The 114555-nt window shown below is 59.7% G+C and carries 92 protein-coding genes, 3 tRNA genes and 2 pseudogenes (1 of these 97 only partly in view); 55 read left to right on the plus strand and 42 right to left on the minus strand.

Going from position 1 to position 114555, the window contains the following annotated elements; all coding sequences use genetic code 11:
- Both ACVWZG_RS07500 and ACVWZG_RS07505 read left to right on the plus strand, forming a co-directional pair.
- Nucleotides 1-187: pseudogene (locus tag ACVWZG_RS07500) on the plus strand (RNA-guided endonuclease TnpB family protein); the annotation flags it as partial.
- 49 nt (nt 188-236) lie between these two features.
- Nucleotides 237-869, plus strand: coding sequence for a lysophospholipid acyltransferase family protein (locus ACVWZG_RS07505; protein ID WP_414331435.1), 633 nt, complete (start codon nt 237-239; stop codon nt 867-869).
- On the opposite strand, the gene ACVWZG_RS07510 is transcribed toward ACVWZG_RS07505, so the two are convergent.
- A complete protein-coding gene (locus tag ACVWZG_RS07510) occupies nt 838-1287 on the minus strand; it encodes a (2Fe-2S) ferredoxin domain-containing protein (RefSeq protein WP_414331431.1) in 450 nt (149 codons plus the stop codon). The genes ACVWZG_RS07505 and ACVWZG_RS07510 overlap by 32 nt on opposite strands.
- 59 nt (nt 1288-1346) lie before the next feature.
- Here ACVWZG_RS07510 and ACVWZG_RS07515 point away from each other — a divergent pair, with 59 nt between their 5' ends.
- Complete coding sequence (locus tag ACVWZG_RS07515; RefSeq protein ID WP_457405788.1) at nt 1347-1907, plus strand: 2'-5' RNA ligase family protein; 561 nt, start codon at nt 1347-1349, stop codon at nt 1905-1907.
- Nucleotides 1908-1941: 34 nt separating this feature from the next.
- Here ACVWZG_RS07515 and gap read toward each other — a convergent pair whose 3' ends face one another.
- From gap to ACVWZG_RS07535, 4 genes are all read right to left on the minus strand, one after another.
- A complete protein-coding gene (gene gap / locus ACVWZG_RS07520; protein WP_011433307.1) occupies nt 1942-2961 on the minus strand; it encodes a type I glyceraldehyde-3-phosphate dehydrogenase in 1020 nt (339 codons plus the stop codon).
- Nucleotides 2962-3117: 156 nt separating this feature from the next.
- On the minus strand, nt 3118-3633 hold the full coding sequence (locus ACVWZG_RS07525; protein ID WP_414373653.1) for a Crp/Fnr family transcriptional regulator: 516 nt from the start codon (nt 3631-3633) through the stop codon (nt 3118-3120).
- A 76-nt stretch (nt 3634-3709) separates the two neighbouring features.
- Nucleotides 3710-4528 carry an ABC transporter ATP-binding protein gene (locus ACVWZG_RS07530; RefSeq protein ID WP_457405791.1) on the minus strand — a complete coding sequence of 273 codons (819 nt, stop codon included), beginning with the start codon at nt 4526-4528 and terminating at the stop codon, nt 3710-3712.
- Between the two features lie 74 nt (nt 4529-4602).
- Nucleotides 4603-4938, minus strand: a complete 336-nt coding sequence (locus tag ACVWZG_RS07535) for a DUF6812 domain-containing protein (RefSeq protein WP_414400668.1) — start codon at nt 4936-4938, stop codon at nt 4603-4605.
- A 370-nt stretch (nt 4939-5308) separates the two neighbouring features.
- Here ACVWZG_RS07535 and ACVWZG_RS07540 point away from each other — a divergent pair, with 370 nt between their 5' ends.
- From ACVWZG_RS07540 to ACVWZG_RS07560, 5 genes are all read left to right on the plus strand, one after another.
- On the plus strand, nt 5309-8203 hold the full coding sequence (locus tag ACVWZG_RS07540) for a helicase-related protein (RefSeq protein ID WP_457405794.1): 2895 nt from the start codon (nt 5309-5311) through the stop codon (nt 8201-8203).
- Nucleotides 8200-12774 carry a DUF559 domain-containing protein gene (locus ACVWZG_RS07545; RefSeq protein ID WP_457405796.1) on the plus strand — a complete coding sequence of 1525 codons (4575 nt, stop codon included), beginning with the start codon at nt 8200-8202 and terminating at the stop codon, nt 12772-12774. The genes ACVWZG_RS07540 and ACVWZG_RS07545 overlap by 4 nt, the downstream gene beginning before the upstream one ends.
- A 43-nt stretch (nt 12775-12817) precedes the next feature.
- Nucleotides 12818-13021, plus strand: a complete 204-nt coding sequence (locus ACVWZG_RS07550; protein ID WP_414418939.1) for a type II toxin-antitoxin system VapB family antitoxin — start codon at nt 12818-12820, stop codon at nt 13019-13021.
- A 2-nt stretch (nt 13022-13023) separates the two neighbouring features.
- The gene (vapC, locus tag ACVWZG_RS07555) at nt 13024-13419 is read left to right on the plus strand and encodes a type II toxin-antitoxin system VapC family toxin (protein WP_457405799.1); all 396 of its coding nucleotides are present in this window, start codon (nt 13024-13026) and stop codon (nt 13417-13419) included.
- A gap of 268 nt (nt 13420-13687) precedes the next feature.
- Nucleotides 13688-18742 (plus strand): DEAD/DEAH box helicase, encoded by a 5055-nt coding sequence (locus ACVWZG_RS07560; RefSeq protein WP_457405802.1) that lies wholly within the window; start codon nt 13688-13690, stop codon nt 18740-18742.
- Here the strand turns inward: ACVWZG_RS07560 and ACVWZG_RS07565 are convergent.
- The 3 genes from ACVWZG_RS07565 to pds form a co-directional block, all read right to left on the minus strand.
- Nucleotides 18739-19554 (minus strand): ABC transporter permease, encoded by an 816-nt coding sequence (locus tag ACVWZG_RS07565; RefSeq protein ID WP_414342371.1) that lies wholly within the window; start codon nt 19552-19554, stop codon nt 18739-18741. The two genes, ACVWZG_RS07560 and ACVWZG_RS07565, sit on opposite strands and share 4 nt — an antisense overlap.
- Before the next feature lie 75 nt (nt 19555-19629).
- Nucleotides 19630-20517, minus strand: a complete 888-nt coding sequence (locus tag ACVWZG_RS07570; protein WP_414350814.1) for a phytoene synthase — start codon at nt 20515-20517, stop codon at nt 19630-19632.
- Between the two features lie 156 nt (nt 20518-20673).
- Complete coding sequence (pds, locus tag ACVWZG_RS07575) at nt 20674-22092, minus strand: 15-cis-phytoene desaturase (RefSeq protein ID WP_011433297.1); 1419 nt, start codon at nt 22090-22092, stop codon at nt 20674-20676.
- 207 nt (nt 22093-22299) lie between these two features.
- On the opposite strand from pds, the gene ACVWZG_RS07580 reads away from it, so the two are divergent.
- A complete protein-coding gene (locus tag ACVWZG_RS07580; RefSeq protein WP_457405804.1) occupies nt 22300-23538 on the plus strand; it encodes a phosphoglycerate kinase in 1239 nt (412 codons plus the stop codon).
- A 124-nt stretch (nt 23539-23662) separates the two neighbouring features.
- Here ACVWZG_RS07580 and ACVWZG_RS07585 read toward each other — a convergent pair whose 3' ends face one another.
- The 3 genes from ACVWZG_RS07585 to ACVWZG_RS07595 all read right to left on the minus strand — a co-directional run bounded on the left by ACVWZG_RS07585 (nt 23663) and on the right by ACVWZG_RS07595 (nt 26219).
- Complete coding sequence (locus tag ACVWZG_RS07585) at nt 23663-24013, minus strand: DUF1257 domain-containing protein (RefSeq protein WP_011433295.1); 351 nt, start codon at nt 24011-24013, stop codon at nt 23663-23665.
- Between the two features lie 124 nt (nt 24014-24137).
- The gene (gene ycf46, locus ACVWZG_RS07590; protein WP_011433294.1) at nt 24138-25649 is read right to left on the minus strand and encodes a stress-responsive protein Ycf46; all 1512 of its coding nucleotides are present in this window, start codon (nt 25647-25649) and stop codon (nt 24138-24140) included.
- Between the two features lie 198 nt (nt 25650-25847).
- Complete coding sequence (locus ACVWZG_RS07595; protein WP_041436554.1) at nt 25848-26219, minus strand: hypothetical protein; 372 nt, start codon at nt 26217-26219, stop codon at nt 25848-25850.
- 178 nt (nt 26220-26397) lie between these two features.
- Here ACVWZG_RS07595 and ACVWZG_RS07600 point away from each other — a divergent pair, with 178 nt between their 5' ends.
- Nucleotides 26398-26604, plus strand: coding sequence for a hypothetical protein (locus ACVWZG_RS07600; protein WP_041436551.1), 207 nt, complete (start codon nt 26398-26400; stop codon nt 26602-26604).
- 21 nt (nt 26605-26625) lie between these two features.
- Here ACVWZG_RS07600 and ACVWZG_RS07605 read toward each other — a convergent pair whose 3' ends face one another.
- The gene (locus tag ACVWZG_RS07605) at nt 26626-28494 is read right to left on the minus strand and encodes an ABC transporter ATP-binding protein (protein ID WP_457405806.1); all 1869 of its coding nucleotides are present in this window, start codon (nt 28492-28494) and stop codon (nt 26626-26628) included.
- A gap of 230 nt (nt 28495-28724) precedes the next feature.
- Between ACVWZG_RS07605 and ACVWZG_RS07610 the strand changes: the two genes are divergently transcribed.
- On the plus strand, nt 28725-29534 hold the full coding sequence (locus ACVWZG_RS07610) for a hypothetical protein (RefSeq protein ID WP_457415323.1): 810 nt from the start codon (nt 28725-28727) through the stop codon (nt 29532-29534).
- Here ACVWZG_RS07610 and argB read toward each other — a convergent pair.
- From argB to ACVWZG_RS07625, 3 genes are all read right to left on the minus strand, one after another.
- Nucleotides 29531-30469, minus strand: a complete 939-nt coding sequence (gene argB, locus ACVWZG_RS07615) for an acetylglutamate kinase (RefSeq protein ID WP_414373667.1) — start codon at nt 30467-30469, stop codon at nt 29531-29533. The genes ACVWZG_RS07610 and argB overlap by 4 nt on opposite strands.
- 153 nt (nt 30470-30622) lie before the next feature.
- On the minus strand, nt 30623-31504 hold the full coding sequence (locus tag ACVWZG_RS07620; protein WP_457405811.1) for a M56 family metallopeptidase: 882 nt from the start codon (nt 31502-31504) through the stop codon (nt 30623-30625).
- Entirely contained in the window at nt 31501-31935 is a 435-nt protein-coding gene (locus tag ACVWZG_RS07625) for a BlaI/MecI/CopY family transcriptional regulator (protein WP_414344770.1), read from the minus strand. The genes ACVWZG_RS07620 and ACVWZG_RS07625 overlap by 4 nt, the downstream gene beginning before the upstream one ends.
- A gap of 118 nt (nt 31936-32053) precedes the next feature.
- Here ACVWZG_RS07625 and miaB point away from each other — a divergent pair, with 118 nt between their 5' ends.
- Nucleotides 32054-33388 carry a tRNA (N6-isopentenyl adenosine(37)-C2)-methylthiotransferase MiaB gene (gene miaB / locus ACVWZG_RS07630; protein ID WP_414344772.1) on the plus strand — a complete coding sequence of 445 codons (1335 nt, stop codon included), beginning with the start codon at nt 32054-32056 and terminating at the stop codon, nt 33386-33388.
- 286 nt (nt 33389-33674) lie between these two features.
- Here the strand turns inward: miaB and ACVWZG_RS07635 are convergent, their stop codons facing one another.
- Nucleotides 33675-34025, minus strand: a complete 351-nt coding sequence (locus ACVWZG_RS07635) for a hypothetical protein (RefSeq protein WP_457405813.1) — start codon at nt 34023-34025, stop codon at nt 33675-33677.
- 234 nt (nt 34026-34259) lie between these two features.
- Here ACVWZG_RS07635 and gltX point away from each other — a divergent pair, with 234 nt between their 5' ends.
- The gene (gltX, locus tag ACVWZG_RS07640) at nt 34260-35699 is read left to right on the plus strand and encodes a glutamate--tRNA ligase (RefSeq protein WP_457405815.1); all 1440 of its coding nucleotides are present in this window, start codon (nt 34260-34262) and stop codon (nt 35697-35699) included.
- A 78-nt stretch (nt 35700-35777) separates the two neighbouring features.
- Nucleotides 35778-36233, plus strand: a pseudogene (locus tag ACVWZG_RS07645) (GAF domain-containing protein); the annotation flags it as partial.
- A gap of 143 nt (nt 36234-36376) precedes the next feature.
- Here the strand turns inward: ACVWZG_RS07645 and ACVWZG_RS07650 are convergent.
- Nucleotides 36377-37612, minus strand: a complete 1236-nt coding sequence (locus tag ACVWZG_RS07650) for an RNA-guided endonuclease InsQ/TnpB family protein (RefSeq protein ID WP_457405817.1) — start codon at nt 37610-37612, stop codon at nt 36377-36379.
- Nucleotides 37613-37695: 83 nt separating this feature from the next.
- Here ACVWZG_RS07650 and ACVWZG_RS07655 point away from each other — a divergent pair, with 83 nt between their 5' ends.
- Together ACVWZG_RS07655 and ACVWZG_RS07660 are read left to right on the plus strand one after the other, a co-directional pair.
- Nucleotides 37696-37887 carry a sensor histidine kinase gene (locus ACVWZG_RS07655; RefSeq protein ID WP_414426261.1) on the plus strand — a complete coding sequence of 64 codons (192 nt, stop codon included), beginning with the start codon at nt 37696-37698 and terminating at the stop codon, nt 37885-37887.
- A gap of 177 nt (nt 37888-38064) precedes the next feature.
- A complete protein-coding gene (locus ACVWZG_RS07660; RefSeq protein ID WP_457405820.1) occupies nt 38065-39147 on the plus strand; it encodes an isocitrate/isopropylmalate dehydrogenase family protein in 1083 nt (360 codons plus the stop codon).
- Between the two features lie 57 nt (nt 39148-39204).
- Here the strand turns inward: ACVWZG_RS07660 and ACVWZG_RS07665 are convergent, their stop codons facing one another.
- Complete coding sequence (locus ACVWZG_RS07665; RefSeq protein WP_457405822.1) at nt 39205-40131, minus strand: D-isomer specific 2-hydroxyacid dehydrogenase family protein; 927 nt, start codon at nt 40129-40131, stop codon at nt 39205-39207.
- A 336-nt stretch (nt 40132-40467) separates the two neighbouring features.
- On the opposite strand from ACVWZG_RS07665, the gene ACVWZG_RS07670 reads away from it, so the two are divergent.
- The 4 genes from ACVWZG_RS07670 (at nt 40468) to queA (ending at nt 45411) form a co-directional block, all read left to right on the plus strand.
- A complete protein-coding gene (locus tag ACVWZG_RS07670; protein WP_457405824.1) occupies nt 40468-41679 on the plus strand; it encodes a phosphodiester glycosidase family protein in 1212 nt (403 codons plus the stop codon).
- A 1072-nt stretch (nt 41680-42751) separates the two neighbouring features.
- Nucleotides 42752-43459 (plus strand): cob(I)yrinic acid a,c-diamide adenosyltransferase, encoded by a 708-nt coding sequence (locus tag ACVWZG_RS07675; RefSeq protein ID WP_148202730.1) that lies wholly within the window; start codon nt 42752-42754, stop codon nt 43457-43459.
- Nucleotides 43460-43582: 123 nt separating this feature from the next.
- Nucleotides 43583-44164 carry a dCTP deaminase gene (gene dcd, locus ACVWZG_RS07680; RefSeq protein ID WP_011433274.1) on the plus strand — a complete coding sequence of 194 codons (582 nt, stop codon included), beginning with the start codon at nt 43583-43585 and terminating at the stop codon, nt 44162-44164.
- Between the two features lie 83 nt (nt 44165-44247).
- Nucleotides 44248-45411 (plus strand): tRNA preQ1(34) S-adenosylmethionine ribosyltransferase-isomerase QueA, encoded by a 1164-nt coding sequence (gene queA / locus ACVWZG_RS07685; protein WP_457405826.1) that lies wholly within the window; start codon nt 44248-44250, stop codon nt 45409-45411.
- On the opposite strand, the gene ACVWZG_RS07690 is transcribed toward queA, so the two are convergent.
- The 4 genes from ACVWZG_RS07690 to ACVWZG_RS07705 all read right to left on the minus strand — a co-directional run bounded on the left by ACVWZG_RS07690 (nt 45408) and on the right by ACVWZG_RS07705 (nt 48132).
- Nucleotides 45408-46229 carry an HAD family hydrolase gene (locus ACVWZG_RS07690; protein WP_457405828.1) on the minus strand — a complete coding sequence of 274 codons (822 nt, stop codon included), beginning with the start codon at nt 46227-46229 and terminating at the stop codon, nt 45408-45410. The two genes, queA and ACVWZG_RS07690, sit on opposite strands and share 4 nt — an antisense overlap.
- A gap of 61 nt (nt 46230-46290) precedes the next feature.
- On the minus strand, nt 46291-46560 hold the full coding sequence (locus ACVWZG_RS07695; RefSeq protein ID WP_414350639.1) for a hypothetical protein: 270 nt from the start codon (nt 46558-46560) through the stop codon (nt 46291-46293).
- 12 nt (nt 46561-46572) lie between these two features.
- Nucleotides 46573-47853 carry a beta-ketoacyl-ACP synthase II gene (gene fabF / locus ACVWZG_RS07700; RefSeq protein WP_457405832.1) on the minus strand — a complete coding sequence of 427 codons (1281 nt, stop codon included), beginning with the start codon at nt 47851-47853 and terminating at the stop codon, nt 46573-46575.
- Nucleotides 47854-47886: 33 nt separating this feature from the next.
- Nucleotides 47887-48132: an acyl carrier protein gene (locus ACVWZG_RS07705; protein ID WP_414343279.1), complete on the minus strand. Its 246-nt coding sequence runs from the start codon at nt 48130-48132 to the stop codon at nt 47887-47889.
- Between the two features lie 231 nt (nt 48133-48363).
- On the opposite strand from ACVWZG_RS07705, the gene rpsF reads away from it, so the two are divergent.
- From rpsF to ACVWZG_RS07725, 4 genes are all read left to right on the plus strand, one after another.
- Entirely contained in the window at nt 48364-48654 is a 291-nt protein-coding gene (rpsF, locus tag ACVWZG_RS07710; RefSeq protein WP_414419165.1) for a 30S ribosomal protein S6, read from the plus strand.
- A gap of 73 nt (nt 48655-48727) precedes the next feature.
- The gene (locus ACVWZG_RS07715) at nt 48728-49126 is read left to right on the plus strand and encodes a single-stranded DNA-binding protein (RefSeq protein WP_414332102.1); all 399 of its coding nucleotides are present in this window, start codon (nt 48728-48730) and stop codon (nt 49124-49126) included.
- 27 nt (nt 49127-49153) lie between these two features.
- Entirely contained in the window at nt 49154-49852 is a 699-nt protein-coding gene (locus tag ACVWZG_RS07720) for a M14 family zinc carboxypeptidase (protein WP_457405834.1), read from the plus strand.
- A 209-nt stretch (nt 49853-50061) separates the two neighbouring features.
- Entirely contained in the window at nt 50062-50595 is a 534-nt protein-coding gene (locus ACVWZG_RS07725) for a universal stress protein (RefSeq protein ID WP_457405836.1), read from the plus strand.
- 4 nt (nt 50596-50599) lie between these two features.
- Here ACVWZG_RS07725 and ACVWZG_RS07730 read toward each other — a convergent pair whose 3' ends face one another.
- From ACVWZG_RS07730 to purM, 5 genes are all read right to left on the minus strand, one after another.
- The gene (locus ACVWZG_RS07730) at nt 50600-52060 is read right to left on the minus strand and encodes a DUF4340 domain-containing protein (protein WP_457405837.1); all 1461 of its coding nucleotides are present in this window, start codon (nt 52058-52060) and stop codon (nt 50600-50602) included.
- Between the two features lie 18 nt (nt 52061-52078).
- Complete coding sequence (locus ACVWZG_RS07735; RefSeq protein WP_457405839.1) at nt 52079-53641, minus strand: GldG family protein; 1563 nt, start codon at nt 53639-53641, stop codon at nt 52079-52081.
- 47 nt (nt 53642-53688) lie between these two features.
- Nucleotides 53689-54474, minus strand: coding sequence for an ABC transporter permease (locus ACVWZG_RS07740; protein WP_011433262.1), 786 nt, complete (start codon nt 54472-54474; stop codon nt 53689-53691).
- Entirely contained in the window at nt 54471-55481 is a 1011-nt protein-coding gene (locus ACVWZG_RS07745) for an ABC transporter ATP-binding protein (protein ID WP_414343290.1), read from the minus strand. Before ACVWZG_RS07745 ends, ACVWZG_RS07740 begins: the two co-directional genes overlap by 4 nt.
- A gap of 236 nt (nt 55482-55717) precedes the next feature.
- Nucleotides 55718-56782 carry a phosphoribosylformylglycinamidine cyclo-ligase gene (purM, locus tag ACVWZG_RS07750; RefSeq protein ID WP_414413174.1) on the minus strand — a complete coding sequence of 355 codons (1065 nt, stop codon included), beginning with the start codon at nt 56780-56782 and terminating at the stop codon, nt 55718-55720.
- A gap of 144 nt (nt 56783-56926) precedes the next feature.
- Here purM and ACVWZG_RS07755 point away from each other — a divergent pair, with 144 nt between their 5' ends.
- Nucleotides 56927-58093, plus strand: a complete 1167-nt coding sequence (locus ACVWZG_RS07755) for a septal ring lytic transglycosylase RlpA family protein (protein WP_457405842.1) — start codon at nt 56927-56929, stop codon at nt 58091-58093.
- Here ACVWZG_RS07755 and ACVWZG_RS07760 read toward each other — a convergent pair whose 3' ends face one another.
- From ACVWZG_RS07760 to ACVWZG_RS07770, 3 genes are all read right to left on the minus strand, one after another.
- On the minus strand, nt 58094-59104 hold the full coding sequence (locus tag ACVWZG_RS07760; protein WP_457405844.1) for a response regulator: 1011 nt from the start codon (nt 59102-59104) through the stop codon (nt 58094-58096).
- Nucleotides 59101-62163 (minus strand): PAS domain S-box protein, encoded by a 3063-nt coding sequence (locus ACVWZG_RS07765; protein ID WP_457405846.1) that lies wholly within the window; start codon nt 62161-62163, stop codon nt 59101-59103. The genes ACVWZG_RS07760 and ACVWZG_RS07765 overlap by 4 nt, the downstream gene beginning before the upstream one ends.
- 142 nt (nt 62164-62305) lie before the next feature.
- Nucleotides 62306-63304, minus strand: a complete 999-nt coding sequence (locus tag ACVWZG_RS07770; RefSeq protein ID WP_011433256.1) for a ribose-phosphate pyrophosphokinase — start codon at nt 63302-63304, stop codon at nt 62306-62308.
- A 119-nt stretch (nt 63305-63423) separates the two neighbouring features.
- Between ACVWZG_RS07770 and ACVWZG_RS07775 the strand changes: the two genes are divergently transcribed.
- The 5 genes from ACVWZG_RS07775 (at nt 63424) to ACVWZG_RS07795 (ending at nt 73141) form a co-directional block, all read left to right on the plus strand.
- Nucleotides 63424-64947, plus strand: a complete 1524-nt coding sequence (locus ACVWZG_RS07775) for an ABC transporter ATP-binding protein (RefSeq protein ID WP_457405848.1) — start codon at nt 63424-63426, stop codon at nt 64945-64947.
- A 131-nt stretch (nt 64948-65078) separates the two neighbouring features.
- On the plus strand, nt 65079-69746 hold the full coding sequence (locus ACVWZG_RS07780; protein WP_457405850.1) for an NINE protein: 4668 nt from the start codon (nt 65079-65081) through the stop codon (nt 69744-69746).
- Between the two features lie 90 nt (nt 69747-69836).
- Nucleotides 69837-71147, plus strand: coding sequence for a rod shape-determining protein RodA (gene rodA / locus ACVWZG_RS07785; RefSeq protein ID WP_457405853.1), 1311 nt, complete (start codon nt 69837-69839; stop codon nt 71145-71147).
- A gap of 120 nt (nt 71148-71267) precedes the next feature.
- A complete protein-coding gene (locus ACVWZG_RS07790) occupies nt 71268-72473 on the plus strand; it encodes a cysteine desulfurase family protein (protein WP_041436530.1) in 1206 nt (401 codons plus the stop codon).
- A 68-nt stretch (nt 72474-72541) separates the two neighbouring features.
- The gene (locus ACVWZG_RS07795) at nt 72542-73141 is read left to right on the plus strand and encodes a CPP1-like family protein (RefSeq protein WP_457405855.1); all 600 of its coding nucleotides are present in this window, start codon (nt 72542-72544) and stop codon (nt 73139-73141) included.
- Nucleotides 73142-73175: 34 nt separating this feature from the next.
- Here ACVWZG_RS07795 and ACVWZG_RS07800 read toward each other — a convergent pair whose 3' ends face one another.
- The 3 genes from ACVWZG_RS07800 to lysA all read right to left on the minus strand — a co-directional run bounded on the left by ACVWZG_RS07800 (nt 73176) and on the right by lysA (nt 76449).
- Nucleotides 73176-73922, minus strand: a complete 747-nt coding sequence (locus ACVWZG_RS07800) for an isoprenyl transferase (protein WP_011433250.1) — start codon at nt 73920-73922, stop codon at nt 73176-73178.
- A 5-nt stretch (nt 73923-73927) separates the two neighbouring features.
- The gene (gene cdaA / locus ACVWZG_RS07805) at nt 73928-74851 is read right to left on the minus strand and encodes a diadenylate cyclase CdaA (RefSeq protein WP_414328940.1); all 924 of its coding nucleotides are present in this window, start codon (nt 74849-74851) and stop codon (nt 73928-73930) included.
- 218 nt (nt 74852-75069) lie between these two features.
- Entirely contained in the window at nt 75070-76449 is a 1380-nt protein-coding gene (gene lysA / locus ACVWZG_RS07810; RefSeq protein ID WP_011433248.1) for a diaminopimelate decarboxylase, read from the minus strand.
- Between the two features lie 221 nt (nt 76450-76670).
- Between lysA and ACVWZG_RS07815 the strand changes: the two genes are divergently transcribed.
- The 5 genes from ACVWZG_RS07815 (at nt 76671) to ACVWZG_RS07835 (ending at nt 85546) form a co-directional block, all read left to right on the plus strand.
- Nucleotides 76671-76756 (plus strand) — tRNA-Tyr (locus tag ACVWZG_RS07815).
- 8 nt (nt 76757-76764) lie between these two features.
- Nucleotides 76765-76836 (plus strand) — tRNA-Thr (locus ACVWZG_RS07820).
- A gap of 134 nt (nt 76837-76970) precedes the next feature.
- The gene (locus ACVWZG_RS07825) at nt 76971-79760 is read left to right on the plus strand and encodes a cation-translocating P-type ATPase (protein WP_457405923.1); all 2790 of its coding nucleotides are present in this window, start codon (nt 76971-76973) and stop codon (nt 79758-79760) included.
- Nucleotides 79761-80001: 241 nt separating this feature from the next.
- On the plus strand, nt 80002-84279 hold the full coding sequence (locus ACVWZG_RS07830; protein WP_457405857.1) for a PAS domain S-box protein: 4278 nt from the start codon (nt 80002-80004) through the stop codon (nt 84277-84279).
- Between the two features lie 34 nt (nt 84280-84313).
- Complete coding sequence (locus ACVWZG_RS07835; RefSeq protein WP_457405859.1) at nt 84314-85546, plus strand: hybrid sensor histidine kinase/response regulator; 1233 nt, start codon at nt 84314-84316, stop codon at nt 85544-85546.
- 35 nt (nt 85547-85581) lie between these two features.
- On the opposite strand, the gene ACVWZG_RS07840 is transcribed toward ACVWZG_RS07835, so the two are convergent.
- Nucleotides 85582-85938 carry a HesB/IscA family protein gene (locus ACVWZG_RS07840; protein WP_457405925.1) on the minus strand — a complete coding sequence of 119 codons (357 nt, stop codon included), beginning with the start codon at nt 85936-85938 and terminating at the stop codon, nt 85582-85584.
- Nucleotides 85939-86048: 110 nt separating this feature from the next.
- Here ACVWZG_RS07840 and ACVWZG_RS07845 point away from each other — a divergent pair, with 110 nt between their 5' ends.
- The 5 genes from ACVWZG_RS07845 (at nt 86049) to dusB (ending at nt 89561) form a co-directional block, all read left to right on the plus strand.
- Nucleotides 86049-87035, plus strand: coding sequence for a ribonuclease Z (locus ACVWZG_RS07845; RefSeq protein WP_011433242.1), 987 nt, complete (start codon nt 86049-86051; stop codon nt 87033-87035).
- Nucleotides 87036-87064: 29 nt separating this feature from the next.
- Nucleotides 87065-87928 carry an RDD family protein gene (locus tag ACVWZG_RS07850; protein WP_414375156.1) on the plus strand — a complete coding sequence of 288 codons (864 nt, stop codon included), beginning with the start codon at nt 87065-87067 and terminating at the stop codon, nt 87926-87928.
- A gap of 91 nt (nt 87929-88019) precedes the next feature.
- Nucleotides 88020-88214 carry a 50S ribosomal protein L33 gene (gene rpmG / locus ACVWZG_RS07855; protein WP_011433240.1) on the plus strand — a complete coding sequence of 65 codons (195 nt, stop codon included), beginning with the start codon at nt 88020-88022 and terminating at the stop codon, nt 88212-88214.
- Between the two features lie 29 nt (nt 88215-88243).
- Entirely contained in the window at nt 88244-88459 is a 216-nt protein-coding gene (rpsR, locus tag ACVWZG_RS07860; RefSeq protein ID WP_011433239.1) for a 30S ribosomal protein S18, read from the plus strand.
- A 16-nt stretch (nt 88460-88475) separates the two neighbouring features.
- Entirely contained in the window at nt 88476-89561 is a 1086-nt protein-coding gene (gene dusB / locus ACVWZG_RS07865; protein WP_414375158.1) for a tRNA dihydrouridine synthase DusB, read from the plus strand.
- Nucleotides 89562-89642: 81 nt separating this feature from the next.
- On the opposite strand, the gene leuB is transcribed toward dusB, so the two are convergent.
- From leuB to petB, 3 genes are all read right to left on the minus strand, one after another.
- Nucleotides 89643-90758 carry a 3-isopropylmalate dehydrogenase gene (leuB, locus tag ACVWZG_RS07870; RefSeq protein ID WP_457394427.1) on the minus strand — a complete coding sequence of 372 codons (1116 nt, stop codon included), beginning with the start codon at nt 90756-90758 and terminating at the stop codon, nt 89643-89645.
- 185 nt (nt 90759-90943) lie between these two features.
- A complete protein-coding gene (gene petD / locus ACVWZG_RS07875; protein WP_011433236.1) occupies nt 90944-91456 on the minus strand; it encodes a cytochrome b6-f complex subunit IV in 513 nt (170 codons plus the stop codon).
- Between the two features lie 98 nt (nt 91457-91554).
- Nucleotides 91555-92202, minus strand: coding sequence for a cytochrome b6 (gene petB, locus ACVWZG_RS07880; protein ID WP_041436518.1), 648 nt, complete (start codon nt 92200-92202; stop codon nt 91555-91557).
- Nucleotides 92203-92392: 190 nt separating this feature from the next.
- On the opposite strand from petB, the gene ACVWZG_RS07885 reads away from it, so the two are divergent.
- The 4 genes from ACVWZG_RS07885 to ACVWZG_RS07900 all read left to right on the plus strand — a co-directional run bounded on the left by ACVWZG_RS07885 (nt 92393) and on the right by ACVWZG_RS07900 (nt 96387).
- Nucleotides 92393-93670, plus strand: a complete 1278-nt coding sequence (locus ACVWZG_RS07885; protein ID WP_457405861.1) for a S41 family peptidase — start codon at nt 92393-92395, stop codon at nt 93668-93670.
- A gap of 135 nt (nt 93671-93805) precedes the next feature.
- Entirely contained in the window at nt 93806-94360 is a 555-nt protein-coding gene (locus tag ACVWZG_RS07890) for a phycobiliprotein lyase (RefSeq protein WP_414400675.1), read from the plus strand.
- 16 nt (nt 94361-94376) lie between these two features.
- Nucleotides 94377-94901 (plus strand): hypothetical protein, encoded by a 525-nt coding sequence (locus tag ACVWZG_RS07895; RefSeq protein ID WP_457405863.1) that lies wholly within the window; start codon nt 94377-94379, stop codon nt 94899-94901.
- A 145-nt stretch (nt 94902-95046) separates the two neighbouring features.
- Entirely contained in the window at nt 95047-96387 is a 1341-nt protein-coding gene (locus ACVWZG_RS07900; protein ID WP_457394385.1) for a hypothetical protein, read from the plus strand.
- A 123-nt stretch (nt 96388-96510) separates the two neighbouring features.
- On the opposite strand, the gene ACVWZG_RS07905 is transcribed toward ACVWZG_RS07900, so the two are convergent.
- Entirely contained in the window at nt 96511-96828 is a 318-nt protein-coding gene (locus ACVWZG_RS07905; protein ID WP_414408353.1) for a DUF3067 family protein, read from the minus strand.
- A gap of 183 nt (nt 96829-97011) precedes the next feature.
- On the opposite strand from ACVWZG_RS07905, the gene ACVWZG_RS07910 reads away from it, so the two are divergent.
- Together ACVWZG_RS07910 and ACVWZG_RS07915 are read left to right on the plus strand one after the other, a co-directional pair.
- Nucleotides 97012-97530 (plus strand): cytochrome b6-f complex iron-sulfur subunit, encoded by a 519-nt coding sequence (locus tag ACVWZG_RS07910; RefSeq protein WP_414351678.1) that lies wholly within the window; start codon nt 97012-97014, stop codon nt 97528-97530.
- A gap of 122 nt (nt 97531-97652) precedes the next feature.
- On the plus strand, nt 97653-98636 hold the full coding sequence (locus ACVWZG_RS07915) for an apocytochrome f (protein WP_457405864.1): 984 nt from the start codon (nt 97653-97655) through the stop codon (nt 98634-98636).
- 64 nt (nt 98637-98700) lie between these two features.
- Here ACVWZG_RS07915 and ACVWZG_RS07920 read toward each other — a convergent pair whose 3' ends face one another.
- Nucleotides 98701-99513 carry a PhzF family phenazine biosynthesis protein gene (locus ACVWZG_RS07920; protein ID WP_457405928.1) on the minus strand — a complete coding sequence of 271 codons (813 nt, stop codon included), beginning with the start codon at nt 99511-99513 and terminating at the stop codon, nt 98701-98703.
- A gap of 244 nt (nt 99514-99757) precedes the next feature.
- Between ACVWZG_RS07920 and groES the strand changes: the two genes are divergently transcribed.
- The 7 genes from groES (at nt 99758) to ACVWZG_RS07955 (ending at nt 108226) form a co-directional block, all read left to right on the plus strand.
- Complete coding sequence (groES, locus tag ACVWZG_RS07925; protein WP_011433225.1) at nt 99758-100069, plus strand: co-chaperone GroES; 312 nt, start codon at nt 99758-99760, stop codon at nt 100067-100069.
- A gap of 90 nt (nt 100070-100159) precedes the next feature.
- A complete protein-coding gene (gene groL, locus ACVWZG_RS07930; protein WP_011433224.1) occupies nt 100160-101794 on the plus strand; it encodes a chaperonin GroEL in 1635 nt (544 codons plus the stop codon).
- A 336-nt stretch (nt 101795-102130) separates the two neighbouring features.
- Nucleotides 102131-102925 carry a DUF429 domain-containing protein gene (locus ACVWZG_RS07935; protein ID WP_457405866.1) on the plus strand — a complete coding sequence of 265 codons (795 nt, stop codon included), beginning with the start codon at nt 102131-102133 and terminating at the stop codon, nt 102923-102925.
- A gap of 115 nt (nt 102926-103040) precedes the next feature.
- Nucleotides 103041-104204: a GuaB3 family IMP dehydrogenase-related protein gene (locus ACVWZG_RS07940; protein ID WP_457405868.1), complete on the plus strand. Its 1164-nt coding sequence runs from the start codon at nt 103041-103043 to the stop codon at nt 104202-104204.
- A 41-nt stretch (nt 104205-104245) separates the two neighbouring features.
- Nucleotides 104246-104317 (plus strand) — tRNA-Val (locus ACVWZG_RS07945).
- Nucleotides 104318-104616: 299 nt separating this feature from the next.
- Nucleotides 104617-106197 (plus strand): iron uptake porin, encoded by a 1581-nt coding sequence (locus ACVWZG_RS07950; RefSeq protein WP_457405870.1) that lies wholly within the window; start codon nt 104617-104619, stop codon nt 106195-106197.
- Between the two features lie 445 nt (nt 106198-106642).
- Nucleotides 106643-108226 (plus strand): iron uptake porin, encoded by a 1584-nt coding sequence (locus tag ACVWZG_RS07955; protein ID WP_457405872.1) that lies wholly within the window; start codon nt 106643-106645, stop codon nt 108224-108226.
- Between the two features lie 132 nt (nt 108227-108358).
- Here the strand turns inward: ACVWZG_RS07955 and ACVWZG_RS07960 are convergent, their stop codons facing one another.
- The 3 genes from ACVWZG_RS07960 to ACVWZG_RS07970 form a co-directional block, all read right to left on the minus strand.
- On the minus strand, nt 108359-109198 hold the full coding sequence (locus ACVWZG_RS07960; RefSeq protein ID WP_457405873.1) for a DUF6671 family protein: 840 nt from the start codon (nt 109196-109198) through the stop codon (nt 108359-108361).
- 69 nt (nt 109199-109267) lie between these two features.
- On the minus strand, nt 109268-110974 hold the full coding sequence (locus ACVWZG_RS07965; RefSeq protein WP_457405876.1) for a SulP family inorganic anion transporter: 1707 nt from the start codon (nt 110972-110974) through the stop codon (nt 109268-109270).
- Between the two features lie 134 nt (nt 110975-111108).
- Complete coding sequence (locus ACVWZG_RS07970) at nt 111109-111342, minus strand: hypothetical protein (RefSeq protein ID WP_457405930.1); 234 nt, start codon at nt 111340-111342, stop codon at nt 111109-111111.
- 191 nt (nt 111343-111533) lie between these two features.
- On the opposite strand from ACVWZG_RS07970, the gene gyrA reads away from it, so the two are divergent.
- Entirely contained in the window at nt 111534-114062 is a 2529-nt protein-coding gene (gene gyrA, locus ACVWZG_RS07975) for a DNA gyrase subunit A (protein ID WP_457405877.1), read from the plus strand.
- A gap of 186 nt (nt 114063-114248) precedes the next feature.
- Nucleotides 114249-114555, plus strand: the 5' portion of a protein-coding gene (locus tag ACVWZG_RS07980; RefSeq protein ID WP_414330541.1) for a DUF760 domain-containing protein. 65 nt of this gene lie beyond the right edge of the window; 307 of the gene's 372 nt are visible here — the first part of the coding sequence; the start codon lies at nt 114249-114251; the stop codon falls past the right edge of the window.

The following is a 114555-nucleotide window of genomic DNA, read 5'->3' on the forward strand; positions in this document are numbered from 1 at the left end:
CTATCGCAAGGGTAAGCAGTTCAAATGCGGGCACTGCGGTTGGGAAGGGGATGCGGATTTTAACGGTGCGAAGGTGATTGCGCTCTTGGGGGCTGCCGTAAACCAGCCTGGAGGTTCGTGGTTGGCTTGCCAACTGCAGGGCTACCAAAAGCCCGCCCTGTACTGCGAAGCAGTCAGGGTCGGGTAGTTTACAGAGGGAACTGCTGCCGGAGTGGCAGGGATCGTTGGACTCACAGATGGGTTATCGCCGCCGGGATTGGTTGGCCTACTGGCTGCTCAAGTGGCTGGTGGTCAACCCCTTGTTTCGGGGACTGTATTTTGGGCGCACCTATGGGCAGGAAAACGTGCCTCGCCAGGGATCCCTCATCGTCGTCAGCAACCACGCCAGCCATTTGGATCCGCCGCTGGTGGCCAATGCGGTGCGCCGCCCGGTGGCCTTCATGGCCAAGGAAGAGCTGTTTCGGGTGCCGGGGCTGAAGCAGGTGATCCAGCTCTACGGCGCCTACCCGGTCAAAAGAGGCGGCTCTGACCGCGCTGCCCTGCGGGCCACGGAAGCAGCTTTGGCGCAGGGATGGGCGGTAGGGATCTTTTTGAATGGCACTCGTACCCCCGATGGCCGCATTCCTCAGCCCCACTTGGGAGCGGCCTTGGTTGCAGCCCGCACCCAAACGCCTCTGCTGCCTGTAGCCCTTTGGGGCACGGAAAAGGTCTTGCCCAAGGGATCCCGGTGGCCGCGTTTGTTCTGCCCCATCACGGTGCGCATTGGCAACGTGATTCCCCCCCCTGCTTCCAGCGATAAGGCCGATTTGCAGCAGGTGACGGCAGAGTGCGTGCAGGCTATCCATGCCCTTTTGGATCAGGGGCGCTGAGGGTATCTTGGGCTACCAGATACTCAACAACAGGGATCCCTCCCAAGATGTGCTTTTGAAGAATCTCCTCCACCACCTCCGGCGTGACCGAGTGGTACCAAAACCCACCGGGATAGACCAGCAGCACAGGGCCGGGAACAGCATAGTCGCACGCCCGCAGGCAGTTGGCTTTGGTGCGGTGTACCCGCAGGGATCCCCCGCTCCCGATTTCCAGGTTCAATTCCTTGATCCGCGATTTCAAATAGTCCCAGGCTTCCAATCCCACGGCTTTCTCACAACATTTGGGCTTGGTTTGATCTGCACAAAGGAACAAATGCCACTGGTAGGGCGGAATGGGAGCCGGCTGAGGCGCTTGGCCTGGGGATCCGGTTGCCGAGGAGGGATCCAGGATAGGGGAAGAAGCGACAGGACGCGACATAACAAGATGTTTGGGCTTGGCTACAGTTGCATTATCCCCTGTTCTCTAGGTTCTTACCGATGCTGGTGGATAACCCCAAGCAGCGACTGTTTCTTGCTCTGCTCCCCCCTCCAGCACTGCAAGAGCAGGTGACAGCCATCAAACAGCAGTTTGCCGAGCAATTTGCCAGCCAAGCGGCCCTGCGCTCGCCTCCCCACATCACTCTGGTGCCGCCGTTCGAGTGGCCCAGTTCCGAGCTGCCGGCCTTGACGGGATCCCTAGAGGCCTTTGCCAGGCGTCAGACCCCCGTCTCCATCCAGCTATCCGGCTTTGGGGCCTTCGCGCCGCGTGTCATTTTTATTCACGTCGTGCCCTCCCCAGAACTGCAGCAGCTACAAGCTCAAGCCCATCACCACATGGGGCTCCTTCTCAACCAGAAAGAGACAACCGCTCAAGCCCGTCCGTTTGTGCCCCACATAACCGTGGCCTTCCGAGACCTAACCCCCGCCCACTTTCGCGCCGCCTGGCCAGAGTTCAAGACGCGTTCTTTCCAGAGTGCGTTTGTAGCGTCAGCTTTGACGCTCCTCCTCCACGACGGCAAACGTTGGCAGGTTTTTGCCCAGTTCTCGATGGGGGAATAATGGGGAACAGAAGAGGGTTGCCAACCGAAGCAGCCTACTCCACCCAGTGAGCGGCCATGTATTCCGCCAAGTCCAACACCCGCTGGGAGTAGCCCCACTCGTTGTCGTACCAAGCCATGACCTTGACCAGATCCCCATCCAGCACACTGGTCATCTCCGCATCCACAATGGCCGAGCAGTCGTGGCCGCGGTAGTCGATGGAGACCAAGGGAATATCCGAGTAGGCGATGATCCCTTTCATCGTGGTTTCCGAGGCTTCCTTCAGGGCAGCGTTTACCTCCTCGGCAATCACGCGCCGCTCCGTCTGCACCACCAAGTCCACCAGAGACACATTGGGCGTGGGAACCCGTACCGCCACCCCATTCAGCTTGCCTTTCAGCTCCGGGATCACCAAAGCCACCGCCTTGGCAGCCCCCGTGGTGGTGGGCACCATGCTCAATGCTGCTGCCCGGGCCCGCCGCAGATCGCGGTGACCACCATCTAAGATCCGCTGGTCGCCGGTGTAACTGTGGGTGGTGGTCATGGTGGCACGGAGGACGCCGAACTTGTCCAGCAACACCTTGATGATCGGGGCAAGGCAGTTGGTGGTGCAGCTGGCGTTGCTGACAATGTTGTGCCGCACCGGGTCGTAGGTGTGTTGATTAACACCGTAGACAAACGTGGGAATGTCTCCCCCCTTGGCCGGGGCGGTGATCACCACCTTTTTGGCCCCCGCTTCTATGTGCTTAGAGGCACCCTGGTAGTCGACAAAAACACCTGTAGCTTCAATAACAAGATCCACCTTCCACTCTTTCCAGGGCAGGTTGCTGGGGTTGCGGTCGGAAACGGCATAGATATGCTTGCCGTTCACCACCAAACCGTTTTCTGCAGGCTCAACGTCTGCTCCCTGCAACGGCCCAAGGATGGAATCATACTTGAGCAGGTGGGCAGCCGTGCGAGCATCTGAGGTGTCGTTGATGGCAACAATGTCCAGGTTGGACTGGGAGCGACCCAGCCAACAGCGCAAAAAGTTGCGACCAATGCGACCAAACCCGTTGATGGCTACCCTAACCACTGCTCCTGACCTCGCTGCTTGAAATCTCTTGGGGGCTGCTGCTTAGCACATGATATCGCAACCCCTGAACATTCTGAAGACAAAATTTGGGATCCAAGGGGTTGTCTTCGTGGACGTTGACCTGCAAACCTATGCGGAGCAGGGATTGAGCCTCTTTCAAGCGGGATAGCGCTGGTGCAGCAGAGCCATAGCCGAGGCTACATTTTCTACCCCTCGCTGCTCCAGAAGATCCGTGAACATACTATCCAGCCAGTAAAGGTGCTCGCTGATGATCTGGCTCCAGGCGCGGTAGAGTTTCACCTGTACTTCCAGGGGCAGCAGGATCAGCCCTTCGGTGGAAAGGCGTAGGGTTTGCACCTCGGTCATGCTCACTGCCGTAAAGGAGCGCCGCCGCCCCGTCAGCAGAGAAAGTTCCCCAAACAAACGCCCGGCGTGCAGCGTAGCCAGCCAATAATCTCCCGGATGTCGCACATATTGGCGACGCAGCTCCACCACTCCACTGAGGATCATGTACAGGTCACTGCTGGGATCCCCCTCTTGAAAGATCACCTGGCCAGGAGAGAAGCGGCTGGGCAACAGGGCTGCCGTCAGCGCCTTCCACTCGGCATCTTCCAAGGATTGGAAGAGCAAGTGCTCGCGAACACGCTCAAACGGATAACGGGTGCTGCTCATCGCGTCGGTGATCCCAAGGGGGGCTTGAGGCCGGCTCTGTCTCATCCTACCCTTGCTGGAATTGACTTGCAGGGGGTCAGTCCTGGCGGAAGACCTCCCTTAAGCTTTCCAGCGCTGCTCCTGTCAGCTCAAAGAAGCGGGTGGAGCGCCAGGTCTCGAAGCCGCGTGGCTGGGGGAGATCTACCGGGATCACCTTGGCAATTTGGCCGGGGTTGGGGGTCATCACCACCACTCTGGTGGAGAGAAATACCGCCTCTTGAATGGAGTGGGTAACGAAAAAGACGGTTTTTTGGGTAGTCTCCCAGAGGCGCAGCAGCTCCAGGTTCATTTTCTCGCGGGTGATCTCGTCTAGGGCCCCAAAGGGCTCGTCCATGAACAGCAGCTCGGGGTCAAAGACCAAGGCCCGCGCCAGCGAAACCCGCTGTTGCATACCTCCAGACAGTTGCCAGGGGTAGCTGTGCAAAAAGTTCCCCAGCCCCACCCGCTGCAACATCGCTTTGGCCCGCTCCTGACGCTCTCGTTTGGAGAGGTGCATCACCTGCAGCGGCAACATCACATTCTGCAAAGCCGTGCGCCATTCCAGCAGGGTCGGGGCCTGGAAAATATAGCCGTAGAGCCGCTCCTGCCGGGCCTGTCGGGGGCTTCGTCCTGCAATGGACACGGATCCCTCGCTGGACTGCTCCAGATCCGCCAAAATACGCAGCAGCGTGGTTTTGCCGCAACCGGAAGGGCCAATCAAGGCGATAAACTCGCCCCGCTGCACCTCCAGATTGATATCCCGCAGCGCCACCAATTCCCCAGACGGGCTGGGGTAGCGCTTGCCAACCCCACGCAAGCTGACCAGGGATCCCACCTCACCGGCCTGTAATCCGTCAGAGACAAGGGAAGGGTTCATGAAAGAAGACAAAGGTCAGAACAGCCATCCACCCCAAAAAACCAAACGGTTAGTTGACAGACCTGACTGGGTGCCTATTCCTCAAGCACGTAGGAAATGGCGTTTTTGTTGACGCAGATAAACTCCGCATGGGCAACACGGCGGCCATTGATAAATATTTCTGAGTCGGTTAAGGGAACAAACGTGCGCTCGTCGTTGAGCAAGCTGGAGACCCGTCGCTCGAACTCCGTCCCCTCCAGAAACACCTTGCCGCGAATGTCGGTGCCATCCAAGGTGCGAATACGGATGCGCCGCCGCTCCTCTCCGATGGCCTGGGCAGTTTCATAGGCTCCCCGTCGGGCTGCTTTCTTGATTGAGCGACCCGCGGTGCTCATAGCCTCTTGCAAATCATCCAACTGTTTGTCGCTCATGTGCCCACTCTAGAACTCAGCACGGGGCCGAAAAGCAGCCCAATCGCTCCCTGTGGAGTTAAGACTAACACAACCGATCGCTCCACCTTACAAGCCGAGGCGCTAACTCTTGCAAAGCTATGCTCTGCACGTCTGTTGTGGGGCAAGACGAGCAACATCATCAAAAAATCAAAAAAGATAATGAAAGGTGGTTTCTCTCCGCCAGAGCACGGACTATGTCCCAGATTCCCTGCTGATGAAGCCACTGACAGCTCAGGTGGTACTGCGTGTAGGTTAGGAAAGAAACCACGGCCCTACTCGTGCCAACGCCGAAGAGGGATGGGTGTGAGGCTACTTAGCTTTATCTTAGTGCGCCCCCGATGGAGGCTGCATGCATCCTGGATCGATTGTCCGCTGCCGCAACCGCGAGTGGGTGGTGCTCCCCGCTGATTCAGAAGAAATTGTGGTGCTGCGGCCCCTCACCGGCACCCCAGAAGATGCGGTTTGCATTCACCGACACCTGATGAACCTTGTGGGCGGCACCTTGCCCTTCGAGCGAGTGGAGCCTACCGCCTTTCCTTGGCCCTCTGGGGATCATCCTGCCGATGCCACCAGTACCCTTCTCCTCTGGCAGGCGGCCCGGCTGATTTTACGGGAGGGCGCAACTCCCTTTCGCTCTCTGGGGCGCCTCTCGATTCGGCCACGGGTATACCAGTTTGTGCCCTTGCTCATGGCGCTGCGCCTCGATCCGGTGCGGCTATTGATTGCCGACGACGTAGGGGTGGGCAAGACCATCGAGGCGCTGCTGATAGCCAGGGAGCTTTTGGATCGCGGCGAGATCCGACGCCTTTGTGTCCTGTGCCCCCCCTATTTGTGCGAGCAGTGGGCCAGCGAGCTGGCCGAGAAGTTTAACCTGGAGCCAGTGGTCATCCGCTCGGGAACGGTGGGGCAATTGGAGCGAAAAACCCCTGTTGGGCGCAGCCTCTACGAGCACTTTCCTGTCCAGGTGGCCAGCATTGACTTCGTCAAGACCGAGCGCAACCGCCACCCATTTCTGCAATTTTGTCCTGAGCTGGTCATTGCCGACGAAGTCCATGGGGCAGCGGCGGCCCATGGCAAAAACCAGCAGGAGCGCCACAGTCTGCTCAAAGCGGTGGCCCAAAACCCCAACCGCCACCTGATCCTGCTGACGGCAACTCCCCACAGCGGTGTCGAAGAGGCCTTCCGCTCGCTGCTGGGGCTGCTGCGGCCCGAGTTCGAGACATGGGATCTCCAGGATCTCAACGAAGACCAACGCGTCCAGCTAGCCCGTCATTTTGTCCAGCGCACGCGGCGAGATATTCGGGAAACTTGGCAGGAGCTCACCTGTTTTCCAACCCGGGAAGCTGAAGATGAAACCTACACCCTTTCTGAGGGGCAGCGCAAGCTGTTCGAGGACACCTATGGGTTTTGCTCGGAATTGGTGTGCACAGGGCAGCAACTAGAGAAGCGCCAGCAGCGAGTGCGCTACTGGGGAGCGCTGGCCCTTTTGCGCTGCGTAATGTCCAGCCCGGCGGCAGCAGTAGCGGCATTGCACAATCGCAGCGGAGCAACCCTGGAGGCAGAAGAAGAGGTTGAGGCAGAACTGAGCCGCTGGGTGTTCGAGTCGGCAGAAGAGCGTACCGACGATGAGCTGCCAACGCCAGCTCTTGAAGCCGCAGACCCAACCCTGCCGGATAGCGACCGCCGCCGGTTGCAGGCCCTGGCCCGTCTGGCCAAACAGCTCCAGGGCCCAGAGCACGACACCAAACTGGCGCGGGCCATCGAGCTGGTGAAAAAGTTGCTTCAGGAAGGTTTTCATCCCATCCTCTGGTGCCGCTACGTTGCCACTGCGGAGTATCTGGACAGTTACCTTCGGCAACAGCTGGGATCCCCAGCCCAAGTAGCCTGTGTAACGGGCAGGATGGGAGACGAGGAGCGGGAGGCCAAGATCGCGAACCTGGAAGTTGACCGACCACGGGTGCTGGTGGCCACCGACTGCCTCTCGGAAGGGATCAACCTGCAGGAAAAGTTTACAGCCGTCATCCACTACGACCTGCCCTGGAACCCCAATCGGCTGGAGCAGCGGGAGGGCCGGGTGGATCGCTACGGCCAAAAGGCCAGCCGGGTCAAGGTCATCCGCTTTTTTGGCCGCGACAACCCCGTAGATGGCGTGGTACTGGAGGTGTTGCTCAACAAAGCGCGGGAGATCCACCGCACCCTGGGCACCCACGTGCCTGTGCCGGAGGCTAGCGAAAGCGTTACCCAGGCTGTGCTCGAAGCCCTCTTCCTGCGCAAGGGACACTGGTCCGCCGAGCGCCAGCTAACCCTCGATCTTGGCGTGCCGGAAGTGGATGAGTTTCACCGGCGCTGGGATCGCTCTGTCGAACAGGAGCGGCGCAACCGCACCCGTTTTGCCCAGCGGGCCCTCAAGCCTGAGGCAGTGCAGCGGGAGCTGGAGGCCACCGATGCCGTGCTAGGGGATCCCGAAGCTGTGCGCGAATTCTTCCTGGCTGCCGCCCAGCGCCTCAACCTAGCCATAACCCCAGGGAAGCGGTCGGGGGTCTACCAGGTTAGCGTCGGCTCCGAAGCCACTGCCACCTTGCCGGAAGCCATTCGCCTGGCCCTGCCCTCTCCCAAAGGCGGGCGCTGGCTAATCAGCTTCGACTCGCCCACGCCCGAAGGTGCCGAATACATTGGCCGCAACCACCGCGTCGTGGTTGCCCTGGCCCAGTTTTTGCTGGAGGAAGCCCTCGACAACCCAGAGAAAGGGGATGCTGTCGTCTCCCGCTGCGGCGCTCTACGCACCCGAGCGGTAGTTGATCTTACAACTCTACTGCTGCTGCGGGTGCGCTACCTGGTGGAGCAACCCCAGGGGCAGCCTCTCTTGGCGGAAGAGGTGCTGGTGCTAGGCGGTGTTGGCCTGGAGAGCGGCGAGGCCCGCTGGCTGGAGACGGGCGCAGCTCTCCAACTGCTGGCCACGGCCAAGCCGGATGAGAACCTACCGCTAGCGGAAAAGCGGGAGCTGGTTCAGCATCTCCTGGCCTGTCTCGGCCCGTGGCAGGAGACAGAGGAAAACTGGGGAAGGGATCACCGGCTGCAGCAGGCGGCGCGGGAGCGGATTTTGCAGCGTGCTGCTGAGCTGGAGGCTGCCCATAGGCGCATCCGCCAAGCCGTGTCCCTACAGGGGCGGGGGCTGAAGGTGAAGCCGCAGCTTCCCCCCGATCTTTTAGGACTCCTTGTTCTCCAACCGGTGGTTTGCCGATGAGCGAGTTTTCTGGGGTACGCATCGAAGGAGGCCTGTTGGGGCCCGATATTCTCGAAAAGCTGCTGGCAGGGGATCTGCCAGGACAGAAGCCAGAAGACTTCGGCTTTAACAGCAAGCGCGGCCCAGTCGAAGAGATTGCCGCGGTCTTTGCCGATTGTCGAAAGTACTGGGAGGCCTTCCAGAGCCGCCTGCAGCGCCTGCCCGAAAGCGATCTCGCCACCAGCATCACCCGCGATGCCTGGGCGATCCCCTTCTTCAGTTTGCTGGGGATCGAGGTGCGCTATCAACCGCGCGCCTGCGAGGTGGACGGAATGAACTTCCCCATCTCGCATCGCATGGGCGAGGCGGAAGACGCGCCACCGGTGCACATCGTCGGCGCGCGCCAGGAGCTGGGCCGCGTGCCGGCTTCTGGCCGGCCTCGCCTGGCACCCCACTCGCTGCTGCAGGAGTATCTCAACCGCAGCGAGCACCTCTGGGGCATTGTTACCAACGGATTGACCCTGCGCCTCCTGCGGGACTCCACCTATGCGCGTCGGCAGGCCTATGTGGAGTTTGACCTGAAGCAGATCCTAGAGGAGCAGCGGTTTAACGACTTTGCCATCCTCTTTCGGCTGCTGCACCGCAGCCGCTTGCCCCAAACGGCAGAGCTAGCAGGGGATTGTCTGCTGGAAAAGTACTACCAACAGGCCCTGGAGCAGGGTGGCCGGGTACGGGAACGGCTGCGGGAGGGGGTTGAGGAGTGCATCAGGTTGCTGGCAAATGGGTTCCTGGCCCATCCCAAGAACCAGAGGCTGAGAGCGCGGCTCTTGTCGGATCCCAGGGAGCTCTACCGCCAACTGCTGCGCTTGGTCTACCGGTTCCTGTTCCTCTTGGTTTCCGAAGAGCGGGGGTTGATGAGCAGCGCGGCGCTCTATCGCGAGCACTACAGCGTGACGCGGCTGCGGCGGTTTTTGGATCGGCAAAGTGCCCAAGACGAACACGAGGATCTCTGGTGCAGCTTGCGGGTGCTCTGGAGGGTGCTTTCCCAAGAGGAGCTGGCGGAGCTGCTGGGGGCTGCTCCTCTCAACGGAGAGCTGTTTGCCCCTCTGGAGCTGGATGAGTGCAGCCTGAGCAACCGGGATCTGCTGCAAGCCTTTTCGCACCTAGCCTACTACCGAGAAAACCCCACCTCTCCCCTTCGGCGGGTCAACTACGCGGCGCTGGATGTAGAAGAACTGGGATCCGTCTACGAAAGCTTGCTCGACTACCAGCCTCAGATTGTAACTGGGCAAGGGGCGCCTCGCTTTGAGTTGAGCTACGGCTCAGAGCGCAAGAGCACAGGCTCCTACTACACCCCGCCGGAGCTAGTGGCCGAACTCATCCGCTCGGCGCTGGAGCCAGTGATTGAAGAACGGCTGAAAGCCGCTCGCCCACCTGAGGAAAAAGAGCAAGCGATTTTGTCCATCCGTGTGTGTGATCCCGCCTGCGGATCCGGTCACTTCCTGCTTGCTGCCGCCCGCAGGTTGGGCAAAGAGCTGGCCAAAATCCGCACCGGGGAAGAGGAACCTGCCCCCGAGTGCGTCCGCGAGGCCATCCGCGACGTGGTGAGCCACTGCATCTATGGCGTAGACAAAAACCCCTTGGCAGTGGAACTCTGCCGCGTGGCCCTGTGGCTGGAGGCCCACTGCGCCGGCAAGCCCCTCACCTTCCTGGATCACCACATCAAGTGCGGCGATTCGCTGGTGGGTGTCTTGGATTTGGCGATTTTGGAAAAGGGCATCCCCGATGAAGCCTTTACCCCGGTTAGCGCTGACTCCAAGGAGGCTGCCCGCTCGCTAAAGCAGCGCAATCGCACCGAGTGCCAGAGTTTGCAAACAGGGCAGCTTTCCCTTGCTTTTGACACTGACCAGGTGGTGGCTGAGCTTAGCCAGGAGCGACAGAAGCTAGAAGCCATTCCAGACAACTCCCCGGCAGAGGTTAGCCGCAAGCAGCAGCTCTACAGCCGCTACTGCCAAGACCCGCAACACCAAAAGCTAGTGGAAGCCTGCAACCTGTGGACAGCCGCTTTTTTCCAGCCCTTGATCCCTGACTTCTCTAGGGCCATTACCACCCAAGCCGTGGCTGATCGACTGCAGGAGAGAACCCCCTCCCAGGCCCTTGCCACTGCTCAGGCCCTCGCCGTCGAGAACCGGTTTTTCCACTGGCCGCTGGAGTTCCCGGAGGTGTTTGAAAGTGGCGGCTTCGATGTCATCCTCGGCAATCCACCCTGGGAACGCATCAAGTTGCAGGAAGAAGAGTTCTTTGCCAGCCGCAATACCGCCATTGCTCGGGCTCCGAATGCCGCCGCCCGCGAACGGCTGATCGCCGACCTACCCAAGACCAACCCCGCCCTCTGGCAGGACTACCAGCGTGCCCTGCACGGCGCCGAAAGCACCAGCCGCTTTTTACGGGGCAGTGGTCAATATCCCCTCACCGGCCGCGGCGACATCAACACCTATTCCGTCTTTGCCGAGCGCGTGCGTCACCTGCTGAGGGGACGGGCGGGCATCATCGTCCCCACCGGCATCGCCACCGACGCCACCAATCAGTTCTTCTTCGCCGATCTGGTAGAACAGGGACAACTGGCCAGTCTGTTCGATTTTGAAAACCGTGAAGCGCTCTTTCCCGGCGTACATCGCAGTTACAAATTCTGCCTGCTCACCCTCACTGGCAGCCGTACCCAGACCGACGCCACCACCTTTACCTTCTTCGCCACCCGCACCGAACATCTGCGCGACCCGCGCCGTGCCTTTCGCCTGAGCGCCACCGACATCGCCCGCATCAACCCCAACACCCGCACCCTGCCCGTCTTCCGCACTCGCCAGGATGCCGACCTGACCAGAGCTATCTACGAGCGCGTGCCGGTACTGGTGAACGAACGCACGGGTGAAAACCCTTGGGACGTGCGCTTCATGGCGATGTTCCACATGTCCAACGACTCGCACCTCTTCCGCACCCGTGCAGAGCTGGAAAAGCAAGGTTACCGGCTGGTGGGGAATGTGTTTGTGCCCTCACCCCCTAGCCCCCTCTCCCACGATGCGGGAGAGGGGGGAAGGATCGCAGCCCCCGACCTCTCTTCTCGCGCTGCGGGAGAAGGAGGGTACGAATTACCCAAGGCCAGCCAGGAACTGATTGCCAGGGCGCGGCAGTTGCGTCGCGAGGCGACGACCGCCGAAAGCCTGCTCTGGGAATTGTTGCGTGACCGTCGGCTGCTAGGCCGAAAATTCCGACGTCAACATCCGATTGGACAATTCATCGCCGACTTCTTCTGTGACGATGCCCGCCTGATCATTGAGATAGATGGCGCCGTGCACCGCGAACCCACTCAGCAGGAACGCGACCGTTTGCGGGAGGAAATCCTGCGCGAACATGGCTTTGCCATTCTGCGCTTTACCAATGACCAGATACTCGACCGCACAGAACAAGTCCTCCAAGAAATTGCTGCCTATGTCACTGCCCATTCCTACGAGCATCCTTCTCCCCTCTCCCAAAGCCTGGGGAGAGGGGCCGGGGGTGAGGGCTACCTCCCCCTCTACGAAGCCAAGATGATCTGGCACTATGACCACCGCTACGGCACCTATGAGGGCGTGCGCGACCGCTCCAGCACCCAACTGCCCACGCCTGATGAGCACCAGCACGCCGATCCGCACTTCGTCGTTCTGCCCTGGTACTGGGTGCCCGCCGAAGAAGTGCAAGCCCGCCTGGGCGACTGGCGGCGCGGCTGGCTGGTGGGATTCCGCGATGTTACTAACGCCACTAACGAGCGCACTGCCATCTTCAGCCTGCTGCCCAGAGTTGGGGTAGGACATACGATGCCCATAGTCCTTACGGGTGAGATTTCGGCTATTCATCTCTCGTGTTTTCTAGCCAATCTAAATGTCCTGATTTTTGATTGGGCATTGCGCCAGAAAATTGGTGGGACGCATCTTACTTTCTTCATCCTCCGCCAACTCCCTATTTTTCCCCCCACTGCCTACACCCCCGCCGATCTCGCCTTCATTGTGCCGCGCGCACTGGAACTGACCTATACTGCCTGGGATCTCAAGCCCTTCGCCGACGATGTGTGGAACGAAGCTGATGACGGACTGCGGGCAGCCATCCATGCTGCATGGGATGCGAACCGTATCGCTACCGGCGGGCATGAAGGGCGCCTGCCATCCTGGATCAGCGCTTACCCGGAGATCGAAACCAACCCGCAGAAAGGCATCCCCTTTCCGCCCTTTCGCTGGGACGAAGACCGCCGCGCGGTGCTGCGTGCCGAACTCGATGCGTACTACGCCCAGCTCTACGGCCTGACGCGCAAGCAACTGCGCTACATCCTCGACCCGGCAGACCTCACCGAACGCGAACTGGAAGACATACTCGACCCGCGGGAAGAGGTGGCAGACCCGCTCGACCCGGCTGGCTACGCTACCCGCGCTGCTAGCACCTTCCCCGGCGAAACCTTTCGCGTGCTGAAGGAGAAGGAGATACGTCAATACGGCGAATACCGCACCCGCCGTCTAGTGCTGGAGGCGTGGGAGAAGCTGGCGCAGCACTCAATAAAAGCTTAGAATACACATAGATCTGCATTTCTATACACACAAGTGGCTCCTCATGCGCACCAACATCGTCCTGGATGACGACCTGATCGAGCGTGCCCGCCAGGTAACCGGCCTCAAGACCAAGCGCGAGGTGATTCACGAAGCGCTGCGTGTCCTGATTCGCCTACACGAGCAAGCTGAGATCCGCAACTTACGCGGCAAGTTGAAATGGGAGGGCAATTTGCATCAGCAACGCCTGTCGTGCCTGCAGGACTGAGGATGATCCTGGTGGACAGCACCATCTGGATTGATTACTTCAACGGCATTTCATCGCTTCACACCGACTATCTGGATTGGGCCCTGGATCAAACTCTTATCCTGGTGGGCGACCTGATTTTGGCAGAAGTCTTGCAGGGCTTTCGCAAAGATGCCGATTTCGAGCAGGCTCGCTGTGCTCTGGTGAAATTGCATCAGGTGCAAATGGTTAACCCCTCCCTGGCGGTGAAAAGTGCGCAGAACTTTCGCTTGTTGTGTCGCAAAGGCGTGACGGTGCGCAAAACAATAGACAGTTTGATTGCCACTTGGTGCATTGAGAACAATGTTCCGCTCCTCCACCACGACAGTGACTTCGATGGCTACGAGGCGCATCTAGGATTGCGGGTTATTCGTCCATGAGGCAGAGGTGGCCTTCTGCAGACCAGTTTTCTCTTGACATACCCCCTGCCTAAAGGCAAGGGATTCTGGTTCCTGCATTCGGAGAACGCTGCAGCCGTCGGCGGGTACTGGAGGTGTGGGGGAAGCTGGCGCATTGCCGATCCCACTTCGGAGATATCTTTTTGCCGTTTAGCGGGCCGTAGATCTTGGTGGGTGCGGTTTCAAACACCACTTGCGGCATCTTCAAGCTAGGCTTGAGCTAACCAAGCGGGCCTTAAGGGCAGATTCGATGTCCACCATCTTTGATCTCCACGCCACTGTTCTGGACGACTATCGCGATTTTGTCCGCTCCTTTTTTCTCATTGCCGATCCCCAAGCCCAGGCGTTTGTAGAGCAAGCTCTAGAGGAAGGGATCCACCTCTGGCCAGAACCCCTCCTCCAGCTCAGCCCTAGTTATGTATCTGGTCCAACCGTTGACGAGTTGGCCGAGGCGGAGCGCATTGCCCAAGAAACAGCCCGCATTTTCCGCTTTGAGGATGGCAGACCCTTCCGCCTCTACCGCCACCAGGAGGAAGCTGTTGCCAAGGCCCTAGCAGGCAAGAGTTTTGTCGTTACCAGCGGCACCGGCTCTGGCAAAAGCCTTTGCTACTTCTTGCCCATCATTGACAACTGGATTCGCCAGGGGGGATCCCTGGGCCAGGTGACGGCCCTGGTGGTCTATCCCATGAACGCCCTGGTTAACTCCCAATACCAGTCTTTACAAACTCTGCGCGAGCGCTACGAGCGCGCCTACCATCGCCCTTTTCCGCTGCGCTTTGCCAGATACACCGGGGAAACTTCGGAAAACGAACGAGACCAGCTACGGCGGGATCCACCTCAAATTCTGCTCACCAACTATGTGATGGCAGAACTCCTCCTGGTTCGTCCTGAAGATCAGCGGTTTTTGAATCCCGAGATGGGAGGGCTGCGCTTTCTGGTCTTTGACGAGCTGCACACCTACCGAGGCCGGCAGGGGGCCGATGTGGCGATGCTGGTTCGCCGCCTCAAGGGACGCTGCGCCGCCAAGGACTTGGTTCACATCGGCACCAGCGCCACCATGATCTCCCGACCAGAAGCCGACGCCCAGGAGCGCCGCCAGACTGTAGCCGCCTTTGCCAGCCGTTTTTTCGGCCATTGCTTTGAGCTGGAGGATGTTATTGAAGAAACCCTGGCTCCCTTCAGCGAAGGCGGCCCCCCCACCCCAGCAGAGCTAAAGAACGCCCTCGATCCGCCCTGGCCAACAGACCTGGCCACCCTGCGCCGCCACCCCCTAATGCGCTGGCTGGAGTACGAGCTGGGCCTGGAGAGTCCTGACGGCAGCCTCAAGCGCCGCGTGCCCAGGGAGCTCTCCAAGGTGGCCGCCCAACTGGCAGAGCTGACCAGCACTACCCCTGAGAGCTGCACCGAGTCCCTACGCCAGTTTCTGGCCCACCCCAGCAGCCTGCGGGAGGGCTCTAGCCGCGGCCCGGCCTTGAAGTTGCACCAGTTTATCTCCCAGGGCCGCACCCTCTATGCCACCCTGGAAAGTCGGGAAAAGCGGCAATTTTCCCTGGAAGGACAAGTGCAAGCAGGGGAAGGAAAGCTGTTTTTCCCCGTCAAGTTCTGCCGCCACTGTGGCCAGGACTACTACCACGTCCTCAGGTCAAAGACTCACTTCCTGCCCTATCCTCTGGGGGAAGAGGTTGAGGAAGGCGAAGACCAGCAGGCCGGCTACCTCAGCTTGGATCCTCTTGACAACGAGTGGTCGCTGGAGCAGATCCCGGAAGATTGGTACACCCCTGAAAACCGGCTCAAACCCCACTGGAAAAAGCGCGTCCCCCAAGCCGTCTGGGTGCGCCCGGATGGCTCCTTTTCCGAGTACCCCCAGGCGGAGGCGCAGAAGATGTGGTGGCAGCCCCACCCCTTTTCCCTGTGCCTGGCCTGCGGCGAGTACTACAGTGGCCGCGAGCGGGAGTTTGTCAAGCTGGCTTCCCTCTCCAGCGAAGGCCGCTCCAGCGCCACCACCATCCTTGCCACCTCCCTGCTGCGCCATGCCGAGCAAACCCAGGCCGCTTGCAGCAAGCTGCTGACTTTTACCGACAACCGCCAGGACGCCTCCCTGCAGGCCGGCCACTTCAACGATTTTGTGCATGTGGCCCTTCTGCGGGCCGCGCTCTATGCTGCCCTGCAGGAGAAAAAAGAGCTGGACTTCTCAGAGGTAGCCCCGGCAGTGGTGCAGGCCTCAGGCTTGAGCCTTGCCGACATTACCCAAAACCCCGATTTGGATCCCCAGTCTTCCCTTGCTCAGGACGTTTGGCAGACCTTTACAGACCTGACAGAATACCGTCTCTACGAAGATCTGCGGCGCGGCTGGCGGGTCACCCATCCCAACCTGGAACAGGTGGGGCTGCTGAAAATCGAATACCGCGGGCTCGAAGAGCTTTGCCAAAGCCCTGCCCTGGCTTCCCTTCACCCCTGGTTTGGCCAAGCAACCGTTGGCAAGCGAGAGGGCCTGCTGCGGGCCGTATTGGATCAGTTTCGGCGGAAATTGGCCATCGATGTCCGTCTGCTCGAGAAAGAACCCCAGAGAACGCTGCGCCGGCGGGCCGAGCAACATCTCAACGAGTTTTGGGGCCTAGAAGAGTACGACGAGCTGCGGACGGCCACCTGGTTTGCCCGCCAAAGCTGCGACGGAAAGGACATAACAACTTTCAGCCTGGGCCACCGCAGCGCTATTGGGCGCTTTCTCATCAAGTATCTCGAGCTGACCAGAGAAGCTTACGACGAGCTTCTGGGATCCCTGCTTTCTCTCCTAGTTAGCTACGACCTGCTGCGGCGCCACTCGGAGAATGGCCAGGAAGCCTACCAGCTCAACGCTGGCTGTCTGCGCTGGTGCCTGGGCGATGGCTCGCCGCCGCCAGATCCTCTGTATTCCCGCCGGGCCGAGCAGAGCGGCTACTCCTCTGCCCGCCGCCCCGTTAATCTCTTTTTCCAGCGCCTCTACCAGGCCGGGGCAGCAGGGCTGGGATCCCTGGAGGCCAGAGAGCACACGGCTCAGGTGGTTCGCCTAGGGGAGCGGGAGCGGCGAGAAAAGCGCTTTCGCGGCGAGGAGAGGGATCGCCGCCTTCCCTACCTAATCTGCTCGCCCACCCTGGAGCTGGGGGTCGATATTGCCGATTTGGATCTGGTGCATCTGCGCAACGTGCCCCCCACACCCGCCAACTACGCCCAGCGCAGCGGTCGGGCAGGCCGCCAGGGGCAGCCGGGACTCATCATCACCTATTGCGGGGCTTTCAATAGCCACGACCAGTACTACTTCCGCCGCCGCCCCGAGATGGTGGCCGGTCGCGTGCGCCCTCCCCGCCTGGATCTAGCCAACGAATCGCTGCTGCGCGCTCACATCCACGCCGTTTGGTTGGCTCAGGTGCGCCTGCCCCTAGGCAATTCCATTGAAACCGTCATCGACGCGGATCGGGAAGAGCTGCCCCTCAGGGAGACAGTGGCCCAGCAAATCCAACTTGAGGAGTCTGCCCGCCAACAAGTGAAGGAGCAGGTGCAGAAGCTGCTGGCCGCCGATCGCCAACTCCTAGATAAAAGCGGCTGGTTTAGCGAGCGCTGGCTTCAGCAGGTCATTGAAGAGGCACCCCAGGCTTTTGACCGAGCTTTCGATCGCTGGCGAGAGCTCTATCGGGCTGCCACGCAGCAGTTGGAAGCCGCTAACCGCCAGCTCCAGACGACTCGCCAAAAGAAAGACCAACAGGAAGCCGAGCGCCGCCAGCAAGAAGCCCTGCGCCAGCGCAACTTGCTGCTGCAGATTGGAACCCAGCGGGAGGAAAGCGACTTCTATCCCTACCGCTATTTGGCTAGCGAAGGCTTCTTGCCCGGCTACAACTTCCCTGCCTTGCCGGTGCGGGCCTGGGTGCCCCGCGGCAGCGAGGGCGAGTTCATCGCCCGGCCTCGCTTTTTGGCTATCCGCGAGTTTGCTCCCCACAACTTCCTCTACCATGAGGGCTGCCAGTGGGAAGCAGTGGCGTTTCAGGCTCCGCCCGGCGGCCTGGAGGAGCGCAAAAGTAGCCACAAGCTCTGTTTTAGCTGTGGGGCCTTTGCCGATCCCCACCTGGATTGCTGCCCCGTCTGCGGCACCCAGTTCGATGGGCAAAACAGCCTCTTTACCCAGCTTCTGGAAATGCCCAATGTGCGCATGCGGCGGCGGGATCGCATCACAGCTGACGAAGAGGAGCGGCGGCGGCAAGGCTACGAGCTGCAGACCTTCTTCCAGTTTGCTCCCGAAAGCTCTGGCTACCGCGTCCAAGAAGCTGATGTGCTGAGCGGACAAACTCCCCTGCTGCAGTTGCGCTATGCCCCGGCGGCCACCCTGCTACGCATCAACCACGGCTGGCGGGGAAGTGGAGGGCGCGGCTTTTTGGTCAACTTTGAAAATGGGGAAGTTCCCTCGCGAGATCAGCTTGAGCGGAACAGGGCAGGCTCGTCCAACCCAGTCCCCCTGCAGTCCATTCGCCTGGCGGTGCGCAGTACCCAAAACCTGTTGCTGGTGCGCCTAGTTCAGCCAGGGGTGGAGAATCCGCAGGCCCTGGAGACCACCCTGCGCTATGCCCTCAAGCGAGGGATCGAAGAGACCTTTGAGCTAGAAGAGACAGAGCTGGCCGCCGAGTGCATCGGCCAGGGATCCCATCAGGCCATGCTCTTCTACGAAACAGCAGAAGGGGGCGCTGGCGTCCTGCGGCGCCTGGTGGAAGAGCCCCAGGCTCTAGCGGAAGTGGCCCAAGTGGCGCTGGAGATCTGTCACTTCCAGCTTTCAGAGGCCGGGATCCAAGACCTGTGGCCCGAATGCCGAGCAGCCTGCTACGAATGCCTGCTCAGCTATGCCAACCAACGGGAAGCGCTGCAGCTTGACCGCTATCAGATCCGGGATCTTTTGGGCCTGCTGGCCAACAGCCGCACCGAGCTGCGCTCCCTGGGCCGCTCCCGTCAAGAGCACCTGGAGTGGCTGCGCCAGCTCCTGGACCCTCGCTCTGAACTGGAGCGCCGCTTTCTCGAAACGCTGGCAGCAGGAGGGTATCGGCTGCCTGAGGATGCCCAGAAAGCCATTGCCGATCCCGACTGCGTCGTTGACTTCTTCTACAGCCCCAACATCTGCATCTTCTGCGATGGCCCAGTCCACGACCAGCCTGCCCAAGCGGAACGGGATCGCCAACTGCGCTCGCAGCTGCAGGGACGGGGCTACCGCGTGCTTGTTCTGCGCTACAACCAAGATTTGCAAGAGCAGCTGGCTCGCTACCCAGAAGTATTTGGCAAGGGCAGCTAGTCCTGCTGGTGGGAAAACAGATAAGCTCCCACAAAAGCCAGGATTACCGCCAAGCCGCCCAAAACTCCCACCGTGTACCAGGGAAACTCCGCAAGCGGCTGGTAGGCGGCTGCCCGCATGCCAATGCTGGCGTAGGAAAGGGGCAGGCAATAGACCAGCACCTGCAGGTAGGTCGGCAACTGGGCGGGATCGAAAAAGGTGGCCCCTAGGAAAGACATGGGCGTAATCAAAAAGTTGGTTAGCACGCCCACACTCTCCAGGCTGGGCACCTTCAAGCCAGCAATTACCCCAATGCCGGCAAAGACGGCGCAATCCAAAAGTAGAACCAACAGCGACAAGGGGTGAAGCAGGCCCCAGGCCCCCGTACCCAGCACCCCCACCGCCAACACCCCCAAGGCCGTCAGCAGGCCGCGGGCAATGCCCGCCAGCACCTTGCCCAGATGCAAAGACAAGGGGTGCACCGGCAACAGCAGCAGCTCTTCAAAGCTCTTGGTAAATAGCCGCGATCCACAAATGGAGAAGGTGGTGCCGGCAAAGCTGATGGTCATGGCTGAAAGAGCCACCATCCCCGGCAAGATAAAGCGCAAATAAGAACCTGCCGCCGTGGATCCGGCCACCTCGGCCAAAGCTTCGGCCCGCAGGGATCCCCCTAGGCCCACCCCAAAGGCAACAATGTAGATGAGGGGAGCCACCAGCCCCGAGGCCACCACCTGCCAAACTCGCCCCCGCAGATCCAGCCAGTCGCGCCAGAAGATGGTTAAACTGTCTTCCCAGATTCGCTGATAGGGTAGGGTCAGGGCACGGCTTACCATAGGTTTTCTTCGCTGTATTAGAGGTCTTCTTGTTTTCTGCTGCCGCGGCCGTGGGGAACTGCTTGCTGCTCCCTACTAGTAACCGTAGTAGTTGGAGCGCCGCGACCGCCACCAGGCCACCGGCAGCGCCAATGCCTTGCTGAGAGTGGACACGTAAGCGCGGGTGCGAAAAACCTGGTAGTGGTTGCGCTCGATGGCGTTGAGAATCTGCCGGTAGAGCATCAAGGAAGCGGCTACCGGCCAGCGGGAGTCCGGCTGCAGGGTAGGGATCCCCCGTTCCGCTTGGGCATAGAGCTCTCTAGCCCGCCGGATCTCATAGTCCATCAAAGCCATCCAGCGCTCGTCAATAACATAGTTAAACAGGTCCCGCTCGGAGTAGTTGAAGCGGCGCAGATCTTCCAGGGGGATGTAGATCCGCCCGCGGCGGGCGTCCTCTCCCACATCCCGCAAGATGTTGGTTAGTTGCATGGCGATCCCCAGCGCCACCGCCTCCTCGCGGCCATCCCGGCCCGGCACAAACCCCATGATCTCCGAGCACATCAGCCCCACCACCCCAGCCACGCGGTAGCAGTAGACCCGCAGATCCTCCCAGGTGGCGTAGCGCTGGGTATCCAAGTCCATGCTCTGCCCCCGCAGCATCTCGCGAAACGGCTCGATGGAAAGGCGGTAGGTGCGGATGGTGTGGATCAAAGCGAGGTCCGTGGGGACTTGCGGCTCGCCTCCCTGGAAGAGCGACTCCAGATGGGATCCCCACTGCTCCAGCTTGCTGCGGGTGACCTCCACCTCTGCCTGGCTGGCTTCCAGTCCATCCAGCAACTCATCGGTTTGCCGCAGCCAAGCGTAGATGGCCCAGATGGCCCGCCGTTTGGACTGGGGCAAGAGCAGGGATCCCAGGTAGAAAGTCTTAGCGTGCTTGGCCGTAATCTGGCGACAGAGGGCAAAAGATTGCTCAAGCGGACTCATCTGGCTATCTCCAGGAGCACAGGGCCAGGATAGAGAAGGAAGAGGAACGGCGAGGGCACATATCAACACTACGGGAAAGCGGACGCCGCGGATAGCCTAGAAGAGGTTGTGGGGAAAAGAAAGATTCAAAAGGCATAGGAGGCGGACGGCGGAGAGCTAGACCCCCGCAGCTGCCAGAGTTGAGGCCGAGACAGAAGCGCGTTGAAATGGGATCCCCTTGTTGATGGCCTCCGCCGCCCACTTGCCGGAGAGGATGGCCCCCTCCATGCTGCCCAGGAAGGGCTGTAGGGTGTAGCTGCCCGCCAAGAAGAAGTTGGGAATAGGGGTAACTTGAGTGGGGCGATACTGCTGTCTGCCAGGGGTAGCCTTGTAGACCGAGCGCGGCGTTTTCACCACCACCCACTTGCGCACGCGGGCGGGGTTGGGGCCGGTAAGGTGCTGGGGAAAGAGTTTTTTCAGTTCCTCCAGCGTGGCGGCAAAGATCTCCTCATCGCCGCGATCAATCCACTCGGCAGCCGGAGCCAGCACCAGCTCCAACATGGACCGCTCCGGATCGGCATAGGCCCGGCAGGTGTTGCTCATGTCGGCATACACGCTCAATAGCGGCGAGCGGGAAAACAAGGAGTGATCGATGTGAGTAATCTTGCGGTCAAACCAGATCTGCAGGCTAATTACTGGCACCCCCTCCAGTTCACGCAGCTTTTGGAAAAAGGGGATCCCCCACCACTGCGCCGGCAGCAGCTCCTTGAGGGCATCCACCGAAAGGGCCGAGACATAGGCATCGGCAGTCACCTCCACCGGCCCAGAGGGGGTGGCTAAGCAAAACCCGGCCACGCTGTTATCGAGGTTGAGACGAATGTCCTGCAACGCCGCCTTCAAATGCACTTCCCCCCCACGGGCGACAATGTAGTCCACCATCGGCTGGCAGAGCCGCTCTGGGGGAGCGCCGTCTAGGTAGGCAATCCTAGAGCCATCTTTTTGCTGCAAAAAGCGGTTCAAGGCCGTCAGGGGCACCATGGCCGAGATCTCCTCTGGGTTGATGAAGGCCAGGGCCTTGGAGACGGCAATGAAAATATCGGTGTTGACCCGCTCGTCAATACCCTGCCGCCGCAGCCATTCCAAGAGGCTATAGCGATCCATCTGCTCCACATAGCGCTGGCCGCGAATCATGGCCGGCACCAGCCCCAGGGCAAACTTCACCTTTTCCCCCCAGGTGAGCATGTCGTTGTTGCGCAAGATGCCGACAATGGCGTTGAAAGGAGCGGGAATATCCGGCAGGTCAAAGCGGGAATAGGTGCCCGGCTTGTCCGGCTGGTTGAAAATCAAGCTGTGTTCCTTCCACTGCAGGCGATCGGAGATGCCCAGCTCCCGGAACAGCTGCAACGTGTTGGGGTAGGCGCCAAAAAAGTTGTGCAGCCCCGTCTCGATCCAGTCGCCGTCGGCATCTTTCCAGGCAGCCACCAGGCCACCCAAAACATCCCGCCGCTCAAAGAGGAGCGGTTGATGCCCGGCATCGCAGAGATACTTGGCACAGGCCAGCCCGGCCAGCCCGCCACCAGCAATGGCAACACGCATGAGGGTAACGACAAAGCAACATTTTTATTCTATTTGCAAACCGTTACAATTGCCGGGGCCAAGGGGCAGACGGAAGGCCGACCCAGCAAAAGCAGCGGAACAAGGGGATCCCTGAGCCCATCGGTCTCGCTGCCGGGATCCCAATCGCTGGTAGGATACATACGGAAGAAAAAATAAAGATTTTCTGCAGTCCGGGGGAAAACAACGATGGCCAAACAAACACTGGGATCCCTGCTGTCATCTGGCTTTGATTTAAACGGCAAGCGCGTGCTGGTGCGCGCCGACTTCAACGTCCCGTTGGATCCCCAGGGCAACATCACCGACGACACCCGCATTCGCGCCTCCCTGCCCACCATCCAGGCCCTCACCCAGGCAGGCGCCAAAGTGATCCTCGCCAGCCACCTGGGCCGCCCCGTCAAAAAAGACAAAGAGACAGGCGCGGTTAAGATCGCTCGCGAGGGCAATAGCCTAGCCCCCGTGGCCACCCGTCTTTCTCAGTTGCTGGGCCAGCCGGTCGCCTTTGCCCCCGACTGCATCGGCCCTGAGGCCGAGGCGGTAGTGAACCGCCTGGAAAACGGCCAGGTGGCCCTGCTGGAAAACGTCCGCTTCTACCCAGAAGAGGAGGACAACGACCCGGAATTTGCCCGCAAGCTGGCCTCACTGGCCGACCTGTTTGTCAACGACGCCTTTGGCAGCGCCCACCGCGCCCACGCCTCCACTGCCGGCGTCACCGCCTACCTCCAGCCTGCTGTGGCCGGCTACCTGGTGGAAAAGGAGCTGCAATTCCTCTCCGGCGCCATCGAGAATCCGCGGCGCCCCTTGGCGGCCATCATCGGCGGCTCCAAAGTGTCCAGCAAAATCGGCGTCATCGAGAGGCTGCTGGAGAAGGTGGATAAGCTCCTCCTCGGCGGCGGCATGATCTTCACCTTTTACCAAGCCCAGGGCCTCAAGACCGGCAAATCCCTGGTGGAAACCGACAAGCTGGATCTGGCCCGCTCCCTGATGGAAAAAGCCAAAGAGCGGGGGGTGGAGCTGCTGCTGCCGGTGGATGTGGTGGTAGCCGATAGGTTTGACAAAGATGCCCAGGCCCAGACCGTTTCCATCCACGCCATCCCCGAGGATTGGATGGGTCTGGACATTGGCCCAGAATCGGTAAAAGCTTTTCAGTCCGCCCTGCAGGGGTGCCAAACCGTGGTCTGGAATGGGCCAATGGGCGTGTTTGAGTTTGACCGCTTTGCCCTGGGCACAGAAGCCATTGCCCGCACCCTGGCCGATCTCACTCAAGCGGGAGCCACCACCATCATCGGCGGGGGAGACTCGGTGGCTGCCGTGGAAAAAGTGGGCCTGGCCGACAAAATGACCCATATCTCCACCGGTGGCGGAGCCAGCCTGGAGCTATTGGAAGGGAAGGTGCTGCCCGGCATTGCCGCCCTCACGGAAGCCTAGGTTTCTCCTTTGGATCACAGCTCATCCAACACAAAAACCGAATCAATAAAGTAGGGGCTGAACCCAGCCCCTCTTAGCCTTAGTCGGTGTAGATCGCTGCAGCGATGGCAAGACAGGATCCGGCTTAGTGCACCACCACTTTAACGTTGGCGTTGTTCAGGCCAGGACGCTTCACCTCGGCCAAGGTCTTGTTGACGGCGTACTTTTGGTTGATGGAGTTGATCAACTCGGTTTGGTTGTGCTTCTTGGCCACGCCCCACAGATCGGCGATCAGGTCGTAGGAACCGTCGGGATTCTTCGACCAGCCCAGGTCGTAGTCGCCTTCCAACTGAGCCACGATGTCAGCGCGAACACGCTGGCCGTTGTAGCCACGCACGTCGGCGTTCAGCTTAACGGTGTAGCCGAGATCGCGCAGAGAGTTGATCAGGACTTGACCGTCAGTGATTTTGGTACGCAGGGTGCTAAAATGAGACATGGTGTTTCTCTCCTTTGTATAGGGGTTGGAACATCGACACAAACAATGGGCACTGTTCTTTGGGGAAGGTTTGGGCCCTGCCGTCCCTGCTTCTGTCAAGGTAGCTTTGGATCCTCACCTCCTCCTAGAACTCCAGCCGCTGGTACTCGGCTACAGAGGCCGCTGCAGGCCGAGCCCGCTGCTGGGCCCATTCCCTCAACGCTACCACTTGCTCCGTCATGGTGCGAGATAGCGGTTGAGTTGCTTTCGTTGCTGCCAAAATGTCCAGTTGGGTAAATTCGCGGTTCTGGGCAAACGCTTCGTACATGGCAGCAATCAAAACTTGTTCGATCTCCGCGCCGGAGAAGCCTTCACAGGCTGCGGCCAACTGGCGCAGATCAAAGCGGCTGATGTCGCGCCGCCGCTTCTTCAGGTGGATCCGAAAGATCTCGATGCGCTCGTTGATGTTGGGCAAGTCCACGAAGAAGATTTCGTCAAAACGGCCCTTGCGCAAGAATTCGCCCGGCAGACGGTCCACACGGTTGGCGGTGGCCATGACAAAGACCGGCGAGCGCTTCTCCTGCATCCAGGTTAGGAAAGATCCAAAGATGCGGCTGGAGGTGCCCCCGTCAGAATCGCTGGAGCCTGCTGATCCAGCAAAGGCTTTGTCCAGCTCGTCGATGAAAAGGATAGCAGGGGCGAGAGATTCAGCAGTCCGCAGGGCACTACGCAGATTTGCTTCCGATTTGCCCACCATGGAGCCATCATAAACGCGGCCCATGTCCAGACGCAGCAGGGGCAGGCCCCAGAGACGGGCAGTGGTCTTGGCGATCAGCGACTTACCGCAGCCAGGCACGCCCAGGATCAGCATACCCTTGGGTTGGGGCAGTCCATAGGCGCGGGCCCGCTCAGTGAAGGCCTCAGAACGTTGCAGCAGCCAGCGCTTCAGCTCTTCCAGACCGCCAACGGCGTCGATGGTCTCGTCCTCTTCGATAAACTCGAGAATGCCGTTGCGCCGGATCAGTTGCTTCTTCTCAGAGAGGATGATGTCTACTTCTGCCTCGGTGAGGCGACCATGCATCACCACAGCCTTGCGGTAGACTTTTTCTGCCTCGTCCTGCGTTAGGCCCAGGGCCGCCTTGAGCAACTTTTCGCGGGTATCAGGAGCCAAAGGCAGGGAGCGCGGGATCTGCTCCAGCTGGCGGTTGAGGGCGCGCTCCAATGTGGCCATGTCCGGCAGGGGGAAGTCCACTACGCAAATGTCTTTCTCCAGCTCGACCGGGATCACCTGCACCGGCGACATGAGCAGGATGGTTTTGTGGGATCCCTTCAGGCTGGCAATAGCATCCCGCAGCCAGCGCTTCACCTCGGTGTTGTCCAAGAAGTCATGTAGGTCTTTGAAGACGCAGATGGCGGGATCCTTTTGCTCCATTACCCACTGGATGGCGGGCTGGGGGGATTGGGTGTTGTGCTGGGTGAGGCTGCGGGGGTTGCCGTATTCGACGATGCCGTGGGTAACTGTCCAAATGAATAGGCGACGCTGAGGCTTAAGGGTGCGGGCAATTGCTGCCAGAGCCGCTTCTGCCCGTTCCTCCTCTGGAGTCAGCAGGTACAGCAGTGGGTATTGAGCTTGAATGAGGATGCTTAGCTCTTGCATGGGAAACACCAACTGCAGAGGGGAAATTTCAGGAGCCGCCAGAACGGTTGAAAAATGGGGTTCGAGTTGCCTAGGTATTGGATTGCACTTGGGAGTACGCCCTTGTTGGATGGATTTTGAGAGGATTTTAGAAGCCTTCTGTGTTGCTGTCTGCTCCTATCAGCTCAAGTTCCTGAAGGGGGCCCGCTTGGGAGCGTTCTAGCAGGGTACCAGAGCATCCTGCCGTTGCTCTTCCGAGCCAGCAGCCGATCCCCAGTATTCTGGCTCCACCTCTTCAAGGATGGCTTCGGCAGCCGATGTCTGGTGCAGGGAAACCACCTCTCCATCGCGGATAACAAATGGGTGACTACACTTGGGACATTGATGGACACGATAGGCGCTACCTTGTACCCCTTCAATGACCTCTGGGTGAAGCAGATAGAAGGTAATGGCCTTCTCTGCCACTGCCGACATCGGCTCCCGCTCCACGGCAGCCCGAATCTTCAGATTCCGGTGCAGCTCAGGTGAGAGATACAGGGTCACCTTCTGCTTGGACTCTGTGCCTTCCACTACCTCTGGCCGATGATTCATGGCTAACCGCTTTCTTTGAATTGCTTGCCAAACTTGGGGCCTATCATAGCCAGTCTGCCGGCTTGACGGCAAGTTTTTAACAATCTGTAACAAACAATTTTCTTGATGGCCCTCTGTGGATACCTGCGGCTGGGGGAGTAGGCTAGGTGGAAGACAAGGAGCGGAATGTCCAATCCCTATGGAACGCTTGATCAACACCCTCAGCAAAAATTTCTCTAGCTGGGGCCGCCGTGCCCTGGTGCAGGCCAGCGATGGTTTGGCCAGCTTGAGAGACACTGCCGTGGATAACGGCAATCTGTTACTCTGCAAGGCTCGCATCGCGTTCGCGGATGCCAGCTTCACCACCCTAAAGGCAATTCGGTCTCGCTTTGGCGCCAGTCGCTGACGGTTGGGCAGAAGCACCCTGCTAGCCGCCCAGATCTTGCAGCCGATATAGGCTGGCATAGAGCCCGCTGAGGGCCATGAGCTCGGCATGGGATCCCTGCTCTTTGAGTTCCCCCCGCTGCAGAACCAAGATGCGATCCACATCGCGGATGGTGGAAAGGCGGTGGGCGATGATCAGGGCGGTGCGATCCCGCAGCAGGGTGTCTAGAGCGGATTGCAGGAGGGCTTCGGTGCCCACATCCAGGCTGGCGGTGGCTTCGTCCAAAACCAAGATTTTGGGATCCCGCCACATGGCCCGCACAAAGCTGATAAGCTGTTTCTGGCCGCTGGAGAGGTTGCTGCCCCGCTCTCGCACAGGGGTGGCGTAGCCTTGGGGCAAATTGCGGAGGAAGTCATGCAGGTTGAGTTGGCGGGCGACCTGCTCCACTGCCGCTAGATCTGCCTTCTCTCCTAGGGTGATGTTTTGCTGGATATCCCCGGAAAACAAAAATCCATCCTGCAGGATTACCCCTAGGTGGCGGTGCAGCTCAGCCTGGGGGAGATCCCGAATATCAACGCCGTCAATGCGAATAGATCCCTGGGTTACGTCGTAGAGACGGCAGAGCAAGCGAATGATGGAGCTTTTCCCGGCTCCCGTAGGCCCCACCAGGGCCACTTTTTCTCCGGGGCGGATGGTGAAGGTGAGGTCTTTGAGCACCCACTCCCCGGGGTTGTAGGCAAACCAGACGTGCTCGAACTGCACCTCTCCTCTGGCATTGGGGGGCAAGTGGCGGGGCTGAGCGGGATCCCGGATGGCGACCGGCAGGCTGAGGATGGCATCGATGCGCTCGACGGCGGTGAACCCCGCCTGTAGGGCCGTAAACTTTTCCGCCAACTGCCGCAGCGGGTTGAAAAACCGTTGCGAAAAGAGAATAAAGGCGTAGAGGCTGCCAAAGGTGAGGGGTTCCCCGGGCAGGGGCAGGGATCCCGTCCATCCCCCTCCAAGTGAGCCCCTACCGGCTGACATCACCTGCTGCCCGCCCACCCAGAGCAAAGCCGCCACGGCCAGCCAAGACACCCACTCCAAAACGGCAGAAAGGGCAGAATCATAAAGGATGGTTTGATCCACTTCCCGGATGTAGCGGCGGTTCATGGTTTGAAAAATCTCGCTATTGAGCCGCTCCCGCCGAAACAGTTGCACCACGGTAATGCCCAAGATGTTCTCCTGGATCCAGGAGTTCAGCTTGGAGAGTTCTTCGCGCACGCGAAAGTTGGCATCCCGAAAGCGGCGCTGCAACTCGAGGACAACGGCGCTGATGGGCAGGACGATCAAGATCAGCAGCAAGCCCAGATCCCAGCGTTGGCTGAGCATGACCACCGCGATCACCCCCAGAGTAAACAGGTCGCTGACGATGCCGACGGCACCGGTGGAAAAGACATCTCCCAGGGCTTCCACATCGTTGGTGATGCGGGTGATCAGCTTACCCACCGGGGTGCGGTCGAAAAACTGAGCCGGCAAGGCCAGAATGTGGGCGAAGAGATCGTCGCGGATGTCGCGGGTCATCAACTGCCCCAGCTTTTGGCTGACATACCCTTCCAGGGCTTGGAAGAGCCAGCGAACCAGTACCGTTAGGATCAACAGCCCCACATAGGGCCAAAGGTCGGAGAGGATCCCGGCCTCACCTCGTTCCAGCGCTCGGGCAATGGGGCCATCCAGAGCCCGCTGTAGGATCAGAGGCTGCACCGCATCCGCCAGCGCCAAGGGAGGCAGAAAGGCCAAGGCGGCCAACAGTAGCTTCAGGTGCCGACGGGCGTAGGGCCAGAGGAGCCGCAGCAGCCGCCAATCGCTGGCTCGCCGCGGGCGGGGATCCCTACTTAAATCGGTATCGGGGGGAGAGGCGGTAAGGCTCACAGGCTTACACCCGAGAACAACAAAGACAACTCATAGAGAGCACTGATCTACTCTAAGCGCTCTCCCTGAGGGAGAGGGAGTTTGGGATCCGCAAGGGTTTCCTCGCCATTGGGAATGGCTATAGCTGCACCCCTAATGGCTCTGGGACGGACGGAAAACTGGCCGCTTCAGGAGCTTCTGGCCGCTCGGTTCGGGCAGGCTGTAGGCAGCTTGATGAGGAGAAACCGGCAATGTCTTACTCAACCTCTTACTCCGTGTCTTACTCGAAAATCTTTTTCCCAGTTTGGGTGGCGGGGCTGCTGTTGTTGATCGGCGGCGGGATCCTGTTTGTCCTGCTGCGGGCTTTTGGGCTACCTATTGGGGAGCTGGCCGATTGGGCCATTGGGATCGCCAGCTTTTGGTGGCTGGTGGTGATCGTCACCCTTCCCTGGAACCTCTACCTTCAGGCCAAGGCCGTTCAGCAGGAGGCGGTTGTGTCTCAGGAACGAGGGATCCCGGTGGAAGATTCAACCTTGGCTTTCCTACAAAAGCTCAGCCGCTGGTCGTTGCGCGTGGCCATTGCCCTGCATGGGCTGTCGGCTCTGGCTTTCTATGGCTTGGCCGTTGGGCAAGTCACCCCCATTGGCTACCCCAGCGCCGTGGCTGCGGTGTTGTTAACGGCTCTGCGCCCGGCCATCCGGGGCTACGAGTATTTGGCCGACCGCTTGGCCCAGTTGCAAGGGCAAATCCAGATCCCTCGCGAAGATGCCATCGAGTTGGCCGAGCGGATAAAGCAGTTGACACGCCAAGTCGAGCAGTTGCAGGAGCAATGGGATCCCGGCAAGCCCGGTTCTTGGGCCCAACAGGAGGAAGAAACCCGGCGCTACCTGCGGCAGGAGCTGGCCGCGCTCAAAGCCCAACTGGAACAGTTCCGGGCCAGCAACGAGCTGGAGCACAGGCAATTGCGCCAGGAGACCCACCAAGCTGTGGCTCAGCTCAGTGTGGATAGCCAGTTTCTCGGCCATGTGCGGGAGATTCTTCGCTTTATCAAGGAAGCTTAGCGGGATCCGTTGTTCAGTCCTTCCAACTGGGCGGAAAACTGAGAAGGAACAAGCTTGGTGCCCACCCCGGCATCGGTCAAAATCTCCAGCAGCAGAGAGTGAGGGGATCCCCCATCCAGAATGTGGGCTGCCCGTACCCCTTGTGCCAAGGCGCGAATGCAACACTGCACCTTCGGGATCATGCCGCCCTTGACGACACCGGCTTGGATCAACTGGCGAGCCGTCTCGATATCCAGCAACGTAATCAGAGAGCTGCGATCCTGAGGATCTTTGAGAATGCCAGGGGTGTCGGTGAGCAAAATCAGCTTTTCTGCCCCCAGAGCAGCCGCCAGTTCTCCCGCCACCGTATCGGCGTTGATGTTGTAGGCTTGGCCTGTCTCATCGGCAGCCACGCTGGAGATCACCGGAATCTGTCCACCTTCCAACAGGGTTTGCAGCAACTGGGGGTTGATGCTGCTCACTTCCCCAACAAAGCCGATCTCTGCCCGGCCCTGGGATCGCGCTTTGATCAAGTTGCCATCCCGCCCGCACAGCCCCACCGCCGATCCGCCGGCCAAGCTGATGAGCTGGACGATCTGCTTATTAACCTTGCCCACCAAAACCATCTCCACTACTTCCATGGTGGCGGCATCGGTAACCCGCAAGCCATCCACAAACTTGAAGGGAATGTCCAGTTTTTGTAGCCAACTGTTGATCTCCGGCCCCCCCCCATGCACCAACACCGGGCGGATCCCCACACAGGCCAGAAAGACGATGTCTCGGAGCACCTCGGCCCGTCGCTCTTGGTGCACCATGGCTGCGCCGCCGTATTTGATGACAATAACGCGGCCCTGGTACTGCTGAATGTAGGGTAAAGCCTCGATGAGGATCTGCGCCCGCGTAAGGGGATCACAGGCCGACCCAGTCGCCTCAGAAAGGGAAGAGTTGGTTTGCACTGCTGTAAGTCCCTAGAAGTCCAGAAAACCTGACCTAGAGTATCCCATTCTGCTTGCAAAGCAGATCTCAGGCTTTGGGCGTCAACTGGTGGTTTTTTTCAAGCTCGCTTCCCCAACCCAAGGACAATTTGGTTGAGGAATCGCCGTCAATCTTCAGGTATGGAACGGGATCGCCAGCAAAGGCAATAGGGACAACCCCAACCAGGCCCAACCCCGAATGGAAGAAGAATGGGGTAGGGGATCGACGGGCCCTGACTCTGCCTGCTGCAGCAGGGCATCGATACGCTCCTGCAGCCGTTGCCCTGAGTCTGAACTCACGGCCATTGCAAAGCCAACCCAGGCCGCCGCCGGTTGCTCCACCACGCCATAGCCCACCACCTGCAGCAGGGCCTCTCCCAACAGCAAGGGATCCACCCGTTGGGCCGCCCAGCGATCCGCCCGCAGTTCCCGCAGAGTGAGCAATTCCTGCCAGAGGGCCTCGGTGTTGGGCAGCCAGCCGGTGAGGCGTCGCAGCCAGCCCACCCCAAACATCCAGAGGGTGTCGCGGTAGTGGCGATGGGCTTCTTCGTGAGCGATTACAGCCCGCAAGTGCTCATCATCCAACTGCTCCAGCAGGCCGCGGCTGACCACCAACTGGGCATTCCACACCCCCACTTGAGCAGCAAAAGGGATCTCCAAATCCAGCACATAGGCCGGAGAGCCATGCAAATCCACATGGGCTAAAGCTTGCAGATGGGCACGTCGATAGGAGCGCCAGTATTCCCAAATCCAGTGCAAGGCCACGCCGCCGGCCACGGCCAGCAACAGCAGAGCACAGCCGTAGCAGAACCAGCCCCCCACCCCGGCCATTTGTCCCCACGGCCCCATCCAGGCCAAGGCCAAAGCAGTGGTCAGCAACAGCAGCGGGGGCAGCAAGAAGTGGATCCAAGCCCGCTGCCAACGCCGGCTCCACCCGCCCCCCTTATCCAGGCGCACTTGCACCCGCCACAGCCAACTGAGGCCCAAGCCCAGCAGTAACATGCCCAAGTGGCTCATCGCGGATCCCTCCTGGCTTGACGGGCCGCCCGCAGCCGTTCGGCAATCGCCTGCAACTGGGACACACTGGCCTGATCCAGGCTATCGGCAAAGGCTGCCACCGTATCGGGATCCCCCACGGCCAAAAATTGCTGCAGGTGGGTGAAGGCCCTGAGGCTGGCCGCTTCCTGACGCGAAAGACGAGGCCGCCACAGCATGGGCAGATTCCGCCCTTGGGGATCGGTGCGGCGCTCACAGCTCACCCAGCCCTTCTGGCTTAAGCGCTGCAAAACTGTAGTCACAGAGGCATAGGCCAGCTCCCGATCCGGATCGGCCAAGATGCGCTCGTGGATTTGACGGGTGCTGGCGCTGCCCAGATCCCAGAGGATCTCCAAGATTTCCGATTCCAGAGGGCCCAGCGATAGTTGCTTGGGACGATGCTTGGGCAACATGAGCCTTTGCCGGTGTAGGAACTTTTATCTAGACTAACCGTTGCAGTCTCAAACCCCTCAGCCATTTTTAAGGATCCGCTAAGCTCGAAGATGGTGGTTCTTTGTGCTGTTACTTCCCATGGCTGCTCCCACCTACCACACCATCACCTTCGGCTGCCAAATGAACCGCGCCGATACCGAGCGCATGGCCGGGATCCTGGAGTCCCTGGGGTATGTGGCCACCGAAGATGAGTTGCAGGCGGACTTAGTTCTCTACAACACCTGCACCATCCGCGACAATGCTGAGCAAAAGGTCTATTCCTACCTGGGCATCCAGGCGCAGCGCAAGCGCAAAAACCCGGCCATCAAGCTCATTGTGGCCGGCTGTGTGGCCCAGCAGGAAGGGGAAAAATTGTTGCGCCGCGTCCCTGAGCTGGATCTGGTCATGGGCCCCCAGTACGTGAACCGCCTTGGGGATCTGTTGGCGCAGGTGGAAGCCGGAAACCAGGTGGTGGCCACCGAGCCGGTTGAGATCCCAGAAGACATCACCAAGCCCCGTCGCGACAGCCAGGTCACTGCTTGGATCAACGTTATCTACGGTTGCAACGAGCGCTGCACCTACTGCATCGTGCCGCGGGTGCGAGGGCAAGAGCAGTCCCGCCAGCCCCAGGCCATCCGCGCCGAAATCGAAGACGTGGCCAGAGCAGGCTATCGAGAGGTGACGTTGCTGGGGCAGAACATCGATGCCTACGGACGGGATCTGGATCCGAAAACCAACCTGGCCAGCTTGTTGCGCTTCGTCCATTCGGTGGAAGGTATTGAACGGATTCGCTTTGCCACCAGCCACCCGCGCTACTTTACCGAGGAGCTGATCGCCACCTGCGCCGAGCTGCCCAAAGTCTGCGAGCACTTCCACATCCCCTTCCAGGCGGGCAGCAACGAAGTGCTCAAGCGGATGCGGCGCGGCTACACCCACGAGCGCTATCGCCAGATCATCCAGCTCATCCGCCAATACATGCCCGAAGCCGCCATCAGCGCCGATGCCATTGTCGGCTTCCCGGGAGAGACCGAAGCTCAGTTCCAAGAAACCCTGCAACTGGTGCAGGACATTGGCTTTGACCAAGTGAACACCGCCGCCTACTCCCCTCGTCCCGGCACCCCCGCCGCTGAGTGGCCCGACCAAGTGCCCGAGGAGGAAAAAAGCGACCGCCTGCAACGGCTGAACCGACTGGTGGCCGAGGTGGCCGCCGCCCGCAGTGCCCGACTCCTAGGCCAGGTGCAAGAGGTGCTGGTGGAAGGCCCCAACCCGAAAAACCCCCGCCAGGCGATGGGGCGTACCCGCGGCAATCGCTTGGTGTTCTTCGAAGGGGATCCGGAGCAACTGCAGGGATCCCTGGTGCCGGTGCGCATTACCGCCACGCGAGCTTTTTCGCTGACCGGAGAGGCAGTTACCGTCCGCGCGAGCGGGCCATAGGATGAAGGCTCTCACAAACACAACTTTCCCCAGTTCCCTCTTGTCCGATTGCGCCGGCGGAGCGCCTCTCCAGGGAGCTGTTTCGCTGAGAAAAACCATGCCCTCCTGGGTGAACAGCTTTAAGGCAACCGCCAGGCAGTCACTGCCCTTTCCGCCACGCCGACCAGGGCACAACCACCGCCCTAGCTAGCTTTCTTCCGCGCAGCAGTAGAACGGAGCTTCATACACAACGTTTTGGCAACAGCAACAGGCCGGCGCTGGAACAGGCCCCGAATACCTGCCCTGCCTAGCGCAAGATTTCAAAATCCAAAACGGGCTCTGTCTGGGTCACGCGGTAGTACCCGGCCTGGGTACGAACCGAAGCCTGATAGGGACTGGGCAAATCTAGCGAGCGCAGGGGTGGGATGTTGGTGCGTTGGTTCAGCAGCGTGGTGAAGAAGGCGGTGGTCTGCCGGGCCTGGGAGCGTACCACCTCCTCAGGGAAAGTGACCGGATCCACATTCCTACCTGTATCCAACAGGATCCTGTCTAGGGCATCTCCCACCGGATAGGAAGGATAGGCAATTTGGGCCAAGGCGGATCCAATCGGGATCCCGGCGGACAGACAACCCAGAAGAATGGCCAAAGTCAGACGCATGTGCTGGGATTCCTCCTGCGCTACAGCTTTTCCTCAACACCGGAAAAAAGCGGGGTTTGAACGTTGCTCATTGACTTGGATCCCCATGAAGCCTACCTTTTGACCGGCAGCTAAGGCGGATTCTACTCGAAATGCCTCGATTGGCAACCGCCTGCAACCCAATGGAGGGCCAACATGACAAAGGATCTCGCCGCCGACTAGGATCGGGATACTCTGCTTGGGATCCTTAGACCTGTGAGTGTTTGTGTTCGCATTGCCCCCAGTCCAACTGGAAATCTGCACATCGGCACCGCCCGGACGGCAGTGTTCAACTGGCTGTATGCCCGTCGCCACGGTGGCCGGTTCATTTTGCGCATTGAGGACACCGACCGCGACCGCTCTTTGCCCCGCTACACCCGCAACATTTTGGCGGGCCTGGCCTGGTTGGGCCTAGACTGGGACGAAGGGCCGGTCTACCAGTCCAAGCGCATCGAGCGCTACCAAGCAGTGGTGCAGCAGCTTCTAGATCAAGGGCTGGCCTACCGCTGCTACGTCAGCGAGGCAGAGCTGGAGGAGATGCGCGCTGCCCAGAAGGCTGCCGGCAAAGCCCCCCGCTACGACAACCGCCACCGCTTTCTCACCGAAGCCCAGCGACGAGCCTACGAAGCCGAGGGGCGGCAGCCGGTGATCCGCTTCAAAATCGAGGAGCCCCTAGAGGTGTCTTGGGTGGATCTCATCCGCGGCCCCATTACCTGGAACACCCAGGATTTGGGAGGAGACATGGTCATTGCCCGAGCGGATGGCTACCCTCTCTACAACTTGGCGGTGGTGGTGGATGACATCGACATGGGCATCACCCATGTGATTCGCGGCGAAGATCACATCGGCAATACCCCCAAGCAGATTTTGCTCTACCGCGCTCTTGGCTACGAACCTCCCCAGTTCGCCCATTCTCCTTTAATCCTGAACCCGGAAGGGAAAAAGCTCTCCAAACGGGATGGGGCAACTTCGGTGACGGAGTTCCAGCAGCTGGGCTTTTTGCCGGAAGCTCTCAAGAACTATTTGGCCTTGCTCAGTTGGTCTCCTCCAGATGGGGAAGAGCTTTTCTCTCTGGAAAAGGCGGCTGCGCTGTTCGACTTTGACCGGGTTAACCGTGCGGCTGCCCGCTTTGACTGGGACAAGCTCAACTGGATCAACAGCCAGTACATCAAGCGGCTTTCCCCGCCAGAACTGGTGGAGCGGCTCACCCCCTTTTGGCAGGCGGCAGGGTTTGACCTTTCCGGAGTGCCGGATCCCACCTGGTTAGAAGATGTGGCCCGCCTGATTGCCGATGGCATCGACCGCCTGGCAGAAGCTCCTCCGCTCAGCCGCTTTTTGTTTCAGGAGCCCCTCTGCTACACGTTGCCAGCTCTGGAACAGTTGCGCCTGCCCGGGGCGGCAGAGGCTATGGCTGCTATGGCCACCACGTTGGCTGCTGCCGAGCTGCCCCAGGTTTCGGCGGACAGCTTAAAACCGCTGGTGGATCAGGTGGCCAAGGGCCAGAACATGAAAAAGGGCCTGCTGATGAAGAGTTTGCGGGCCGCCCTGACAGGGGATCTGCAGGGGCCGGATTTGCTGGAATCTTTTGCCCTTCTCCAGCGGCGGGGCTGGGCTTTGGGGCGGTTAGAGGCTGTGCAGAAGTTGGTTTCTTGTTGATAGAAGTTTATCTCTTGCTGTTAAGCCTTCGGTTGCCTCTGTTGAAAGTGCTCCGCACCGCTGCCGCGATGGGATCCTATGCTGCTAGGCCAGCTACAGGCTGCAAACCAAATTGTCCAAGAACTGGTGCTGCTCTCTTCTCAGTTGTCTTCCCCATCCTCTTCGGACTCTGTAGAGACGAGGGAGCTGGAGCAGTGTGTGCTCAAGTTGGCCCAGACCTTGGTACGGCAGATGGTGGATCGTCTGGGTGCAGCCTCAGCTCGCCTTTGGTTTTTCGACCCGCAGGAAGGATGTTTTCAGTCGGTGGCCCATGCCGGCCTGCTCAGTCCTGCTCATGACCAAATTCAGCGGATCTACCCTGACGACAGCCCTTTGGGACGGGTGGCCCAGGAGGGTCTGCCGCTTTTGAGCAACAATCCCGCCCAAGAAGCCTGGATGCCCGCCCCGGAGTGGGTGAAGGCCAATGGCTTGCGAGGCTTTGTTGCCTACCCGATTAACCGGGGGGAGGAGCGGCTGGGGGCTTTGGCTCTGCTGAGCCGGACACCTCTGGAAGCCAGCTTTCTGATTGTCAAACACGCGGGGGCACGGCGCATCGATCTCATCATTCAGCCCAAGGTTCAACAGGACGCCGGTTCCTCTATCAACCCTCAGGCTCCCTACACCCACTTGGAGGTAAACTACCCGACTCCGACCGCTAAAGCGGTACGGAGTGGGCTTTCAGTAGCCCTGAGCCTGCTCTGCTCTACCAGAGAACAAAACAGGCCCGAACCTCTAGGCTGGTTTACGACAGCCCCCAAAAGCGCAATCACATTCGCACCATTCAAATCCGCATCTCCTTCCCATCCACAGTGCCCACACTTGAACGACTTGCCACTGCGGTAGGACTTGCCCTGCTCAGGGTGGATGTGTAAGCACCGGTGACAGGTCTGCGACGTGTAAGCAGGCGGCACAAGAATCAGAGAAACCCCTGCAGCCCTCGCCTTGTATTCCAGAAACTGACGTAGTTGGTAGAACGCCCAACTGTTGGCCCTGCGCCGCTCGGCTTTGCTGCGCGGCTGTTGATTGACTCTTTTCCGGATCCCTGTCAGGTCTTCCAGGGCGATAGCGCTGTTGGTAGCTTTTGCCCTAGAGACAATAGCTTTAGAGATGCGATGATTGACCCACGCCTGAAAGCGTCTCTCCTTGCCAGACAGCCGTTGCAGCAGTTGACGGCATCTGCGCCGCGAACTGCGTGTGCCCTTACTGGCTTTGCGTTGGAGTGCCGCCCTCAATCGAGAGTAGTGGTCTCGGACTCGGTTCAACTGCTGTCCATTCCAGTTATCCCCCTCTGACGTATGGGCAATATCCGTCCTTCCCAAGTCCACCCCCAGCACTCTACCCGTGCGTTGCGGTGGGGATGGCTCCGTTTCCACACAGATCTGAATAGAGTAGGAGCCGTCTTTACGCTTGACCAGAGTGGCAGATTTGGGATTGGAGCCTGCCAACTGTTCTCTCTGGTAACGGCCAATCGCCAGCTCAAAGCGCTCCCGACCCTCCACCGTGGTCAGCGACACCGTCCAGTCTTTCTCGCGGAACGAAAAGATACGAGCGTCGTAGGTAGCGAAGCCCCCCTTGAACGCTTTGACGGGGCGGTTTTTCTGTTGGGCAACTTTACGGGCACCGGCCAGCCGTCTGCAGACCTGCTGGTCGCGTAAGCGGGACGTAGTCCTTGCCAAGTTACTGGACAAGCCGAACCGGGCACGGATTTCGCGGTAGCACAGAGACTGGAGCTTAACGGCGTTGGCGACTTTCTCCGGCGTGTTCTGGTTGACCCAGTTCAAGGCTTGGCCAAAAGCCTCCAAAGTCGCGTCCAATTTGGCGGCTTGCGACTGGGACACCTTGAGCTTGCAGGATACGGTCAGGACTTGGGTCATGGTTCTATCATAACTTCCGCATTCCTCCCGACACTGACCCTACGGGTACAGTGCGGGGCTCCTGCGATTTCTAGCTGAAGATCATCGACGATGGCTGTGGTATGCCGGAGTCCAAGAGCGGGGCGGATCCCGCCCAGCCGCCCGGCCATGGCCACGGGTTGCTCAACATGCGCTACCGAGCCGAGTTGATCGGGGCAAGCATTGCTTGGCGTAGTCGCCGCTTTGGCAGTGGCACAGTGGTGGAACTGCGGATCTCTTTGCCGCCGAGTTCCTAATCTTGTCCCCAGCCCAGTCTTTTCAAGGTAGCGGACGCAGCATTTTCGGTCTCAACCTGTTCTATAGTCGTTTAAGCTCAACGGATCCCCGGTTGTCTGACCCGTTTGTAGGGGATCCTCTCACGCTGGCAAGGCGGAGTTTTTGCGCTGTCGTTAACACTGCGAGGAGAAGCATCTGTGGCCTATCGTGTGACTTTGATCCCTGGGGATGGCATCGGCCCGGAAGTGGCCAAGGCGATGACCACGGTCTTGGAGGCTACCGGGGTTGGGTTGGAATGGATCCCGGTAGAAGCAGGAGTGGAGGTGATCGAAAAATACGGCACCCCCTTGCCACCCCAGGTGTTGGAGTCCATTCGGGAAACCAAAGTGGCGATCAAAGGGCCGATTGGCACTCCCGTAGGTACTGGCTTTCGTTCGGTCAACGTGGCCATTCGCAAGGAGCTGGATCTTTTCGCCAACCTGCGCCCGGCCAAATCTATGCTCGGTGTCAAAAGCCCTTTTCAAGACATTGACCTAGTGGTGGTGCGGGAAAATACTGAAGATCTCTATGCCGGGATCGAGTTTGAACGGGGCACGCCGGAAGCCATCCAAGCGCGGGAGGAAATGATGCGCCTTTCCGGCAAACCCATCCGCGAGGGATCCGCCATCGGCATCAAGCCCATTTCGGACTTCGGCAGCCGCCGCATTGTCAAATTTGCCTTTGAGTACGCCCGCCAGAATGGCCGCAAGAAGGTGACGGCAGTGCACAAAGCCAACATCATGAAATTCACCGATGGCTTGTTTCTGCAGGTGGCGCGGGAGGTGGCCCAGGAGTATCCCGACATCGAGTTTGAAGATCGCATCGTGGACAACATGTGCATGCAACTGATGCAAAAGCCGCAGCTCTACGATGTGCTGGTGCTCACCAACCTCTATGGGGACATCATTTCCGACTTGTGCGCGGGGATGATCGGCGGGCTGGGGGTGGCGCCGGGGGCCAACATCGGCGACGGCATTGCGGTTTTTGAGGCCATTCACGGCTCTGCTCCCAAGTACGCTGGCCAAAACAAAGTCAACCCCTGCGCTCTGATCCTCTCCGGGGCGATGATGCTGCGCTACCTGGGAGAGCGGGAGGCTGCCGCAAGGGTGGAGGCGGCGGTGCAGGCGGTGATCGCCGAGGGCAAGCAGGTCACCTATGACCTGGCCACAGGGGATCCCGTCGGCACTCAGGAAATGGCCAAGGCCATTGCTGCCCGCGTGCAGGAGATGGCTCCGCAGTAGGGTTTGGTGTCAAATGTTTCTGATCCCAGGCTCCCCAAGGGAGGGGGGCTAGAGGACTCAATACCCCAAAACCGGATCCACCACCCCCAGCAAGGGATCCCCGGCCCGGAAGCGCCGCACATTTTCTCGCACCCGCTTAGAGAGGGCTGGGACAATCATGGCATCGGTAAGAGCAGTGTGGGGGGTAATCAGGCAGTTGGGCAAGCTCCAGAGGGGATGCCCATCCGGTAGGGGCTCGGGATCCGTGACATCCAAGGCGGCCCCGCGAATGACCCCCTGCTGCAGGGCGGCCACCAAGTCGGGGGTCACGATGTGTTTTCCTCGCGCCACATTCACCAGCCAGCACTGGGATCCCATCTGCTCCAACTCAGCTTGGGCGATGATCCCCTCGGTTTCCGGCGTGAGGGCCAAAGCCAGGATCACCACATCTGCCCCTGCCAACACCGTTTGCCGTTCCGCGAGCGTCACCACCCGTGTGGCACCCGGCAAGGGATCCGCCTTGCGACGCACCACGTCGATGGAGCATTGAAAAGGCTGCAACAGCTTGATCAACTCTTGGGCGATGCCCCCGGCCCCGAAAATGACCACACGGCTACCCCAGAGGCTGGTACCGGAGCCCTCCTGCCAAGTTTGGGCCAAGGCGCGGATCTTCAAGTCGCGCAAGCCGGCCAAGGTCAGGGCCAAGGCATGTTCCGCCACTGGCTGGGCATAGACCCCCTTGCCACAAGTCCACACATAAGCGGGATCCAAGACTCCCGCCCGAACAAAGGGTTCCACCCCTGCCCAGGGCAGCTGCACCCAGCGGATCCCTTTCCCTTCCGCCAGACAACGCTTCAGGCCGGGCACATCAAAGGCATCGGCCCAGACCAAGGCTTCTGCTTCTGCCAGGGGCACAATTTCGCCACCCCCTGCCAAAACAGCCTCTTTGAGCCAGGGGCGAAGATTGTCGGGTTCGACGGCAATGCGTTTGCCTTGGATGCCCATAGGAACCGTTGGATAAGGCTTTCCCCTTGCCAGGATACTGTCGGCAGAGCGAGAGATGGCATGCACGGGCAGCCGCAAAAACCGGTGATCGAGTGTTAAGGGATCCCAAAGAGATCCTGGGCCACTTCCATAGGATCGCTAGGGTGAAAATTAGGGCTGCTGTGTTGGCTCAATCCTTAAGTAGGTAGCATTCCCCAATGACCCTATCCGAACTGCTGATCTTGGTGACGCTGCTCTTTCCCGGGATCCTGTTGTCGCTCATTGTGATGGGAACCTTTGCCGCAGGGGGATAATCATCTCCCAATGACAATGGTGAAGCCCTAAAGACGTGAAGACATGTCCAAAACCAAGCTGAGCGCCTGGGTCATGGGCTGGGGGTTAGCCTGCACTGCTGCTCTCTTTTTGCCCAGCGTGGCTGCTCAAGCTCAGGTGACCCTCGGTGTGCAGCCGGTGCGGGTGGTGCAAGGGATCCCTTTGTACCAGAAGGAGGTTTGGGTTGGAGACAATCGGATCCCCGTTTCTATCGTGGTCATTTCTCTCGCAGCGGGCCAACTGCGGCCTATCTGGGCTGCACCTGCGGGGCTGGTGGGTTTGGGGGAGCTGTCTTCCTTTGGCCCCGAACAGGGGGCAGTAGCCGCCATTAACGGTGGGTTTTTCAACCGCAACACCCGTCAGCCGCTGGGGGCAATTCGTCGGGATGGCCGTTGGATCTCCAGCCCCATTTTGGGCCGTGGGGTCATCGCTTGGTCGGATGGGACGGCAGGGCAAGAAGGGGGATCCGTGCGCTTTGCCCGTTTGCGGATGCAAGCAGAGCTGCGCAATGCCATTGGGGATCAAATCCCAGTGGTGGGCATCAATACAGGCTATATCCTGCCCGGCATCTCCCAGTTCACCCCCGACTGGGGATCCACCTACACCACCCAAACGGACGACGAAATGCTCGTGATGGTGCGGCAGGATCAGGTGCAAGAGATTCTGATGGCTGGCCTGGCCGGCAGTTTGACGGTACGGATTCCCAGCGAGGGGTATGTATTGGCAGGGCGGGGGCTAGAAGGTGCCCTAGAAGCCCGCAAGCTGGTTCCCGGGGATCGCCTCAGCCTTCATCTGCGCTTGGATCCGCCCGAGCTGGAGGCCTATCCCCACATCCTAGGGGCAGGGCCGCTCTTGCTCTTGGATGGGCAGGTGGTTTTGGATGCCCGATTGGAGGCATTTCAACCCCTCTTTCGCAGGCAGCGAGCCGCCCGCAGTGCCATTGGTCAACTGGACAGCGGACATTTGCTGCTGGTGACCGCCGGCAATGCCCAGGAAAATCAAGGGCTTACCCTGCTGGAGATGGCGCAGTTGATGCAGCAATTGGGCTGTCGCCATGCCTTGAACTTGGATGGGGGCAATGCTTCCACCTTGGTGCTGGGGGGAGAAGCCGTCAATTGGGAACACCGACACCCAGAAGCCAGCCCACCCAACAGTGAGACGGATCCCAGTCCCTCCCGGCGGCGTACACCCCGAGTTCACAATGGCCTAGGGTTTTTCCCAAGCCCAAGTCGGTGACAGAAAACTTTTGTGCCGGCGGGATGGAGTCTTTTCCCTTTGATCCAGGGATCGAGGGTGGGATCCCCGGACTTCCCGGCTGCTTGGATGAGGGGTCAAGTATTCTCCAGGATTGGATCTACCTTCTCAACAAAAATCTCTCCTCGCCAGAGGAAGGACTCGGCTTTGATTGCGCAATAGGATCCCGGCAATCTCAGCACCCAAAGCCCCAGAGCTTTTTCAGGTCAATTTTAAGTGGGATCCAAACTGAACGCCCAATGCTCATTCTCATAACAGAAATAGAGATTAAATTAAGTAGAAAACATTGGCCTTGAGACCGGTAAGAAAAATGATCAAAGAGGCGATCTCTTGAAGAAGACGACCTCAGAGTATAAAAGGCACGCAATTCTTTACGCTTCTGCTAAATCAGATGCTGGTTTTCAAAAAAGTATTGTCAATAATCCATTTTTGACGAAGATGATTGACGAATTTATATTTCTTCACTCTCGAGGTTAGAAATTAACTCCTTGGACTTTTGGTTACAATTCTCTCTACTACGAATGTTCGCTAATGTGTAGGCCTACCCGGCTCCCGACCAAATGTATAGTTATTTTAAAAATGACTATCTCTCCTGGTGGACAAGGCTTTTGGGGTAGGTTGACCCTTGCTCCTCTCTCGTGGGTGGGCTGCTGGTACTGGCATTCCTGTTTGTGAGAGTTAATCTTATTTGGAAGAAATTGATCTTTTTCTCAAATTTTTATAGAGCACCTCTATACTCAAGTGGGATAGCCCCACACACAAGCTTCTGGGCTAGGCCTGAAATTTTATTGAGATCCCCTGTCAAAGCTTTTCAGGTATTGCCTCTTGTGCCAAAAGGCTAGGATGGGCAAGGATTGTATTTTCTATTACTCTATTGGGGATGATTTGTATGCCAGCTAGAAGCAGAACCGACTCATTGACGGATACGCACAGGTGGTGTTTCATGGAATCCATAGCCGACGCTCTCCACCACTTGTAGGCCTTGTAACCTAGGGCCGTGTTCTCTAGCCTGCTCGCGAGATAGAACGTGGTTTGCACTGCTTCTCCAAATCCTATGCCTTCCTCCAAGGATGCCGCTCCTGTAGCCCGCGCCAAACAGCCTGCGGCTCAAGCCAGCCCTGCTGCCGGCGAGCTTTTCCTTCAGCAGAATGGATCCCTCTCCGCCCAGTTGGTTCCCCAGGGATCCCTGCAGCTTTACACCCACCCCAGCCGGGGCATGTTTACGCCCGTCATGGCTCAGGCGATGCGCTTGGCCGGCCAGGGAACGCGGGTGCTGATCGTGCAATTTCTCAAGGGTGGGATCAATCAGGGGCCCGAAAATCGTCTCTCCCTGGGCAGATCCTTGGAGTGGGTTCGTTGTCGCCTGCACCGCTGCATCGATACACCTCACCTAGAGCCTGAGGAGCGGGTGGCATTGGATGAGCTGTGGCAATTTACCCAGGAGGCTGTCAGGAGTGGCCGCTATGACTTGGTGGTGTTGGATGAGCTGAGCTTGGCTGTGAAGTTGGGCCTGATCCCAGAAGCGGAAGTGCTGAGCTTAATCGACCAACGCCCCATCTCCATGGACATGGTGATCACCGGGCCGGAGATGCCAGATTCGTTTCTGGAGCGGGCCGACTTGATCACGCAGCTGCGCCTACGTGGCATCCCAGGCCCAGGGCTCCGCACTGCCGATGGGAATGTTGCCTGTTCTCTGGATCCCCCTCAAGTCAGCGGCACAGGTGCTATGCCTACAGCAGCCCATGTTGCTCCGCACCGCTAGCGCAAACAGTTTCCGCTCCGAAAGACCTAGGCAACACGGGTCGCGTCAGGGGGGCGGAGTCCCAATAAGACTGGAGCTTGTCCACCAGATGTGCCCTCACTCTCCAGGAAGCCGGCTGTAGCCATGTTGAAAAACGACCGCTGGATCTGTGAGCAAGCGCGGCGAGGGATGATCGAGCCGTTCTGCCCTGAGCTGGTGCGCGCTGTTGAATCTCGGCCCGTTTTGAGTTACGGGCTGTCTTCCTACGGCTACGACATCCGCTTGTCGCCGGTGGAGTTCAAGATCTTCCGCCATGTGCCCGGCACAGTGGTGGATCCCAAACGGTTTAACCCCAAGAATCTGGAAGCGGTGGAGCTGCACCACGACGAGATGGGGGATTACTTTATCATCCCGGCCCATTCCTATGGGTTGGGGGTGTCCTTGGAACGGCTGCAAGTTCCGGATAACATTACCGTGATCTGCATTGGCAAATCTTCCTATGCCAGGGTGGGCCTGATTGCCAACCTGACGCCCGCTGAGGCGGGATGGCGGGGTTATCTCACCCTGGAGTTTTCCAACGCCTCTAGCGCCGACTGCCGTGTGTACGCCAACGAAGGGGTGGTCCAGCTTCTTTTTCTGGAAGGGGATCCCTGCCAAGTGACCTACGCCGACCGCGCTGGCAAGTATCAGGATCAGCCGCAGCAGGTGGTGGTGGCCAAGGTTTAGCCGCTTCCCTCAAAAGGGAGAGGGTTGGCGGGATCCGGTTGGCTATGCTGGATCCACGTAGAACCCCATCTTGATTCATCTCCATGCCTGACTCTTTTTCGCCTGCTGCCGCTCCCCCCGGTAAGGCTGAGCCTTTGGGCGATAGGGAGCCCAATCCGGATCTGCTCACAGCTTCCTACGACTACACCCTCCCTCCAGATCGGATTGCGCAAACGCCGGTGGAGCCCAGGGATCAGGCGCGGATGCTGGTGGTGTACCCGGATAGGCACGAGCATCGCCGCTTCTGCCATCTGCCTGACTACCTGCAGGAAGGGGATCTGCTGGTTCTCAACGATACCAAGGTGATCCCGGCCCGCCTGTTCGGGGCCAAGGAACCCTCCGGGGCACGGGTCGAAGTGTTGCTGCTGGAGCCTTGTCTGGAAGGGATCCCTGCCGCCGCCCAACCTCTGCCGGATCAGGCGTGGAACTGGCGGGTTTTGGTCAGCCCGGGCAAACGGGTGAAGGTGGGGGATCGGATTGGTTTTTGGAGCAAGGAGGGATCCCCCTCTGGGCTGAGAGCCACCGTTCTGGCTTTGGATCTGGAAACCGGCGGGCGAGTGGTGCAGTTTGAGTGGGAGGGGGCACAGCCTTTTGAGGAAATCCTAGAGCAGGTGGGCCGGATCCCGCTTCCTCCCTACATCAAGGCTTCCGGACAGGTTCGCCCTCAAGACTACCAAACCCTCTGGGCAAAACACCCCGGATCGGTGGCTGCTCCCACGGCAGGGCTGCATTTTACCCAGGAGCTGCTGGAGCGGCTGGCCCAAAAAGGGATCCAAACGGCCTACATCACCCTGAACATCGGCCTGGGTACCTTCCGACCGGTGGAAGCGGAGCGGGTAACCGAGCATCGTCTCCACAGCGAGTGGCTCAAGGTGCCGGCAGAAACGGTGGCAGCCATCCAAAAAGCCCAAGCCCGAGGGGGGCGGGTGATCGCGGTGGGAACGACTGTGGTGCGCTCTTTGGAAACCGCGGCAGCCTCTGGCACCTTGCAGCCTTGGCAGGGGAAAAGCGATCTATTCATCTACCCCGGCTACTCCTGGCGGGTGATTCAAGGACTGGTCACCAATTTTCATCTGCCCCGCTCCAGCCTGATGATGCTGGTGGCTGCGCTGATCGGGCGGCAAAGGCTGCTGGATCTCTACCGAGAGGCCGTCGACCAGGGGTATCGCTTCTATTCCTTTGGGGATGGCATGCTGATCCTGCCCTAGGGCTGGGGCTGACCTCCCTGGGATCCCTTGAAGGAACCGGCCTCCGCTTCTGCTTCAACTGGGGTCGAAGGACGGTCTTGGCCGCCGGCAAACCAATTCTGGATGCGCTCCCATTCCACCTGGTGGTAGCCGTCCACCGCCCAATTGGCCCGCCGCTGCAGCATGTGCAGAGGAAAGAAGGTGGCCAGAGCCAGCACCGGGATCCCTGCCGAACGGGCTGCCTGAATGCCGGAGTAGGTGGCTTCAATGCTCAAACACGCCTGGGCAGGCAATTCCATCCGCTGCAAAAGCAGGCGGTGCAAGTGTCCTGGGGAAAGCATTGGGCCTGCATCATCCCCCGTCACTCGGTAGGAGCCCACATCGGTCAACCGCGTCAGGGCCGGGCAACAGGACTGGAAACGCTCCAGAAAAGCGGTCACCTCGGCTGCCGATTGGCCGCACAGCAGGCCGACCTTCAGTTGCAGCCGCTCCAGCGTCTCCAAAGTTTCCGCCAAACCGGGAATGAGAGGCAATTCCCTCTGCCCCTGCAAAGCCTGTCGGTAGTATAGGGCCTTGCGTTTCAGCAGCTCTTCCAGCTGCTTGGGGTTGAGCACCCGCCCCTGCTCCCCCCACAGAGCCGGCAGGCGCTCTCGATCCGGTCGGCCCAGGTATTGCAGCCGATAGAGCTCCCGCTGCCCAGGGGATCCCGACTGAGGCCAGCAGAGGTTCCAGGGGCGCAGGTTCTCTTCCACCAGCAGTTGGTTGATGGCCTGTAGGTGCAAGTTCTCGTCATCGGCCACCACTCCACTCCAGCTCAAGATCACCCCTTGCAGTCCCATAGGGGGGACATCACCCTCTGCTAACGACCGCAACCCAACTGCATCAAAGCAGATGGCTTGTCTATCCATTTTGGACGCGACGCTCGAACTCTTCCCGAGTGGTGTCCACCAATTGCACTGCCTCTGGATAGAGCTGAGGATGGTTTTGCTTCAGCCAACTGAGCACCCGCGCCAGTTGGGCTGCACACAGATCCAAGTCCGCTTGAAAAATAACCGCCGCCGCCATGTGCTGAGCATATTCGGGCGGGTGACCCTGCTGCGCCAGCTCCGCTGTCAAAGCGGCCAAGGCCTGTTGGCGAACTGAGGGCAGTGAACTTTCGGGAGAAGACATAGGCCAAGCCCTTCAAGCGGGAGAGTAGCGGCGCAAGGCCAGCGTGACGTTGTGCCCACCAAACCCAAAGGCATTCACCAAAGCGGCCTCAACAGCCATCTGCCGCCCCTTGTGGGGGACAAAATCCAGCCCTTCGCACTCGGGATCGGGGTTGTCCAAGTTGAGGGTGGGAGGAACCCAGCCGTGGTGGATGGCCAAAGCTGTGGCCACCGTGGCAATGCCGCCCGCTCCCCCCAACAGGTGGCCGGTCATGGACTTGGTGGCGCTGATGGCCAAACGGGGGGCATGCTCGCCAAAGACCGACTTGATGGCCTGGACCTCGGCGATATCCCCTACAGGGGTGCTGGTGGCATGGGCATTGATGTGTTGCACATCCCCAGGCTGAAGCCCGGCATCCTTGAGGGCCAGCCGCATCGCCCGGGCCGCTCCCTCGCCGCCGGGGGCAGGGTTGGTCATGTGGTGGGCATCGCAGGTGAGGCCATAGCCGACTATCTCCGCATAGATCTTGGCCCCGCGGGCGCGGGCGTGCTCCAACTCCTCCAGCACCAGGATCCCTGCTCCTTCCCCCATGACAAAGCCATCCCGATCCCGATCAAAGGGCCTACAGGCTTGCTCCGGGGTGTCGTTGCGGGTGGAAAGGGCCTTCATGGCACTGAACCCCGCCATGGACAAAGGGGTGACCGCCGCTTCCGTGCCACCTGTAATCGCCGCTTGCACCTCTCCCCTCTGGATGAGCCGAAAGGCATCGCCAATGGCGTTGGAGCCAGAGGCACAGGCCGTAACTGTGCAGGAATTGGGGCCTTTGGCGCCAAAATGAATGGCCAGGTGACCCGCAGCCATATTGGCGATCATCATGGGCACCATGAAGGGGCTACAGCGATCCGGCCCTTTCTGCAGATAGATGGTCTGCTGCTCTTCCAAGACGCGGATGCCGCCGATGCCGGTGCCCAAGATCACCCCCACTTGCTCGGCGTTGAGATCGGTGATGCGAAAGTCAGCGTCCTCCAAGGCTTGCCGGGTGGCCGCCATCGCCAGATGCACAAAGCGGTCGGTGCGCTTGACATCCTTGCGATCCAAATAGTCGAGGGGATCAAATCCCTTCACCTCTCCGGCAATACGGCAGTCGTGGCGGGAGGCATCGAAATGGGTAATCGGCCCAATGCCGGAGCGCCCTGCCAGCAGGCTCTGCCAAAACTCGGCAGGAGAGTTGCCGATGGGGGTGACCGCGCCCAGCCCCGTAATCACAACGCGGCGGGTTGGCCTGAGAGCAGTGGCGGGATCCAGAGTAGCCATCGTCCGGTGTTAGCCCAGGGGTATGGAGGCAGATTAGGCAGCTTTCTTCGAGAGGATGTAGTTGACAGCGTCTTGCACGGTGGCGATCCTTTCTGCATCTTCATCGGGGATCTCCAGGTCGAATTCCTCTTCAAAAGCCATGACCAGCTCCACCGTATCAAGGCTGTCGGCCCCCAGGTCGTTCTGGAAATTGGCTTCTGGGGTCACTTTGTCATCTTCCACGCCCAGTTGATCGGACACGATCTTACGAACACGGCTGTAAACTTCGTCTGCGCTCATGCTTGGAATCCCAACTCTCGATTCAGCGTGTCTTGGCCGGGCCAACCAGCGGCCAATGAAGCAATCCCTATTGTATCGGACAATGGATCCCCTCTTGTGAGCAGCCTCACCTGCATTGGCTGCTGCGGCCAGGGTATGGGAATTGGGCGGCAGCCTTTTCGGTTGTGGGAAAGAAAAGCTAGTATAGTCCACTGCGTCTCTACCACTGGATTCTAAGGAGAACTTGCTTCCATGCCCCGCGCTTACGAAACGATGCTGATTGTGCGTCCTGATCTGTCAGATGAACCCCTCGAACAACTGCTCAGCAGTCAGGAGGCAATCCTGCGAGAGAACGGAGTAACCCACGTGGAGATTACCAATAGGGGCAAGCGCCGCTTTGCCGGGTTTGAGATGAAAAAGTTTAAGGAAGGTCTGTACATCCAGTTCAACTACGAAGCCGAACCCAGTGCGGTGGCTGCCTGGGAGAAAAACCTGCGCATCAACGAGAGTGTGCTGCGCCACATGACTCTCCGCGTCGGCTAGGTTTGACGGCATCCTGGCCTGCGGGCATGATGGAAGTGCCCTGAGCTGCCCCTTATCCCTGGATGGCTCCGTTATGAACTCGATTGTGTTGATGGGCGAGGTTCTGTCTGAGCCAGAGCTGCGCTACACCCCTGATAACTTAGCTGTTGCGTCCTTGGTGATTGGCTTTCCCAGCTTGCGCCCGGATGAGCCGCCCTATCGCGTGCGCGTTTCCTCTTTTGGAGAACTGGCCAAAAGGGTGGTGGACACCTGCCATGTGGGCGACCAAATCACAGTGGAAGGCCAACTGCACATGAATGTGGTGGAGCGAGATGGGCGCAAGGAAAAGCTGGCCGAGATCACCGCGCGCCGTGTCCATCAACTGGGATCCGCTCGCGTCCTCTCTCTGACGGGGATGGGCGAACCGGCGATTGTGGAATCCTCTGAGGGGGATGTGGTTTCCCCACCGGAGCCGGACGATCTCCCGTTCTAACGGTTGCGAAACTTGCCGGGATCCCCCATGTCTCAAAAACTTGGCGAACCTTTGGGATCCCTGCGGGTCATCGGCTACTCGGTGCAGGGGCGTCCCATTCACCTTTGGCAGCTCACCCAAGGGAGCCGCTCCTTGCTGCTGATCGGCGGAGTACACGGGGACGAGGTGGAAGGATACACTCTGATCGAGCGCTATGTGGCCTCGGGGAGATGGGGATCCTTGGCCGGGAAGGCGACCTTGTGGGCGATCCCTCGCTTGAACCCGGATGGCTGTGCCCTGGGGCAACGTCTCAATGCCAACGGTGTGGATCTCAACCGCAATCTGCCCACCCAAGATTGGATCCCGGCCTCTTTGGAAGCTCGCTATCCGCCCGGAGCAGCCCCAGGCTCCGAGCCCGAGACGCAGGCGTTGTTGGGGGGCTTGGCCCAGATGCGGCCCCAATTTATCCTTTCTGCCCACTCCTGTCAGGCACACCCCTGTGTGAACTACAACGGCCCTGCCCTTGAGCTGGCCCAGGTGATGGCCGCTTGCAACGGCTTGCCCATTACCGCCGACATTGGCTACCCTACCCCTGGTTCTCTGGGCACTTGGGCAGGGCAGGAACGGCGGATCCCAACCCTAACGCTGGAAATCCTGCGGGGCACTCCCCTCGATCAAGTCTGGCAAGAGCAGGCCGAGGCGCTGCAGGCGGTGTTGGAGTGGGCAGCCCAAGGCGATGCCTTCTGACCGGTGTCAAGATCTCTGAACTTTCGTTGCCAATCTGCCTAGTTCGTTCAAGATATCTCGGGTTTTCTCGCCCAAATCTTCTACAACACAGATAGGTGGGGCAGAGCAGAGGGGAGCTTGGAGTCGAGGGAAAAGGGGTCAGAGGTCAACCCCGAAGTCACGCTGCTTCTGCCTTGTGCCCCGCTGTCAGCCATCTGGAGGAAGCCGATATGTTCAGCAGGATTTTGGTGGCATTGGATCGGTCGGAGCTGAGCCAGGGAGTATTTCAAAAGGCCGTCCAAGTGGCCAAGGCCATGCAGGCCCAGATGATGATTCTCCATGTTCTGTCTCAGGAAGAGCCGGGCGCCCCAGAGCCGCCGATGATCCTGGGGGTGGACTATAGCTCCGCCATCAGCGCCGAGCTGTGGCAGTCCTACCGGGAGCAATGCGCCATCTTCGAGCAAAACCAGATCGACTACCTGCGCTCGCTGGTGGAGAAAGCGGCTGAGCACGGGATCCGTGCTGAGTACAGCCTCAACTACGGCAACCCCGGTCGGGTCATCTGCGATCTGGCCCGCTCTTGGGATGCGGACTTGGTGGTGGTGGGCCGCCGCGGCCACTCCGGCCTGAGCGAGCTGTTTCTGGGCAGCGTCAGCAACTACGTGCTGCACCGCGCCCCCTGCTCGGTGCTGACGATACAAGGGGAAGCCCTGAAAAAAGCAACCCAAACCGCGGAGGAGAAGACAGCTACCTCTGCTGGCTAAGGCTCTAGGAACTCGGGGGCGAGGGGGTGGAAGGCGGTTGCGTGAGTGGGGCGGAGTCCTTGCTCTCCGGCTGGCCTTCCAAGAGGCGATTCATTTCGGTTTCCAGGCTGTTGAAGGTGCTCAGCTCGATCACGGCAATGTCCGGCTGGCGGCTGCTTTGCACATAGGCCCGCAAGCCAGAGGAGGCCAAGCTCAGGGCCAAGGGATCCTGCTCGGCGTCAGGCTTGGGCTCAAAGGTCAGCCGTAGGTCGGGCTCAGACAACACCCTTTGGGCTTCCGCGTCGGCCTGTTCCACAAACTCCTTGGCGCGGGCAGCATTCAGGCTGGAGAACAGAGAGCTGAGATCCACAGGCTGGCCCGGTTGCTCCGGGTTTTCCCAGCGCAGCTCCAAGGATCCCTTCTCTGAAGGCCGAGGGGTGAGGGTGACCTTTTCCCCTTGGGATTCTAAGGTGACTTGGCCCACTTGGTTGGCGTTGAGGCGGGCAATGCGGTGATCCCGCAGCTCTTCCAAGTCAGAGCGGAGAATATCGGCGGTGCTGGTGAGCAGGGTGGCCACTGCCGGGTGCTCAGAGGTGATGACGTACACCTGGCCATCTTTCTCCGATCCCAAAGCGACCTTCAGGGTTTTGCCCTCCTCCAGCTCTACCGTCAGCCGGGCGGAAGGCTGCTCCAGGCCATAGGGGGCGAGCTCGTCTTTGGTCTCGGCGGGGAACTCCACGGCCTGCAGGCGGGCCAGAGTATTGAGCAAGCGGTTGACGTTGATCTCATCGGCAGGCAGCTCGCGGGGCTCGACAATCTGCCAAGTATCGTCTTGCCGCTGCAGGCGAACAACTTCCGGCTCCGCCTCTGCCAACTGCACTTGCAGGGCTTTCACCTCGGCTGTATCAAACTGAAGCAAAGTCTTGTCCCGCAAAGCCAAGAGAGAGGGCAACAGGGATCCCTTCTGGGCACTGCTTAGAAGCACCACCTGTCCCCCTTCGGGCTGGGCGTAGAAGCCAGAGCCGTCGAAGTTGTTGTTGCCGATGGCTAGGCGGTAGGAATCCCCTTCTTTGGGGAAAAGGGCAATTTGGTGTCGCGGCTGATCCAGGCCAAAAGCGGCTAGGTCGGTGGCCCCCTCTAGGGTGATTTGGGGAGTGAGGCGGGAGAAGGTGTTGAGCAACTGCTCAATGGGGAAGTCCAGCGCCGCTGACTGAATGGGACTGACAATCCGCCAGCGGGATCCCTCTTCTTCTGGATTGCGCTCCAAAAGGATTTCCAAGTACTCCGCACCGCTGCCGCGAACGGGTTCCCCCTCTTTCTGTTGGCGGATTTCAATGCGGGCGATGGTGTCGGTGGCAAAGTGGAACAGCCGCGCTCGCTCCGCCTGTTGCTCCTGACGCAGTTGCCGGATGTTGTCCAAGAGGAAGTAGCCCAGCAAACAGGCCACCGCCAAACCCAGGAGAATCCAGGTGGTTCGCTTGAACATGCCTGCTTTCCTCCAGCTCTACCGTCTTTGCCACCACAGGGCAGCTCCGGAACCCAGGGCCGCCAAGGGCAAAAGGACCGTTGATCCCAGCACCAGCCAGCGGAAGTTTTGACCGGTCAGGGTGAGACGGCGATCCGTGATGGATTTGGGGCGGATGGAGATCTGCTCCGTTTGCTCAGTCAGCCAGTTGAGGGTGTTCAAGAAGAGATCCCGGTTGCCCTGCTGCCGCAAGTTGCCGTTGAGGGCAAAGTTGACATTGCCGATCACCACCAGGCGGGCCTCCTGCCGGGATCCCGAGCCCTGTTCTGGGTCGGTGTCCAGACGGCGGGTTAAAGCAACGCCCAGGGTAAGGGGGCCAGGCTTGTCCTGCTCCGGATCGAACTGCAGGGGGCCACTTTCCAGGTCAGGACTGGTCTCCCCCCAGCTTTGCGGGCCGGTGCGCAGCAAGGGCGTGGCTTGGATCCCTTCGCGGGCTTCGGTTTCCACAGAGCGGGCCAGGGGGAACAGGGTCATTAGCCGCTGGGCCGCCAAGGGGGCGGTGATGGGGTGATCCCCGTAGGTAGTAACCAGGGCAACCGCCGGCCCTGTCCCCAACAGTTGGCTGACGCTGCTCACCTCAATGAGGATGTCATCCCCCAAGACCACGCCCCACTCTTCCAGCAAGGGATCCAGGCCAGCCTCCACCCGCGGCCCGATCAGCAACAGCAGCCGTCCGCCTTTCGCCAGATAATCCTGCAGTTTCTCCACCTCGCCGGGGAACAAAGCCCGCTGTGGCCCCGCCAGCACCAGGACATCCGCCTCTTCTGGGATCCCCGATTGCACCAAGTTGAGGGGCTCTACCCGATAGCCTTCCTGACCCAGGGCTGCCGCCGCCTGGGCCAGAGTTGGAGTACCTTCCCTCGCTTCCAGCCCCACTTCCCCGTGCCCTTGCACGAAATAGGCCAGCAACTCCCCTCGGTTGACCACTTTGGACAGGACGGGGGTCAGCTTGCTCTCCAGATCAGGGGCAGGGGGCTGAGGCAGTTGTTGCCGGCTTTCTCCGGCCTCCACCACCAGGGTGTTGTTCTGGGTCACCTGCAGCCGCTGAATGGTCAGGGGATCCCGGTTGGGATCCACAAACTCAAACTGGAAGCGGTTGGGGTTGAGGCGGCGATAGCGCTCCAGTTGTTCCCGCAAGTTGGGATCCGGCGCCGTGGTTGCCACCCAAACTTTGACCGGCTGCGCCAATCCCTGCACCAATTGCCGGGTTTGGGGCGAGAGGGTAAACAGACCCTCCTCGGTGAGATCCAGCCGCAGGTCGTAGCGCACCGCCACCACATTCACCAGCACCAGAATGACGGCCATCGCCGCCGCCGCCACCAGGATGTTGGCGTTGGTCTGGGTGGAACGCAAACCGAGGAAGACCCCCACCTCCTGCCGGTGGGTGATGCCCCAAGCCACCAGCAGGGCCAAACCTGTTGCCAGCATGCTCAGGGGCACAGCCGTCCAACCGGTAAAGGCGGATCCCACCACCAGGCCAATGGCGATGACGCCGATGCCCAGGATCCCTGTCCAGTCCTTTAACGCGCGCCAGTCCTTCATAATGCTCCGCACCGCTGCCGCAAACACCACACTCCTCCCATCTGACCCTAGCTCTGTTGCCAGCGCAGGCTTTCCACCGATTGCACCGTGGCAAACAGCCCCAGGACGATGATGCTCAAGAAAAGAATGAGGCTGCTGCTGCTGAGGATCCCTTGCACCCAGTTGCTATATTGCTGCAGCAAAGACACATGCCGCAGCGTTGCAGCAATCCAGTTCTCCTCCTGGCCGGCTGCCGCGTCGATCACCCAGAGCAACAAAATCAAGCCAAAGGTTGCCACTGCTGCGATGAGCGTGCTGTCTGTTAGAGACGAGATAAACAACCCCAAGGCCATGACACTGCCCGCCAGCAGGGTTAGGCCCACATAGCCCATCAAGGTCAGGCGGTAGTCCACTGCCGGGTTGGCGCTGCTCAGCACCAGCACATGGTAGACCAGCGGCGGCAGCAGCAGCGTGATGAAAAACACCCAGACCGCCAACCATTTGCCCAGGGCCACCTCCAAGTTGGTGATGGGAGAAGTAGCCAGCAGCTCCATCGTGCCTCGCCGCCGCTCCTCGGCATAGGAGCTCATGGTGAAGATGGGCAATAGAAATAAGGAGAGGGTGCCCAAGAGGTTGAGAAACTGCTGTGACAGGATGGTGGCCGCGTCGAAATTGTTCTCCTGGCCGAACTGGGCGAAAAGATCCACCTGCTGAGAAAAGCTGATCACCCGCACCAGAATATTAAAGAAGAAAAACCCCGCCAGTCCCCAAAACACCGCGGCCACCACATAGGCAATGGGGGAGGTGAAGTAGCCGCGCAGCTCTTTGCGAAAAATGGCAACCACTCCGTTCATGCCGCTTCCTCCAATGCGCCCTCAGATCCCTCTTGCGTAGTGAGCTGCAGGAAAATCTCTTCCAAAGAAGCCTGCGGGCGGCCTATCTCGTAGAGGTCGATCCCTGCCTGCACCAGCACCCTGGCCACCTCCGGGATCCAGCCGTCCGCGGCAGCGTTGCTCTTGAGCTGCACCTGCCAGCGGGAGGGATCCGCCGCCAAGGGCTGTAGGCTCACCACCTCCACTTGGGGCAAAGGCTGCAGGGCCGTCCGGATGGCCATTGCCTCGGTTGCCCCCACCACCAGCTTTGCCTGCTGCCGATCCTGGAGCTGGGCTGTCAGCTCGGCAGGCGTGCCAATGGCCGCCACCTGGCCGCGGTTGATGATCACCACTCGGTCGCAGGTCATGCTCACCTCGGGCAGGATGTGGGTGGAGAGGATGATGGTGTGCTCCCCCGCCAGGCTCTTGATGAGCTTGCGCACCTCGATAATCTGCTTGGGATCCAGCCCAATGGTGGGCTCATCCAGGATGATCACCGGCGGGTCGTGAACCAGAGCTTGGGCGATGCCCACCCGCTGCTTAAACCCCTTGGAGAGCTTGCGGATGAGGGTGTGGCGCTTTTCTTCCAGGCTGCACCGCCGGATCGCCTCGTCCACCCGCCTGGGCCGATCGCCAGCGCTGACCCGCTTGATCTGGGCCACAAAGTGCAGGTACGCCTCCACCGTCATGTCGGGGTAGAGGGGTGGGTTTTCCGGCAGATAGCCAATGCGCTGCCGCACCGCCATCGAGTTTTCGTGAACATCAAACCCGGCCACCCGCGCCGTCCCCTCGCTGGCAGGCAGATACCCCGCCAAAATGCGCATGGAAGTGGTCTTGCCAGCCCCATTCGGCCCCAAAAAACCCATGATCTCGCCGGCGTTCACCTGGAAGGAAACATCGCGGATGGCAGTGAAGCTGCCGTAGGTTTTGCTCAGATGCTCAACTTCGATGGCACCCGCGGTTGCACGAGCAGTGGGTAAACCTGTCATCAGCAACTCCTAACCTAGAAGGTCAGCGGTGGTTGGCAAACGGCCCAAGTCTGTGCAGGCTAAGGCTGAGTTGCCCATATTCCAAGTAAAGACGAATGCTAGGAAGAGATTACAGGCTCGGGCAAGAACACGGGCAACCGTGCTGAGGCCACATGCCAACTTAGCATAGCGACGGCGAGGATGAGTCGAGGGAACTGGGATCCCTTTCCCCCTTTTGGTGGGGATCCATCGGTTGGCTAGTCGGCAGGGCTTGTGAGGGATCCCCACTGTTCCAGTCCCAGAACGCGGCTCTCCCCTGGATTGGCTGCCACCACCTCCCCAATGGGGAAGGCTTCGGGGAGCAGGGATCTCACCTGATTTTCCGCCTCAGGGGGGATCACCAGCACATAGCCCACCCCCAGGTTGAAGGTGCGGAACATCTCCAAGGTCTCCACCTGGCCCTGTTCTTGGAGCCAGAGAAACTCCTGTGGGATGGGCCAGCTATGGGGCTGCAGCCGCGCCGCCTGGTTGGGGGCCAAACAGCGGGGCAAGTTTTCCGGGATCCCGCCGCCAGTGATGTGGGCCATGCCGTGGATGGCGATCCCTGCTGCCTGCAGCCGCTGCACCGCCTGCACGTAGATGCGGGTGGGGGTGAGGAATACTTCCGCCAAAGGCCGATCCCAGCCGGGAGGCCGGTGATCCCAGCGCCAACCCCGGTCGGCCACAATCCGCCGCACCAAGCTGTAGCCGTTGCTGTGTAGGCCGCTGCTGGGCAAAGCCAACAACCGATCCCCAAGCTGTACCCGCGACCCATCCAGAATGGCCGCCTTCTCCACAATTCCCACACAAAACCCGGCCAGGTCGTACTTCCCAGGGGGATAAAACCCCGGCATCTCCGCCGTTTCCCCGCCCAGCAGTTGGCAGCCCGCTTCCTGGCAGCCTGCCAAGATGCCATCGATCACCTGCCACAGGGCTTCCGGCTCCAGCTTGCCGGTGGCCACATAGTCCAAGAAAAACAGCGGCCGGGCCCCCACCGTCAGCACATCGTTGGCACACATCGCCACCAGATCGACGCCCACCCCCTGGTGCTGACCCCACTGCTGGGCAATGTCCAGCTTTGTCCCCACCCCATCGGTGCCCGCCACCAACACCGGCGCTTGATACCCTGTCGGCAGCTCAAACAGGCCGGCAAAGCCGCCGATGCCACCCAAGGTTTCTGAAGAACCTGAAGACGGAACTTGAATCCGTTCAACGCGCTCGCGGATCCCCCTGACAAAGGCCTGGCCCAGATCGATGTCAACCCCTGCTGAGCGGTAGTCCAAGATGCCGAAACCCCTTATGCTGTCAAGACTTGAGCTCCTGTGTCCGACCGTACAAACGGGTCAACTCAGAAACCTATGGTACATTAACTTCTGTTTTAACCGTCGCCTTGGAAGTTGTACAGGATTGGAGAGGAGCGCGGCCTCATGCGAAATTGGAAACAGCTTGGACAGGGACTGGATCCCGCCCGCAAAATGGGCTTGGTCAGCTGTCTCTGTGTCACGGCTTTGGGCTTGCCGGTAGGCATGTTGGGCGGCTTGACTTCGCGAGCACAAGCCTCGACGCGAACCGGATCCCCCAACACCCGAGCAGCAGAGCTGTCACCTGCATCCAAATTGCCCCCCCCGGCCACCCCTTCCCAACCCCTCCCTGCTGCCGCAGCCCCAGTCAGAACGCTGCCGAGAATTCCCCAAACCTCTATCTCCGACCACAAAGGTCTTGCCCCTGCCAAACTGGGTACCCTGAACTTGGATCCTTCTTTGAACCGAACTCGCCAGGCAATCCCGCACCGCCTGGAAGAGGATCCCATTCTCAAGATCGGCGAGCAACGGCAGCAAACCAGCCAGCCCATCTCCACCCTCTACGACTATCAGATGGACGGGCAACAGGTGGTTACTGTCTATGTGCGGGATCTGCCCATTGTCAGTTTTGTCGAGCACCCTGGGCTGGAGCCACCGCTCATGCGGGCCAGCGCCCTTGTGGCCCAGCTCAACCAAATGGCCCAGGGATCCCTGAAAGACACCACCATCACCCTAGGTTGGGCAGGTTTGGAATTGGCCGAACAAGGCTTGGGTGTTCCTCTCTACACCATTCAGGTCAACAACAAGGAATTGCTGCGCATCGACGATGGAGTGCTGTTGATCGACAACCAGCGCCCGGTGGATGTGGCTGTTTTGGCCGCCAACCGTCTCCGCCGTCTGCTGCTCGATGCCCCGCCCATTTCAGCTCCGGCCCTGCCTCAACCGGCTGCTCTGACCGCCAAAGCCGCTGTTGCAGGTTCCAAGCCGAAAACAGCCCCTCAACAGGAACCCGCCCCTGTCCGCGTGGTTGGGCCTGTGCAAGAGGGCATTGCTTCTTGGTATGACCTGCACCCAACCCGCCATGAGATGACGGCTGCCCACCCCACCCTGCCCTTTGGCACCGAGGTACGGGTGACCAACCTGAAAAACGGACGCCAGGCTGTCGTGCGCATCAACGATCGCGGCCCTTTTATCCCCGGTCGGATCATCGACCTCTCCCTGCGGGCGGCAGAGGTGTTGGGGATGGTGCGCTCAGGGCTGGCGCCTGTGCGGGTGGAAGTGCTGCAACGCTAGCTAGGGCACGGGTGAAAAGCGCTTGGAATCGGGGGAATAGCGCCAAGAAATGCCGTCGGGATCCCGGCTGCGGCTCCACTCCGGAAACCCGGTTTTGAATTTCCAGTAGGTAATGGCGGAAACCACCACCCCCAACCGTTCCGCCAACTGAGTCTGGTTGAGGGGGCGCAGCGGTGCCCGTGGCGCCGTAACGGCGGTGGGGCTGGGTGCGGGGGCAGAGCCTGCCGACTCTTGGGGGGCCGTGGCTGCAGGGGTGGGCGCTTCCTCCTCCAACCGGTGACTACGGCTGGGCTCCTGGGGACGCAGCAGGCTGAACTGGCTCAACAGGCCAACATTTTCCAGGTTTAAAAGATTTTCCAGGTTAGAGGTCTGGTGGATCAGCTCCAGCTCACGGCGAAACTCATCCTCCAGCACCTGCAGATAGTGCTCCCGCTTCTGCTCCGACTCGGCATCCTTGAGCAGACCCAAGGCAAAGCTGAGGTTCGAGAGGGGCTCGCTCAGATCCTGCAAGAATTTCTTGAACAGAGTGCCCTTCACCTCCGAGAACTGCTGCAACTGCTGCAGTTTTTGCCGCAGCTCCTCGATTCTTTTCTCTTCCAGCTTGCGGTTCTCGAGGCTCTGGCGGTGGTTGTGCAGGGCAATTTCAATGGTGGTGTAGAGTTCCCGCTCTTTGAAAGGCTTGATGATGTAGCCGAAGGGCCGGGTCTCCTTGACGCGGGAGAGGGTGTCTTCGTCGGCGTAGGCCGTCAGATGCACCACCGGAATGTTGAAGCGCTCGGTGATCCGCTTGGCGGCTTCTATACCATCGATATCGCCTTTTAGGACGATATCCATCAAGACCAAGTCCACCGGCATCTCTTCCAGCCTTCGGATTGCTTCTTCCCCGGAAGAAGCAATGGCGGGCACAGCGTAGCCAAATTTTTTCAGAACGTTGGCAATGTCCTTGGCGATGATCTTCTCGTCCTCGACGACCAGAATACTGCCTTTGACAAGGGGTGGAACTCTCTTCAAGGCTCGCTCCTCGGAAAGGTAATGATGAAGGTGGTACCCGGTTTGCTTCTCAATTGTATCTTGCCCTGTAGCTGATCGGTGAGGGTTGCAACCAGTTGTAAACCCAGAGATTGAGTTTCCTTGAAGTCAAAGTTCGGGGGCAAGCCAACGCCATTGTCGGAGACTCGCAACTGAGTATATTTGCGGGTTCGGCTGAAATGAATCTCTATCTCCCCGCTGCGGCCCTTCGGGAAGGCATACTTGAGGCTGTTGGTCACCAACTCGTTGATGATCAGGCCACACAAGACCGCATCGTCCAGGTTGAGGCGGATCCCTTCGGCGCGGATGTTGGCGCGAATGCTCTCGGGGTTTACCCCGTAAGAGTGAAAGAGGTTGGAGATCAAATTGTGTAGGTACTGCTTGAGATCCACAGCGGCCAGATTGTTGGATTGGTACAAACCTTCGTGGATCAAAGACATGGCTTGAATACGGCTGCCGGCATCCTTAAAAACGCGGGCGTACTTGCGGCTTTTGATTTGGTCAGCTTGGAGCCGCAGCAGGCTGGAGATGATTTGCAGGTTGTTTTTGACGCGGTGGTGAATCTCCCGCAGCAGGACTTCTTTTTCCTGAAGGGCAGCTTGGATCTGCAGCTTTGCCCGTTTTTCTTCGGTAATGTCTTCGCAAATGCCGATGATGAAGAGGTTTTTGCCCTCGGGATCCCGGACTGCAGAGACTGCCAGGCGGCACCAAACCACCTTTCCGCTGCGGTGGATGTAGCGTTTTTCCAGGTGGTAGCGATCCCGTTGGCCGTTCAAAACCTCCTGGAAGAGTTGCCAATCTTCCTGAATGTCCTCGGGATGGGTGAGGTCGCAGAAGCTCATGTGGGTCAGTTCGGCAGCGCTATAGCCCAAGATCTCTTCCAGAGCGGGGTTCACTTTTAGGTAATGGCCCCGATGATCGACGATGGAAATGCCCAGGGCTGACTGCTGGAAGATGCCCCGTAAACTCAGCTCACTTTGGCGAAGGGCTGCCTCGGCTTGCTTGCGCTCGGTAATGTCCAAAATCTGGCTTAGAAAGTAGCTGGGATCCCCTTGGGCCGTGCGCACCAGGGTGATGCGAAGAATGGCATAGACTATTTGGCCGTTCTTGTGGATGTAGCGTTGTTCCTGTTCGCACTGATGCACCTGGCCGGCCAGCAGGCGGTTGCTGTTTTCCAGAGTGGTGGCGATGTCGTCGGGATGGGTGATGTCGAGGACGGTTTTCCCTTTGAGATCCTCCAGGGTGTAGCCCAGGGTTTCGGTAAAAGCGGCGTTGATTTGCAAATAGGTGCCATCCACGTGGGTCATGGCCTTGGCAATGGGGGCCCATTCAAAGGATTGGCGGAAGCGTTCTTCACTTTCTTTGAGGGCAATTTCTGCCTCCACGCGGGCGCTGATGTCGATCACCTGGTTGAGAAACTGGGTGGGCTGTCCTTCCTCGTCGGTGAGCAGGGTGGCCTGAAACAGCACATGAACAACCTGACCGGAACGATGGGTGTAGCGAATCTGGCGCTGGCTGACGGAGACCTTCCCCGCCAACAAAGCCTCATTGGTCCCCAGCAGTGGGTTGACATCTTCGGGGTGGAGAATGTCCAGTTGTTGCCGATGTTTCAATTCTTCGGGGGTGTAGCCGACAATCTGGGCAAAGGCATCGTTGACCTGGATAAATCGCCCCTGCAAGTCCACAAGGGCAATTCCATTGGGGGCCAGCTCAAAAATCTGCCGAAAATGGTTGGCGCTTTGTTGCCAGGCTTGCTCTATACGACGCCGTTCGGCTTCCAGTTGCTTGGACTCAGTGATGTCTTCGACGATCCCTGCCACCCGATAGATTTTGCCCTCTTTGTCGGCGATGGGAAAGGTGCGTTCTCGCAGCCAAATCAGGCGGCCATCAGTGTGATAAATGCGGAAGACAACATCGGTGGATTTGCCCTCCGATTGGGCTTTGAGGATGGTGGGGAACAACCAGCGGTCGTCGGGGTGGATCTGGCGGATCCAGGCTTGGGGGTTGGCGTAGGCCTCTTCGGCGGAAAGGCCCCAAATGGCTTCACAGGCTGGGCTGACGTAGATCAGCTCTTTGCTGTAGAGTGTTGTGATCCAAAACAGTTGCTGCGTATTCTCTGCCAGTTGCAGAAAACGATGCTCGCTCTCTCGGCGGGCCTCTTCCAATTGTTGTTGTCGTTCTTTCAGTTGACGGGATGCTGTGATGTCGGTAACAAATCCTTCAAAATAGAGGGGATCCCCTTGGTCGTTGTAGATGGTACGGGCATTTAAAGAAATCCAAATTAGCCTGCCATCTTTGCAGCAGACTTGGTGTTCAAAATTCACAACTTGACCTTCTCTCAGCATGCGCTGGATGAATTCGGCTCGTTGCTCCGGATCGCTATAGATTTGGGTGCCAATATCGGAGACGTTGTGCATCAAATCCTCAGGGGATTCGTAGCCGAAAATATGGGCCAAGGCCGGGTTGGCAACCAGATATTTGCCCTCTAGGGTGGTTTGAAAAATGCCTTCGACGGCGTTCTCGAAGATCTGCTGGTAGCGGGCAGCAGTGCTGCGGCTGTCCTGCAGTTGGGATTGGAGCTGCTCGAGGGTTTGCCGATGCTCCTGGGCTTGGAGAAGAATGTGCTTCAGGCTGAGGGCAACGAGGTCAATCTGTTCCCGTTCAAAGGAACTCAGTTGGCGAGGATGGCAGTCAAGCAGGTGCAGATCGGCCAACCGGATCCCCTGCTCAGTCTGCAAGAGGAAGGATTCATGAAAAGGCCATTGCTCAGAGCCGACATCGGGGTTGAAAGGTTCTCCGGCTGGGATCCCTTGCGGATCCCGGTAGAGGATCCCTTTTGAAGGCGAGTGGGGATCCGATCCCGGCTGGGCCAGTTCTAGATAGACCAAAGGTACTTTCAACAGTTGACCCAACAATTGCAACAGCGGGTACAGCGCTGTACCCAGTTCGGTTTGAAGGGACTGCCCTTCCCTGGGAGCAGCCTGCGGGGGAGCAAAACCGTGCACAACGGATCTTGGCGAGCGAGAAATGGGAGGTGACATGGGAAAACCTGGCCGAGGAGCTGGCTCAACCCAGTCCATCACGACAGATCGGGGGTGCCTGGTTGGGCTGATCTCCACAGGGAAAAGGAGCAGGCGCGCCCACCCTGCACCCACTATACTTTAGCGATACTCTGGAGAAACTTTAGTGAAACATGCTGCTGACGGAGCTATCTTCATGGATGCGCCAGATCGCTTCCCCCAGCACATTGGCTACCGAGAGAACGGTTAATTCGGGAAAGTGCTGCTCTGGAGGGATAGGGATGGTGTTGGTGACGATCACCTCTTCAAATAGACCACCCCGCAGGCGTTGAATGGCCGGCTCAGAAAAAACAGGATGAATGGCGCAGGCATAAACCGCTTTGGCTCCCAGCTTGCGCAGCAATTTTGCCCCTTCCGAGATGGTGCCTGCGGTATCGATCATGTCATCCACAAGGATGGCAGTTTTCCCCCGCACATCCCCAATCAGATTCATGACTTCCACATCGTTGTGGGCTTGGCGGCGCTTGTCAATGATTGCCAGAGGGGCTTCCTTGAGTTTTTTGGCAAAGGCACGGGCACGGGCCACACCCCCCACATCGGGAGAGACGACCACAATGTCTTCGTCGAGCAAGCCCTTTTCCTTGAGGTAAGCCTGTAATACCGGCTGGGCGTAGACGTGGTCGAGGGGAATGTCGAAGTAGCCTTGAATCTGGGCCGAGTGCAGATCCATAGCCAGCACACGGTGAGCTCCCGCCTGGGTAATCATGTTGGCCACCAGCTTGGCGGTGATCGCTTCTCGGCCTGCCGTTTTGCGGTCGGCACGAGCGTAGCCGTAGTAGGGCAAGACAGCGGTGATCTGCCGGGCAGAGGCACGGCGACAGGCGTCAATAATGACCAGCAGTTCCATTAGGTGGTCGTTGACGGGGCGGCAGGTGGGCTGCACCAAGTAGACATCGGCACCCCGAATCGACTCCTGAATTTGGATGTACAGCTCGCCATCGGCAAAGCGCTTGCGCAACATCGGGCCCAGATCCATGCCCAAGTAACGCGCCACCTCTTGAGCCAGAGCCGGGTTAGCGCTGCCTGAGAAGATTTTGAGGCGGTTGCTATCCGAGATGGGTGGCAGGGGGGAAGGGCGGAGAAGAGGGGCAGGGCGAACCACAGATCGATGCTGAACTCGTCCGCAGCCAACGCCTAACGGCGAGCTGTCGCTATCGTAGCACCAGCACTTGCAACCTCAGCAACTGTATTCTTGGGGATTTTCTGGGGAGGCAGGTTACTATGAGCAGAATGAAGGTCGAGCTGCTGCACATCCACAAGAGTTTTGGGGCGGTACAGGCGAACCGCGATGTGTCCTTGCGGGTGGAGGCGGGCACAATCCACGGCCTGCTTGGGGAGAATGGGGCCGGCAAAAGTACCTTGGTCAAGATCCTGAGCGGCTTTCTGCGCTGCGATCAGGGGGAGATTTGGATCGATGGGCAACCGGTTCGCATCGACAGCCCTGCAGCAGCCATTCGCCTGGGCATTGGCATGTTGCACCAGGATCCCTTGGATTTTCCTTCTCTGACGGTACTAGAAAACTTTATTGCCGGGCAACGAGGGCGCTTGGGCTTGGGGCTGCGGGAAAGCCGAAGACGTCTCGAGAAAGCCTGTGAAGAGTTTGGTTTCAATCTCAACCCCGATGGAGCCATCGGCAGTTTGACGGTGGGGGAACGGCAACAACTGGAAATGCTGCGGTTGCTTTCCCTGGGGATCAACACCTTGATTTTGGATGAGCCAACGACGGGCATTTCTGCAGCGCAAAAAGATCTTCTGTTCGCGGCTCTGAGAAGGTTGGCGGAGCAGGGCAAATCGGTGATCTTCGTCTCCCACAAGCTGGCCGATGTGGAGTGCCTTTGCGATCGGGTGACGGTGATGCGGCAGGGGGAGGTGGTGGGGGAGCTGCCTGTTAGAGGTGAGGACATTGCCCTGCTGGAACAGCGGTTGATCGATTGGATGTTCGGGCGGGAGTTGACACCCCCAGCTCGGCCCCATTCTCCGCAAAGGAGAGCGGATCCCCTGTTGGAGTTGCGCTCCCTGGTGGTGCGGCATGAGCCGTTTGCCTTGGCTTTGCCAGATCTGGCGGTGCAGCCGGGGGAAGTGATTGGGTTGGCTGGTTTGGAAGGCAGTGGGCAACGCTCTTTCCTGCTCACCTGTGCAGGGTTGTTGCCGCCCAGGCGTGGCCGGATTCTGTTGGGGGGGCAGGAGATGACAGGCCGTCCTTACGGCGACTATCTGCGCTGTGGGGTGGGGTTTTCTCCGGCGGATCGGCTGCGGGAAGGGCTGATCCCCGGCTTAACCTTGCAGGAGCATTTTGCCCTCCAGCAGCAGGATCCCTGGATCAACTGGGCTCTGGCCCGTCAACAGGCCCAAGCGGCCATTGAACACTTCAGCATTCGCGGTCACCCCTACAGCCGGGTGGAGCAACTCTCGGGGGGCAACCAGCAGCGCAGCCAGTTGGCTCTCTTGCCCACACCCCTGAGTCTTTTGCTGATGGAGCACCCAACGCGAGGGTTGGACATTGAGTCGGCGCTGTGGGTCTGGGGGCAATTGCTGGAACGCACCCAAGCGGGTACGGCTATTCTTTTTGCCTCTGCAGATTTGGACGAGATCCTGGAGTATAGCAACCGGGTGATGGTGTTCAGCGGCGGACAAGTCTCGGAGCCCATTCCGGCGGCGGAGCTCACCGTTTCACGCCTGGGACAGATGATGACACTCCCCGTCACCAACAGCAGCGAGATTCCAGGGATCCCGACCGAGGTTTAGAGGGCTGGTCGCATCAGCAGGAACTGACACTCTGCCGGAGCAAGAGAAGGATTTGAGAACAGCATGGCAACCGGACAGAGCAAGGCTTAGAGTAGCAGTAGCCCCAAGCCTTTTGCTCAAGGAATCTGGCCATGGGATCCCAGGATCGCGCTCCGCCCTCAGGAACAGAGGAGCCGCAATCTGACCGTTCGCGCTCCTCGGACGACGTCCTTTTGCAGCTCACCGTTCGGGGATCCCGGCAGCAGGTGTTGCGAGGTTTGCGAGCTTGGCTGGAGCTGGGCTTACTGACCCCAGAGCACTTTCGCTTGCTGGTGGAGCAGTATCGGCTAGAGGGGGAGGAACCAAGGTCAGCGGCAGTTTCCCCCAGCGACGAGATCCCGGCTCGTCTTGGCTCGGCCTACGTGCTCTGGATTTTGGGTTTGTTTGGCATCTGTGGCCTGCACCGTTTTTATCTGGGCCGCTGGCGGACGGGTTTGCTCTGGCTGTTGACCTTTGGGCTGCTGGGGATCGGACAGCTCCTGGATTTGATTTGGATCCCAGGGATGGTGCGAGAAAGAAATGCTCGCCTGGCTGGATCTGGAGTTGAGGCGGGAGAAGAGCCCCAAGCTGCCCCTCAATCCACTCGCGCTACTCGGACGGAGTCCTTGCCCCCCCCTACCCCGGCGCTGGCTGTTTTGCTGCGGAACTTGCTGTCAGAGCTGAGCGTGGCTTGGCTGTTGCTGCTGGGCCTGTTTTTGGTGGTGGTGTCCTCGGGGGTGCTGGCGGCCAGCCACTGGGAGCAATTTTCTCCAACTGCTCAGTATGGGGTGCTCTTGGCCTATACGGCGGCTTTTGGGGTAGGTGCTGGATGGATCCAACGGCAGGAAGGGCTGCGTCTAACCGGTCAAACCTTGGAGGCTATTGCCCTGCTGCTGGTGCCGGTGAACGTGTGGGCCCTGGATGGGCTGGGGATCCCTTGGGGGATCCGCATCCTGGCGCTGGGCTTGCTGCTGGGGATCCCGTTGACGGCTGAGGGTCGGGTGCGCTCGCTGGGTTCAGGTGCCGGCTTTCGCAACAGCGGTGTGGAGCCCAATGCCTTTTCCAATGCCTTTTACGGAACCTTGGTGAACTTTTTGGCCCTCTCTGGCTTGCACGCTTTCTGGAGCTTGGGGCCGCAGGAGCTTCGCCCTGCTTTTGTCCTGGGGATCCTGTATCTGGGGATCCTCAGCACCGTGATTTACACCTGGAGCCGCCGGTCTCGGGAATTACGGGGCTCCAAGATCTGGCTAATCGGGGCTGCCGGATCCCTGTTAATCCTACGGGGGCTGCTGTCTGGGCATGTCCAAGTGCCGCAGTTGGGGTTGGCGGTGGCCCTGTTGGGTTGGCTAGCAGCGGAATGGCCCCAGGGATCCCCGGACGTCGTAGCAGAAGGCGCTCAGGAGGGGACGCTCTCCCGCTGGTGGGAGGGGAGCTGGGTGCTGTTGGTGGTGGGCTGGCTGCTGGCTGCCATTGGCTTGGCGGAGAGCCCTTTCAGCGGCTGGCAGTTGCTGGGGATTAGCCTGCTGGGGATCCATGTCTTAATCGGGCGCTTGCGCCGACACACCCAGTCGCCCCAGCGGGACGAAGTCCTTAGGGTGCATTTGACGTTGCTGTTCTTGCTGGGCCTGGAAACTTGCTGGGCTTTTTGGCAGGTGTGGCCAGCAAGCTGGCGGCAAGAGGTTGTAGCTACAGTAACCAACTGGTTTCAGCCCCTTGATTCCCCTTGGGGCTTGCTGGGGTTGGCGCTGCTGCCCTACGAGGTGCTGTGGCTGGGGTTGGCGGCCCGCTGGCAGAGGAGCGGTCCAGAAGCCGGTGAGACAGGCTTTTCTAGGCTGGTAGAACCGACAGAGTGCTTGGTGCTGGGGTTGGGCGGATCCCTGCTGCTCTTGAGCCTTCCCTATCCGGCCATTCGCTTCTGGCATTTGCTTTTGAGTACTGGCATCCTGACCTGGTGGCTGCGGCAGAAGTCCAAGAGAGCTGAGCTCCTCGATCCCCGCTGGGTATTTCTCACCCATGCCTACGGGCTGGGGGCGCTGCTGGCCGGGATCCGCTGGCTTTTGCCCGACTTGTTCGCGCCAGCGGTGCGGAGCACTAGCCTGTCCAGTTGGGGAGTGGTTCTGCTGCTGGTGGGCCTATTGCAATGGGCAGGGCGGGTAGCTCTGGGTGGGTCAGAGCGCTTTTTTTGGGGAGTGCCTGCGGAGCTGTGGCAGCGAAGTGCAGATGGCATAGGGCTGGTGCTGGTGGGATCCAGCTACTTGGCGTTTTTGCTGCAACGGTTCCTTGATTCGTCTGCGACTGGTGAACAATCCATGGGCTGGCTGTGGCTGCTGGTGCCTCTTGTTTTAACGGCAGCTCAGGTATTGGCCCTGCCCCCCCTGGAGTTCATGCCCCGCTGGCTGCAGATCCCAGAGCAAGGGGAGGTGGGATTCCTTTCCTGGCGGCAGGGGATCCCGGAGCGCGGGTCTTTGCGTTTCCCGGCAGTTCTCTCCCTTTTGCTGGCCCAGTTACTCACCTTTGGAAGGCCGGGGGTTGAGTTTCTGGGTCTGGGCTTGGGGTTGCTGCTGATGGCCACTCAGGTGTGGGTGTGGGCCTCTTTCCCCTCCGCCGACCATGAGCTCCACACCGCCAACGCAGTTGTTCCAGCAGAGGTGCTGTTGACAGTGACGTTTGGCTGGGGGTTCGGTCTGGTGGGAATCCATCGGCTGTTCCCCGCTTTAACAGAGTCAGAATGGCTGACGGCCTTGGGGGTGCTGCTGTTGTTCGCGACAGCGGTGCGGAGCACTAGCGGCTGTCGCTACAGCCTAGGGACTCCGTTCCACTACCTCTCTCCCCGCCTTCGGGCAGCTTACCGACCGGTGCTGGATGGCTTTGGCTTTCTGCTGGGGATCGTACTTTTACTTTCCCTAACGTTGCAGACATTGCAGCCAGAAGCAGGTCGCATCGGTGGTGGAAAGTACCTGGATTCCCCAGTGGCTCTGACCCTGGCCTCTGGGACTGTCCTGGTGGCCATTGTTTTGCGGCTTTGGGTGGAAGTGGCTCCCGCTTTTTATCGCGACGGCGGTGTCCATCCTGCTGGCTTGGAGAGCGAAAGCCCGTCTCCTTCCAGGGCGGAGGATGTCTCAACTGGCGGCAGCGGTCAGGAGGCTTCGTCGGCCATCTCATGGTCTGTAATGGAGGGGCTGTCCTATGGGCTGATCTGGGCTTTGGAGCTGTTGGTGGCCAGCAGCCTCTTGTGGGTGGTACAGGGATCCCGTCCTGTTGCCCCTCTGCTTGCCGTCATCAATCTGAGCCTGGGGATCCTCTTTTGGATTGGGCCGGAGAAACTCCTCTTTGAGCGGCCCGATCGCGCTGGTGGGACGGAGTCCTCAGGGGGACAACTCCTGCAGCGGGTCAAGGCCCTGAGCTTCTGGCGGACGGGGCCTTTGATCTATGCAGGGTTGGGCTGGCTGGGATCCCATGCCCAGTGGAGTGAGGTAACGGGCTTGGGCAGCTTAGGTCTCTCCATCGTGTTGCTGGGCCTGGGGCGTCGACAGGCGGTCCAACGGGCGCAAGAGCAAGGCCGGGAAGACCTCCGTCCTGCCAACTGGAAAGGGCTCCTGGGCGCTTGGGGCGTGTCTGTGGCCGCCTACGAGAGCTGGCTTTACTTCCTCAGCCAGCGAACTGGGGGATCCCTGGCAAATGGGTTGGTGTTGATCGCTCTGTTAGGGCTGAGCTTGGCCTGGGGCTACGGCTTTTGTCCCCCTTGGCTGGCGGCGACCCTGCAGCTTAAAAGAGCTGGGTTGCGCTGGATGGCCTTGGCCAACTGGGCTCTGGCCAGCCTTGTCCTCTGGTCTGCCCTTTTCGATCCTCGCCTCAGCCGTTGGGGACAGCTCCTCTGGGTGCTGACGGGATCCGGCCTGGTGGCCTATGCCGCCGGACAGGCGAGAACCTCAACTTCAGAATCTCCGACAGAGCGAAATTGGGCGCCAACGGTCTGGGGTTACCTCAGTGCTTGGCAGGGGGCTGGGGTTCTGCTGGGCAGTGTGTTCCTGGGGCTGCCACAGCTATCCATAGCGCGATGGGCTGGATCCCTGCTCTGTGGGCTGGGGCTGGTTTACCATGGCTTGCCCTGGCGACGGTGGGGCTGGCCGTCGGATCCCTGGCACAATACGGCCTTGGTGCTACCCCTGACTGCGTTTCTGGTAACCGGGGGAGGAAACAACACCCTTAATCTGCTGTTGGGGGCAACCTACTATGCTCTGCTGTCCGTCTGGAGATCCCAGGTGCGCCTGGGCTATGTCAGCCTGTTCTTGAGCAACTGGATCCTGTGGAATTACGGCTGGCATCAGGATTGGGCTTCCCTGACGTTCTATGCCCTGCCCCTGGTGGGATCCCTGCTCTATGTGGCCCAGGTGGATCCGGGATTACAGGAAACCAACGGACGGCGGGGGCGACATTGGCTGCGGCTGGTTTCCTTGGGCACATGGCTGCTGGTGGTGCTGGTGGAAACTCACGGGCAACGGTGGACGGGCTTTTGGCCGGTAGGGTTGGGTTTGGCCTTGGGTCTGCTGGGCTTGGCCTTGCGGGTAAGAGCCTATCTCTTCGTGGGCGCGCTGGCCTTTGGGCTGGGGATCCTGCGGCAGGGATGGCTGTTGGTAACAACTGATGCGCTGCTGTTCTGGGCCACTGGGATCCTGCTGGGCCTGCTTCTGATTTGGACGGCAGCCAATCTTGAAGGGCGTCGAGAAGAGGTGGGATCCCGCCTCTCCGCTTGGCTAGGGCAACTGCAGAGCTGGGAATAGCTCCCCCCGTGGGAGAGGGGTCGAGAGTGAGCCAGTGGGGCAAGGGGCATGTCAAACTGGTGCTGGCCTTGCTTTGGAGGATGGGGTCTATTGCTGGGCAACGTTGACCCAAAGGTGTCTTCTCAGCCTAGGTGGAAAAAGCTTCTGCGGCAGATCTTGGCTCCTTGGCGGGAGTTCGATGGCATGTTGCTGGCCACGGTGCTGGCCTTGACAGGCATCGGCATTCTTGCCATCCGCAGCGCAGTCTGGGAGCGTCCCATCAGCCACTATTGGCTGCAGCAGTTGATCATGGCCGGGATCAGCCTGGTGTTTTTGGGAATGGTAGCCCGGATCCCGTATGAGCGGCTTTTGCGCTGGCACTGGTTCACCTACTTCCTGACCTTGGCAGGTTTAATTGCAGTGCTCTTTTTCGGCACGGCGGGGGGAGGGGCGGAGCGCTGGCTCTCCATCGCTGGCTTTCAGGTGCAGCCTTCTGAGTTTGCCAAGCTGGGGGTAATTGTTACCCTGGCTGCTGTCCTGCACCACTGGCCGATCAAGTACTTCAGCCAGATTTGGGTGGCCGTTGCCGTCATTGCTCCTCCCTGGATCTTGATTTTCCTGCAGCCCAACCTGGGCACTGCCCTGGTGTTTGTGGTGATTGTCCTGGTCATGCTCTACTGGGCCGGAGCCAAGGGCAGTTGGATCCTCTTGCTCCTGTCGCCGGGGGTGGGAGCCATTCTCTATGGCTTACACACTCGCCCAGAGCTGAGCTGGATGCTTTGGGTTTGGCTGCTCTGGTGTCTGGGAATGGCGGGGTTGGCTGCTTGGCGTCTCCCCTGGCAGTGGACGGGGGCCGTAACTTTTGGGGTAATCAACCTGCTCTCGGGGCAGTTGGGTCAGCTAGCTTGGCACCTTCTCAAGCCCTATCAGCGGCGGCGGCTGGAGATTTTTATCGATCCCATGCAAGAGCCCTGGGGAGCCGGCTATCACCTCATTCAATCCCGCATTGCCATCGGAGCCGGCGGCCTCTGGGGCCGCGGTATCCAGCAGGGCACCCAAACCCAGCTGGACTTCATCCCCGAACAGCACACGGATTTCATTTTCTCGGCCATTGGGGAAGAGATGGGTTTTATCGGCACCCTGACGGTGCTGATCCTGTTTTGGATCCTGTGTGCGCGGCTGATCTGGATTGCCCAAGGGGCCAAGGACAATTTTGGATCCCTGATCACCATTGGGGTGCTGGCAATGATCCTGTTTCAGGCAGTAGTCAACATCGGCATGACCATCGGCCTGGCCCCCATTACCGGTTTGCCTTTGCCTTTTTTGAGCTATGGCCGCTCGGCTCTGCTGACCAATTTTCTGGCCATCGGCTTGGTGGAGTCGGTGGTGATGCACCGCCAGCGTACTAGTCTTTTCAAGTAGGCAGGCTCAATTTGCCTCCAGCGGGTTTGGCCTCAACAAGGGGAAGCTGCTGCCAGCGTTGGGCAACACTGGCCAAGGATCTTAAGATAGGAACACGGAGCCCCGGCTGGTCGAGCTGGCATGTTGCGTTTGGATCCTGCCCTCTACTTTGACCACAGCGCCACCACTCCGCCTCGGCCTGAGGTGATCGAGGCCATGCAGATGGCGATGCAGGAAAGCTGGGGCAACCCCTCCAGCTTGCACGGGTGGGGAGAACGGGCCGCCATGGCCATGGAGCGGGCGCGGCAGCAGGTGGCCGAGCTGCTTAACTGTGAGCCGGAGGCGCTGCTGTTTACCTCAGGCGGGACGGAGTCCAACAACCTGGCCCTGTTTGGGGTGGCCCAGCGCTACTCTACTCCCCAACATCTCATCATCTCCAGCGTCGAGCACGCCTCGGTGGAGAATGCTGCCCGCCAGTTGCAGTCCCAAGGCTGGCAGGTCACCCGTCTGCTGGTGAACGCCGCCGGCCAGGTGGATCCCCAGACTTTGATCCAGGCGCTGCAACCCAATACCGTTTTGGTCTCCATCGTCCACGGCCAAAATGAGGTGGGATCCCTGCAGCCCATTGCAGAGCTGGGTCAGATCTGTCGCCAGGCGGGGGTGCTCTTCCACACCGACGCTGTGCAGACGGTGGGGCGGATCCCGCTGGATCTGGCGCAACTGCCGGTGGATCTGCTCTCCCTTTCCGGGCATAAACTTTACGGGCCCCAGGGGGTGGGGGCGCTGTACGTGCGCCCAGGGGTGGAGCTGCGACCGCTGCTGCGGGGGGGTGGGCAAGAACGGCGGCTGCGGGCTGGCACCCAAGGGATCCCGGGCATTGTCGGCTTGGGAGTGGCGGCGGCTCTGGCGGCCCAAGAGCTATCTCAAGAAACGGCCCGCCTGCGGCAATTGCAACGGCATTTGGCCCAGTTGCTAGCGGAGGTGCCCGGTTTGCGGCTGACCGGCCCCGTCCGTTTGGAGCAGCGCCTGCCCCACCACCTCAGCTACTGCGCCGCAGGGATCCCGGGGAATGTGCTGGTCAGGGCCCTAAGCCGCCAGGGGATCGCCATTAGCGCCGGCTCCGCCTGTAGCAGCGGCCAACTGATCCCCAGCCGCATCCTCTTGGCCATGGGCCACTCAGAAGCCGAGGCGCTGGGATCCATTCGCCTTAGCCTTGGCAAAGCCACCACCTACGCTGCGGTTGAGTATGTGGCCCGATGTCTACAAACGGAGCTTGCCTCCATCTCCAAATCCGTAGCCTTGGGGAATGCGGCAACTCAATCGCCGTTGTCGATCCCCGTCACGTAGCCGGATCGAAGGTCGGGCAGGCTGGGTTAAGGTGATAAAGAGTTACAGGGCTGGTCGCTATGGCTGAGATGAGTCCGTATCAGGTGTTGGGAATTAGCGAAGAAGCCTCTTTTGAAGAGATTCAATCGGCGCGGGCTCGGCTCCTGGCCAGCTTGGGCGCCGATGAACAGCAGCAAGAGCGGGTGGAGCAAGCCTACGATGCCATCCTGATGCAGCGCCTGCGCCTGCGCAAAGAGGGCAAAATCGCCGTTCCCGACCGCATTCGCTACGCCGAACAACGGGCTGCCCATCCTGAGCCGGAGCTGAGTTTGCCCCGCCCTGCTGCCCAAAATCCGCCTTGGGTCAGCCGCTGGCTGGATACCCCCTCTACCGCCGATGCCCTCTGGCCTGCGGCGCTGCTGGGTGGACTGGTGGGTTGGGTTATCTTGGCTCCCGATGAGTACCCCTCGCTGCAACTGGCCTTGGGGCTGATGGCTTGTATCTATTTCCTGTACCGCAAAGAGCGCCGCTTCATTCGCGCTTTTCTCTTGGCCCTGGCGGGCCTGAGCCTGGGGCTGATGTTGGCCTACGGCATTGCCCTTCCCCTCACCGGTGGCGATGCTCCTGGCGCGCTGTTGGTGGGGATCACGTTTGCGGTGATGTGGTTGGTGACCAGCTTTTTGCGCTAGCTGCCGGTTTGCGACAGATATTCAACCTGGAACCTCACCTGCCAAACCGCCGCTGCCGCGACTGATAGCTAAGCAAGGCTTGGTGAAAAGCGGCTCGGTCAAAATCCGGCCAGAGAATGGGGGTGAAATACTGCTCGGTGTAGGCCATCTGCCAGAGCAGGAAGTTGCTGATGCGCATCTCGCCACTGGTGCGGATCAGCAGGTCAGGATCGGAGAGGCCGGTGGTGTAGAGAAATTGGGAAAAGAGGGCCTCGTCAATCTGATCCGGCTGCAGCAGCCCCTGCTGCACCAAGGTGGCAATGGAGCGGCAGGCTTGTAGGATCTCCTGTCGTCCCCCGTAGTTGAGGGCCACCGTCAGGCAAATGCCCTTGTTGTGCTGGGTGCAGGCCACCGCATGCACGATGGTTTCCTGCAGAGAGTGGGGCAGAGCCGACAACTGGCCGGCAAACTGGATGCGCACCCCCTGCTGCACCATTTCCCCCAATTCCTGCCACAGCACCTGCTCGAACAAAGTCATGAGAAAATCCACCTCCTCGCGGGCCCGGCCCCAGTTCTCGGTGGAGAAGGCATAGGCGGTAAGGGCTGGGATCCCCCAGTCATCACAACAGCGCAGCAGCTCCTTCAGGGCCGCTACCCCTCGCTGATGCCCAACACTGCGGGGTAAGCCCCGTTTTTGCGCCCAACGCCCGTTGCCATCCATCACCACCGCCACATGGCGGGGCAACAACTGGGGATCTAGGTCGGCAGGCAACTGCAGAAGATGGGCAGGAGAAAGGGTCATGGGGATCAGTCTTCGGGGAGGGTTTTCTCAGGTTTGCGAAAGAGTTTAGTCAGATCGGCAAGGGATCCCCACCAGCGCAGCGGCCCATTGCGAAACCAGGGGTGGGCCCACAATCCCTTTAGCGGAGCATCTCGTTTTTTGGCATCGCGGGGATTGCGCAACCGCTGTACCAGCAGTTCGTGTAACTTGGCACTGGTCAGAGGCCGCTCGATGCGCCCACCCTCCGCCAGGGAAATGGATCCCGTTTCTTCTGAGACCACAATACACAAGCAATTGGTCTGCTCTGTGATCCCCATCGCAGCGCGGTGCCGTGTGCCCAGCTGTCGAGAGGCGGCCCGCTCCGAAACTGGCAGGATGACCCCCGCTGCGCGAATGCGATTCCGATGGATGACCACAGCCCCATCATGCAACAAAGTTGAAGTCTGGAAAATGGTCTGCAAGATCTCCCGCGACACCCGCGCCTGGAGAGGTACTCCTTTGTCGGTAAATACCCGCGAGTCAATTGGCTGCTCCGGCTCGATCACAATCAGCGCTCCTGTGCGGTTTTGGGAAAGTTCTCGCACTGCTTGCACCAGTTCTTCCACCAAATCTTCCTCAGGATCCTCCTCGTCATCGCCTGCGTTGCTCGGCCACTCCATGCGGATGGCTCTTGCCAATTGCTCCAGCAGCCGCCGAAACTCCGGTTGAAAGAGCACGCCCATGGCTACAGCTGCGCCCAGGAGCAGGCGATCCAAGATCAGGTGAACCAAGGGGAGAGAGGCTGTGGCCAGGTACAGCACCAGCAGCACTATAAATCCCCTCACCAGCACCCCAGCACGACTTTCGCGGGTGTAGTAGAGAGCCAAAGCCAACAGAAAGACAGCCAGAGCCCAGTCCAAGAGGCTGAGAAAGTTAAACTGCTGTAGCCAAGCCCATAAGGCCGCCAGCATGGCGAAAAACCCCGTTCACGCTCCCCTCATTGCGGACCTTCTGCCTGGTGCCGTTCTGCACCTCAGAACCCCTGTTGGACTGCGGCCCCCAGACCAGCCTACCACTCACCTCCTGGCTGTCTTCCAGTCTTTCTCGCATGAGGTGCGTTGGCTGCGGTCGGCGCTGCCAGGAAAGGCTGTGCCTCTACTGACCAGATGGGTATGGGCAAACTTCCCCTTCAACGCAGCAACCGCTCTGGCAAGACATCTTGACGGATTAAGTCGGCATAAGTTTCTCGCCGCACAATCAACTGGGCCTCTCCCTCGTTGACCAGCACCGCGGCTGGCCGAGGGAAGCGATTGTAATTGGAAGCCATGCTGTAGTTGTAGGCCCCCGTCGCCAAAACCACCAACACTTCTCCTGCCATTGGGGCGGGCAGAAGCACATCCTTCAACAGCACATCCCCCGACTCGCAGTGCTTGCCGGCCACCGTTACCCGCTGCGTGGCCTCTGCCTCTGGTCGGTTGGCCAGAAGGGCGGTATAGCGGGCTTGATAGGTGATCGGGCGCGGGTTGTCGGACATACCACCGTCGATGGTGATGTAGGTGCGTCCCTGGGGCAGGTCATCGCTGGGAGGGATCCGCTTTTGCCCTCCCAGGGTGTAGGCGGTCACGGCAGCCGGCCCAATCACAGATCGTCCAGGCTCGCAGAGCACCTTGGGCAAAGGGATCCCGGACTGGGCAAAGGCTTGTTGCACCGCCGTTGCCACAGTTTCCACCCACTCCGGGATGGAGGGGGGATCATCGGATTCGATATAGCGGATCCCCAGGCCCCCACCCACATTCAGCTCTTGTAGGGGCAACCCTCTGCCCAGCCCTTGCCGCCAGATCTGGGCCAGCACCCCCGCCAGGTCGCGGTGGCCCTGTAGATCAAAAATCTGTGACCCAATGTGGGCATGGAGCCCAACGCACTGCAGTTGGGGATGGGCTGCCAAAAAGTCAAACACCTCCGGCAGTTGCCATTGGCCGATGCCGAATTTGCTGTCGGTTTGTCCGGTGCGGATGTACTCGTGGGTGTGGACGTCAATACCAGGGTTAACCCGCAGGAGCAGCCGCGCTGGCCGTGCGGGCGTGGTCAGGGCCGACACCTGCTGCAGTTCGTACAGGCTATCGACCACCAAAGTACAGCCCGTCTCCAGGGCCAAGTTCAGCTCGTCGAGAGACTTGGCGTTGCCGTGCAGATAGAGATCTTCACCTTTGGCCCCCGCCTGCAGGGCCGTGTACAGCTCCCCGCCAGAAGCCACATCCAACCCCAGCCCTTCTTGCAGCGCCAATGCACAGATGGCCAGGCAATTCCAGGCTTTCGTGGCGTACAAAACCCGGGATCCCCCGGCGTAGCAGCGGGCCCAGGTGTCACGGTAAAGCTGGCAGGCGCGGCGCAGCGTCCATTCGTCCAGGATGTAGAGAGGGGATCCAAACTGGCGCACCAGCTCCACCACGTCGCACCCCCCAATTTCCAAGTGCCCCCGGCTGTTGATACGGCTGGTCAAGGGGCGCAAAGACTGGTTGGGGGAAAGGGTCTGCTCTGGATGGGTGGGAGTGCCGAGGGTCGAAATCATGGTCAGGAGTCAGAAAACTGTCTTAAACGATATCAAGTTCCTTATTCAGTTTGTCTTGAAAAGTGCCCAGCCCTAACCCGATCCCTTTATACCCAGCTCTGGGGCTGCCTCGTTCCGCTTCGACTCTGACTCCTCGGTTTTGAGATGGCTGACAATTGGCACAGTGGGAGTGTGTCTGACTTACGCAACACCTTCTGCTATGATGAAAGACCGGTGTCAACGGGTCGATGCCCGAGGGGTTAAAGGGGGCGGACTGTAAATCCGCTGGCTTACGCCTACGTTGGTTCGAATCCAACTCGGCCCACCATCGGCTTTGCCCACGTGGCTCAGTGGTAGAGCACCCCCTTGGTAAGGGGGAGGTCACGAGTTCGATCCTCGTCGTGGGCTTGGCGCTCTGAAGATGATCCCAGCCGCTGGCGCCAGAAGAGCTATGGCCCGAACAACTGGGGAGATGACAAGAATCCTCCCCCTCGAGGGCGGGGAGTATGTCAAAATGCGGCAAGAACCCTCGAGTGGTCGCGATGATCCCACCGGATGGATCCCCCCTTGCTTCTGTTCCTGCCTGGCATAGCCTCACCCTCGCCGCTGCCATCCAGAAGTTGCAGACCGATCCCGATCGCGGCCTCACCACTCAGCAGGTAATCCAGAGGCAGCGGGAGTATGGCCCCAATGAGCTGATCACCTCCTCTGGCCGTAGCTCCTGGCAAGTCCTGCTGGATCAATTCCGCAACATCATGCTGCTGATGCTGATCGCCGTAGCGGCGATCTCAGCCACTTTGGACTTGCAAGAAGGCGAGTTTCCCAAAGATGCCCTGGCCATTTTGTTGATCGTTGGCCTTAACGGTGGCCTGGGCTATTTGCAAGAAAGTCGGGCGGAAAAAGCGCTGGCGGCCCTGAAAAAACTGGCCTCCCCTACTGTGCGGGTGGAGCGGGATGGCCTGTGGCAAGAAGTTCCAGCCAGCCAACTGGTGCCGGGGGATCGCGTGCTGCTGGAAGCCGGGGTACAGATCCCAGCCGATGGGCGCTTGGCCGAGGCCGTGAACCTGCAGGTGCGGGAAGCAGCTTTGACCGGAGAAGCCACCCCTGTAACCAAACAGGCAGATTGCGTACTCCCGCCGGACATCGAGCTGGGGGAACGGCGCAACATGGCCTTCATGGGCACCGAAGTGATTCAGGGGCGAGGGATCCTCTTGGTTACTGCCACCGGCATGAACACGGAGCTGGGCAAAGTGGCAACCTTGCTGCAATCGGTGGAGACCGAGCCCACCCCGCTGCAGAAGCGCATGAGCCAACTGGGCAATGTGCTGGTGTCGGGATCCCTGGCTTTGGTGGCCTTGGTGGTGGGGATAGGGTTGCTGCAAGCCGGGAGCATGGCCCCCTTTACCTCGCTTCTGGAAACTTCCTTGAGCATGGCCGTGGCCGTGGTACCAGAGGGGCTGCCCGCGGTTATCACTGTCACCCTGGCCATTGGCACCCAACGCATGGTGCGCCGCCATGCCCTCATCCGCCGCCTGCCAGCAGTGGAAACCCTGGGATCCGTCACCACCATCTGCTCCGACAAAACCGGCACCCTCACGGAAAACAAAATGGTGGTGACCGACATCGTTACCCCCGACCGCCACTACCACGTCAGCGGCAGCGGTTACATCCCCAAGGGCTCCTTCTACTGCGGCGGCCAGCCCATGGATCCCGGGAGCGCCCCGGATCTGCAGGCCATCTTGCGGGCCGTGGTGTTCTGCAACGATGCCCTGTTGCAGGCCAGTCTCCAACCCGTTGCCGGGCGTAACCCTCGGTCTGCAGTTTCTTCCCCCCCTTCAACGCCCACCTGGTCCATCCTGGGGGATCCGACCGAAGCAGCCCTGCTGGTGGCAGCCGCCAAAGCCAACCTCCATAAAGGCTCTTTACAGGAGCGCTACCCACGGGTGCAGGAGCTCCCCTTCAGCTCGGAACGAAAACGCATGAGCGTGGTGATCCAGGAAAACGGCGGCTACTGCGTCTACACCAAGGGATCCCCAGAGCTGGTGCTAGAGCGGTGTGATCGTATCCAGAAAGGGGGCACTTGGCAGGAGCTGTCGGAAACCGATCGCCAGGCCATCCTCGGCACCAACAACCGCCTGGCCACCCAAGGTATCCGGGTTCTGGGGGTAGCCACCCAGAGGCTAGAGCGGATCCCGGACAACGGGGAAGAGGTGGAGCACAACCTGGTTTGGCTGGGCCTGATGGGGATGCACGATGCTCCGCGACCAGAGGCACGAGAGGCCGTGGCTCGCTGCCGAGAAGCCGGGATCCGCACGTTGATGATTACCGGCGACCACCAACTGACAGCTGTTGCCATTGCCCGCCAGCTGGGTATTCTCGAGTCGGAGGATCAGGCGATTGACGGGCGTACCCTCTCCCGCTTGAGTTTCGAGGAGCTGCTGCAAACGGTACAAACCGTCAGGGTCTATGCCCGCGTCGCCCCCGAACACAAGCTGCGCATTGTCCAGGCCTTGCAAAAGCAAAACGAGTTCGTGGCCATGACCGGGGATGGGGTCAACGACGCCCCTGCCCTGCGCCAAGCGGATATTGGCATCGCCATGGGCATCACGGGCACCGATGTGAGCAAAGAGGCCAGCGACATGGTGCTGCTGGACGACAACTTCGCCACCATCGTGGCAGCCATTGAAGAAGGGCGAGTGGTCTACAGCAACATCCGCCGCTTTGTGAAGTACATTTTGGGCAGCAACATCGGTGAGGTGCTGACAGTGGCTGCTGCCCCCATCCTGGGCTTGGGGGATGTGCCGCTGACACCCCTACAGATCCTGTGGATGAACTTGGTGACCGATGGCCTGCCCGCTCTGGCCTTGGCTTTGGAACCGGCGGAGCCAGGGGTGATGCAGCGCCCCCCCTTCAACCCCAAAGAGAGCATCTTCGCCCAGGGGCTGGGAGCCTACATGGTGCGCATCGGCGTGGTTTTTGCCATCTCCACAATCCTCATGATGGCCATTGTGGAAGCCTACATCCCCCACTGGCGCACGATGGTCTTCACCACCCTGTGTATCGCCCAGATGGGCCATGCGCTGGCCGTGCGCTCCAACGAGAAGCTCACCATCGAGACCAACCCTTTTTCCAACCCCTACCTGCTGGGCGCGGTCCTGACCACTCTGCTCTTGCAATTGGCTCTGCTCTATGTGCCTTTCTTGCGCAGCTTCTTTGGCACAGAGGAGCTAACCCGCACTGAACTTTTGATCTGCTTGGGCTTTAGCACCGTGGTTATGGTCTGGGTGGAGTTGGAAAAACTCTATTGCCGCTGGCGCAAGGGATCCCGCTGACTCTTCACAATTATTTTTCACAATAAAGCATCTTCACAATAAAGAGTCTCTCTCCCTACTGCACCCAGAAACAAAGCTTTGAGCCAAGACTCATTTCCCCAAAAAGCCACTCTTGAGGAATCCTGCCCATTGCATAGAGGCCATTTCCGCAAGTTAGCTGAGCTTCCCCTTTTGACCTCCAAGATAAGCTGGAAAGACTTGCTGGGATACTGTGGAAAGGGGGCAGGAATCTCTGGGTTCTATGCACAGAGAGCTATGGGCGGTAGGGAAAACGGTGGGCCTGGTGGATCCCTCTGGCCTTGCCTTTTGGCTGCTGGGATCCCTCTTCTTGGCTCTTCTGCTGCTCGGCCTGCAGCAGCTTTCTGTCTTGCGGAGGATCCTGAGATTTCCTTTCCAACTTCTTAGGGGCAGCCCTGGCCCAGAGGCTCGTTTTCGGGCAGCCTTGGAAGCCAGCTTGGATGCTATTTACCTGCTGGAGGCGGTGCGGGATCCCGTTACCCGCGAGATCCGCGACTTTGTCTTTGTGGATGTCAACGCCAAGGGGGAAGAGCTCATTTCCCTCCAGCGCCGGCAGATCATCGGCCAGCGGCTGTGCGAGCTGCTGCCCATCAACCGCTGGGGGGGCTTTTTTGAGAAATACAAGCGAGTGGTGGAAACCGGCATTCCTCTGGAAGAGGAGTTCCCCATTTCGGGGCAGCCGGGCTTGAAGGCCAGTTGGATCCATCACCAAGTGGTGCCGGTGGGCGATGGGATCCTCATCACCAGCCGCGACATCAGCGAGCGGGTCAAGATGGAGCGGGCTCTACAGGAAAGCGAGTCTCGCTACCGCGCCCTCTACGAGGCCATTCCCGACTTGATTTTTGAGCTCAGCGCCGAGGGAGTCATTCTTCATTGCAAGCCTTCCCCTTACGTTCCCACCCGACATCCGCCTGAGTTTTACGTGGGTCGCCGCGCCCAAGACGTGTTTACTGGCTCGCTGAAAGAGCAGTATCCATCTCTGGCGGAGGGGGCCTTGGTCAGCCAGACGCCGCAGTACCTAGAGTACGAAGTTGAGATTGAGCCGGGGATCCGCTGCTATCGGAGAGCCTGCGTTGTCGCTCACGGGAGAGACAAAGTTTACATCCTGGTGCGAGATATCACCGAGCGGAAACAGGCGGAGTTGGCCCTTAGAGAAATGGAAGCCACCCAGCGGGCCATTCTCCAAGCCATCCCCGACCTCATCCTTCGCCTGAATAGCCAGGGCATCTGCCTGAGCTTTATTTCCGGAGGCGATATCCATCTCTACACTCCAGCCGAGCAGCACTTGGGCCGATCCCCCCGGGAAATTCTGCCGCTGGAGCTGGCAGAGCAGCGGCTTTTCTATGTTCAGCAAGCCCTGGCCACCCAAACCCAACAGCGCTACGAGTACAGCATTGAAGTTCAAGGGGAGGTACGCTACGAAGAGGCCCGCATTGTCCCTCTCAACAGCCAGGAAGTCCTGGCAATCGTGCGGGATATTACAGAAGCCAAGCAGGCAGAGCTGGCCTTGAAAGCCGCTGAACAGGTGCAGCGAGCCATTCTAGAAGCCATTCCCGACTTGATCTTCCGCCTGGATAGCCAGGGCATTTGCTTGAGCTTTGTCTGGGGGGGCGAGGTTGTTCCCTATAGCTCACCCGACACCTACGTGGGCCGATCCCTGCAGGAGCTTTTGCCACCGGAATTGGCCGAGCAGCGGCTTTTCTTTGTTCAGCAGGCTATAGCTACCCAGACGCGGCAGCGCTACGACCAAAGCATCGAGATTGAAGGGGAGACCCGCCACGAAGAGGTGCGCATTGTGCCCCTCAACCCCCAAGAGGTGGTGGTGATCGTCCGCGATGTAACCGACAGGGTGCGATCCCAGCAGGCCGTCCAGGAAAGCGAGCAGAAGTTCCGGGCGCTGTTTGAGAATGCCGCTGTGGCCATCCTCATCCGTCATGCCGAGACCGGCGAGATCCTGGAGGCCAACTCCCAAGCCATTTCGGCCTATGGCTTCTCCAGTTTGGAGGAGCTGCGAGCCTTCGACGCTTCCGAGCAGTCTCCCTATCGCCAGGCTCTTCGGGGCGGGGAGTTCTCGCTGCAGTCCTACTTGGAGCAAGCCCGCCAGCAGGGATCCGCCCGCTTTGAGTGGCACTGGCAGCGGCGAGATGGCCAAGAGGTTTGGGAAGATGTCTTTGTCCAGCCGCTACTTCTGCGCGGGATCCCGTGTTGGGTGTTTACCGCGGTGGACATCACTGCCCGCAAGTCGGCAGAAGCGGAGCTGGAGCAGTTTTTCTCGGTGGCTCTGGATTTGCTTTGCATTGCCGATGCCCAAGGGTACTTTCGCCGTCTCAACCGAGCCTGGGAGACTACGCTGGGCTATTCTCTGCAGGAGCTGCAGAGCCGACCCTTTTTGGAGTGGGTTCACCCGGAAGATGTCCCCGCCACACAGGCCGCCATGCAGCAGCTTGTCGAAGAGAAACGGCTGGATCACTTCGTCAACCGCTACCGCACTCAGGACGGCAGCTATCGCTTCATCGAGTGGCGAGCCTTTTTGGACGGATCCCTGGTCTACGCCGCCGGACGGGATATCACCGTAGCCAAGCTGGCAGAAGAGCAGATGAAAGCAGCCAAGGAAGCTGCCGAAGCCGCCAGCCGCGCCAAGAGCGAGTTCCTGGCCACCATCAGCCACGAGATCCGCACCCCCATCAACGCCATTTTGGGGATGACCAGTCTACTCCTGGACACCTCCTTGGATCCGCAGCAGCAGGATTGGGTACAGACCATCCGCTATGGAGGCGAGGTGCTGCTGAACCTAATCAACGACATCCTCGATTTCTCCAAGATCGAGTCCCAAAAACTGGAACTGGAGGAAATACCCTTTTCCTTGCCGCAGTTGGTGGAAGAGCTGCTGGATTTGATGGCCGCCCAAGCCCAGAGCAAGGAGCTGGAGCTGATGGCCTGGGTGGATCCCAGCCTGCCGCCAACCTTGATAGGGGATCCGGGCCGCCTGCGGCAAATTTTGGCCAACCTGCTCAGCAACGCCATCAAGTTCACCCCCCAGGGAGAGGTGGTGGTGACGGTCGAGGCAGGGGAGAGGGATCCTGAAAAGCAATGGGTCAACGTTCAGGTGCGGGATACCGGCATTGGCATTCCCCCCGAAAAATTGGATCGCCTCTTCAAGCCCTTCAGCCAGGTGGATAGCTCCATCAGCCGCCAGTTTGGGGGCACCGGCCTGGGCTTGGCCATCAGCCAGCGTCTCTGCCAGCTCATGGGGGGAGCAATCGGGGTGGAAAGTCAGCCGGGCCAGGGATCCACTTTTCGCTTTCGCATCCCCCTAAAGAGGCCAGACCAGGAGCTGTTGCCAACCGCCGCACCGGATCCGTGCTTGGCCGGCAAGCGGGTTTTGCTGGTGGAAGACAACGCCAGTCAACGGCAGTTGCTATCCCGACTGCTGAGCGCTTGGGGCATGGAGGTAACCTGTTGTGCCTTGGCGGCAGAAGCCCAGGCTGCAGTTAGAACTCGTCCTTTTGACCTGGCCCTTCTGGATGCCACCCTGCCAGACCGGGATGGCTTGACCCTGGCGGCTAACCTGCAGACAGCGCAACCCCACCTGTTACCGCTAGTGCTGACGGGGCGCAACTTCATCTCCACAGCAGACCCTCTCCCCACTTTGGCCAAGCCGGTCAAAGCCTCCCAACTGCGGAAGCTGCTGCTGGGGCTTGTGGGAGAAAAAGCTCCTTCGCCCGCTGCTCCTCCCGCCGTTTGGGACGCGACCCTGGCCAGCCGCTACCCGCTTCAGATCCTGGTGGCAGAGGATAACCCGGTTAACCAGAAGGTGATTCGCCTCATGCTGGAGCGATTGGGCTACCGGCCCGACATAGTCGGCAACGGTCTGGAAGCCGTCCAAGCTCTGCGCCTGCGACCCTACGATCTGGTGTTGATGGATATGCAAATGCCGGAGCTGGATGGTCTTTCGGCCACCCGTCGCATCCGCGCTGAACTGCCTCCTGAGCGCCAGCCTCGCATTGTTGTCCTCACGGCCAATGTGTTTTCGGAAGGCCGTGCTGCTGCCCAAGCTGCTGGGGTAGATGGCTATCTAACCAAACCCTTGGAGCCGGCTACCCTAGTCCGGGTTCTTCAGGGATCCCTTCCCCTTCCCATCCCGGCCAGCCAAGAAGAGGATCCGCCCCTCGACCCCGTTATCCTCGCCCAGATGCGGGCAGTCTTCAGCTCTCCAGAAGCCTGGCAGGAGATGATCCAAACCTACCGGCAGGACAGCGAAGCTCTATTGGGATCCCTGCGGCAGGCCCTAGAGCAGCGGGATCCCCAAGCCATTGCTCGGTTGGCCCACCGCCTCAAAGGCGGCAGCAGCACCCTGGGCGCCAAACGTCTGGCCGAGCTGTGTCAGCAGTTGGAAAAGCTGGTTCATGCCGAGCCAGCCAGTTCTGTAAAATGGGATACTATAGAGCAAGCCCTGCAGAAGCTGGAGGTGGCATATCGGCAAGTTATCCTCAGTCTCTGAGTGCAGAGCCTTTCTCCCTCTCCTCTCAATGCCTATGCTGAGGCCCAATCCCCACCCTCCGGCCAGCTCGCCGGCGGTTCCTGAGGCCCAGGCGGGATCCCCCTCGCCTGAAAAGAAGCCGTTGTTGTTGATCGCGGACGATGAGCCCAGCCAGCGACTCTTGGTTCGCTACGCCCTTGAGCGAGAAGGCTACCAAGTCCTGGAAGCCAGCAGCGGCGAAGTCTGTCTGCAGCTAGCCGCTCAACACCCAGTGGATATGGTCTTGCTGGATGCGGTCATGCCGGATGTGGATGGGTTTGAGTGCTGTCGCCGCCTCCATGCTCAAAACTCGGATCTGCCCATTCTCATCGTCACGGCGCTGGAAGATGAGTCCTGCGTGGATGAAGCCTTTGCTGCCGGGGCCAGCGATTACATTTCCAAACCCATTCGCTGGTCGGTTTTGAAGCGGCGCATCCGCCACCTGATCCAGGCCAGCCAAGCCCAACGCCACCTGCGGGAACTCAACCAAGCCCTAGAAGCCAAGGTGCAAGAACGCACTGCCCAGTTGGCCTGCCAGGTGCAGGATCTGCAGCAGCTCAACCGCCTCAAGGATAGCTTTCTGGCCAGCGTTTCCCACGAGCTGCGCACTCCCCTCACCAAGATCAAGTTGGCCCTGGAACTGTTGGGCCGCACTCCTCTCAACGAGAAGCAGTGCCAATACCACCGCATCGCTTTGGAAGAGTGTCAGGCTGAAATTGAGCTGATCAACAAGTTGCTGGATCTGCAGGGCCTGGAAGCCAAGGAGTTGGGCTCTGCGGCTGCCGCCATCGATCTCCACAGCCTTTGCACAAGCCTGCTCGACGGGGTGCGAGAACGGGCTCAGGCTCGGCAACTGAAGCTGGAGATGGCAGAGCTGACCTCATTCCCGGCAGTGCTCTACAGCTACCCGCAGCGGCTAACCCTGATCCTGAAGGAACTGCTGGAAAATGCCTGTAAGTTCACCCAGCCGGGCGGAACCCTCCGCTTAGAGGTGCAAGCCTTTCCCGGTGGGGTTGAGTTAAGAGTCGGCAATACCGCCCAAATCGAGCCTGAACACCTGCCCCACCTTTTCGAACGCTTTTACCGGGTGCCCTCTGAGGATCCCTGGGCGCAACCGGGCAGCGGCCTTGGACTGGCCTTGGTGAAGCAGTGGGTGGAGTATCTGCAGGGCCAAATCCGGGTCACCAGCCAGAAGGGATGGACTTGGTTTGTCCTTTGGCTGCCCAGCCTAGAGCCCTCCAACCGTTGACGCCCAAAGGCGGGTGGGAGGCAGCGATTGAGACTTTAGTGACCAACGACAGCAGCAGTCTCAGCAGTGGCAAAGGAGGTGCCACACCCACAGCTAGCTACTGCATTGGGGTTCCTGAAGCGGAAACCGCCCCCCAGCAGATCCTCGGAAAAGTCGACGGTGGTGCCGCTGATCAAGGTCATGCTCAAGGGATCCACCGCCACCTGGATATCCCCAAAGTCGAAGGTGTGATCGTCAGGGTTGGCCCGAGACTCGAAGTTCATTACGTAAGAGAGGCCAGAGCAGCCGCTCGGCTTGACCCCTAGACGCAGGATGGGCTGGGATCCCTCTTTTTCGTACTTGCTGCGCAGGCGCTTCAACTCTTGGATGGCGCTGTCGGTCAGGGTGATCATGACGAGAAGGCTCAAGGGTACGTTCTACTCCCCATCCTATCAAGGGTTTTTTCTCGGCCAGCGAGAGCAATTGGTAAGCTAGGGATCCCAATCCTTGAGGTCTTGCCCCTGTGACAGATCCCAATGCCATTCGGATCACCTTTTTGGGCACCAGCTCCGGCATGCCCACCCGCCAGCGCAATGTCTCTGGGGTGGCGGTGCAGTTTCCCCAGCGGTCGGAATGGTGGCTGTTCGATTGCGGCGAGGGCACCCAGCACCAGTTGCTGCGCCTAGACGAGCTGCGCCCCAGCCAGTTGCGCCGCATTTTCATCACCCACATGCACGGGGATCACATCTACGGCCTGCCGGGGCTGTTGGCCTCCTGTGGCTTGGGCAGCACCCCTGAGCACATCGATATCTACGGCCCGCCGGGCCTGGAAGAGTACCTGAAGGCCGTGTTGCGCTACAGCGAGACGCGCATCCCCTACGGCTTCCGCGTTCACACCGTCGAAACCGGTCTCATCCTGCAAGAGCCGGAATACTCCGTCTTCTGCGCGCCCTTGGATCACCGGGTGCCCGCCTTCGGCTACCGCGTGGTGGAACAGGATCGGCCAGGCAGCTTTAATGTGGCCAAAGCCCAAGCCGATGGGATCCCCTTTGGCCCTCTGTATGGGCAGCTCAAGGCCGGCCAATCCATCATCTGGCAGGGCCGCTGCTTTCACGGACGGGATTATGTCGGGGATCCCATTCCGGGCCGCAAATTCTCCTACTGCACCGACACGATTTTCTGCCGCAATGCTGTTGATCTCTCCCGGGCTGCGGATCTGGTCATCCACGAGGCTACCTACGCTCAGGCTGACTTGGAGCTGGCCCGCCGCTCTAAGCATTCCACCGCCGCCATGGCCGCCCAAGTGGCCGCCGAAGCCAAGGCCCAAGCTTTGATCCTCACCCACTTCAGCCCCCGCTACACCCCAGAGGCCCCCATTACCTTGGAAGACCTGCTGGCAGAAGCTCAGGCCATTTTTCCCAATACCCTGCTGGCCCGCGATCGGCTGACCTACGAGATCCCCCGTCGCAGCCCGTCCCCTCTGCCGGTGGGTGTGGGCTTGCCTCGCTAGAATGGTAGAACTGACTGTCTCAACCGGCAATGACGGATCCCAGACCCTACCCCGAACGCCCCCAATTTCCAGAGCGGCCCAAAACCGAACAACTGGATCAAAGTGCTGGCGAGTGGCGAACCTTCAGCGCTTTGCCCCCTGCCACTTCTCTGCCCCCGGTTCAAGCCGAGCGGCCAGCCCCGCAAACGGCTGCTGAGGGAGAACCCCTGCCAAAATTGGCTCCTTGGAGCAAACGAATTGGGGCTTTTGCCCTCGACTTTGGGCTGGGGCTGGGGATCTCCTACCTAGCCCAAGGCTTGGCTGCTCTGGTAGGGGCCAATGCAGGCGCCGTGGACATGACCGGCTATCTCGCCTTCTTCGCCACCTGGCTGGTGAACCGCGGCTATTTCCAGTCCCGCCCTGAGGGCCAAAGCCTCGGCAAATGGCTGCTGAACATCAAAACCCTGGATCCCGAAACCGAAGCCTCGCCGCACCTGGTTCGCTCTCTGGCTCGAGAGGGAGTGCTCTCCCTCTTTGTGCTCACGGAGGCCCTGCTGGTGCCTCTGGCTGCGGATGGGCTGTTTGCCGTCTTCGACAAGGAAAAACGCCAAACCATTCACGACCGGGCTGGACGCACCCTGGTCGTGGAAGCGGAGCGGGGCTATCACCTGGATGAAAAAGTCCTGCAGTTTTTGCAGGACATCCTAGAGGGGGACGCTGCTGACGACGTCAAATCGGCTGCTCGCGACCTGCTGCGCCAAGCCCAGCGCAATGACACCGTGCGGGATCTGTCCAAGCAGTTGCAGCGCCTGAGCAAAGATGTGGATCGCAACGCCCGTAGCCTACGGCAACAAACGGGCAAGCAAGTGAAAACTTGGGTTGATTCCGTCAAGGAAAAGTTGGATAATTGGTGATCGCGCTTATCGAGGTAAACCCCCATCTCCAGCCTCAGGATCTGGGATTGCAGTTTCCTCATTGCCGTTTACCTTCGTCTTGGGATCCGTCATGGCCAAAGCAAAGGGTGCCCGCATCATCATTACTCTGGAGTGTACGGAGTGCCGCACCAACGTCAACAAGCGCTCTCCAGGCGTGAACCGCTACACCACCACCAAAAACCGCCGTAACACAACAGCCCGCTTAGAGCTGAAGAAATTCTGCCCCCACTGCAACCGCCACACCGTCCACAAAGAGATTAAGTAATTCAAGCCGTTTCGCCGTTCTCCTGACCTATGGTTTACGCTCGCCGCCGCCTGTCTCCCATTAAGCCGGGAGAGCCCATTAGGTACACCGATGTGGAGCTGCTCAAGAAATTTGTTACCGAGCGAGGCAAGATCTTGCCCCGCCGCATCACCGGCCTGACCGCCAAACAGCAGCGGGAGCTCACTGCCGCGATCAAACGAGCGCGCATCATGGGTCTTCTTTACTTTGTCAACAAAGAGGGATAGCTTTCTCCGGATCCCGATGGGCCTGCAGCTTTCGCCGGAACTCCAAGCCCGCTTGTCCCAGCCCCTCAATATCGGTGGGGTGAAGGTTTTGAGTCGCGTCTTTCAGGCGCCACTGTCAGGGGTAACCGACCAGGTCTTTCGAGGGCTGGTGCGCCGTTTTGCCCCCCACAGCTTGGTCTACACGGAAATGGTCAGTGCGACCGGCTTGCACTATGCCCGCCAGTTGCCCCGCATCATGGAGGTCGGCGAGGGGGAGCAGCCTATTGGCATCCAACTGTTTGATTGTCGGCCTGACTTTCTGGCAGAAGCGGCCCGCATGGCGGTGGACGAAGGGGCGACCTTGGTGGACATCAACATGGGCTGCCCGGTGAACAAGATTACCAAAAACGGCGGCGGCTCTTCTCTGCTTCGCGATCCCGACACGGCAGCGCGAATTGTGGAGGCGGTGGCCAACGCAGTGGAGGTGCCCGTAACCGTGAAAACGCGCCTGGGCTGGTCAGATCAGGAGATCAACATTTTGGATTTTGCCCACCGTCTGCAGGAGGCAGGGGCGCAACTGCTCACCCTGCATGCCCGAACACGCGCCCAAGGCTTCAACGGCAAAGCCCGCTGGGACTGGATCCGCCGCGTCAAACAGCACCTGCGCATTCCCGTCATCGCCAATGGGGATATTTTCTCGACAGCCGCAGCGGTGAAGTGTTTGGAGGAAACCGGAGCCGATGGGGTGATGTGCTCCCGCGGCACCATGGGCTATCCCTTTCTGGTGGGGGAAATCGATCACTTCCTGAAAACTGGTCAAGAAAGACCGGCCCCCACTCCCCTGGAGCGGATTCAAATGGCCTTAGAGCATCTGCGCGGTCTCTGGGAGTACAAGGGAGAACGTGGCATCCGTCAGGCCCGCAAGCACATGACTTGGTACATCAAAGACTTTGCCGGAGCCTCTCAATTCCGTGCTCTCCTCTGTCGCATTGAGACGGTGCAGGAAGGGGAAGCCCTGCTTCTTCAAGCCATGGAGCGCTGCCAAGAAGCCACACCTCGACCGGAAGAGGCCATTAAAACCACCGAGGAGGTCGACCTTCTCCCTGAAGCCGGTTGGGCGTAGCTCCAAGGATCCCCACAATTGGAAATTGCTTGGAAATCGCCGCACGTCTGCCTTGGCTGTAGCCTGTGGCCCCGAAAAAGGCTATTGCGCCTGCTGCTGGGACAGGGCTGCCACCAACTTTTCTCCCATTTCCTGGCAACCCACTAAAGTCATTCCCTCAGAGTAGAGGTCTGGGGTGCGGTACCCTTGCGCCAAAACGGCTTCTACCGCCTGTTCGATGCGGTCGGCAGCTTGCGGCTGATCCAGGGAGTAGCGGAGCATCAGGGCGCCGGAGAGCACCTGGGCAATGGGGTTGGCTTTGTCTTGTCCGGCAATGTCGGGAGCCGACCCATGTACCGGCTCGTATAGGCCGGGGCCAGAGGATCCCAGAGAGGCAGAGGGCAGCATACCAATAGAGCCGGTCAGCATGGCCGCTTCATCGGAGAGGATATCGCCGAAGAGATTGCCCGTGAGGATGACGTCGAACTGCTTGGGCCAGCGCACCAACTGCATGGCGGCATTGTCGATGTACAGGTGGGAAAGTTCCACCTCCGGGTACTCAGCCGCAATGACATTGACCCGCTCCCGCCACAGTTGCGACACCTCGAGAACGTTGGCTTTGTCCACCGAGCAGAGCTTGCGCCGGCGTTTGCGGGCCAGCTCAAAGGCAACTCGGGCGATCCGATCCACCTCAGCTTCGCTGTAGACCATGGTGTTCACGCCACGCCGGGATCCCTGGGCATCCGTGAAGATTCCCTTAGGTTGGCCGAAGTAGATGCCCCCCGTCAGCTCTCGCACCACCACCAGGTCGATCCCCGAGATCACCTCTGGCTTCAGGGAGGAAGCCCCCACCAGTTGAGGGAAGACTTTTACCGGGCGCAAGTTGGCAAACAGCCCCAGCCCCGCCCTCAAGCCCAACAAGGCCCGCTCCGGGCGTTTCTCAGGAGGCAGAGCGTCGTACTTGAAGTCGCCGACAGCAGCCAGATAAACGGCATCGCTCTCTTGAGCCATTTTCAGGGTTTCTGCCGGCAAGGGATCCCCAGTCTGGTCGTAGGCAGCCCCGCCGATTAGGCCCTCTTGCCACTGGAGAGCAAATCCCATCTGCCGGGCAACTGCATCCAAAACGGCTCGTCCCACCCGCATGATTTCGGGGCCGATGCCATCTCCGGCAAGGGCTGTGATCCGATAGGTTCGAGCAGTGGGAGAAGGAGCGCTCATGGGCAGTCAAGCTGAAAACGAGGGCGTAGAGATACTACCACTTCGGCGGGCTGGCCCATCCCTTGGCACACAGGTTTGCAGACAACTTCTCCAAAAAGCTCTCCAAAAGAGAAAGTGCAGCCCGGCCACCGACCTGCTGCACTCTCGAGCGAGCAACCCACCAAGCTGCAGTCCCAGATGTTCCTCTAGAACAAGCCCAAGGTGACCCACTTATCCAAGGGCAAGGTGGCACCTATGCCCAGGTAGAGGGTGACCAAGGTGCCGATCAGGAACACCGTTGTCGCCACTGGGCGGCGCAAGGGGTTTTGGAACTTGTTGACGTTTTCGATGAAGGGCACAAACAAGAGACCCACAGGAATGGCAGACATCAGAGCAATTCCCAACAGCTTGTTGGGAGCAATCCGCAGGATGTGGAAGGCGGGGTAGAGATACCATTCCGGCAGAATTTCCAGAGGCGTAGCAAAGGGATCCGCCGGCTCACCCACGCCTGCAGGATCCATAACCGACAGGCCGACAATCACCCCAATAGTGCCCAAGATCACCACCGGAAACATAAAGAGCAAGTCGTTGGGCCACGCAGGCTCACCATAGGTCATGTGGCCCATGTTTTTCTTCAGCTTGGCTACAACTTTGGGGTTGTCTAGATCAACCTTGCGGGTAATGGCCTCGGTCGCTATCACCTGTTTTGAGACAGCCATGAGAGTTCTCCTTATCTAGGGGCAAAAGTTCTGAAAAAGGGGCAGGTAAAGATCCCAGTTACCAGGAAAGTCAAAGGCGTCTGGGAGTCAAACCTTGCTCACAAAGGCCCAGAAATGCCTTGGCGGCGGATCATCAAAAAGTGCATGGTCATAAAGACTGCGGTCAGCCAGGGTAGCACGAAAGTGTGCAAGCTGTAGAAGCGAGTCAGGGTAGCTTGACCAACCGCTTCGCCACCCCGGATCAGTTGCACCAACAAGTCGCCCACCACCGGAATGGCACTGGGCACACCGGAGACGATCTTGACCGCCCAGTAGCCCACCTGATCCCAGGGCAGGGAGTAGCCGGTAACGCCGAAGGAGACGGTCAGCACCGCCAAGATTACACCGGTTACCCAGGTCAGCTCGCGGGGCTTCTTGAATCCCCCTGTCAGATAGACCCGGAAGGTGTGTAGGATCATCATCAGCACCATCATGGAGGCACTCCAACGGTGGATGGAGCGCAGCAGCCAGCCGAAGTTCACCTGGGTCATGATGTAGTTCACCGATTCAAAGGCCTCAGCCACCGTAGGACGATAGTAAAACGTCATGGCGAAGCCGGTGGCAAACTGAATTAAGAAGCACACCAGCGTCACCCCGCCGAGGCAGTAGAAGATGTTAACGTGAGGCGGAATGAATTTCCCTGTTGCGTCGTCGACGAAAGGCGTAATCTCCAGCCGCTCGTCCAACCAGTCGTAAACTTTGCTCATAATGCCTGCAATTCTTGAAAAATTGGATCTCGAGGGCGGGGCAAGCCCACTCTCCTCAGCAATGTAACACAATCTTTTAACACCATCCTGGCGTCGGGCTCAGCTTGGGGACGAAGATCTCGATCCCAGGAGGCCAGGCAAGTTTTCGATATTGCGTTTTGTTCATGTTTCTTAATGTTTTTTGGGATCGATGGTTGTGCAGAAGCCGAGATACACAGGGATCCGCTGGAGAGGGTGGGGGATCCGCCTTGTCTTGCTTGGGTGTTTGCTCTGGGCGAGTTTGGGCATTGGCGCCTGTACAGGGCAGGCCAGCCGCTGGGGAGAAGAGCAGCAACTGCTGGCGCAGGCTTGGGCCTATGTGGATCGGGCCTATGTGGATCCGGGGTTTAACGGGCAAAACTGGTGGCAGGTGCGGCAACGGTTTCTCTCCCGGCCCTTAAAGGAGCGCAAGCAGACCTATCAGGCCATTGAGGAGATGTTGGCCACTCTGGGGGATCCCTTTACTCGCTTTCTGGATAAAGAGCACTACCTCAGCCTGCAGACCTCCACAGCCGGCGAGCTGAGCGGTGTCGGCTTGCAGATTGCTATCGACGAGCAAGGCGCTGTGCGGGTGATTGCCCCCATGGAAGGCACTCCTGCCGAGCAGGCCGGGATCCAACCCCAGGATGAGATTTTGGCGGTGGATCGGGTGCCGGTGGCGGGGTTGAGTCTGGACGAAGTGGCCGAGCGGATGCGGGGGCGCAGTGGCACGCCGGTTACCTTGAAGCTGAAGCGGCAGGATCGCATTTGGGAGGTGGAGCTGGTGCGCCAATCGATCACCATCAACCCCGTGCGCACCCGTTTTTTTGAGCTGCCTCAGGGATCGGTGGCCTACATTCGCCTCAGCCAGTTCAACGGCAATGCTGCCGCTCAAGTCCGCCAAGCCATTCGGGCCGCAGAAGCTCAAGGGGTGCGGGGCTACATTCTCGATTTGCGCAACAATCCGGGGGGACTCTTGCAGGCGGCCATTGAGATCGCCCGCTTCTGGATCCCCAAGGGTGACATTGTGCTGGTGACGGATCGCCACGGCATTCAGGACAGCATTCCCGCCACCGGCGAGGTGCTTACAGAGGCACCGCTGGTGGTCTTGGTGAACCAGGGCAGCGCCAGTGCCAGTGAAGTGTTGGCCGGGGCACTTCAGGACAGTGGGCGAGCTCAACTGGTGGGAACGCGCACCTTTGGCAAGGGGCTCATTCAATCCCTGCTGGAGCTGGCGGATGGATCGGGGCTGGCGGTGACCACGGCCAAGTACCTCACCCCCAGCGGCCACGACATTCATCGCCAGGGGATCCAGCCCGATGTGGTGGTGGCGGAGGGATCCATTCCCCTGACGGCAGAAACCTTGGCCGGGCCGGAGGACATCCAGCTGCAGCGAGCCTTGGAGTTGTTGGGGCAGACCCAAGGGATCCCGGTGGCCAAAAGCCCGTGAGGAAGGGGATCCCACGGTAGAACTCAATCGTTGGCATTCAGGATTTGGATTCCTGGTTGTTTTCGATTCGTTTTAGGATCGAAAGCAGGGTTTCCCGTCCAGCGCTGATCTCTGACTCTGTCCGCTCCCGCCCGCATGAACGCCATCCAGCAATTTCACCACTTTTTCAACTGCTGCATTGGGGCTTGGCGCACAGAGCGCACCTACCATTACCTAGACCGTGGCGAGGTGGAGCGCTCCCGCACCGAGTTCACCATTCGCACTCTCACCCCTGAGCTCAAGCACAAGGTGCTCACCGACAACAACTACCCCAACCACAACGTGGATGGTTTTTTGGGCTTTCACTTGGCTTTTGAGACCGTTTCCGAAACGGGGGAGGAGGCCGGGCAAGAGCTGAACATGCTGTTTGTCCCTCGGCAGGAAACCCCCCTGGGGCTGCAGGGAGACTACCTGCGGGATCGGGCCTACGAGGAAGATCGCCCGATGGTGGCGGCTTTCCGGTTTGATCCCGGATCCCTGCAACTGGTGATGACCACCACCTACACTCGTGTGGTTGCTGTAGATACCATCACTCTACTGAATCCGCGCCTGCGCCTGCGGCAGATCCTTACCTACCAACGTCCCCCTCAGGGTCAGCCTTTGCAGGAGCTGTTGCTGGTGGGGTTTGGGGTAGAACAGAAGCTGACCTAGCCTGCGGATCCTGAGCATGACGCTTCCCGAAGACTTGAGATTGTCTCAGCACTTGGCTCTGATCCAGTTGAGGTTCGAGCGAGGACAATATCGGCAGGCGCTAGAGGAGGTTAAGCAGGCCCAAAGCCGCTATCCGCAGTCGGGTAAGCTACGGCTCTGGCAGGCCCTGGCCCAAGAAGCCCTTGGCGAAACGCAGGAGGCCATCCTGTTGGCCCAAACCTTGCTGCGCAACCCAGATCCAGAAGTCGCCCAGCAGGCTCGCTATGTCTTGGGCATCTGGCAAGCCCCTCGTCTGCGGCGTCCAGCGGAGTGGTTGAGCGAAATTCCCGATCTCAGCCGGCTGGAGGAAGCTGATCCCCCGGAATACCGCTTGGCCTATGGGCGCTCTCAACCCAAAGGCCCTTCCCCAAGATCTGGCGCTCCTTCTGGGGATCCCCTCAGCCGCCGGGCAGCGGATCCCCCGTTGGATACCCAGCCCCTCATCTGGGTGTTGATCGGGATCCTCTCGACCCTGCTGGCCGTGATGGCTTGGCTGCCCTAGAGGGGGGTATAACCCTCGCCGCTGCTGGGTTAGTGGGGAGATACTGGGAGTAGAGGAAACGATAGGTCTAGCTCAGGGGAGCGGATCTGCGTCCTAGGGATCCCAAAGGCTCCTCGACAATGGGGGCGGAAAGCGGAGGTTAAGAGTGGCTACACAAACATTGGTGATGGATGCAGTGGAACAGTTGGGCCTGCGGGTCACGCTGGGAGATATTGCATCCAGCACGGGCTTGGCTCTACACGAGGCCAAACAAGAGCTGCTGAATTTGGCCCAAAAGGCGGAGGGGCATCTCCAGGTTTCCCGGCAGGGGGAGATTACCTATGTTTTCCCGCCGGATTTTCGCAGCATTCTCAAGCGCAAGGAGCAGCAGGATCGGCTAGCAGCCCTGCGTCGCCGGTTGTGGGGGGGCTTCCTCTATGGGTTGCGCATCTCCTTCGGCATCCTGCTGGTGGTGTCGATTGTCTTGATTGTCCTAGCGTTGATTGCCTTGCAGATGGCCAGTAGCCGCGAGCAGGACAATCGCAGCCGATCGCGGGGGATAGGGTTTTATTACTTCCCCAACCTTTGGATCGGCAACCCCTTCTGGGATCCCTATCCCTACTATGGCAGCTACTCCGGTCGGACGCGCCCCCGCCAGCCGCAAAAATCCGAGCTGAACTTCCTGGAAGCGGTGTACAGCTTCCTCTTTGGGGACGGGGATCCCAATGCCAACCTGGAGGAGGAGCGCTATGCCCTCATTGGCCAACTGATTCGTGCCAATGGGGGGGTGATCGCAGCGGAACAGGTGTTGCCCTACCTGGATGTGGAGCCGGGATCCCCGGCCTTGGAATACGAAGATTACATGCTGCCCATTTTGCTCAAGTTCGACGGCCAGCCGGAGGTCAGCGAGGATGGGGACATTGTCTACCGCTTCCCAGAGCTGCAGGTGGCCGCCTCAGAGCGTGAGCCCAAGGGGATCCCCGAAGTGTTGCAGGAGAAACCTTGGGTGTTCAGCCGGGCCACGCCTGGTCAACTGACCCTGGCAGGGGGTTTGGGAGTTCTCAATTTCTTTCTGGCCGCCATTCTCTATGGGGCACGGGAAGAGGTGGCAGCGGCAGCCGGCAGCAATGCTTTTTTGGCCTTCATCTACCCGTTGATCGGCTTCCTCTTCCTCTACGGCACGCTGTTTTTGGCGGTGCCCGCCGTTCGCTGGCTAGCCTTGCAAATCCGCAACCAGGGGGTGGAGCGTCGCAATCGTGTCCGGCAGCTTTGGCGAGAGCATCTGCAGCATCCCACAGAGGCGCTGCTGCGCAAACTCAACTTTGCCCGCCGCTTCCGCCGTCAAGAAGTTGTGCAAGAGTCGGACACCATTTACTCAACCGACCGGGATTTGATCGAGCAGCGGGACTACCGTCTGGACGAGCCGGCATTCCGCCAACTTTTGGAATCCGAAGCTCAGCAGGATCGCCCCGAAACCGAACAAGTGCGCAAGCCGCGTCCCCTCTAGAGAGGTCATGGCCGTTGGGCAAACTCCCGGTCTGCCGTTTGAGCTGAGACCCATTCGAGTTTCTTGCCCAGCCGGAGAATCCGGCGCTTGGGTTTGCTTGGACTTTTTTCTCCCCCGGAGAACTCACAGCAACCACTCCGAGACCCGCTCCCCCACCTTCTGCAAATCCAGAGGAATGGCCACCGCCTTGCCCATACGAGGTCTCTGACGGGTGGACTCGATCTCCCGGCGCACCGATTCCCACACCCCCCAAGCCTGCAAATGGGCCAGCACTCTCTCCAAGTGGGCCAGATACTCCGCCTCGCTCAAGGGAAAGGAGGGCTGCTCCAGGTAGCGCCACATCACCAGCAACACCACCTTCTGCTGGATACGCCGCAGCTGCACGTCGTAGGAATAGCCCCACTTCTCGCGCAACAAAGCTTGAAAGTCGGATCCCTTCATCAGGACTGCTTGAGACTGGCTTGGATCTGGCTCCAACCTTGCCGGGTGGGCCGCTCACCTTGGGAAGAAAGGCTACGGCCTCTTCCAGCGTTGCATTTCTTAACGATATTGGCCAGAGGGGTCGGTTAGGATGATGTCGCTTGTCAACGAACGTTAAAACTTCTCAGGTCTGCATTTGCCATTATGACGGAAGCGGTTAGCAACTTTGAAGCGCCCCCCATGAGCCGGCGGGTTCTTCTCAATGCCCTGCTCAGTGGCTCTGTGGGAGTCGTGGTGGTGGGCGCCCTCTACCCGGTGGTGAAGTACTTTATCCCGCCCTCTTCCGGTGGAGGGGGTGAGGGCCTCATAGCTCAGGACGCTCTCGGCAAGCCCATCAGCGTCAGTGAACTGTTGGCCACCCATGCCGCTACGGATCGGGTGCTGGCCCAAGGTTTGAAGGGGGATCCCACCTACATCGTGATCGACAATGGGGCGGTGGCCAACTATGGCCTCAACGCGGTTTGTACCCACCTCGGTTGCGTGGTGCCCTGGAATGTGGGGGAAAACTTGTTTAAGTGCCCTTGCCACGGATCCCAGTACGCGGCCAATGGCAAGGTGATTCGGGGGCCGGCTCCCCGCTCGCTGGAGCTGGTGAGCGCCACTGTGGATGGCGACAACGTCCGCTTCAGCCCTTGGCAAGGCCCCGATTTCCGGGAAACCTAAAGGGCAAGGGATCCCGCTGGCTGTGCCGGCTTTTGCCGAACGATTTGGGGCAAATTGTCGAGATGGCTGTTCCAAGACTGTGTCCTAAACCTGTGATGGAAATTCATTCTGAGCTGAGAGTTATGAAGCGAATCTGCTTGGCCTTCTGTGGGCTGCTGCTGTTGCTGGGGATGGGGGCACGTCCGGCGGCAGCCTACCCCTACTATGCCCAGATGGCCTACGACAACCCCCGCGAGGCGACTGGAAAAATTGTCTGTGCCAACTGCCACCTGAACGCCATGCCCACTCGCGCCGAGGTGCCCCAGGCCGTCACCCCCGGCCAGGTGTTCACCATCAAAGTTGGGATCCCTTATGACCTAAGCAAGCAGCAGGTGCTGGCAGACGGCAGCAAGGGTGGGTTGAATGTGGGCGCGGTGGTGGTCTTGCCGGAGGGCTTCCGTTTAGCCACCGAAGCCGAGATGACCGAGGAACAACGGCAAGAAACTGCCGAGACCTACATCACCCCCTACAGCGACGCGAAGCCCAACATCCTCCTGGTCGGGCCTTTGCCGGGCGAGCAGCATCAAGAAATCGTCTTTCCAGTGGTGGCCCCTGACCCGAAAGAGGATCCCTCGGTGGCCTTCATGAAGTATCGCGTTTACATTGGGGCCAACCGGGGTCGCGGTCAGCTTAACCCCGACGGCAGCCTCAGCAACAACAACGTTTTCCGCGCTCCGGCCACCGGGCGTCTGGTCAACATCGCCACCCTCAACTCCGATATCAGCGATCTGCCGGCTGAATTGGCCAGCCTGGTGCCCCCGGAATACGAGCTGCCGGGCACGAGAGTTCTCAGCTTCGAGAGCGAAAGTGGGATCCAAAACCTGGTGGTGCCGCCTGGGCCGGAACTGGTGGTTGCCGTTGGCGACAGCGTCAAAGAAGGGGATCCCGTCACCAACAATCCCAATGTGGGCGGCTTTGGCCAGGTGGAGCGGGATCTGGTGCTGCAAAGCCCGGAGCGGGTGAAATGGCTGGTGGCCTTCCTGGCAGCCATTACCATTACCCAGGTGCTGTTGGTGCTGAAGAAAAAGCAGGTGGAGCTCATTCAAGCCGCCGAAATCCTTGGCTAGCTCAAGCTCTTTCCTAGCCTGCACCTCGGAAGCATATCCGGGGTGTTTTTTGTTCGGTAGGGTTCTAAGGTAGCCTCAGCTCTCCTCTGATCACCTGCACAGCCTGCCCGGCAATCTCCACGCGAGAGCCGAGATCGCGACACCAGAGCTCCCCGCCGCGGCTGGATAGCTGGTGGGCCTGTAACTCAGAGCGACCTAGGCGTTTGGCCCAATAGGGCATCAAAAGACACTGGGCGGATCCCGTCACCGGATCCTCCGGGATCCCCAGCCGAGGGGCAAAAACGCGGCAGACAAAATCCGGCCCATTCCCCAGAGCCGCCCCAGAGGCTGTGACGATCAACCCCGGAACGGGGAGCGCTTGAACCTGAACCAGATCCGGCTGCACCTGCTGCACCTGTCCCGCCGAAGCCAGCACCGCTACCCCCATGTCCCCCCGGTATAGCTCCACGGGTGGGATCCCTAAAGCTGCTGCTACTTGCTCTTTGGCTTCTGGCCAAGGTTCCGGACTGCGAGCAGGAAAATCCATGGCCAGGCGATCCCCCTGCCGCCGCACCTGCAACAGGCCACTGCGGGTGGAAAAGGCTACCCTCTCCGCCTCAGGATGCACCTCGGTGAACAGCACATGGGCACCAGCCAAGGTGGCGTGGCCACAGAGATCCACCTCCGTCGTCGGCGTAAACCAGCGCAGCCCATAGTGGGGAACCTCGCCCTGGGATCCCTGAGGCAGTAAAAAAGCCGTCTCCGACAAATTGTTCTCTGCGGCAATGGCCTGCATCAGCGCCTCTGGCAGCTCCTGAGGCAGCAAACACACCGCCGCGGGGTTACCTGCAAAAGGCACTGCCGTAAACGCATCCACCTGAAACAACGGGATCCACACCTTCTCAACCAAGCCCAACTCAGGTCATGATCCCACAGCAGACCCCAAAGTAGGGGGATCCGCACCCCGACCGTACCCGCCAAAAGCGGGATCCCACCGACAGAGGCTATTGTCAGGCCAGAAAGTTGGCTGATAAACTAGCACTCGTAAGTCGAGAGTGCTAAGTCGCTTCCCTTCGGGGAAGTGGAACTAATGGAAATGAAAACTTCAGCTTCGTGCTTTAGGATCACGGAGGACATTCGTCATGGCTGCAGTAGCTCTTAACGTCTCTACCCTGAAGCCGCTGGGCGACCGCGTGCTGGTCAAAATCGCTCAGCAGGACGAGAAAACCGCAGGTGGGATCTTCTTGCCGGACACTGCCAAGGAAAAGCCCCAGGTGGGGGAAGTGGTTGCTGTTGGCCCTGGCAAGCGCAACGACGAGGGCAAGCTGATCCCGATGGAACTGAAAGCCGGCGACAAAGTGCTCTACTCCAAGTATGCCGGAACCGAAGTCAAGCTGGGCAGCGATGAATATGTGCTGTTGGCCGAGCGGGACATTCTCGCCATTGTTCAGTAATGGTCAGTGATTCAGCAGCAGTTCAACGAACGATTGAATCCTTAAGACTCTGTTTCACCCTTACCTGCATTTGCATCGGAGAGGTTGACTATGGCCAAATCAATCATCTTCAGTGAAGAAGCCCGCCGCGCTCTAGAGCACGGCATGGATATTTTGGCAGAAGCCGTAGCCGTTACCCTGGGTCCCAAAGGGCGCAACGTCGTGCTGGAGAAGAAGTTTGGCGCCCCCCAAATCATCAACGACGGGGTAACCATTGCCAAAGAAATTGAGCTGGAAGACCACATTGAGAACACAGGCGTTTCCTTGATCCGGCAGGCGGCTTCCAAGACCAATGACACGGCTGGGGATGGCACCACCACGGCCACGGTCTTGGCTCACGCCATGGTGAAAGAAGGTCTGAAAAACGTGGCTGCCGGCGCCAACCCGATTGCCCTAAAGCGGGGGATCGACAAGGCGGTGAAGTTCTTGGTCGACAAAATCGCCGAACATGCCCGCCCGGTCGAAGATTCCAAAGCCATTGCCCAGGTGGCGGCCATTTCCGCCGGTAACGATGAAGAAGTGGGCCGTATGATTGCCGAGGCCATGGACAAGGTGGGCCGCGAAGGGGTGATCTCCCTGGAAGAAGGCAAGTCCATGACCACCGAGCTGGAAGTGACGGAAGGGATGCGCTTCGACAAGGGCTACATCTCCCCTTACTTCGTCACCGATACCGAGCGGATGGAAGCGGTTCTGGAAAACCCCTACATCCTCATCACCGATAAGAAGATCACCCTGGTGCAAGACCTGGTACCGGTTCTGGAGCAGGTGGCCCGCGCCGGTCGTCCTCTGCTGATCATCGCCGAAGACATCGAGAAAGAAGCGCTGGCCACCCTGGTGGTGAACAAGCTGCGGGGTGTGCTGAGCGTGGTGGCGGTGAAAGCGCCTGGCTTTGGGGATCGCCGCAAGGCCATGCTGGAAGACATCGCCATCCTGACCGGCGGTGAGGTGATCAGCGAAGAGCGCGGCCTGAAGCTGGAGAACGCTCGCCTCGATTCCTTCGGCACTGCCCGTCGCGTCACGGTGACCAAGGACAACACCACCATCGTGGCGGAAGGCAACGAAGCGGCTGTGAAAGCCCGTTGCGAGCAAATTCGTCGCCAAATTGAGGAAACCGACTCCACCTACGACAAAGAAAAACTGCAAGAGCGCTTGGCCAAACTCTCCGGCGGTGTAGCGGTGATCAAAGTGGGCGCGGCCACCGAAACCGAGATGAAAGACCGCAAGTTGCGCCTGGAAGATGCCATTAACGCCACCAAAGCGGCGGTAGAAGAAGGGATCGTTCCCGGCGGCGGTACCACCTTGGCACACCTGATCCCAGTGGTAACCGAGTGGGCGCAAGCCAACCTGTCCGGCGATGAACTGGTGGGGGCCAACCTGGTCGCCCGCGCTCTGGGCGCTCCGCTGCGCCGCATTGCTGAGAACGCCGGCCAAAACGGCTCCATTGTGCTGGAGCGGGTGAAAGACAAGCCCTTCAACACCGGCTACGATGCCCAGAACGACGCCTTCGTGGATATGTTCGAAGCGGGCATTGTAGACCCGGCCAAGGTTACCCGTTCCGCCCTGCAAAACGCCGCTTCCATTGCGGGGATGGTGCTGACCACCGAAGCAATCGTGGTGGACAAGCCCGAGCCCAAAACCAACACGCCGGCAAGCAGCGGCAGCGGCATGAGTGACTACGACTACTAATCCGTTGACCGCCACAGCGAGGTGGATCCCTGAGGCTCACCGAAGAGCCCATGGGCACTTCGCTTCCTGGCCAGGCATCTTGGATGAATCTTTCGGGATCCCCTGGTGGGATCCCTTTTTTATGGATTTTTATTTTTTATCAAGACAGGCGAGCTGGCGGGATCATTCCCAATACCCATGCAACAGCAGCGCAACTGTCTGTGACGTTGATCCCCCTCTACCTTTGGGAGAGGGGCTGGGGGTGAGGGCGCCGGAGCCATGCAATCGGGAACTGCCTCAAACTGGCTCTTGGAAATGGCTTTGATCTGTCGAACTTGAGGAAAAGGGGAAGGCGGTGTGGCTCAGTTGATTTGCATTGGCCTGGATCTGGCTTGGTCGCCCCGCAACCCTTCCGGTCTGGCCACGCTGCGAGTCCAGCTCGGGGATCCCGGCAGGCAGAACTTGACAGGCTATCTGGTGGATAGCCGCATTCTCCAGACGGATGAGGAGATCCTGGACTACATTCAAGCTCAGGCGGGCGAAGATCCCTGCTTGGTGGCGGTGGATGCCCCCCTGCGCGTCCCCAACCTCAGCGGACAGCGACGGGCCGAGGCCGAACTGAACCGGGTGTTTCGCGCCTACGCAGCCGGGGCCCACCCGGCCAACCGCCGGCTTCTAGAAAAAAACGGCCAGGTGAGAGGGGAAGCCTTGGTGCAAGCCCTAGCCAGTTATGGCTTTCGGGAGCAGGCCAGCATCGAGCGAGGAAAACTTACCCGCCAAGTGACCGAGGTCTTCCCCCACAGCGCCTTGGTCAGCCTCTTTGGCCTCAGCCGCACTCTAAAATACAAGGCCCGCCCCCGACGCACCTGGCCAGAACGGCAACAAGCCTGGCGGCTTTACCAGCATCATCTGCACTCTCTAGCCGCCGCTGACCCAGCTCTCCGGGGCCACGAAGCGTTGCTCCAAGTGGAGGTGGGATCCCTCAAGGGCCGTCGACTCAAAAACTACGAAGATCAGGTGGATGCGTTGATGTGTGCCTACATCGCCCTCTACGGGTTCCGCTGGGGATCCGAGCGCTGCCGCAGTTTCGGCAACCTGCAAGAAGGGCACATTTTCACGCCCTTGCCCCCTCGAACCTCTGAGGCGGATTGAGACCCGCTCCGGGATCGCAGGTGGAAATCCCAACCAGAAGAACAAAACTCTCGCTAGCCTTGGATCCCTCCTTGGCGGCATGATAAGAACAAGGGATCCGCAGAACAGGGGAAAAATGGACGTGCAACTGGGCCGCAATCGGCAGGCAAGACGCGCTTACGGGCTGGATGAAATCGCGCTGGCCCCAGGCAGACGAACGCTGGATCCCAGCCTGGTGGATACCCACTTCACCCTGGGAGGGATCCAACGGCAAATCCCCATCATCGCCAGCGCCATGGATGGCGTGGTGGATGTGCGAATGGCCATTTTGCTCTCGGAGCTGGGAGCTTTCGGGGTGTTGAACCTGGATGGCATCCAAACCCGCTACGCCGATCCCGATGAGGTGTTGGATCAGATTGCGTCGGTGGGCAAAGACGAGTTTGTGCCCCTAATGCAGCGCCTCTACAGCGAGCCGGTGAAGCCAGAGCTAATCCAAGAACGCATCCGCCAGATCAAAGCTGCTGGCGCCATTGCCGCCGCTAGCTGCGTGCCCGCCCACGCCGCCCAATACGGCCCCCTGGTGGCGGAAGCCGGGGGGGATCTGTTTTTCGTCCAGGCCACGGTGGTTTCGGTGCACCACAAGGTTCCCGAAGGCATGGAACTGCTGGATCTGGCCCGATTTTGCCGGTCGATGCCCATTCCTGTTGTGGTGGGCAACTGCGTTACCTACGATGTCGCTCTGGAGCTGATGCAGGCCGGAGCTGCCGGTGTCCTGGTGGGGATCGGCCCGGGGGCTGCCTGTACCTCCCGCGGCGTGTTGGGGGTGGGAGTGCCGCAGGCTACGGCCATCGCCGACTGTGCCGCTGCACGGGAGCAGTTTTTGGCGGAAACCGGCGCCTACGTTCCCATCATTGCAGATGGCGGATTGGTGACCGGCGGCGATATTTGCAAGGCCATCGCTTGTGGAGCCGATGCAGTGATGATCGGATCCCCCTTGGCCCGCGCCCATGAAGCCCCCGGTCGCGGCTTTCATTGGGGCATGGCTACCCCCAGCCCCATCTTGCCCCGCGGCACCCGCATCCGCGTGGGATCCACCGGCACCCTAGAAGAAATCTTGCGCGGCCCCGCCCGCCTGGACGACGGCACCCACAACCTCTGGGGTGCTCTGCGCACTAGCATGGCCACCCTGGGGGCTGCCAATCTTCGAGAAATGCAGCAGGTGGAGATCTGCATTGCCCCCTCCCTCCTGACCGAGGGCAAGGTGTACCAGAAGGCGCAGAGCTTGGGTATGGGGAAATAGTCCTTTGGGAATGCTAAACTCGGTGGACTGGGATCCCTCGGGGGCGGTTAGCTCAGCGGTAGAGCGCCTGCCTTACAAGCAGGATGTCACTGGTTCGAGTCCGGTACCGCCCATCCCCACCGGAGCTTGCAGCTTGAGAGCTCTGTCTCAGTTTGAGATACACCCGCTAGCCAGAGCCGGATCCCTGAGGTAGAGTAGTGGATATCGAGCCTCGATCATCTACCGCAGTTGGGTCTCGCATTGAGTCTCGCGCAGAAAGTGTGTAAAGTGGTAGACGATGTGGACTTCGGCTGTATCATGTCTTCCCAGAGTCCGCGATTGCCAGGCTCGTTGTTGAGGTAGGCAGTTTGTCGCTTCTATGAGGACATCCCTACAGCCAAAAAGGTGTGAGGAAAAGAACAAGGAGAGAAACATGCCCGCGAAACACGCGAACTACTGGAAAACGCTGCTGGCCGGCACTCTGGGTGCAGCAGCGATCCTGACCCCTGGAGTGGCTTATGCCCAAGCTACCGGGCCGGTCACCTCCATCTCTGAGCTTTCGGATGTGCGGCCCACCGACTGGGCCTTCCAAGCCCTGCAATCCTTGGTGGAGCGCTACGGCTGTATTGCCGGCTACCCTGACCGCACCTTCCGCGGCAACCGGGCTATGACTCGCTTTGAGTTTGCCGCCGGTATGAACGCCTGCTTGGATCGCATCAATGAGTTGATTGCAGCCGGTTTGGCCGACAAAGTCTCCAAGGAAGACTTGGCCACTCTGCAGCGCTTGCAAGAGGAATTTGCTGCTGAGCTGGCAGCCCTGCGCGGGCGGGTGGATGCGGCAGAGGCTGATATTAACGATCTGAAAGGGAAGATCTTCAACCCAGTTACCAAGCTTAACGCCCAGGTGATCACCGCAATTCTCGGCAGCGCCCTTACAGAAGACCGGGTCGTGCGAGGGAGAGTGGTAGCCGAGCAGAATCAGGCGAACATGACTCTTCCCTATCGGGTACGCTTGAACTTCGATGCTTCTTTTGTGGGTCGCGATCGCCTGCGCATTCGTCTCCAAGCTCGCGATGCGGTAACCACCTTCTTTGAGGGTGACCCAGGCGTTGGCTTCCAAGGAGGCGCGGGCGGTACCTTTACTCTTGCCCAGCTGGTTTATCAATTCCCTGCTTTCGACCGCGCTGCTACCATCTACACGGGCATTACGGGCACGGGAGTGTCGAGCGTTCTGCAGTACAGCACGCCCTTTGATGCCCTGTCGGACTTTGCCGATGCTCCCAACTCTACGGCAGATGTGCCCAGCGGAACCCTATTTGGTTTTCGCTACCGTTTGAGCGACCAGTTTCGTTTAGCCTACGCCTACAGCACCAGAAGAGGTCAAGCTCTGGGGAGAGGCTTTGGCGATAGTGGCTTAACAGGTGATGATAGCGCTCACACCGTCGAGCTGGGCTTCTTGCCGACAAAGGGTCTGGAGTTCTACCTCCAATTTGCTTCCACCTACCTGCAGCAGGCGAACGACGGCCCCACCTTCCTGGCCACGGGTAAAAGTCTCTTCCGCGGGCCGGTAAGAAGAACGCAGGTCAATGTCTCTGCGCGGGTAAACGCCTTTACAGTCGCAGCCAACTGGGAAATCAGCCCTCGCATTACCTTGTCTGGCTGGTTTACGGCTGGCAATGTGGATTACAACCTGCCCAATGTGGTACCGGCTGGTACTGTTGATCCGGGAGAGGAAGACTTTAATGGTTTCCTCTTTGGCTTTGTTTTCCCTGACCTCTTTGTGGAGGGTGCCAAAGGCGGGATTGTATTTGGGCAGCCAATCGTGACCACAGACAACGACGGAGTGTGGGATACTCGCCCCTTCGTTGTGGACGTCTACTACAGCTTCCCGGTCAACGAGTACATTACTCTAACGCCTGCTGCCTACTTTGTGAGCAACCCCAATGGCGGCAGACCCGGAGACAACGACCCAACCATTGGGGTGGGGGCTTTGCGAGCTGTGTTTACTTTCTAGTTCTTAAAATCCCTGCGCTGACATCCAAGTTGCTAAGTAGGGATCCACTGGGTTGGATCCCTTCATTGAATAAGAATAATCAACTCCTCTGTGGGGATAAGGATGCTGGCATTGAAGAGCTTGAGGTTGAGCTTAAGACGAGGCCATGGGCTACAAAAAGCGCACTGCGTGAGATCTGCCCAGGTCTTTGCCACAGGCTCGGTGTAGGTGTGAGAATGGCGGGAACAGATACCCATGTCTTGGCCACAGATGTGGGGACACCGCATTAACTGTAGGGCAGGCCGGACAGCAAGAGGATGTGGACTTCGGCTGTATCATAATCTCCACATCATGTCTTCACCGAAGTCCGCAGTTGCCAGACTTGTTCTTGAGTTAGGCAATTGGTTACCTCTAGAAGACATCCCTACAGCCAAAAAGGTGTGAGGAAAAGAACAAGGAGAGAAACATGCCCGCGAAACACGCGAACTACTGGAAAACGCTGCTGGCCGGCACTCTGGGTGCAGCAGCGATCCTGACCCCTGGAGTGGCTTATGCCCAAGCTACCGGGCCGGTCACCTCCATCTCTGAGCTTTCGGATGTGCAGCCCACCGACTGGGCCTTCCAAGCCCTGCAATCCTTGGTGGAGCGCTACGGTTGTATTGCCGGCTACCCTGACCGCACCTTCCGCGGCAACCGGGCTATGACTCGCTTTGAGTTTGCCGCCGGTATGAACGCCTGCTTGGATCGCATCAATGAGTTGATTGCAGCCGGTTTGGCCGACAAAGTCTCCAAGGAAGACTTGGCCACTCTGCAGCGCTTGCAAGAGGAATTTGCTGCTGAGCTGGCAGCCCTGCGCGGGCGGGTGGATGCCCTGGAAGCCGATGTTACTGATTTGAAAGGGAAGGTCTTCAACCCGGTTACCAAGTTGAATGCCCAAGTCATCGCCGCTGTTGTAGGCAGCGCTCTCACGGAAGACAGAGTTGTTGATGGGAAGGTAGTAGCAGAGCAAAACCAAGCCAACATGACTCTTCCCTATCGGGTACGCTTGAACTTCGATGCTTCTTTTGTGGGTCGCGATCGCCTGCGCATTCGTCTCCAAGCTCGCGATGCTGTGACTGAGTTCTTTGATGGGGATCCCGGCCTTGAGTTTGGCGGCCGTGGCGGCGGCACTTTCACCCTGGCCAAGCTGATCTACCAATTCCCAGCTTTCAACCGAGCAGCTACCATCTACACGGGTATCGTTGGCTCAGGTGTGTTCGATGTATTCAACTACAGCACACCCTTCGAAGCTCTCTCCGACTTCGCCGACGCTCCCAACTCCACGGCGGATGTGCCAGGTGGAGCTCTGTTTGGCTTCCGCTACCGCCTCTCCGATCAACTGCGCTTGGCCTACAGCTACAGCACCAGGAACGCTCAAGCTTTGGGCAAGGGCTTCGGCGACAGCGGTATAACCGGTAGCGATAGCGCCCACGCGGTGGAGCTGGGCTTCCTGCCGAACGAAAACCTGGAGATCTACCTGCAGTTTGCCAGTACCTATCTGCAGAAGGCAAACGATGGCCCTGAGTTCTTGGCCAACGGTACAGCTCTTTTCCGTGGCCCTCTGCGGAGGACGATGGTAGATGTTTCTGCCCGTGTCAATGCTTTCTCGGTGGCAGCCAACTGGGAGCTTAGCCCTCGAATTACCGTATCCGGCTGGTTTACTGCTGGCAATGTGGATTACAACTTGCCCAACGTGGTACCGGCTGGCACCATTGATCCGGGTGATGAAGATTTCAACGGGTTCCTGTTTGGCTTTGCTTTCCCGGATCTCTTCATTGAGGGTGCTCAGGGCGGTGTGGTGTTTGGCCAACCGATTGTCAGCACCGAGGAGGGAGTTTTTGACAGCCGTCCTTTCATCGTGGATGTTTACTACAGCTTCCCGGTGAACGAGTACCTCACCCTTACCCCGGCAGCCTACTTTGTGAGCAATCCCAATGGTGGGCCTAGCAAGTCTGGGGATACCGATCCAACCATCGGCGTGGGTGTCTTGCGGGCTGTGTTTGCTTTCTAGTTCCCAGAGTCCTTACGCTGACATTCAAGTCGTTCAGTTAAGTAGGGATCCACTGCAGTGGATCCCTATTTTCTTACATCAGCCCCTCTGGGGGGATGAAAGCCTGGGCTTGACGTCAAGCTTGGGACAAAGCTAGGGATTACAAAAGGCACACTGAGCGGGATCCGCCCAGGGCTCTGCCACAGGCTCGGTGTGGGTGTGGGAACAGCGAGCACAGCCATATACCCAAGCCTTGGCCACGGGGGTGGGGGCGCCACATTGGCCGCAGGGCAGTCCAGAGACCGAGCGGATCCGCCAGTAGCCGGGAGTGCCGCAGGCCGGGCACAGGCTTTGGGCTTTGGCGATTAGGTTTTGGGTGGCGGCTGCGATGACTTGGAGCCGGGTTGGGTTGTACAGGGCCCGCATGTCGGTTTCCAGATGCAGGCCACCCTGCCGAGCCAGCAGCTCCCCCACCACCTGCTTCAGGGTTGCTTCGTCTTGGATTCCTTTGTGGATAACCTGGGGCTTTTCTGGCTGGTCGAGGGCGATCAGGGCGTGCTGGGGAAAACCCGCCCTTTGGGCAAAGTCCAGCGCTTCTGCCCAGCTCTGCACCCAGCGATGGCTGAAATTGGTTTGGGTGCTCTCTGCATAGCCGACCAGCTCCAAGGGCTCCGCGCCGGGTTCAAAAACCCTGAGCATGACCCACTCCTGATTCCAAGGGATCCAAGGGATCTGGGGGTGGGGGCCAAAGGATCCCTCGCTGGCCAAGCCCAGAGCTTCAGGATAATCCTGCAAAGCCCTTGCAATCTTCAGGCGCAGAGTGTGGATGGGATCCCCCGGTCGGGGCCGCTCCCGCGAGAAGGTGCCCAGTTGGTCGGTGTCAAAAGTTGCTACTTGGACTTGGATCCCCAAATGTTCGGCCAAGAGAGGGCCGATGACCTGCTCTTTGCGATGCATGGTTGCCAAGTAGGCGACCCGACCCTTCCATTGCATAGACTCAGACTTAACCTAGATCTGGCAAACGGATCCCGCAGCTTTGTGGCTCAGGCCAATTGGGGTTACTCAAACCAGGGGACTGGCCTCGAGCGGCAAGCCCAACTGGGCAACAGCCTCGGCCAAGGCCACCTCACGGCTGTCCACAAACCGCTCTGGGGACAGTGGCAGATGCAGGCTTTCTAGGCGCTGCCGGATCCGGCCCTTGGCCCCAACAATCCACACCTGTTTGCCCCGATCCAGGGCCTCGCGGATGGCATTTTCCAAGGATAGCGTCGCCGAAACTCCCAGCATCGGCACATCTGATAGATCCACCACCAGCGCTTGGCAGGAGGCCACCGCCTGATGTTGGCGGGAAATGGCTTGGGAAACCCCGAAGATCATCGGCCCGCTCAGGTAAAACAGCAACACCTGCCCGCATCCCTGGCGCAGCAATTCCCTCTCACGGGGAGTGAGATCCACCGCATCATCGGCATCGGTAATGGCTTTCACCTCTTCGGAGTGGATCTCGCTGAGGCGTTGGATAGTGAGCAAGTTGGCCACAAACACCCCCACCCCCACGGCAGCGATGAGATCCACAAACACCGTCATGAACATCACCCCGTACATGATGGCTGCCCCTTTGAGGGAAAGGCGGTGGGCCCGCTTGAGGAAGCTCCAGTCGAGGATATCCACCCCCACCTTAAAGGCGATCCCTGCCAGCACCGCCATTGGGATCCCTTGCGTGAGGGGAGCGGCAAACAGCACCACCATCAGCAGGATTAACGCTCGGGTAATGCCGGCTAGAGGGGTACGTCCGCCCGACTGGATGTTCACCACTGTGCCCATGGTTGCCCCTGCTCCCGGCAGCCCTCCCATGAAGCCGGACACCAAGTTAGCGATCCCCTGCCCGATCAGCTCTTGGTCGGAGTCGTGGCGGGTGCGGGTGAGGTTATCGGCAATGACTGCCGTTAAGAGGGTATCGATGCAGCCCAGCATCCCCAGCACCACCCCATCCAGCACCAAGTTGGCCAGGGAAGCAAAGGGCAACTGCGGCCACTGCAACTGCGGCAAACCGGTGGGGATGGGGCCAATGCGCCGCAAATCCCAATCGGCCATGAACAAGCTGGCCACCAGCGTTCCCAACACCAAAGCCACCAACTGCGGCGGCACCACCCGTCGCCAGGGCTTGGGATAGCCAAAAAGGATGGCAAGCGTCAGCAGCCCCAGCCCCAGCTCTGGCATCTTGAGGTTGAGCAGGTAGGTCGGCAGGTTCTGCACCGCCCCAATCACTCCCCCCTGGCTGGCGTGGCCCAAAAGCGGCGGGATCTGCAGCAAAATCATGATCCAGCCGATCCCGGACATAAAGCCGGAAATAACGCTGTAGGGCATGAGGGTGATGTATTTACCCAGTTTCAGGGATCCAAACAGGATCTGAAATAAGCCCCCCAGCATCACCACGGTGAAGGCCGGCCCCAGCCCCTGCTCCGGATAGCGGGCTGTAACATTAGCAACCACCGCCGTCATCATCACAGTCATCGGCCCAGTGGGTTCGGAGATAAGCGTGGGCGTACCCCCAAACAGAGCCGCAAAAAAGCCCACGCATACTGCTCCGTACAAGCCCGCCACCGGCCCTGCCCCCGAAGCCACCCCAAAGGCCAAGGCCATCGGCAAGGAAACAATCGCTGTCGTCAGCCCGCCGAAGAGATCCCCGCGCCAGTTGTCTAGGCTCAGACGTCGGTGCCAATCCAGAAATCTCTTGCCGCCGGACTGTTGTTCTTTCGCTTGGCTCAGCATGCCCCAAAGCCCTCGACGCTATGGGCAGCCTATCATTGAACGTTACTATAGAGATCACGCTAGATGATAGGTTTTCTTCTATGATTTCCCTCAGGGATCCCTATCTGGATCCCACTCAGAGTGAGGCATGGGGCTCAAGCTGGCAGAGTGGTGTGAAAGTGGGAGTAATCCACATAGCGATGCCCGTTGCTGTCCAGGTGGAGAATATCGGCAAATCGGTGGCCCCAGAGAATCTCATCGGCCAAGTAGGAGTGGCGAGCATAGATGGTTTGGGAAAAGGTATCGTCGATGCCGGTCAAGGTGACGATCAGCTTCGCTTGGCCCACCTGTAAATCTCGATCCATGAGGCTGTAGAGAGGGCCGCCGATGAACCACCGAGCCTCTCCTACTGGAAGTCAGCCAGCCCTCACAAAGGGCGAATGGTAGACTGGGAATACAAAAGCTTTCTGCTCAATTCAATCACCTTCAGTCTGCCACGGCCAAGGTTGGCTTCTCGATAAACTTCCATGAACCCACTGCGCCAAGGCCGACTGGGATCCCTTACGGATAACCCAACCCCATGAGCGACAACGAATCGACGGCGCGCATCATCTCCACCGACCTGCAGCGGGAGATGTCGCGGTCCTACCTGGAATACGCCATGAGCGTCATTGTCGGGAGGGCTTTGCCGGATGCGCGGGATGGCCTGAAGCCGGTGCACCGCCGCATTCTTTACGCCATGCACGAGTTGGGCCTGACGGCGGATCGCCCCTTTCGCAAGTGTGCCCGCGTCGTGGGGGATGTAATTGGGAAATACCATCCCCACGGGGATCAGGCGGTTTACGATGCGCTGGTGCGCATGGCTCAAGATTTCTCCATGCGGGAGCGGCTGGTGGATGGGCACGGCAACTTCGGCTCTGTGGACAACGACCCGCCGGCGGCCATGCGCTACACCGAGTGTCGGCTGACCGCCTTTGCCCAAGAAGCCCTGCTCCAAGATATTGACGCCAACACCGTCGATTTTGTGGGCAACTACGACGGATCCCAGCAAGAGCCGCTGGTGCTGCCGGCGCGGATCCCGCAATTGCTCTTAAACGGCTCTTCCGGCATCGCCGTGGGCATGGCCACCAACATCCCGCCTCACAACTTGAGCGAATTGGTGGACGGCCTGATCGCCCTCATCCACAACCCCAACCTGACCAGCCTGGAGTTGATGCAGTGGATCCCGGCCCCTGACTTCCCCACCGGGGCGCTGATCATGGGCCAAGAGGGTATCCGCGAAGCCTACACCACCGGGCGCGGCTCCATCACCCTGCGGGGGGTGGCCAGGGTGGAGACGATCGAGCAGCGGGGCCGACCGGTTCGGGACGCCATCATTATCACCGAACTGCCCTACCAGACCAACAAGGCAGCCATGATCGAGAAGATCGCCGAGCTGGTCAACGAGAAAAAACTGGAAGGCATTGCCGACATCCGCGACGAGAGCGACCGCAGCGGCATGCGGGTGGTGATCGAGCTAAAGCGGGATGCCCAGCCGCAGGTGGTGCTCAACAACCTCTACAAGCAAACCCCCCTGCAGGCCAACTTCGGGGTCAACATGCTGGCCATCCTCAACGGCGAGCCGCGCACCCTGACCCTGCGGGACGCGCTGCAGGCTTTTCTGGATTTTCGGGAAGAGGTGATCGAGCGGCGCACCCGCTACGAGCTGCAAAAAGCCGAAGAGCGGGATCACCTGCTGCAGGGCTATCTCTTGGCTTTGGGGCAGTTGGATCGGGTGATTGCCCTCATTCGGGGAGCCGCCGATACCGCCACAGCCCGAGAGGAATTGCAGGCGGTGTTGGGCCTGAGTGAAGCCCAAGCCGACGGGATCCTGCAGATGCAGCTGCGCCGCCTCACCGCCCTGGAAGCGGAAAAAATCCAGGCCGAGCACGAAGACTTGGTGAGGCAAATTGCCGACCTGCGGGATATTCTGGCCCGCCGAGAACGGGTGATGCAGATCATCAGCGAAGAGCTGCAGCAGCTCAAAGCCCGCTTTGCCAGCCCGCGCCGTTCCCGCCTCTGTTTGGAGGATGGGGAGCTGGGAACGGATGATCTGATCGAAAATCGGGAGACGGTTATCTTTCTAACCGAGCAGGGCTATATCAAGCGCATGGGCCTTGAGGAGTTCCAGGTGCAGGGGCGAGCCACCCGCGGCAAAGCCGGCGCCCGCATCAAAGAAGACGATGCCATCGAACAGTTTTTTGCCTGCCGCAGCCACGACACCATCCTCTTTTTCACCAATCGAGGCGTAGTCTACACCCTGCCCGCCCACCAGATCCCCCAGGGGAGCCGCGCCGCCCGCGGCAGTGCCATCGTTCAGTTGCTGCCGATCACCCGGGAAGAGCGGGTTACGTCCATGGTGCCGGTGAGCCAGTTCAGCGACGACGAATATCTGGTGATGCTCACCCGCGGCGGCTACATCAAAAAAACGGCCCTCAGCGCCTTTGCCAATGTACGCTCCAACGGCCTGATTGCCATCTCTCTGGAAGAAAACGACGAACTGCGCTGGGTGCGCCGCGCCCGCTCCAGCGATGATGTGGTCATGGCGACCCGCCAAGGCATGTCCATTCGCTTCCCGGCGGATGACGAGCAACTGCGCCCTCTGGGACGGGCCACCCGGGGCGTGCGGGCCATTACCCTCAACGCCGGCGATGACATCGTCAGCATGGATATTATCTCTGCCGAATCGGTGATGGCTGCCGAGCGAGAGGGGGAGAAGCTGGCTAACCCTTGGGTGCTGGTGATCACCAAAGAAGGGCGGGGCAAGCGCTCGGCCATCGACCATTTCCGCCAGCAAAACCGAGGTGGCAAGGGGGTGATCGCCACCAAGTTCCGCCAGGCGTCGGACGAGCTGGCGGCCCTGCGCATCGTCAATGCCGAAGACGAGATCCTGTTGGTAACCGCCAGGGGCATTGTCATGCGCCAGTTGGCCAAGGCCATTCCCACCCAGTCCCGCGAGGCGACCGGGGTGCTGGTGCAGCGCCTGGATCCGGAAGACAGCATTGTGGGAGTTACAGTGGTACCCGCTGCCTTGGTTGCCGAGGAGGAGACCTCAGAAGCCAGCGCTTGATCCCCGGCCGTTACTTAGGTACGGCATTTGCCGCCGCAGAGGGGTGGGATCCCGTACCGGAGAGGGTGAGGATGGGGTGTTACCTTTGGGATAGCCCAAATTCCGGGAACGGCAAAGGCCTGTGGGATCAGGCCGAGCAGCCCAGTTGGGATGGCATCTGCTGTGTTTGTGGAGCTTGGTTACTCCATGGCGAGCCCGTTGAACTTCATCCCTGGTTTTGAGGCATTGCAAACTCCGAGCCCCGACAACCGGCTCTGGCAATACTTGCAATCTCAGGATCCCAGCGTCTTTCAGGATATTGCCCGCAATTCTTCCCCAGAAGTGCTGGAGATCTTGGGCCACAACATCCGCAGCTTGGTGGGGAGCTTGCCCTCCGATCAATTCGGGGTTCAGATCATCACCAACCGCGAGAGCTTGGCCAAAATGCTCTCCGGCGCGATGATGGGCGGCTATTTCCTGCGGGTCATGGAGCAGCGCCTAGCCCTGGAGCAAT

This window comes from Thermostichus sp. OS-CIW-33 (genome assembly GCF_054059615.1).

What these genes read in the sequence shown, in the direction of transcription:
- ACVWZG_RS07670 (WP_457405824.1), top strand. Translation starts at nt 40,468, where the DNA reads ATGTCCAAAACCAAGCTGAGCGCCTGGGTCATGGGCTGGGGGTTAGCC.
- ACVWZG_RS07565 (WP_414342371.1), bottom strand. Translation starts at nt 19,554, where the DNA reads ATGGTAAGCCGTGCCCTGACCCTACCCTATCAGCGAATCTGGGAAGAC.
- ACVWZG_RS07895 (WP_457405863.1), top strand. Translation starts at nt 94,377, where the DNA reads ATGACGCTTCCCGAAGACTTGAGATTGTCTCAGCACTTGGCTCTGATC.
- cdaA (WP_414328940.1), bottom strand. Translation starts at nt 74,851, where the DNA reads ATGCTGGCGGCCTTATGGGCTTGGCTACAGCAGTTTAACTTTCTCAGC.
- ACVWZG_RS07910 (WP_414351678.1), top strand. Translation starts at nt 97,012, where the DNA reads ATGACGGAAGCGGTTAGCAACTTTGAAGCGCCCCCCATGAGCCGGCGG.
- rpsR (WP_011433239.1), top strand. Translation starts at nt 88,244, where the DNA reads ATGGTTTACGCTCGCCGCCGCCTGTCTCCCATTAAGCCGGGAGAGCCC.
- rpmG (WP_011433240.1), top strand. Translation starts at nt 88,020, where the DNA reads ATGGCCAAAGCAAAGGGTGCCCGCATCATCATTACTCTGGAGTGTACG.
- ACVWZG_RS07535 (WP_414400668.1), bottom strand. Translation starts at nt 4,938, where the DNA reads ATGAGCGACAAACAGTTGGATGATTTGCAAGAGGCTATGAGCACCGCG.
- ACVWZG_RS07765 (WP_457405846.1), bottom strand. Translation starts at nt 62,163, where the DNA reads ATGTCACCTCCCATTTCTCGCTCGCCAAGATCCGTTGTGCACGGTTTT.
- ACVWZG_RS07850 (WP_414375156.1), top strand. Translation starts at nt 87,065, where the DNA reads ATGACGGATCCCAGACCCTACCCCGAACGCCCCCAATTTCCAGAGCGG.
- ACVWZG_RS07540 (WP_457405794.1), top strand. Translation starts at nt 5,309, where the DNA reads ATGCATCCTGGATCGATTGTCCGCTGCCGCAACCGCGAGTGGGTGGTG.
- ACVWZG_RS07585 (WP_011433295.1), bottom strand. Translation starts at nt 24,013, where the DNA reads ATGTCTCATTTTAGCACCCTGCGTACCAAAATCACTGACGGTCAAGTC.
- ACVWZG_RS07715 (WP_414332102.1), top strand. Translation starts at nt 48,728, where the DNA reads ATGAACTCGATTGTGTTGATGGGCGAGGTTCTGTCTGAGCCAGAGCTG.
- ACVWZG_RS07905 (WP_414408353.1), bottom strand. Translation starts at nt 96,828, where the DNA reads ATGAAGGGATCCGACTTTCAAGCTTTGTTGCGCGAGAAGTGGGGCTAT.
- lysA (WP_011433248.1), bottom strand. Translation starts at nt 76,449, where the DNA reads ATGATTTCGACCCTCGGCACTCCCACCCATCCAGAGCAGACCCTTTCC.
- ACVWZG_RS07510 (WP_414331431.1), bottom strand. Translation starts at nt 1,287, where the DNA reads ATGTCGCGTCCTGTCGCTTCTTCCCCTATCCTGGATCCCTCCTCGGCA.
- ACVWZG_RS07570 (WP_414350814.1), bottom strand. Translation starts at nt 20,517, where the DNA reads ATGAGTCCGCTTGAGCAATCTTTTGCCCTCTGTCGCCAGATTACGGCC.
- groL (WP_011433224.1), top strand. Translation starts at nt 100,160, where the DNA reads ATGGCCAAATCAATCATCTTCAGTGAAGAAGCCCGCCGCGCTCTAGAG.
- queA (WP_457405826.1), top strand. Translation starts at nt 44,248, where the DNA reads ATGCCTGACTCTTTTTCGCCTGCTGCCGCTCCCCCCGGTAAGGCTGAG.
- ACVWZG_RS07600 (WP_041436551.1), top strand. Translation starts at nt 26,398, where the DNA reads ATGGAACGCTTGATCAACACCCTCAGCAAAAATTTCTCTAGCTGGGGC.
- ACVWZG_RS07620 (WP_457405811.1), bottom strand. Translation starts at nt 31,504, where the DNA reads ATGAGCCACTTGGGCATGTTACTGCTGGGCTTGGGCCTCAGTTGGCTG.
- rpsF (WP_414419165.1), top strand. Translation starts at nt 48,364, where the DNA reads ATGCCCCGCGCTTACGAAACGATGCTGATTGTGCGTCCTGATCTGTCA.
- ACVWZG_RS07835 (WP_457405859.1), top strand. Translation starts at nt 84,314, where the DNA reads ATGCTGAGGCCCAATCCCCACCCTCCGGCCAGCTCGCCGGCGGTTCCT.
- fabF (WP_457405832.1), bottom strand. Translation starts at nt 47,853, where the DNA reads ATGGCTACTCTGGATCCCGCCACTGCTCTCAGGCCAACCCGCCGCGTT.
- ACVWZG_RS07775 (WP_457405848.1), top strand. Translation starts at nt 63,424, where the DNA reads ATGAGCAGAATGAAGGTCGAGCTGCTGCACATCCACAAGAGTTTTGGG.
- ACVWZG_RS07560 (WP_457405802.1), top strand. Translation starts at nt 13,688, where the DNA reads ATGTCCACCATCTTTGATCTCCACGCCACTGTTCTGGACGACTATCGC.
- ACVWZG_RS07525 (WP_414373653.1), bottom strand. Translation starts at nt 3,633, where the DNA reads ATGAGCAGCACCCGTTATCCGTTTGAGCGTGTTCGCGAGCACTTGCTC.
- ACVWZG_RS07705 (WP_414343279.1), bottom strand. Translation starts at nt 48,132, where the DNA reads ATGAGCGCAGACGAAGTTTACAGCCGTGTTCGTAAGATCGTGTCCGAT.
- ACVWZG_RS07675 (WP_148202730.1), top strand. Translation starts at nt 42,752, where the DNA reads ATGCCTTCCTCCAAGGATGCCGCTCCTGTAGCCCGCGCCAAACAGCCT.
- ACVWZG_RS07695 (WP_414350639.1), bottom strand. Translation starts at nt 46,560, where the DNA reads ATGTCTTCTCCCGAAAGTTCACTGCCCTCAGTTCGCCAACAGGCCTTG.
- vapC (WP_457405799.1), top strand. Translation starts at nt 13,024, where the DNA reads ATGATCCTGGTGGACAGCACCATCTGGATTGATTACTTCAACGGCATT.
- ACVWZG_RS07515 (WP_457405788.1), top strand. Translation starts at nt 1,347, where the DNA reads ATGCTGGTGGATAACCCCAAGCAGCGACTGTTTCTTGCTCTGCTCCCC.
- ACVWZG_RS07965 (WP_457405876.1), bottom strand. Translation starts at nt 110,974, where the DNA reads ATGCTGAGCCAAGCGAAAGAACAACAGTCCGGCGGCAAGAGATTTCTG.
- petB (WP_041436518.1), bottom strand. Translation starts at nt 92,202, where the DNA reads ATGAGCAAAGTTTACGACTGGTTGGACGAGCGGCTGGAGATTACGCCT.
- miaB (WP_414344772.1), top strand. Translation starts at nt 32,054, where the DNA reads ATGGCTGCTCCCACCTACCACACCATCACCTTCGGCTGCCAAATGAAC.
- ACVWZG_RS07530 (WP_457405791.1), bottom strand. Translation starts at nt 4,528, where the DNA reads ATGAACCCTTCCCTTGTCTCTGACGGATTACAGGCCGGTGAGGTGGGA.
- dusB (WP_414375158.1), top strand. Translation starts at nt 88,476, where the DNA reads ATGGGCCTGCAGCTTTCGCCGGAACTCCAAGCCCGCTTGTCCCAGCCC.
- ACVWZG_RS07550 (WP_414418939.1), top strand. Translation starts at nt 12,818, where the DNA reads ATGCGCACCAACATCGTCCTGGATGACGACCTGATCGAGCGTGCCCGC.
- ycf46 (WP_011433294.1), bottom strand. Translation starts at nt 25,649, where the DNA reads ATGCAAGAGCTAAGCATCCTCATTCAAGCTCAATACCCACTGCTGTAC.
- ACVWZG_RS07755 (WP_457405842.1), top strand. Translation starts at nt 56,927, where the DNA reads ATGCGAAATTGGAAACAGCTTGGACAGGGACTGGATCCCGCCCGCAAA.
- ACVWZG_RS07665 (WP_457405822.1), bottom strand. Translation starts at nt 40,131, where the DNA reads ATGGGCATCCAAGGCAAACGCATTGCCGTCGAACCCGACAATCTTCGC.
- ACVWZG_RS07795 (WP_457405855.1), top strand. Translation starts at nt 72,542, where the DNA reads ATGAGTCCGTATCAGGTGTTGGGAATTAGCGAAGAAGCCTCTTTTGAA.
- ACVWZG_RS07800 (WP_011433250.1), bottom strand. Translation starts at nt 73,922, where the DNA reads ATGACCCTTTCTCCTGCCCATCTTCTGCAGTTGCCTGCCGACCTAGAT.
- ACVWZG_RS07725 (WP_457405836.1), top strand. Translation starts at nt 50,062, where the DNA reads ATGTTCAGCAGGATTTTGGTGGCATTGGATCGGTCGGAGCTGAGCCAG.
- ACVWZG_RS07635 (WP_457405813.1), bottom strand. Translation starts at nt 34,025, where the DNA reads ATGCGTCTGACTTTGGCCATTCTTCTGGGTTGTCTGTCCGCCGGGATC.
- ACVWZG_RS07830 (WP_457405857.1), top strand. Translation starts at nt 80,002, where the DNA reads ATGCACAGAGAGCTATGGGCGGTAGGGAAAACGGTGGGCCTGGTGGAT.
- groES (WP_011433225.1), top strand. Translation starts at nt 99,758, where the DNA reads ATGGCTGCAGTAGCTCTTAACGTCTCTACCCTGAAGCCGCTGGGCGAC.
- ACVWZG_RS07735 (WP_457405839.1), bottom strand. Translation starts at nt 53,641, where the DNA reads ATGAAGGACTGGCGCGCGTTAAAGGACTGGACAGGGATCCTGGGCATC.
- ACVWZG_RS07650 (WP_457405817.1), bottom strand. Translation starts at nt 37,612, where the DNA reads ATGACCCAAGTCCTGACCGTATCCTGCAAGCTCAAGGTGTCCCAGTCG.
- gyrA (WP_457405877.1), top strand. Translation starts at nt 111,534, where the DNA reads ATGAGCGACAACGAATCGACGGCGCGCATCATCTCCACCGACCTGCAG.
- ACVWZG_RS07915 (WP_457405864.1), top strand. Translation starts at nt 97,653, where the DNA reads ATGAAGCGAATCTGCTTGGCCTTCTGTGGGCTGCTGCTGTTGCTGGGG.
- ACVWZG_RS07825 (WP_457405923.1), top strand. Translation starts at nt 76,971, where the DNA reads ATGATCCCACCGGATGGATCCCCCCTTGCTTCTGTTCCTGCCTGGCAT.
- ACVWZG_RS07730 (WP_457405837.1), bottom strand. Translation starts at nt 52,060, where the DNA reads ATGTTCAAGCGAACCACCTGGATTCTCCTGGGTTTGGCGGTGGCCTGT.
- ACVWZG_RS07745 (WP_414343290.1), bottom strand. Translation starts at nt 55,481, where the DNA reads ATGACAGGTTTACCCACTGCTCGTGCAACCGCGGGTGCCATCGAAGTT.
- ACVWZG_RS07580 (WP_457405804.1), top strand. Translation starts at nt 22,300, where the DNA reads ATGGCCAAACAAACACTGGGATCCCTGCTGTCATCTGGCTTTGATTTA.
- ACVWZG_RS07790 (WP_041436530.1), top strand. Translation starts at nt 71,268, where the DNA reads ATGTTGCGTTTGGATCCTGCCCTCTACTTTGACCACAGCGCCACCACT.
- ACVWZG_RS07545 (WP_457405796.1), top strand. Translation starts at nt 8,200, where the DNA reads ATGAGCGAGTTTTCTGGGGTACGCATCGAAGGAGGCCTGTTGGGGCCC.
- ACVWZG_RS07505 (WP_414331435.1), top strand. Translation starts at nt 237, where the DNA reads ATGGGTTATCGCCGCCGGGATTGGTTGGCCTACTGGCTGCTCAAGTGG.
- ACVWZG_RS07940 (WP_457405868.1), top strand. Translation starts at nt 103,041, where the DNA reads ATGGACGTGCAACTGGGCCGCAATCGGCAGGCAAGACGCGCTTACGGG.
- ACVWZG_RS07625 (WP_414344770.1), bottom strand. Translation starts at nt 31,935, where the DNA reads ATGTTGCCCAAGCATCGTCCCAAGCAACTATCGCTGGGCCCTCTGGAA.
- ACVWZG_RS07955 (WP_457405872.1), top strand. Translation starts at nt 106,643, where the DNA reads ATGCCCGCGAAACACGCGAACTACTGGAAAACGCTGCTGGCCGGCACT.
- dcd (WP_011433274.1), top strand. Translation starts at nt 43,583, where the DNA reads ATGTTGAAAAACGACCGCTGGATCTGTGAGCAAGCGCGGCGAGGGATG.
- ACVWZG_RS07720 (WP_457405834.1), top strand. Translation starts at nt 49,154, where the DNA reads ATGTCTCAAAAACTTGGCGAACCTTTGGGATCCCTGCGGGTCATCGGC.
- pds (WP_011433297.1), bottom strand. Translation starts at nt 22,092, where the DNA reads ATGCGTGTTGCCATTGCTGGTGGCGGGCTGGCCGGGCTGGCCTGTGCC.
- ACVWZG_RS07690 (WP_457405828.1), bottom strand. Translation starts at nt 46,229, where the DNA reads ATGGGACTGCAAGGGGTGATCTTGAGCTGGAGTGGAGTGGTGGCCGAT.
- ACVWZG_RS07595 (WP_041436554.1), bottom strand. Translation starts at nt 26,219, where the DNA reads ATGAATCATCGGCCAGAGGTAGTGGAAGGCACAGAGTCCAAGCAGAAG.
- ACVWZG_RS07950 (WP_457405870.1), top strand. Translation starts at nt 104,617, where the DNA reads ATGCCCGCGAAACACGCGAACTACTGGAAAACGCTGCTGGCCGGCACT.
- ACVWZG_RS07885 (WP_457405861.1), top strand. Translation starts at nt 92,393, where the DNA reads ATGGTTGTGCAGAAGCCGAGATACACAGGGATCCGCTGGAGAGGGTGG.
- ACVWZG_RS07610 (WP_457415323.1), top strand. Translation starts at nt 28,725, where the DNA reads ATGTCTTACTCAACCTCTTACTCCGTGTCTTACTCGAAAATCTTTTTC.
- ACVWZG_RS07890 (WP_414400675.1), top strand. Translation starts at nt 93,806, where the DNA reads ATGAACGCCATCCAGCAATTTCACCACTTTTTCAACTGCTGCATTGGG.
- ACVWZG_RS07780 (WP_457405850.1), top strand. Translation starts at nt 65,079, where the DNA reads ATGGGATCCCAGGATCGCGCTCCGCCCTCAGGAACAGAGGAGCCGCAA.
- ACVWZG_RS07840 (WP_457405925.1), bottom strand. Translation starts at nt 85,938, where the DNA reads ATGATCACCCTGACCGACAGCGCCATCCAAGAGTTGAAGCGCCTGCGC.
- petD (WP_011433236.1), bottom strand. Translation starts at nt 91,456, where the DNA reads ATGGCTGTCTCAAAACAGGTGATAGCGACCGAGGCCATTACCCGCAAG.
- leuB (WP_457394427.1), bottom strand. Translation starts at nt 90,758, where the DNA reads ATGAGCGCTCCTTCTCCCACTGCTCGAACCTATCGGATCACAGCCCTT.
- ACVWZG_RS07740 (WP_011433262.1), bottom strand. Translation starts at nt 54,474, where the DNA reads ATGAACGGAGTGGTTGCCATTTTTCGCAAAGAGCTGCGCGGCTACTTC.
- ACVWZG_RS07960 (WP_457405873.1), bottom strand. Translation starts at nt 109,198, where the DNA reads ATGCAATGGAAGGGTCGGGTCGCCTACTTGGCAACCATGCATCGCAAA.